Raw genomic sequence first — 115,343 nt, forward strand, 5'->3', positions numbered from 1 at the left:
AAAATAACTGTTCACTTTGCCCAGAATAAACTGTTCACTTTGCTCCGGAATGACTGTTCACTTTGCCCGGAATGGACTGTTCACTTTACTCCGGAATGAACTGTTCAGTTTGCTCCGGAATACCCAATTGATCGCGTTCGCCAAAAGATTCCAGCTTTTCAGCAAATAAAAACTGAGTCAATACAATTCCCAGAAGATCTTCTTTATCAAAAATTCCAATAAAATGGCAGATCATATTTACGGGAGAAGAATTTTCGAGTATTTCGAGATATTCCCGTGTCAAAAAGATGTTATTATCAGCCAGCGAATTCCATTCTAAAGGCAGTAATGATGTGCTGTTGTAAATTTGAAAAGAATAAGTTGTATTCAAAAGAGAGTGCTAATTTGTTCAAAATTAGATAATTTTTATAAAAACTCAATTCGTTTAAGTTATTATTAAGAAAAACCCGTTTGAATTTAATTTTCCAAACGGGTCAGTTGTATATTAATTATGCAAATCCGCAGATAATACCGCCCATTAAAGCAAGTGTAACCATCCAATAACCTGCATGAATAAAAATATATTTCCAAGACTTTCTTTCAAATAAGCCATTAATTCCAACAATTGGAAGCGCAAAAAATAAGCCAGCCATAAACCCGTGAAGCGCACCATGCTTAAAGGTGCGATATGCTGTACCGTAATCATCCATAAAAGCTTTAAATGATGGTTTCGCAGTCTCAATTAAAGGCGGGCCGCCAACCATTCCTACAGCTCCAGATTGATGAATGGTTAATCCCATTAATATTACTGTAATCATTAAAGAGAAAATATAAGTAAACCCAAATATCTTGAGCATATTTCCAGTTTTAAGATCATCTTCGGTAAAATTATTTTCTTTCATCCAAATTGTACCAAATACTTTAGGATGGTACCAAATAAAACCAACTACCAATGTAACAATTGCGGCTAGTAAAAGCGCAGAGAAGTGAATTTCCATATTATGAGGTTTTTTATAATTAGTTGATTCAAAATTAGTTAAAAAATGATTACGTTGTTAAATGTTAAATAAGTAGTAAAAGTAATACGTATTCTTTATTTATCAACACTTTATCGACAATATATGCTTTATGTCTAGTAATTTCTTAATTTTGAAAATAGAAAAACCTAATTCCCCAAATTAGTTATGAAAAGCTTAACCACACTTTTTTTAATGCTTGTTTTTTCTCTAAATAGTTTTGCAGATACTGTTTCAGATAAAGAGAAAGAAGCGTTACTAAAATTTTATCATGCTACAAATGGCTCGCATTGGAAAATAAAGTGGGATTTATCGCTTTCCGTCTCGACTTGGTATGGTGTTGAAATAGAAGATGGAAAAGTAGCGGCACTCAATTTACCAGACAATAATCTGCAAGGAGAATTACCACTTGAATTTTTTGATTTAGTCAATTTAGAAAGGATCGATCTGCATAAAAATAAATTAGAAGGAACATTACCAAATGAAGTAAATAGTTTTAAAGAACTTGAAGTTCTTGATATTTCATCGAATAAAATATCTGGTGAATTGCCTTTAAGTTTTGGGAGTTTAAAAAAGCTTGAAGTACTTTCGTTATTTGACAATGAAATTGAAGGACAACTGCCTGGTTCAATATATACGATTACAACCTTAAAAGTATTGCTTTTAAACAGTAATAAATTCTCTGGAAATTTGAGTAAAGAGATATTGAATTTAAATGCTTTGCAAAACCTAAGTTTATTTGATAACAGTTTTGAAGGTGAAATTCCTGAAGAACTGGAGAAATTAAAGAATTTGTCAGAGATGAATCTTTCGTACAATAAATTTAAAGGAGCTGTTTCAAAAAAATTAACCTTGTTGGATTCGTTGAATATGACAATGTTTGATGAAGATGGAAATCCATTTTTATTAGATTTAATCGAAGAAAAAATACCTGAAAATATTATCGCAAATTAATCGTGCTTATGAATGAATTTTACTCGTTGAAAAAAGTTGATTAAATATATTTAGTTAATTGCCGAAAAACCGTAATTCTTTACGGTTTTTTTTATTTAATTTTTTGAGTTTATGAATTGTTAAAAGGCATTGCAGTTATTTTTATTGTTTTAATTTTGTCAAATAAATTTGATGTTAATTTTTAAAACAGTCATTTTTTTTCATAACTTTAAATAAGAGTAAAGAGAAAACATATAACCTTTTTAATTATAAAATTATGGTATTACAATATCAAGGTGAACAACACGGAAAAGCGACTACTTTTACAATAAGAATTATTGGTAATAACTTGTCAAAAAGCAGTTCTAATTATCAAATTGATTTATTAGTAGGAGATAATAAACTGCCTACTTTTACCACTTCAATTCATCAAAGTCTCTCGAATTGCTTGAAAGAAATTTACTTGTTTAGAAAACATAATGGAATCAAGTTTAATGAAGCATCAGAGAAGATAACGTCACTTTATGTACCTTATGATAAGGTTTTGTACAATTATAATAAACATGCACTATTTATGGCTTAAAAGTCATTTAGCTGTTGTATAAAAAAAGACTACTCAAACCGAGTAGTCTTTTTGTTTTATAATTCTTTATTATGAAATAATGAATTAGCTTGATATTCTGGATGTTTGTCGATGTAAGCTTTTATGTAAGGACAATACGGTTTTACTTTAAGATGATTTTCTTCTGCGTAATCCAAAACATATTTTGCGATGTAAGCCGCTAATCCTCGTCCAGATAATTCTGGTGGAACCTCAGTATGAATATAGGCAATACCGCCATCGAATAATTTGTATTGTTCAAACGCCATATGTCCATCTACGTGAATCTCAAAACGTTTGTCTTTTTCGTTGTTTATAACTGTATATTCCATAATTGCTTTTTTTTAGTATTGTAAAATTAGTAAGTATAAAACCTAGTAGACTTAATCTATGACAAGAAATTTAAAAAAAAACGCATTGATCGACCTATTTTTTTCTATTCTTTAAAAGGCAGTTCCCCAAAATAATACTTTAACTTTGAGTACTGCTTAAAACAGCAAATAGAATTTGCAGTATAAATCATCAATGAAAGATAAAGAAAATAATCAAAAAGGCTGTTCAGTTCACAAATGTACTACAGATGATATTAATTGTATAGGCAGTTCGCCGCTTTACACTATATTTCTATTTGAAGGCAGCGGGAAAGTAAGCGTAGATTTAGTCGAGTATTCTTTTAATGGCAAAATTGTGCTGTTTTCAACTCCATACCAAATGGTTTATTTTAATGTAGAATCTCCAATTAAAGTTAGAAAACTGCAGTTTCATGGCGATTTTTACTGCATTGAATACCATAAAAAAGAAGTCGCCTGCAATGGACTTTTGTTTAATAATATTTATCAACAGACTTTTATTAATCTTAAAGAAGAAGACTTTGCCGAAATTGATTTCATCTTGAGAAAAATGATAATCGAGCTTCAAGATTCGAATACGTATGCTGCAGCAGTTGTAAAAGCTTATTTACAATTGATTTTGGCATTATGCAGTAAAATTAAATCTAAAGATAACAGCATCGAAGCAGAAAAGAATGCACATCATCCGTTGATGAATTTTAAGGAACTGTTGGAAAATAATTTTCATAAAGAAAGGCAGCCCTCTTTTTATGCTGCAAAAATGGGAATTTCGCCCAATAATTTTTCGAAGATCTGCAAGCAGTATTTCTTAAAAACACCTTCGACATTAATTCATGAAAGAGTAATACTTGAATCTAAAAAGTTAATTCATCTGACTTATAAGAGTATGAAAGAAATTGCAACTGAATTGAATTTTGATGATGAGAATTATTTTAGTCGTTATTTTAAAAAACATACTGGAATTACGCCAACAGCTTTTCGAGAAAATGTTGGAATATCTATCGCAGCAGATTTGTCCAGACAATAGCCATATTTGTCCATTGTGGTCTAAACTGACTCTTTTTAATTTTGTGTCTAAATACTTAGACTATGAAAATCTTAATCATTTTATCAAAATTACAAGGGCAGTTTATCAATTTTATGCGAATCGCTATTCTTATCGTTATGGTGTGGATTGGCGGACTTAAAGCTTTTCAATATGAGGCTGATGGAATCGTTCCTTTTGTAGCCAACAGTCCTTTGATGAGTTTCTTTTATAATAATCCGCAAGAATATAAAGAACATAAAAATAAAGAAGGAGAGATGGTTCAAAAGAATATTGAATGGAATCATCAAAACGGAACGTATAGTTTTTCGTATGCTTTAGGAACCGTTATTGTCATTATTGGTACGTTGACTTTTTTGGGTATTTTTAATAATCGTTTGGGACTTATTGGCGGATTACTTACTGCTGGTATGGCGCTGGTAACTCTTACTTTTTTGATTACTACTCCAGAAACTTGGGTTCCTAATTTGGGAGGCGATCTGCCAACTCCGCAATTTGGTTTTCCTTATTTATCAGGGGCTGGTCGATTAGTTGTAAAAGATATTATTATGATGGCCGCCGGTTTGATTGTCGCTTCTGATTCTGCTAAAAAGCTTTTGAACGAGTAAAAAAAAAGGAACAGGAACAAGGGAGTTAAATAGTGTTACTTTCTGTTTTTTAACCATCTTTCGATTGGTTCGATAGCAGTATTTATAATAATAACGGTAAGAGTACAAATTAAAGCTTCGGCAAAATAACCAGAAGCAGCAATACAGCCAATAGCAGCGCTGCACCATATCGTTGCGGCGGAGTTTAAACCATGTACATTGTCACCTTCTCTAAAAATGACTCCTGCACCTAGAAAGCCAACGCCCATAACAACCTGTGCTGTAATACGCGTAACGTCAATATTTGATGCTGTTCCTGAAACGTTTATAGATAATAATACAAAAGTTGCGGCTCCTATAGCTACCAGCGTATTTGTTTTTAACCCCGTTTCTTTATGATGCCATTGTCTTTCAAAACCTATAATTAATCCCGCTAAAGTCGCGGCGGCAAGTCTTGTTAAAAATTCTGTAGTGCTCAAAATTATTACTTTTTAGATCATTAAAAAAGAGTCATTTTCTTGTGAAAGCTGTAATCTTAACATAAAGATATTTAAAAAATAAATATGGTCAACGAGTTTAAAAAGAATCTATTTTAATGCCTCAAACAATATTTCTACCGGATGCTGCGCTTTGCGGCCTGTACCATCAGCAATTTGATGTCTGCAGCTTGTTCCTGACGCAGAGATTAATGTAGCCTGTTCTTCTGAACGGATTGTTGGAAACAAAACCAGTTCTCCTATTTTCATAGAGATATCGTAATGCTCTTTTTCATAACCAAAAGAACCCGCCATACCGCAGCATCCGCTTGGAATGTTTAAAACGGTATAGTTTTTTGGCAGCATTAAAATTTTCTTTAGCGGAACTAATGATGACAAAGCTTTTTGAAAACAATGCCCATGCATACGCACACGTTCTGTTTTTTCAGTAAAACTAGCGGATGAAATACGACCCTCATCTAATTCTTTGGCTAAAAATTCTTCAATTAAAAAGGTTTTTGAAGCAGTTAATTTTGCCTTTTCTTTTAAATCGCCGCGGCATAAATCGGGATATTCATCTCGAAAAGTTAAAATGCCCGAAGGCTCTATTCCAATTAAAACACCGTCTTGAGGGATAGCTTTTTCAAAATCAAGAGTATTTTTTTCGGCTATTTCGCGAGCTTCTTTCAGTATTCCTTTAGAAAGATAAGTTCTCCCACTGATACCGATTTTCGGAATTTCAACCTGGTAGCCTAAACGATTTAAAAGTTTCACTGCTGTTTGACCAATTTCAACATCATAATAATTCAAAAATTCATCATTGTACAAATACACTTTACCATTTGCAAAATCTCCTTTTTGAGTGTAATTTTTCATCCATTTTTCGAATGTGATTTTATGCATTAACGGCAATTTTCTCTCGACTGCAAAACCTGATGTTTTTTTTATAATATTTCCTAAAACACCTTTCGTAGATAAATTATAAACCCAAGGTATTGCTGCAAATAGTTGATTTATTTTGGGCGTATTTCCAATCAATTTCGAACGGAATTTAATGCCGTTTTTGTCGTGATAGTGTTGTAAAGTTTCGGCTTTTAATTTTGCCATATCAACATTCGATGGGCATTCAGATTTACAGCCTTTGCAACTTAAACATAAATCAAGAACATCAAGAAGACCTTTATCATCAAACTTGTTTTCTTTTTTCGAATTGGTTATAGTTTCTCTTAAAATGTTCGCCCTTGCGCGTGTAGTGTGTTTTTCATCACGGGTTGCCATATAACTTGGGCACATTGTACCGCCGCTTTTTTCGGTTTTTCTGCAGTCTCCAGAACCATTGCACATTTCGGCAGCACGCAAAATTCCGTTATGCTCAGAGAAATCAAAATAAGTTTCGGGCATTGGTGTGTCTTGACCTGCGGTATATCTTAAACTGGTATCCATAGGTGGTGTATTTACAATTTTACCAGGATTAAAAACACCCCAAGGATCCCAAACTTCTTTTATTTGAACAAACATTTGATATATTTCTTCGCCCAGCATAAGCGGAATAAATTCTCCTCGAAGTCTTCCGTCGCCGTGTTCGCCGCTTAAAGAACCTTTATATTTTTTAACTAAATGTGCAATGTCTGTTGCGATAGTTCTAAAAATTGCTGTGCCTTCTTTTGTTTTTAAATCGATAATAGGGCGCAGGTGCAATTCGCCAGTTGCGGCGTGAGCATAATGCACACAGTTTAAATTTCTTTCTTTTAAAATAGCATTGAAATCTTCAATAAAATCGGGTAAATCGTTTACATCGACGGCTGTATCCTCAATTACAGCAACAGCTTTGGCATCGCCCGGAATATTTGATAATAAACCTAATCCAGCTTTTCTTAATGCCCAGACTTTATTAGTGTCTTCTCCGTAAACTATTGGAAAATGATAGCCAAGATTTTTAGAACGCATCAAAGTCTCCATTTCTATAGCAATCGCGTCAATCTCTTCTTGGGTATCACGTAAAAATTCGACTGCTAAAATTGCTTGTGGATCACCTTTTACAAAAAAGCGGTTTTTGCTTTGCTCAATGTTTTCTTTTGTACATTCTAGAATATAATGATCGATTAATTCAACACTGTCTGGATTGAATTTTAAAGCTTCAATATTGGCTTTTAATGATTCATTAATGCTTTCAAAATGTATGCAGACTAAAGCAGCGTGGGGTTTTAGCGCCTCAACTAGATTTAATTTTATGGCTGTAGAAAAGAACAAAGTCCCTTCAGATCCTGCAATTAATTTACAAAAATTGAACTTTTGGTTTGAGTTTCCAAAAGGCATTGAATCTGCCAACAAATCTAAAGCATAACCGGTATTTCTTCTCGGAATTGTTTTTTTAGGAAAATTATTTTCGAATAAAGTTCTGTTAGCTTCAGATGATAAAATATCTTTGGCTTGAAGATAAATGGCTTGTTCTAGAGGACTTACGACATTAATTCCGTTGCATTTGTCTTCAAATTCGGCATTAGTCAAAGCACCAAAAGTAACCTCGCAGCCATCTGCCAAAAAACCTTTAATTTCAAGTAAATGTTCACGAGTAGAACCATAAACAACAGATCGTGCACCACAGGCATTATTGCCAACCATACCGCCAATCATGCAGCGATTACTGGTAGAAGTTTCTGGTCCAAAAAAAAGTTTGTACGATTTTAAATGAAGATTTAATTCATCACGAATAACTCCAGGTTCTACCCAAGCCGATTTCTCGGCTGCATCTACTGAAATGATTTTGGTAAATTCCTGCGAAATATCAACAATAATTCCATTTCCAACCACTTGACCAGCAAGTGAGGTTCCGGCAGCACGTGGTATTATACTTCTTTTATTTTCTCTTGCAAAGGCAATGATTTTTTGAATATCTTCTTTTGTTTTTGGAACTGCAACAGCCAAAGGCATTTCTTTATAAGCACTTGCATCAGTAGCATAAAGCAGTCGCATGGTATGATCGTAAAACAATTTACCTTCTAGTTGCTTTTCTAAACTTTCAAGATTGATAGAATTCTTGGAAAGGGTATTATTGTTATTCATTTTAATACAGTAATTATATAGAAGATTACCTTATCCAAAATTATTCAGATAAGAAGTCAGGAATAGTCTTTGTTTATTGTTGTTTGCTATTGTTTTAACACATAATCAATCTATAAACTCAATTTAAGGTTTTGTCATTTCGATCGAAGGGAGAAATCACAAAAGAAACTCCACAATCAAAATTGTCAATCTTTGTCGAATCCTGTGTGTGATTTCTCCCTGCGGTCGAAATGACAATATTGTGTTTAAGCGTGGGAATTATGTGTTAAATGTTTTTTACAATTCGCTTAATGCAATGTCAAGTAATCGCACCATTTCATCGGCATTTTGTTTGCTGAATGTCATAGGCGGTTTTATTTTTAAAACATTATGCAAAGGACCGTCTGTACTGAGTAAAAAGCCATTTGCTTTCATTTTTTCGACTACGATATCTATTTCAGGAACGGCAGGTTCCATTGTTGTTCTGTCTTTTACCATTTCGGCGCCAATGAATAATCCGTGTCCTCGAACATCGCTTATTATTGGGTATTTTGCCATCAAAGTTTTAAGACCGTTCATCAAATGATTTCCTACTTCGAGTGCATGTTGCTGCATTTCTTCTTCCTGAATAACATCTAAAACGGCTAATCCGGTTGTCATAGAAACTGGATTTCCTCCAAAGGTGTTAAAATACTCTAAGCCGTTATTAAATGAATCCGCAATTTCCTCTGTTACAATTACTGCTGCGAGCGGATGTCCGTTGCCAATCGGTTTTCCTAAAACAACAATATCCGGAACTACATTTTGTAATTCAAATCCCCAGAAATGATCTCCGATTCTTCCAAATCCTACTTGAACTTCATCGGCGATACAAACACCTCCAGCGGCTCTGACATACTCGTAAGCTGTTTTTAAATAGTTTTCGGGTAACGGAATTTGTCCGCCGACTCCCAATAAAGTTTCACAAATAAATACGGCAGGTGCTTTATCTTCTTTTTTTAAATCTTCGATAATTCGCTGTACATCAGCAGCATATTTTTCGCCTGCTTTTGCATCGCCATATTTAAATGGACCTCGATATAAATCAGGATTAATTGCTTTGTGAATCCATGGCATTTGGCCAGAACCGCCTTTGCTGTCAAATTTATACGGACTCATTTCCATTGCCACAGTTGAAGTTCCGTGATAAGCATGATCCAGTACAATAATATCTTTTTGCTTGGTATAATGACGGCTCATTCTAATCGCTAAATCATTTGCTTCACTCCCAGAATTTACAAAATAACAAACGCTTAGTTTTTCGGGTAATGTTGCTGTTAATTTTTCAGCATATTCTGTTATGGCGTCATTTAAGTACCTTGTATTTGTATTTAAAGTGGCAATTTGTTTTTGCATTTTTCTAACCACAACTGGATGACAATGCCCAACATGCGACGGATTGTTTACACAATCTACAAAGGTTCTTCCTTTGTCATCATACAAATATTGCAACGCGCCTTTAACAATTTTTAATTTGTCTTTATAGCCAATGCTTAGATTTCGACCAATTTTCTTTTTACGAACTTCAAGTAAATCGCTGTAATCATTATCATTGATTAATCTTTCAAAACCACAAGCTTTTCTAAATGCATCTTGCGCTTTTATTGGATTAATTTGAATTAACTTATACAATAAATCCCAAGCTGGTTTTTCAGTAATAAAATGATGTTCATTATTGCTGTCTAAAGAAGCATTGTAAGCAGATTGTGTAACGCTGATACAAAGTCTTCCCGCGATTAAATAATATAATAAATCTAATTCTTGTTCCTTAAGTGCGTAGGCTTTGTGATATCCTTGAACAATTGATGCTGCAACTGCCAGCGGATCTTCTTCATCGAGCATAGCATAAGTACACGCTATAGCTAAATTATTGATAAGAGCGGTGTAAACCATGTCGCCAAAATCAATTAAACCACTTATACGATTACCTTGTACTAATACATTATAGTCGTTGGCATCGTTGTGAATATAAGCATGTCTAAGGCGGTGTATTTGAGGCAGAACTTCTGTATCAAACTGCAGTAGAAAATAACCTGCAATACGTCTTTTTTCGTGATTTAGAATGTGTTTTAAGTTGTCTCCGGCTTCACTCGCATGACTAATGTCCCAAGTATAATTACGATGCATTGCAGGATGCGAAAAATCCTTTAAAGCATTGTCCATATTACCTAAAAAAGAACCTAAATTAGAATGTAATTCAGTTGTTTTAGCCTTTTCATCAACCCAAAAAGTACCTTCCAAAAAGTTTAGAATTCGGATGTAATAAGTTTGATTATCAAGTACTATTTGGGTTAATTCATTACCTTGTTTGTTAATGCAAAAATGCTGAAAACAATCCGAAATGCTGCTTTTTGTTAAGTGTTTTATGATTTCAACCTGAGCTTCTAAAAAAGGAAATGAATGACTTTCATTTGATACTTTTAGAATGTACTTTTCATTTTTGTCATTTGATAAAAGAAAGTTTAATTCATCATATCCATTTAATGCCTTTGCGATTACGGTTAATTCGTAATGTTCTTTTACTAAGTCTTGAATAGCTGCTTCTGAAAAAGTCATTGGTATTATATTAAATTATTTTTGTCTGTTTTATTGTTTTTTCGCCACAAATTGCACAAATTTTCACTAATTATTATGCGTATGCTATTTAAAAAAATTCGTGAAAATTTGTGTAATTGCTTCGCCTGTTCGCTATCGCTCGGGTCGTGGCAAACCTAATTTCAAATTTTACTTCCAAATCACAGCTTGTGCAGGCTGTAATGGGTTTTGTCCAACCAGTATTTTACTTCCTTGAGGAATAGGCAGATTAATAGGTTCATTGGTATAATTTACGCCTACATAAAAACCATCTCTCCATTCTATAAAAACACCTTTTGGTAAATTTTCAATCGCAACTTTGGCACGAGAATACGTGTCACGTACAATTTGTCTCTCTAAATTTCCATCATTGCTTTCTGCTCCAATATAAGTAATAGTTCCTTTGCCTAATTTTCGAGTTACAGCTGCTGCTTTGCCTTTGTAAAATTGATCGTCATAAGTGGCTAAAACTTCTGTTCCTTGTTTAGGTGATAAAACATCAGCCCAAGTATTCCATTTATAGCTGTTATTTCCAGCTTTAATTGTTCCGTTTACATCAGAAACTAACATGTCAAAAAAGTCAACATCAGCACCAATTAAAGGAACAATAGGAGCATTCCAATTTGCTTCAAAAAAATGACCATTTCTGTCTTTCTGTCCTGTACGGCAAGTTAGAATTAAATTTCCTCCGTTCTCTACATATTTTTGCCATTTTGCTACGAGTTTTTGATCAACAAGCTGATAAGCCGGCGCAACAATAAATGGATAATCATCAAAATTAGCCTCTTCTGTAATAAAATCCATAGGTGCACCTGTTGATTTAATGGCCGAAGTATAAGTGTTTCTATGTTTCCAAGTATTCCAGAATTTGGTTTGTTTCTGGTTTTCTAAATCCCAAAGATTGTCATGACTCCATAAAAAACCAGTTTTTCGTTTCGCAATTTCTTGCGGTATTATGGCTTTCGGGTTGTATTCTTTACGAAGCAGTTTCATGTCTTCGATAGATTGTACAAATTCTTTTCCGCCTTGAGTAAGGGTTACACCATCTGTACCAACAATTCCGTCGTGATACATTTCGCTGCTTCCAAGCGGATGTCTGTATCTATACGTACAAGTAAAAGAACAGCCGCCGCCAAAAGCCTGCGAAATCCACATGTGTACTGTTCCAGGAAGTAACTGCGGATTAATACTTGCCCAGTTTACCTGTCCAGGCTGTAATTCCATAACACCAGTAACGCCTGTTATTGATCTGTAATAATCATTTGCTTCTGAAATTTTGCTTGGTGAACCCATTCTAAAACTATCGCCGCCTAACGGATTTTGACCGCTCACAGGATACATTGTATAGGTTATAAAGTCCATTTTGTCAGCACTTCTTGGATCAGCGTCATAAATTACGTTGGTAAAGTTTGTTGTAATCCATTGTTTTGGATCAACATATTTTCTAAGTATTTCAGCTTGTCTGTTCAAGTATTGAGCTTGAGCATCAGATGTAAATCTTTTGAAATCTAAAACGGCATGCGGACTCAATTTATCTTCAAAATACATTTCAGCATTTGGTAAAACAATTTGTTCGAAATTATTGTAGCGTGTACTCCAGAAATTTCCAACCCATTCTGTGTTTAACTTTTCGATTGTTCCGTATTTGGCTTTAAGCCAAATTTGAAATGCTTTGCGTGCCGATGGACTGAAATCTGCTGTACCAAGAGGTTCATTGTCTATCTGCCAGCCCATGATGTTTTTATTCTTGCCGTATCTTTTTCCTAATTCAGCAACAATTTGATCTGTAAATTCTCTGTATTTTTCATTAGTTATAGACACATTTGCTCGGTTTCCGTGTTCTCTACGGTGGCCGTTTGCATCTACTAAATATATCTCAGGATATTTTTCTCCCATCCATGCCGGCGGAGTTGGGGTTGGAGTACAAAGAATTACTTTTAAGCCTTCTTTTTCGGCTATTGCCAAAGCATCGTCCAGCCATTTAAAATCATAAACACCTTCTTGCGGTTCCATGTAAGTCCAGGCAAATTCAGCAAAATGCGTAAATTCAAAACCTAACTTTTTAATGTTTTTTAAGTCGCGTTCCCATTGTTCTCTAGGCCATTGCTCAGGATAATAATAAACGCCAATCTGCATTAAATCTGGTTTTGAGAAAAAACGCTGCGGATCTTTTTTTTCTAAAGAAACTGCTTTTTTATTTTGCGCAAAAATAGGTGTCGAATGACTGCCTGCAATAAATGTTACTGCAGCAATAAATTTTGCAAGAGATATATTTTGGTTCATGATATGTTTAATCTTTAATCAATAATAAATTCTGAGTTTTAGTTTTTCAAAAGAAGCATTAAATAGTGCGCCGCCGACCAGCTGAAATTAAAAGCTTCAAGTCCTTTTCCAGTTAAAGGCTGATAATTTTCTCTAATAGAAGTTCCTTTATCCAGAACACCATCAGCATTATGAATAAGTTTATGCGCCAATTGATCTGCTTCGTTTGTGTATCCGTATTTTTCTAATCCATTGATGCCAAAATAACTTTGATCAAGCCAGATTGGTCCTCTCCAATAACCGCCTTCGGGTTTAAATTTCGGATGATTGGCTGCCAATGTTGGCAGAGGAACAAATGTGTTGAAAATAGCTGGATTAAGCATATTTTCTTTCATTAATTTAGTCTGTTCAGGAGTTGCAACTTCTGCCCAAATAGGCAAATATCCTTCGCATCCCATAATCTTTATTAACGATTTTCCGTCGATTGTTGTATCGTAGTACCAGCCAGTAGACGCATCCCAAAATTGTGTTTGAATTTTAGTTTTTAATGCTGTGCTTTCGTCTTGCCAGTCTTTTGATTCTTTGGTTAATTTTAAAACTTGTGCCATTTTACTTAAATAGTTTTTTTCGGCATACAAGAATGAATTTAAATCGACACTTTCCTGATCTAAAGAAAAAGCTTTTTCTGCATTTTTCAAGATTTTACTATCATCAAAACGAACCGCATTGTCCATTCCGCTTTCCCATTTGGCAGCAATTAAAGTTCCGTCTGTTGAACCAAATTCGCATAAACCATCTTGATCGTGATCGCGTTCTTTGTACCACCAGTTATGGTATAGTTTTAATTTTGGATAAAACTCTTTTAAGAAATCAGCATCTTTTGTTTTTTCATAAATCTGCCATATTGCCCATGCTGCAAGCGGTGATTTTGTGTTACGATAATTGTTTTCTTCAATAAGATTATTTCTGTAAACACAGTCAGGAATAAAGCCGTTTGGTTCTTGATAATCGAATAAAGCACGCATTTGATTTTTGGCTAATTCAGTATCATAATTTGCTACTGCTGCAGCGTGTTTCCAGCTGTCCCATGCCCAAAAACCATGAAACCATTCATAATTATAACTCGGAAAAAGGCCTCCATGTTTTAAACCTTCTGCTGCAATTCTGGTATTATTTTGTAATGTCAATTCTAATTTTGCAATTAAATCAGAATAGATATTGTCTTTATAAATTGCTTTTTTCTTGGCAATTAATTGTGCCAATAGATTTTCTTTTTCTTTTTGCGTGTTGTTTAATAGTGTGTTAAATGTTGTTTTAGCTATCGATTCTTTTTCTTTTTGCCATGAATACTGTGGAAAAATAAAGGTTTGAGAAACAACAATGTCTTTGGTTTCATTAGGCTTTAAAGTCAGTTTTTCAGTTTGAGCTTTATAACCTTCTTTTGTAATTTCGATTGCTGGATTTGAGTTTAAAAACTGAATGTATCCAATCGCTGTACTTTTTGAAGAAACTATTTTTAAAATTTTATTTTCATCAGATAACTTTAAATCATTTAAAAAAAGAGAGGCGTTATAAGACGGATAAAGTGTTATTGCTTTTCCTGTTTTATTGGTAATACTTGTTTTTTGAAGTACCGAATGGCCTGATAAATAAACTAGTTGTTGTTTTACGCTTACTTTTTCGTTTTGAAATTGTTGTTCAAGGTGACTGTTGTAACTGTTTTGATTTACTAAAGCGTTTTTCCAGTTAATGACTTCATTTTTATTTTCGTCAGTAAGCTGTAAAGAAACAAATGATGGACTCAGCCAAACTCCGTTTTGTTCTGTCATTAAAAATGGACCTGAAAATCCTGCCTGCGTATTGGATGTGTCCAAGAATCCGAATGCAAACCATGCGCCTTTATCTGAGAAAGCCAATGAGTTACGATCTTCAGCTTTCGCTGGATTTCCCTTATAATTTAAGCTGTTTTTTGCGGATTCTAAAATTGGAAATCCTTTTTGCGCCGAGCCGGATTGTAAGATAAAAAAGAAGGATAGAATAAAAAGTATATGCCTTTTGCCCATGTTATTTCGTCTTTATTGAATGTTTTTATTTTGTGTAGTATTTATATAAATCTATGGTTTTAGATAAATATAATACAGTAGAGAATAGTTTGTAAATTTTATTTAACACATAGATACATAGTTTAATGCAATTTATTTTGAGTGAAACATCTTTTTAGATCTTGTAAACTATGCTTCTATGTGGTAAAATAGTATCTCCAGCAATTTGCTATTAGATAAAAAGAATAGCCCAAGAAATATAGGGCTATTCTTTTAAAAATCGTAATTATTTAATGGATTAATTTGCTTGTAATTCTGTTATTGGAATAGGGTAGAAGTTGTTTTTTGCAGCATCAAACCCAGTACGTCCTGCAGCATCAAGAGCAGCTTTTGTTTTCCCCCAACGACGTAAGTCGTAAAAACGATAGTTTTCAAGAGGAAATTCAAGGATTCTTTCGTGTTCGATTTGCGCTTTTACTTCGTTTGCGGTTGTTCCTGTCATTGCTGGCATATCTGCTCTATTACGAACTTTGTTGATGTACGGAATTGCTTCTGGTGTACGACCTAATTCGTTTAATACTTCGGCCTGCATCAATAATACGTTAGAATATCTCATTAATGGAACGTTGATTGCTGTAAATTCCTGATTCATTTTTTCCTGTGTACTTGGAATAAATTTACGGAATACTGGTTTGTCTGTATCACCAAATTTATCATCATAAGTAGTTCCTAATACTAACGGATTGTTTGGATCATTAAAATAAGGATCTTTAAAGAAAATAGTACTGTAAAAACGAGTGTCGTAGTTACCTGTAGTTGCTGTTTTTCCTTCTTTCTTAAATTCGTTAATAAGTACAGTACTTGGCAAAATTTCATCCCATCCGCCTAGTTCTGCTGCAGCCATCCAATAATGTAGTGCATTACGATAAAAGGCACCGTTTGCTGTTGTTTCTGTAAACTGCAATTCGAATATTGATTCTCTGGTATTTTTAGAGGTACCATCAAACATAGAAACGTAATCTTTAACTAAGTCATATCCTTGTACTTTATTAAGTGCAGTAAGAGATTCGTTTAAGAAAGCTTGTTTTTGAGCAGTTTCTTCATAAGCTCTGGTTAAATAAGCAAATCCAAGATAGCTGTTTGCAGCTCCGCTCGTTGCGCGTCCCGTTTTATCTGTAGATTGTTTTGCAGGAAGTACTGCAGCCGCAGCTTTAAGTTCGCTTGTAATAAAATCCCATGCTTCAGCACGTGTTGATAACGGAATGCTTAGATCGCTTTCTTTAGTAATGTATTTTTTTCTAACATAAATCTGTTCCCAATTTAGGAGCAGTTTCATATGGTAATAAGCACGTAAAAAACGAGCTTCGGCTTCAATTTGTGCTCTGTCAGCATCGTTTAGGTTAGCTGCAGGAACCTGCGGCAATTTATCGATAACTTGATTAGCATTACTGATTCCTCTGTAGTTAAGTCTCCAATACGTTGCAAACTGCGGGTTTCCATTTGTATAAGTAAATGTCGAAAGTTCAACCCAGCTTTGGTAGTTTAAGGCATCGCTTCCTAAGTCGCAAATGTCTTCACGATACGCTTCAACCGGCCATTTTACTTCGGCAAAAGCCCATTCGTCTACGGCTGCTTCAAGTTGTGAATACGTTGCTGCCAAAGCAGATTCGGCATCGGCTTTATTTCTCCAGAAATTACCCGAGGTAAGCTGGTCAGGAGATTGCTGGTCTAGATAATCACTACAACTTGTAATAGTGAATAAGCTTATGATGGATAATAAATAAAATATCTTGTTCATGATTTTGTCTTTTTTAAATAGAATTAAAATATATATTGAACACCTGATACAAATGATCTTGTAAATGGATAAACAAAACGATCAACACCTGTATTAAGAACAGATGCACGAGAAAATTCTGGATCAATACCTGAGTAATCAGTGATTGTAAATAGGTTCTCAACACTTACATAAAATCTAAGTTTGTCTATTTTAGCTTTACCTAACATTTTACTTGGGATTGTATATCCTAATTGTATTTGACGCATTCTCACGAAGTTTCCGCTTTCAAGAAAACGATCAGACTCACGGCTGTTTCCGTTAGGATCTTGTAATACGGCACGCGGCATATTACTGCGGTTTTCTGGTGTCCAAGAATTTAGAGTCGAAGCCAGCATATTGGTTCCTGCACTCATAGATTCGTAAAAATATCTATTTCCGTTATACAGTTTGTTACCCCATCCGCTTCCAATTAATGCAGAGAAGTCGAAACCTTTGTAACTTGCTCCTAAACTAAGATTAGCTTCTAGTTTTGGTAATCCCGTTCCAGCGTAAGCTTTGTCATTTTCATCTATAGAACCATCGCCATTTAAATCTTTAAAACGAATATCTCCAGGTTGTGCATTTGGCTGTAATAAAACACCATTTTTGTTGTGTGCATTTACTTCCTCAACAGATTGGAAAATACCATCGGTTTTGTATAGGTAAAAACCACTGATTGGACTTCCTACACGTGCTTGTGTTGGGAAATGTTCTTCGCCAAATTTCAATCCTTCACCATAAATAGTTTGTCCTTCGTTTGCAAGAGATTCTACTTTGTTTTTAAGTGTAGTAAGGTTGAAACCTACATTGTATTTAAATTCCTCCACTTGATCACGATAGTTTACTTCAAGTTCAAAACCGCTGTTACTGATTTTACCTACGTTAAGTATCGGATTATCAATACCTGCAGATGGCGCTAATCTTTTTGTAATCAATAAATTATCAGTAACGTTGTGGTAGTAGTTCATCGAACCGCTGATTTTTCCGCTTTTTAGCGTGAAATCGATACCAACGTTTTTAGAATCAGTTGTTTCCCATTGCAAGTTTCTATTTTCTAATGCAGTTGCAATACTTCCCGGCCATGGGTTGCTTCCAACACCTTGTACATAACCGTTGCCTAAACTATTTCCAGTTTTGATCAAAGTATTGGCAGAGTAATATCCTAAAGCAGCCTCGTTACCCAATTGTCCCCAGCTTGCACGTAATTTTAAAGTTGAGATGAAAAAATCTTTTGGGAAAAAGTTTTCTTGATCTATTTTCCATCCTAACGCAATCGATGGGAAAGTTCCCCAACGGCTGTCTTCTCCAAATTTAGAAGAACCATCTTTTCTAACCGTCATTTGAAGTAAGTAACGATCGTTGAAAGAGTAGTTTAAACGGCTGAAAAATGAAACACGATTGTATTGAAATTTAGAACCGTCAGCAGAGTAAGTTCCTCCTTTACCCGCACCAATAGTTTCAAAATTTGGATCTAAAAATCCAGACGGACGATCGATTGATACCAGCTCTCCGTTTTCTACAGAATAGTCTGTTGTTTTTCCTTCAACACTTACTTGATTCCAGTTTGATGATTGACCATTAATGGTGTTACCAAGCATTAAACCAAAAGTATGTTTTCCAAAAGTTTTATCAATTGTGATGATATTATCTAATATCTGCTCATCCCAATGTGATCTCAATTCTGTTTGCATCGGATAAAGATGCACTTCTTTTGGATTAGCAATAAACGGCGGAAAATGAGCCATTTGCTGATTGTTTTTCATGTGGTAAGAATAGGCAATTTTATATTTCAGCCATGAAGTAATGTTTGCTGTAATAGCAATATTTGCTGTTAAATCCTGTCCGTTATCATTACTTTTTCTAAAATGTTCTTCAGCCACTGGATTTGTTCCCGCTGGAAGTCCATTTTTACCCGTTAATCCATAGCCGTATTGTTCATTTGAATCGTAAACAGGAACTAAAGGAGCCATTGTGTATACCTCTTTTAATTGAAAATTAGGCAGTGCATTTTGTGTTGCTATATAAGCCATTTTTCCATCTACATCAAAAATAGATTTTTTAAAGCTTACTCTTGCGCTTGCTGTTTGCTGGCCAAAATCATTATCGATTACAACTCCTTTTTGTTTTACATAGTTACCGTACAAAGCAAATTTAATATCGCCCTGTCTTCCTTGAACTCCTAAACCATAATTTTGCGTAAGTCCAGAACGGAAAACTTCGTCCTGCCAGTCTGTATTAACATCAGATGGAGCAGTAATATAAGCAGGAAGAGGTTTTGGCGATGTAGCATATTTGTTATACTCATCATACATTCTTTTATGTACAGTACGATAACCGTCAGCATCTAATAAATCTAAAGTATTAGCAACATTCGTTAAACTTAAAAAAGAACTAAAATCTACTTTTATACCTTCTTTTTGACCATTTTTGGTGGTAACGATAATTACTCCATTTGCCGCAACAGATCCGTAAATAGCAGCAGCAGCTCCATCTTTAAGAACCTCCATCGATTCGATGTTTGTTGGGTTTATGGTTTTAATGTCTCCTTGAAAGCCGTCAATAATATAAAGCGGTTCAGTTGCTCCAAAGGTGTTTACGCCACGTATTTTTACTCTGACATCTGCTCCTGCAAGACCACCGCTCTTTTGCACATTTACACCAGCTACTAAACCTTGCAATGCTTCAGCAGGATTTGTCGCAGCCCTTGCTTCAATGCTTTCTTTTTTAACAGATGAAATTGCTCCAGTAACGTTGCCTTTTTTCTGAGAGCCATAACCAATTACGATAACTTCATTAAGTTTATTGGTTTCTTCTGTCATTGTTACATTAATCGTAGTCCGGTTGTCTGCAGTTTCCGTTTTTTGAGTAAAACCCAAGAACGAATAAATGATCGTAGGATTTGTTAAATTTGACGGGAATGACAATGTGTAATTTCCATCAAAATCCGTTGAAGCATTGTAGTTTGAATCTTTTATAGAAATGCTTACGCCTGGTAACGTATTGTTTTTATCATCAGTTACTTTTCCGGTTATGCTTTTTTGCGCTTGACCATAATGGAGAGTTGGCAGCCATAAACATAATAGTAAAGGAATAAAATTCAGCTTCCTAATTAATAGTTTTTTCATTTGGTGATAGTTTTTGGTTAATTAAAATCCGATAGTTTTCTTTTTTTTAGTTTTTTTTTAATTGTTATAAAAGCAGTTTATTTTTTGGCTTCGGTTTAAAACCTGATTTATAAAATGCGATGAATTTTTAATCTGTTTTTTTTTTAGTTTTTTTAGTTTTTGCTTACAGATCAAATTTTATTCCTTGTGCCAATGGTAAACTAGTAGTATAATTGATTGTATTGGTTTGTCTTCGCATGTATACTTTCCACGCATCAGACCCAGATTCTCTTCCTCCTCCGGTTTCTTTTTCTCCTCCAAAAGCACCGCCAATTTCAGCGCCGGAAGTTCCTATATTTACATTTGCAATACCACAATCAGAACCTGTAACGGATAAGAATAGTTCAGCTTCTCTTAAATTATTGGTCATTATTGCCGATGATAATCCTTGTGCAACACCATTTTGAACAGCAATCGCATTCTCAACAGTTCCTGAGTATTTAAGTAAGTATAATACAGGAGCAAAAGTTTCGTGCTGTACGATTTCGAATGCATTATCTGCCTCAGCAATTGCAGGTTTTACATAGCAGCCGCTTTCGTATCCTTCACCAGAAAGTACACCGCCATCTACTAGAATTTTACCTCCTTCGGCAACTACTTTTTCAAGAGCATAATTATACATTTCGACTGCTTGTTTGTCGATTAACGGGCCAACATGATTGTTTTCATCCAAAGGATTTCCAATACGCAATTGTTTGTAAGCCGACACTATTGCATCTTTTACTTTGTCATAAATACTTTCGTGAATAATTAATCGACGCGTAGATGTACATCTTTGACCTGCAGTTCCTACAGCTCCAAAAACAGCTCCAATAACGGTCATTTTAATATCAGCATCCGGCGTTACAATAATGGCATTGTTTCCGCCCAATTCTAATAACGATTTTCCTAAACGTCCTGCAACAGTCTGTGCTACTATTTTACCCATGCGAGTAGAACCTGTCGCAGAAATTAACGGAATACGGCTATCATTTGTCAGTATTTCGCCAATTTTGTAATCGCCGTTGATCAAACATGAAATTCCTTCCGGTAGATTGTTTTCTTTGATAACCTCAGCAATAATATTTTGACAGGCAATTCCGCAAAGAGGTGTTTTTTCAGATGGTTTCCAAACGCAAACATCACCGCAAATCCAAGCCAGCGCTGTGTTCCAAGCCCAAACAGCTACTGGGAAATTAAATGCTGAAATAATTCCAACAACACCCAAAGAGTGGTATTGCTCGTACATTCTATGCCCTGGACGCTCTGAATGCATAGTTAAGCCATGAAGCTGACGTGAAAGCCCTACCGCAAAATCGCAGATATCGATCATTTCCTGTACTTCTCCATAACCTTCCTGCAATGATTTTCCCATTTCATAAGAAACCAGTTTACCTAAAGCTTCTTTGTTTTTACGTAGTTTTTCTCCAAACTGACGTACAATTTCACCGCGCTGAGGTGCAGGCATTACTCGAAACGTTTTGAAAGCAGTTGTTGCCGCCTCCATTACTTTTTCATAATCTGCAGCAGTCGAAGTTTTAACTTTAGCAATTAACTGTCCGTCAACAGGAGAAAAGCTTTCTAGCAGTTCTCCGTTCGAAAAATAGTTTAATCCTGTTGAGGTTCCTTCGTTAATTTCCTTTATGCCTAATTGGTCTAAAGCTTCTTTTATTCCAAATTGTAATTCTGTTGTTGTCATTTTGACCTTTTTTGATTGTGTTATTCAACTCTTATCGGGCATTATAAGAAGTTGATTTATTTGATAATGTCGATTGCTGTAAATCAATCTGAATATTATGATTTTTGCAGTTTAACATCTGTACTCTCAAATATTTTATCGGCAGATGAAGCAACAAATCCTTGATACAATTCTCCGTTTGACATTGGATAACGAAGTGCAAATTCGTAATAACAAGATGGAATTTCCAGAGCTCCTTCTTCAAAATCAATTGTATATAGATCTGCCAATGTGCTCGATTGCTCTAATAATTGTTCAGGAGTTCCTTTAATTTTCCCGCCAGATTCATTCAACTTCCAGCCGTTGTTTTCTAAGAAAGTGTTCAGCTCTTCTAATGTTTCAAAATCTTTTAAAGCATTTGTATTTATAGTAAAGTGATTGGCTCTAAATCCGTAAACATACATCCAGGCTGCATATTCAGATTCACTTAATAATGATTTATAGATTTTCTGAGAATCTGCTTTCCAAACAGAACCGCTTAATACTAATTCAGGATTCTTGAATGTATCATCATCACAGCTGTTCAAAATATCTTTTACAGTTTCTTGTAATTCAGCAGAACATTTTTCTAATTCCAATTCAGAGATAAAAATTCTCGGCGCATCTTTGTCTGTAGCATGTTCATAATGTTTGGCAAATAATTTTTTAGTTTCAAAATTGTATTCTCCTTTTGCTTCGTAACCAACATTTAGAAATGGTTTTTCTAATACCTCTATATTAATACGTTTATCATTAAAAGTTCGAATTGCGATATGGTCATTTTTTATTACTTCACCTTTTTCTTCTAATAATTCATGAATTTTTTTTGCTGATGGAGTGATAGCAGCATACTGCTCCCATAGTTTTGTAAGTAATTGATCTTTATTCATTTTGGTTGTGTTAAAAATGTGTGATTATGACACAAATCTATATAAAATGATGTTATTATAACACTGTGTGTACGTGATTATTGATAATTAGACATATTGTAATTGTTTTTTTGTAATTTTGACACTTTAAATGCTGGAATCAGCTTTAGAATTGTCAAAATAGTATAATCAATCCAAAAAAATGAACCATGGCAAGTACAAAAAACAATGAAAATACTGACTATTTAGATAAAGAAATCATCAAAAAACTTAGTGAAAACGGAAGAGTGCCATTTTCTGATTTAGCTAAAGAATTAAACATATCAAACTCGCTCGTACATTTAAGGGTTAGGAAATTGCAGGAGTCTGGAATTATTACTGGATTTTCTGTAAAACTGAATGCCAAAGAACTTGGTTATGAAACGGTTACCTATACAGGAATTGTTACTAAAGAAGCACGTTTTTCTTACTCAATTGCTGAAAAATTGAAAGAAATTCCTGAGGTAATTGAATGCCATTGGGTTTCTGGAAAATATGCTTTATTTATTAAAATTGTGTCCTATAATAATGAAGAACTTCGTAAAATTTTATACGAGCAAATTCATCAAATTGAAGGTGTAGGAAGCACCGATTCTTTTTTCTCATTTGGTTCAGCATTTGAAAAAAATGTGCCTGTATAAAAATGAAAAAAATAAGGCTGAAGAAACTTTTCTTCAGCCTTATTTTTTAATTTAAGTTTGGTTGTTCTGTTAACCATCTTGTCAGTGTATTCATTATTTTGTCTTGATCTTGCTCTGAAAAGTTTTTTATTCTAGTGGCATGACTTCCACCAGCTAAAACCATTTTTAAAGCATCAAGATTTGAATTAGGAGTTGGAGAACAAGACTCCCAAGTATCATAACCTCCATAAATGTATAGTATTTTGGAGCCTTTGTTTTCTACATAATCCCTCACTTTTTTAATGTATTTGGGATTATATGTTATTTGAACATCTTTTGGTGCAAATCGATTATTTGAAGTGCTTTTTACAGTTGTCAATAAATCTTTAACAGGTGTAAAATCAAATCCATAATAACCTAGCTCACTCATGTGCTGGTAGTAAGATGGCAATAAATCATAATAGTTTTTGTCGTTGTAATAACCAATTCCAACAATTTTGTTCATATAATCAAACAGCGTTTTTGATGATGCTGTGTTGTCAGGAATGTCTTCACATTTTCCTCCCCACTGCCAGAACGAAAAAGGAAATTCAAGAACGCCATATTCTAAAGCTTCATCAAAAGAAACCTCAGTAAAAGTCATTTTTTCTTGGTCAGCATATGCTTTAATTTCTTTAAGAAGTGCTGCTCTGTTTTGTAATAAAGTGCGCTGAAAATCAACTATTTTTTTACGGCATTCAGCAGTTCCTACAGTTGCCAGATGCTTTTCGATTCTAGGATCTTCCTGAGTGTTTATTAAAGGAGCCACATAGGGAACTGCAATATCAATATCGTTAGGATACTTCGATTTGTAAATTAAGGTCGTTTCGCCGCCTTTACTAATTCCTGTCGAAATCCATTTCCCAGTATATAATTGTTTCAATTTTGTTACAATCGAATGATAATCTTCGATCGCCTGATCATTTGTTAAATATTTCCATTGAATTGGGTTAGGTCTCGAGTTTCCATAAAAACGATATTCAACAATTACCTGATTCGTATGCAATAAAGAACTTAATTCTGTTTTTTTATAACGTGCGGCATAACCTTCAGTTTCGATTACCATTGGACTTTTAAAATCTAAATGCGATAAATACACATAATGCTTAAAAGTACCTTTTTTCGGATTGTTATGATCTAAAGGTTCGTTAAGAACTAATTGATACGACTCGCTAAAACCGTCAAGATCTTTGGTTTTTGTAATAGCAGCATCAGGAAATAATTCTTTTAGTTTATTTTCTAAACCTGTCTGAGATGCGGTTTCAGTTTGAGCAAAACTAGTCCAGAATGTCAAGGAAACAGTCAGTACTACTAAAATGTGTTTTAACTTTTTCATTATTGTTTAAAATTGTTTTTTATAAAAATAAGGTCATAAAGTCTAATCAATTTGTACTATATTAACCTTAAGTTAGCATATGTTATCTGGTTTCGGGGTGAAATAGTATTATCATAAAATAATCTTCTATTTTTAGTAAAATTTCAACAAAATACATGGAACCAATACAACTTATTTCAGATCATTTCATTGAAGAAAAATGCAATTTTAAAGAACTTATAGAAAGACTTCGCGCTGGGTTTTCGACTTCGGCTATCAAAGTACCTATGCGTCATCATCATGATTATCCTAATCCTGCAGAAGAGAAAGATTCAACACTGCTGCTAATGCCGGCGTTTCAAGCGGGTAGAGATTTAGGAGTGAAAATTGTTACGGTAAGTCCGAATAATGGTAAATATGATTTGCCTTCGATACAAGGAACTTACATTTATCTCGACGGGCATAAAGGAAATATAAAAGCAATTCTTGATGCAAAATCATTAACAGGAAAACGTACCGCAGCGACATCTGCATTGGCAAGCAGTTATCTTTCTCGAAAGGAGTCTTCATCTATGCTGATGATTGGAACAGGCGCATTAGCCATAAATTTGATTCAAGCGCATGCAAGCGTAAGACCCATTAAAGAGGTTTATGTTTGGGGAAGAACTATAGAAAAAGCACAATTGGTTTGTGATGCACTCAAAAGTTTCTCTTTTACTTGTAAACCAGTTTTAACTGTAGAAGAAGTTATTTCTCAAGTTGATATTATTTCGGCTGCGACTTTATCGCCTGTTCCGCTTGTTTTTGGAAAATGGCTGAAAGCAGGGCAGCATTTAGATTTGGTTGGCGCATATAAAAAAGACATGCGTGAAGCAGATGATGAAGCCGTTTTAAAATCGAGTCTATTTCTGGATACTTATCAAGGCGGACTTAAGGAAAGCGGTGATATTTTGATTCCGCTGACAAGTGGAATTATCACAAAAGAAACGATTAAAGCAGATTTGTTTGAGCTGTGCAGTAATACAAAAACAGGCAGAACATCTGATGCTGAAATCACCTATTTTAAATCAGTTGGACATGCTTTAGAGGATCTTGTTGCAGCTGGATATTTTTATGAAGAGTATAATTTAAAAACACAAAAAAATGTCTAATACCTACCATAATATTTGTAATAATATTGATTATAAAGCAGAGACAGATGTACTGCAAATAAAGACAATTGATATGCATACAGGCGGTGAACCTTTGCGTGTAATTGTTTCTGGTTTTCCAAAACTGAAAGGAAATACAGTTTTAGAATACCGAAGAGATATAAAAGAAAACTACGATTATTTAAGAACGGCATTGATGTTTGAACCTCGCGGTCATGCTGATATGTACGGTTGTATTTTGCTTCCGCCAAATGATGATGATGCCGATTTTGGTATTCTTTTCATGCATAATGAAGGTTACAGCAGTATGTGCGGTCATGCGGTTATTGCAATAAGCACTTTGGCAGCAAAAATGAATTGGATAACAATAAAAGAAGGGGAGAATGAATTGAAAATTGATGCTCCGTGCGGGCGAATTTTATCGTTTGTTACCATTTTAAATGGAGAAGTAACTGGAGTGAGGTTTCATTGCGTGCCTAGTTTTGCTGTAGGTTTAGATCGTATTGTAAACGTTCATGGCGTTGGCGATGTTGTTTATGATTTAGCTTATGGCGGTGCTTTTTATGCTTATGTTGATTTGAGAAAAAACCCGCATTTGAATTTCGGTTTAACCGAAGAAAATTACCGTACTATTATTCAAAATGGCGTTGATATAAAACATGCGGTAATGGATCAGGATAAAGAAATTCAGCATCCGTTTGAGGAGGATTTGAGTTTTTTATACGGCACTATTTTTATTGATGAACCGCTTGATACTTCTAATCACAGCCGAAACGTTTGTGTTTTTGCTGATGGAGAAGTCGATCGTTCTCCAACTGGTTCTGGTGTTTCTGGAAGAATTGCAATTGAAAAAGCTAGAAATACTATAAATTTGAATGAATTTATTACGATAGAAAGTATAACAGGAAGTACTTTTACAGGATCTCTTGTTAGAGAAGAAAAATTTGGACCTTTTAAAGCTGTAATTCCGCAAGTAGAAGGAACTGCTTTTGTAACCGGAGTAAATACGTTTTTAATAGATCCAAAAGATCCTATGAAAAACGGCTTTATACTTAGATAATTAAAAAGTGTAGTGTAATTGCTAAAAATTATTTAACACATAGAAACATAGGTTTGTTTTATTGGATAAAAGATTAAAATATATGACACATCATTTACACATAGATTGCTCTATGTGCATTCATGCAAAGTGAAACGCCTTTTCACGCGACAAAAAGCTATGTTTCTATGTGTTGAAAGTAATCGCGCCCAGCGGGTTTTAGATAATTTAATTAATCAATTTTAAAAAATATATAAAATGACAATTGGTATAGGAGGCTCAACTGCCGCTGCGGAGTTAGAGAAAATCGAAAATATGACATTGGATGTAAAACCAATTCAACCAGAAGAATATTTGGCGCGTTTAAAAAAAGCAGTCGCGATCATGAAAGACAGCAATGTAAAAGTGCTGTACATTAATGCAGGAACAAACCTTTATTATTTTACGGGAACGAAATGGAATCCGTCAGAAAGAATGGTGGGCGCTTTATTGTATGACGATGGAACGCTGGATTATATTGTTCCAAAATTTGAAGAAGGTACATTTAAAAAGTACATGCAATTAAACGGAAAAATTAATTGTTGGGAAGAGCACGAATCTCCTTATGTTTTGATGGGAGAATTATTGAAAAGTAAAAATATTGAGAGCGGAAATGTTGCTATAGATGAATCGGCTCCTTATTTTTTAGTAGGCGGAGTTGTTAAAATAAATCAGTCATATACTATCATCAATGCACTTGCTATAACATCAGCCTGTCGTATGCAAAAATCGGCTGCTGAAATTGCAATTATTCAAAGAGCAAAAGATATTACAATGGTTGTACAGCGTGCAGCGGCAAAAATATTACGACCTGGAATTACGGCTGCGGAGGTTACTAAATTTATAAATGAAGCACACATAAAAGCAGGTGCTGTTGCTGGTTCTTATTTTTGTATTGTTTTATTTGCTGATGATACACAATATCCGCATGGTGTTTCTGTACCTCAGGATTTAAAAGAAAATGGAGCAGTTATTATTGATACAGGCTGTAAGCTGGAAGGATATATTTCAGATATCACAAGATCATATTCATACGGAACTCCATCTGAAGAATACAAAACAATTTGGAATTTAGAAAAAGCAACGCAGCATGCGGCTTTTGAAGCAGCTCAAATAGGAGCATCATGCGGATCTGTTGATGATGCAGCTAGAAAAGTATTGGCAGAAGCGGGCTTAGGTCCAGATTATAATTTACCGGGATTACCGCATAGAGTAGGGCACGGAACAGGTTTAGATATTCATGAATATCCATATTTAGTAAGAGGTAGTAAAATTGAACTTCTTGAAGGAATGGTGGTTAGTAATGAACCAATGATTTGTATTCCTGGAAAATTCGGAATTCGTCACGAAGACCATTTTTATATGACAGAAAATGGACCAAAATGGTTTACAAATCCAATGGAAAGTGTTGAAAATCCGTTTGGGTATTAATTAAATAAGAAACACAAATCCCGTCTATTTATTCGAATCAATTCGTATAAATAGACGGGATTTTTATTTTAACGGCTTGGTATAGATTTTAATAGGGTAATTGATCAGCCGGAATTCCTGTGAAATCTGGATCAGGTGTGATTTCAAATTGTACAGCTTTAATATGAGTCTGATTTTGTTGTAAAGCTTTCATTATACGATGCATGCCGTCCATTAAACGTCCATCAGCACATAAAATGATAGGATATTGCAAATCTACAGCCTCTATAAGTTTAATATGCTCTAGAATAGCTGCACAAGTAGCCTGTTGATCTGAATCTTGAAACCAATAAGGTTCGTTAATCTCGTTTATTGCGCTGAGTAAAATATTCTTTATTGGAAAGTTTTTAGATAATTCTACTAATCGATGTACATCCCAAGCTTTTAAGCCGTCTTTGCTTGGACGTAGATTATATTGTTTTCTCATAGTTCTCGTTTGTTAGAAATACAAAGTTAGATAAAATGAAAAACCGCTGAAAGAGATTCTCTCAGCGGTTTTGTTTTTTAGAATTGTATTCTAAATTATGTTTATGAGTTATGATTACTTAACGATTAGTTTTTTTCGTTGCGTGAAATTACCATCAGTAAGTACTACGTGGTAAATACCAGTTGGTACATTCTTTAAGGTATAACTCGATGTATTGCGAACGGTATCAATTACAGCACCAACATTATTGTAAATCGTAATTACAGCAGTTGGGATATTTACATTTTCAAAATTGAAATTTACAACATCAGTTGCTGGATTCGGGAACATTGAGAATGATTTTTTACCCATTAAAAGATCATTTCCTTCAGCTCCAGAAAGAGGCAGGTTGATGTCAAGGTAATTACTCCAAGCGCTCGTTCCTGATGCATTTGCAGCTCTTACTCTAAATCTGTAAGCTGTTTCAGTTCCTTGTTTCGGAATCCATAAATAGTATGTAGTTGATGTTCCTGTGGTTGTCCATCCAGTTGCAGCTTTGTATAACTGTACTTCATAGCTGGTTGCAGTCGCAACTTCTGTCCAAGAAGCATAGAATCCTGATGAATAAACTCCTGAGTTTCCAATATTTGTCGGAGTATTTAAAGTAACCGGATTAGGGTTTGAAGCTCCAAAAGTTACCGTGTAATCTTCAACTTCTCCATCGCCAATATTATCGCATGGCGTTGCAGGATTTCCGTTGTATTTCATTACAATACGCATTCTCGTTGTTCCAGTTCCATCTGCAACTGTAAAATTACCAGTAACTGTGCCCGTTGATGAAAGTCCGTTGATTATTTTTTCTGAAGGTTCAAAAGTGTTGTTTTTGTTGTAATCAATCCAAATTCCCCAAGACTCTGAATAATTAGAACCTGAAAAACCTGGTGTTAAGCTTACGGCAGCACTTGTATTAGGTGTTAATGTTATGTTTTTAGAAGTATAATTTCCGTAACCTGAAGCATCTGCGCCAGATGTAGTAGTAAAACTTCCAATTGTAACATCTTTAATATACTCGTATGAATTGCTTCCTTGTGCCGTACAATAAGCAGATGCCGCTTCAATAACAGCAGTTGCTACATTCGAATAATCTGAAGAAACGGCATTGGCATTCGCCTTAACTCTGTATGTATAAGTGTTTCCAGCAGTTAATCCTGTATTGGTGTATGTAACCACATTTGCTCCTAAGGTTGCAATACTGCTGTAAACGCCGTCTGCTGAAGCTCTTTCAACAGTATATCCAGTTTCATTAGTAGCATTATCTACCCACGTTAAAACAGCTTGAAGACTGGTTGAATTTGCCGTCGCAACTAAATTTGTTGGAGCTGCAACCGTTATTCCGCCAGTTGCTCCTGCAATAATGGCTTGATTAGGCTGTGTATTATAAGCAAATTCTGAAATCGTATAACCATCTCCGTTTGCAGTTACTTTTACTTTAAACCATCCGTAGCAAGTTCTGCCTCTTCTGCTGTATTCAAAACCTACATAAGCCGTTTGATTGTCCCAAGCAGTATAAGATGCAGTACGTAAATCTAATTGATTAGGATATGCGCCTGGAGCAGTAAAGTTACTTGTTGCGCCTATAGATGCACCTGCGGCAATCTTAGTAATGTTTCGTGTTCCAGTTTCAGTAACCAGTCGTTTACCATATGTTTCTATTTTCAGAGCGTTAGCCGCATATTGCCATGCGCCATACTCTGTATTGTCTCCAATACCTAAATCAAAATATTGCCATACTGCTGCTGGTGAAGCAATATAATCTGGATTGTTAACATAATAGATTCCGTAAGGAGATTCGAATTTTAAATTTATTGTTTTTGCAGCATTGTCTAGTGTTGCAATTCCGCCAGTAATTGCGGCATCTTTAAACGTTACGATTACCGCAGCATCATTAGCTGGTAAATGTGAACTTGCTTTTCCTGTAAAAGTAAGAGCCGCTTTTGAGTTGCTCTGCAAGGTTAAAACTGCTGTTAAACCTGCTGGAACGCCAGTAATAGTGTAGTCTGTATTTGCAGTAAAAGTTCCAGTGCTTTTTGTAAAAGTTCCATTGTTGGTTGATAACGAAATTACAGTGTTTGATGTAATGCCGCCATCATTAGCATCTGCTTCATACAAAGTATCAGTAGAAAGAACAACAGCTGTTTTTGGAGTCATTCCAGTATAAATCGTGGCTCCTGGCTGTGTATTGTAAGCATATTCAGTAATGCTGAAACCGTCACCGTTTGTGTCAACTGTAACTTTAAACCAGCCGTAACAAGTTAAACCATCAATAAGATAATCGAAACCAACATATCCTGTTTTTCCGTCCCAATTGGTATACGATGCTGTGCGTAAATCTAATTGATTAGGATATGCACCCGGAGCTGTAAAATTACTTGAAGCGCTTATAGGAGAATTAGCAGGAAGCAATGTAATGTTTCTTGTTCCGGCTTCGCACACTAATTTTTTGGCATAAGTTTCAATTTTTAAAGCATTGGCAGTATATCTCCATGAACCAAACGCGGGATCATCGCCTTTGTCTATTTTAAAAGCTTTCCAAGTTTGAGCGGCAGATGCTGTTGCGTCTGGCATATCGACAAAGAAAATACCATATGGATCTACAAACTTAAAGTCGTAATTTAAACTGGTACACGTTAAATCTACAGTTCCGCCTGTGAAAGCGGCAGGTAAAAATGTAATCGCCCCTTTTGCATTGTTGACAGTTTGATGGCTTGTCGCGTTTCCAGTTAAAGTTATTGTTAATTGTGAGTTTGAATTAACAGTGATTACAGGTGTAATTCCTGCTGGAAAAGTGTGAGAAAAATGAGTTCCAGAAGTCATTGTTCCTGATGAAAGAGCAAATGTTTTTCCTGAAAGCGTTACAATTGATGCGGTGTCAAAAGAACCATTATTAGAAACAGCTTCTTTAAACGAACTTGTATTTACAGTTAATAAACCTCCAGTTGAGTTTACTCCAGTGGCAATAAGATTGGCTGCCTGCCAAAGTGATTTTCTTGACGGATGTTCCAGAGCTGCAACCATTCGATCAATTTGCCCTTGAGTGTACATTTTGTAACAGCCTTGAGCACCATTGTACCCCATGTAGTTCTCATTGTTAACTCTATCTCCGTTGCAGTTTGTACCTTGAGTACAGGCCAAAGTATGTTTTCCATCTTCTAGAGGAGTGTCGTCTACCTCATCAGTACCTGTGCAGCCTCCTTCAAAAGTGTGAATTAGATTCAAGAAATGTCCAAATTCATGGGTAAGTGTAGCTGAAAATTCTGTGCTGTAGGAGTTGTCATAAAGATAAGCTCCATTAAAAACAACTCTCGCTGTATTGCTGGCAGTCATTCCAGAATCAGGATACCACGCAACGCCCGAATTATTTAAAGCGCCATCTGCGTATAAATCGTTCTGAATGTAAACGTTCATGTATTTTGTATTGTCCCAAGCATCGGCTGCGATTTGATCGTCGTAACCGCCGCCGTTACCGAAACCGTTTTTAGCAGGATGAAATACAACTCCCGAAGTGCAGCCGCCGTTTGGATCGATTTTAGCAAGTTTAAACTCGATTTTTAAAGTACCTCTTCTGGCTTGAAAAAAAGGATCAACCGTTTGATAGTCGGCATTACGTCCGTTAAAATCATCATTAAGATGTTGTAAATGGTTTACGATTTTTTGATAGGTAACGGTTTTTCCGCTTTGAACATCGCCATAAATGTGAAAAACTACAGGAATGACATAAGAGGTTTCGGCCATTTTGCCTGTTTTTGATTTTCTGGCAGCACTAAAATTTTTGCTAAAAGTATCAAAGTCTTGTTTTTCTTTTAGTGCATGAGGATTTGATTTGTAGATTTTTTCGTTCTCCTCGCTCGTCCGACAGGGAAGACCTTGAGCGCTCATTTTAAGCATCATAAGTAATGACGCGAATAAAAATAATTTTGTTTTCATAAATGTAGGTATTTGTTTAGTTGAACCAAAGATATTTTTATATGAAAAGACATACTTATACTATTTTATTCGGTTATGATATGAAATTATCTTAAAATTAACTTTAAAATTATGTTATGTGTTTTTATTCAGTTAATTACGTGTGCTATTGTTTTCTTTTAATGTTTGTGTAGGAAACCGAATATTTCAGTTTGTTCCAAAGAAAAAGCAGGCGTTTTTAAGGCGCCTGCTTCAATTCAATGAGATATTAAATTGCTTACTAATTCAAATTAAAACTTATCCCAGAATAATTTTGTTGTCATTTTATCACCGCCAATTGCTGTTGCGGCTGCATTGTAGTTTGCAGTGTTTAAAGTAGAGTCAAATAAAGAATAAATGTTTCTTACTGGTACTTTTCCTTCTGCTTCAGTAACTGCTGTTATTGGTGCAACTAAAATAGGGAAGTCTAATCTTCTATATTCTGTCCAAGCTTCAAACCCGCGGTTGTAGTATGCAATCCAAAGCTGATACGCTATTTTTTGTTTATCAGTTCCAAAAGCTGTAGCATAAGCAACATCAGGTCTAGCTAAGTAAGTGTCAGTATCAGTAGCTGAAACTCCCCAGTAATTCATGCTGGAACGAATTCCTTTCTCGTAATATTCAGCAGCTGTCGCGCCTACACTAAAACCTCTGCTGGCTGCATCTGCAAGTAAAAAACAAGTTTCGGTATAATCAAAGATTACCCCTGGATTTGATCTTTCTTTTATTCTTACGCCTACATTCGAGTAGTTTTTATAACTTACTTGTTGTGCATAAGGCGCGCCTTTGTAGGCTCCGGCAATTTTTGAAGCAGGATTAAAAAAGATGTCTCTTCTAGGGTCTGATTTTCCGTTTAATTCATTTACAAAAAATTCTGTCGGCATGATTTGGCTTTCGTTTACCAAACTGTTGTATAACGGATTTTGGTCAACGATAGTTTTGTAATATTGAAATAAAGCATTTTCAGCATCATTCCCAATTACGCCCGAGCTGTATGCCGATTCTACCATTGTTTTAGCTTTGGCAGCATCAACATCGGCTAAGTGCATTCCTAGTTTTAATTTAACACTATTGGCTAATTTTTTCCATTGTGATACTTTTCCTTTGTAAATAAGATCAGCTGATCCGAAACTGTCATAACTGCTATCCATATCTGCAATCGCAGCATCTAAACGAGCAGCTAAATCTAAATAAACCGTTTTTGCATCGTCGTATTTCGGATTTGGATATTTTTCTATATCTAAAGCTTCTGAATATACAATGTTTCCAAAAAGATCAACAAGTGTTTGGTAAGCCATTACAATTTGAACTTCCAAAATAGCAATTCTATTTTTTTTAACTGCTGCTTCAATAGGACCTAAAGCCTGCTCTTCGGTTATTTTCTTTTTTGCAATTACGAAATCCTGCAGGACATCTCTATAAAGTACTATCGAGTGTGAGTTTCCTAAGTTTCTTTTGGCTTGATTGTAATTTACTTCGTCTGTATAAGTCGATGTAGTCCAATGCTGTGCATATGCTCTAAAATTATTATCATTAACAGAAGCATTAGTCAGGAAATAAGAATAATTTACTTGAGAACTTGTCATTAAACTTCCCGGTAAGGCTGAGGTATATGCTTTTGTATTCTCGTTTAATCTATCGATGTCTTCACAAGAAACGGCAGAACTTAGCAATATTCCCGCAAGGAGTATGGTTGTTATTTTTTTCATTTTGTTTGTTTTTAGAATTGAACTTTGATATTAAAGTTGTACTCTTTTGTTGTAGGTAATACTCCAGTTTGGAAACCTTGCATATTTCCAGATGATGTTCCAGCTTCTGGATCAGCATATGGAAGATTTTTGTGGATAATCCATAAATTGCTTCCATTTACTGCAAAAACAAGGCTGTTGATGAAAGTATGTGTCAGGTATTTTGAAGGAAATTTATAACTCAAACCTACTTCGCGCAATTTTACATATGAAGCGTCATAAACATAAGCTTCCTGCGGCATAGAGTTGTAAGTGTTGTAATCAGCAGGAACAACGGTTGTGTTAGGCGTGCCATCTGCTTTTACACCTGGAAGAATAATTCCGCCGCCGTCAGCAATTGCATTTCTTATAGGGTTTCCTAAGTGATTGTTTCCAACTGTGCTTTGGTAAATACCTGTAGTGTGACCATATTGTTGATCCAGCGACCATACGCTTCCACCTTTTTTCATGTCTATTAAAAAGTTGAACGCAAAATCTTTGTAACGGAAAACGTTGTTGATACCGCCTGTCCAGTCAGGATTAACGTCACCAATTGTTGCTCCGGCTACCACTTCATATAGACCGTTTGCTTTTACAACTCTTTCACCATCTAAATATTTAAATCCTCGTCCAATAAATTGACCAATTGGTTTTCCAACCTCAGCAATGTATCCTACACCTTGAAACGAACTTATCGAAAGTCTCTCAGCGCCATTTAGATCAATAACTTTGTTTCTGTTAGATGCCCAGTTGATTCTGGCTTCCCATGAAAAGTCTTTGGTTTGAAACGGAATCACATTCAACGAAAGTTCATAACCTTTGTTTTCAACATTCCCGCCATTAATCCACTGTCTGCTGTAACCCGTTTGTACTGGTACTTCGATAGATAAAATTTGGTTTGTAGTATTGGTCTTGTAGTATGAAAAATCTAAACCAATTCTGTTTTTTAAGAATTTAAGCTCAACACCAGCTTCAACACCTTTTGTAAGCTCACTTTTTAAGTTAGAATTACTTTTGTTGTTTTCATTTGAAAAACGAATTCCATCAGGACCGAAATTGCTGTTTTTTGCAAACGTTGATTGAATAACAGCAAATTCAGCGTCGTTACCAGTTTCTGCATAGTTTAAACGAAGTTTTCCAAAAGATAACCAGTCTGCATTAAGATGTTTACTGAAAATGTAAGTTCCTGTAATAGATGGATAGGTATAAGTATTGTTTTTCTTAGGAAGTGTAGAAGATTGATCTACTCTGTATGAACCCTCAACAAAAAAAGTTTCATTAAAATTGAAAGTGGCATTTGCATAAACGCTGTTTGTACCTATCGTTTCGTAAAACTCGTCAGGATAGTTAATAGGAGCGATCGTGTTGCTTAACATGTATTTACCAGGAACAATTAAACCTCCATTAGTTCTGGCATATGTATTACTATTTACTGAGCGTCTTGTATTACCTCCTAATAATCCATAAAACTTAATTGTTTCTGTAATATCAGTTTTAAAGTTTAAGATTAAATCTAAATTGATCTCACGGAATGTTTTGTCGTATCTAGAATACTGCCCTAACATATTGGCTGTTCTTTTAGAGCCTACGGCAATGCGCTCTTCTTGCAATTGAGTATAGTAATCAACAGATCCTTTACCTACAATGTTTAACCAGCTTGCTACATCTGTACTTAATGCAAAATTACCAAAGAAGCGATCTCTGTTTAAAGAGTTGTAATTGTTGTAACGTTGAAAGTATGGGTTGTCATGAAACTGAACACTTAAGTCTGTTGGTCCGCCAACACTCCATGTCGTGTTTCTTTTGGTTAAATTGTAAGCATCTTCTAAATCCTGAAAATCAGCACTCATATTGTACCATTGTCTTACACTGCTCAGGTAGTTATTTCCACCGTCTCCGTAACCCGTTTCGTTCATTCCCTTAGCGTATGCTTTCAAGTAATTTGCCGAAGCAGAAATTTTTGTTCTTGAACTAAGTTTGTAGCTTGATGAAAAATTAAAATTGTCTTTTTTGTTACTGCTGTTTGGAAGAATTCCTTGTGTTTGGTTATAGTTTGTATATCCAAATCTAAAATCTCCATTTTCATTTGATGCCGAAACAGCGATGTTGTTTGTGTAGGTAAGACTCTTTTGGTAGAAGCTGTTTGGATTCTTTTTTACAGGTGTCCAAGGCTTTGCAATACCGTACGTAGGTAATTCTGGATAAAAAGAGTTCCAGTTGTAAACCAATAAATTTGGGTCGTATTTTGGTCCCCAAGATGCATCATCTGTCGCTGCATACGGATGTGTACCGCTGCCTAAATCTACAGTTCCGTAAAAATCACCATAACCGCTGCCGTATTGATTTTGGTATTCTGGTAATGTTTTTTTATCTACAGATCCCACATTTACTCCACTTGTAAAAGTAATTCCTAGTCCGTCTTTAGATTTGCTTCCTTTTTTTAATGTAACAAGGATAACACCATTTGCAGCTCTAGAACCGTACAAAGCAGAAGCCGCAGCACCTTTTAAAACGTTCATAGATTCAATGTCGTCAGGGTTTATATCTGATGCAGCATTTCCATAATCGTATCCACCAGTGTTTCCACCAATTTTTTGTTCGAGTGAGTTTGTGTTGTCATTATTTAAAGGAATTCCGTCTACAACCCATAAAGCTTGGTTGTTTCCTGTAAGAGAAGACGATCCACGAATAATAACATTTGTTGATCCGCCAATGTTGTTGTTTCTTCTAATGTCAACACCAGCTATTTTTCCAGAGATAGAGTTGGCAACGTTTCCGCTGTTAACTCTTGTCAAATCTTCGCCTTTGACTTCTTGTGTAGCGTAACCAAGAGACTTTTTCTCTCTTTTAACACCTAAGGCGGTAACTACAATTTCTTGAAGCGCAGTTGAGCCTCCAGACATTTTAAGATTTATCTTATTTGTAGATGCTGGTACTTCTTGAGATTTTAGTCCTATATAGCTAAATGTCAAAACTTGGTTTGGAGATGCGCTGATGGAAAAAGCACCATCAAAGTCTGTTTGTGTTCCTGTTTTGGTTCCTTTGATGGATACACTTACGCCTGGTAAAGGCAGTCCTGCATCATCGGTAATAACTCCTGTCACTATTCTTTCCTGGGCAAAGATTAGCTGCGTTGCAAATACAAAAAAGAGTATCGCAATCTTTCTAAAATAAAGGTTAATTCTCATATTATGATTTTATGATTAGTAAGTGCAAATATTTTGCATTTATGGTTTTTTTTATGCCAATATATTATCATAAAATCAGATTATATTATCGTGTTTTGAGTATTGTTTATTTTGTTGTTTTGCGCTTGTAAGTATTTATTTGCTTAAAGATGTTGTTGTTTTGTATGTTTTAAAACTTGAAGACATTTGGTTAAGATAATCTAGACATTAAAAAAGCATAAAAACTTCATTTTCAGAATAAAAAAAAAACAGTTACAAAATTGCTCTTGTAACTGTTTTTTTATGATGATAAATTTAAAGCCCCAGCGGGGCAATGTGATTAAGTTAGGCTTTTAGAAAATATAATTAATCTCGCAAAGGATTAAATTTTAGGCACAATATTGTCATTTCGACGAGGGAGAAATCTTCGTAAGAAACTCTACAAAGATTGGCTGTTCGTTGCGGAGTTACTCGCGGAGATTTGCTTCGCCTGTTCGCTATTGCTCGAGTCTCCTTCGTCGAAATGACAAAGTTTTGCGATTTTGTTCCTTAACTTAATGATATTGACCTCTGGGGCTTAAAAAGAAGCTATTTGTGCTGCATCAATTTTTCTATATCTGCTATTTCTATTGGCAATGCTTCCGAAAGATTTATGTTTCCATCTTCTGTAAGCAGGTAATCGTTTTCTAATCGACAGCCGATTCCTTCTTCTCTAATATAAATTCCAGGTTCGCAGGTAAATACCATTCCTTTTTCTAAAACGCGGGAATACAATCCAACATCATGAACATCAAGACCTAAATGATGAGCCGTTCCGTGCATGAAATATTTTTTGTAAGCCGGATAATCAGGATCTTGATTGGCAATATCTTCAGGAGTAATTAGTTTTAATTTAATTAATTCCTGTTCTATTAAAGCTGCCATTTGTTTTTCGTAATCGCTATGACGAATACCGGGTTTTAGCAGTTTTGAACCTTCTTTTAAACAATGCAAAACAGATGAATATACTTCGCGCTGGCGAGGTGAAAAAACACCATTTACGGGAACACATCTCGTAGTATCTGAATTGTAGTTGGCATAACAAACACCAAAATCTACCAAAATCATATCATTTTCTTTGCAAACGGCATCATTAGTATTGTAATGCAAAGCGCAGGCATTTTTTCCAGAAGCAATAATAGGTCTAAAAGCATGACGGGAAGCACCATTTTTAATCACTTCGTAAATCAGTTCAGCCTCTAATTCAAACTCCTTAATGTTTGGTTTAACTGCTTTTAAAAGACGTTCAAAACCTTTCACGCTGATTGCCGAAGCTTTTTCTATAAGAGCAACTTCTTCATTTGATTTTATAGGGCGCAATTCACGTGTAATTTTGGCTGCTCTGTAGTATTGATGTAGTGGATATTTTTCTTTACACCATTGAATCATTCGATCCTGACGAGTAGTTATTTCGGCGGTTACTCTTTTGATGTGTTCATTATGACCTAAATAAAAAGCATCGGCCTCAAAAGCAAAAAGCTGTAAAGTCTTTTCAAATTCATGAACCCATTTTATGGTTTTTATACCCGAAATTGCTGAAGCTTCTTCTTTGGTCAAAAAATCGCCATCCCAAAGTTTGGTATGCTCGTTTACTTCTTTTATAAATAAAATAGTTCGATTTTCTTCTTTGTAGGCATCTGGAGAAAGAACCAAAATAGTTTCGTCCTGATCAATTCCCGACAGGTAAAATAAATCATTGTTTTGAGCAAATCCCATTACGTCATCTGCATTGTTGGGCATTACATCATTAGAAACCAAAACCGTAATGGTGTTTGGGTTCATTTTTGCCGAAAAACGTTTTCTGTTTTCGATGAATAAAGAAGGTGATATCGATTCGTATCTCATAAATTTATAATTGAAACATTTCTGTATTGACCGATGTAGTTTTTTCCGAAATAATCTCTGAAACCAGCTTTCCTGTTGCCGGTCCTAGACTTAATCCCATCATCGCATGTCCTGTTGCCAAAGTTAAGTTTTTTATTTTTTTGTCTCGAGTAATTATTGGCATTCCTGATGGCGTGCAAGGTCTAAAACCAAACCAAGTTTCTTTTTCTTCTGGCATTTCGATTTTTAAATCAGGATAAAAGTCGTTAATGCTGTTCACAATTCCCTGTACTCTGTTTTTGTTTATTTGAGTGTCATTTGTATGCGTTATTTCCATAGTACCGCCAAAACGAATATCGTTGTTCATAGGCGTAACAGCGACTTTTCCTTCGCATAAAATGGCAGGAATTGATGGTTTTTGTTTGGTATCGTGTAAAGTAAAACTATATCCTTTTCCGGGTAAAATAGAAATAGAACGATGCAGTTTTTTTGCAATTCCCGGACTCCATGATCCTGTTGCTAAAACGACTTCATCTGTTTTAAATGGTCCTATATCAGTAATTATTTCTGTAACAGAATTGTTTTTTATAACGAAATCTTCGACTAAAGTTCTATTGTAAATTTTTACATTCAATTTGTCTAATTCACCTTTTAAAAACCGCATGAATTTTTGCGGATAAAGATGTGCGTCACTTTTATAATGTACCCCGCCAATTACGTCTGTTCGAGTTCCTTTCTCAAGTTTTGTTACTTCATCTTTTGACAGGAAATCGACTTCTAATCCAAAAGAAGCGGCTAGTTCTCCTTCATGGATTATTTCTTCAGCTGTTCTTTCTGTTTTATAAAGCATTAAAAGACCTTTTTTCTCGTAAAAAAAGGAATCATTTTCTTTAGTAAAATCCTCATACAATTCTTTACTGAATAATGACAAATTGCAAAGTGCCGGCATCGCTTTTTCGACATGCTGTTTATTGGCATGTTTATAAAATTGAAGTCCCCATTTTGCTAAATCACTGCTCAATCTTGGTTTTACATAAAACGGACTTTGGCTGTCAAACATCCATTTTATTCCCTGTGCGATCATTCCAGGCTGCGCCAATGGAATAATGTGCGAAGGAACAATCATTCCGGCATTGCCATACGAACAGCCGTCAGTCATGTCTGATTTGTCAAAAACAACTACTTCATAACCTTCTTTAGCGAGATAGTATGCAGAGCACAGTCCTATTATTCCGCCGCCAATAATACTTACTTTTTTCATTAAAATTATGCATTTTAAAAAGCATTGGTAAGCGTAATTATGTGCTAAAACCAATGATTTGTCTTGATATTAAATTAAATTGATCTGCTGGCTGTAATTTTCTTCAACGCATAGAAACATAGGCTTTTTTTGTATAATAAAAGAATACAAAAGAGAAATGCATTTCTCTCACAAAGCTTACTTTGTGTATTTAAAATAAGTGAAACGCCTTTTTTTTCAAGATTAAGCATCTATGTTTCTATGTGTTAAATAATTGTATTAATAGGCAGAAAAAATTAGATTACTTGAAATCCAAATGCGTAAGGATCATCATCTTCATCAATAATTATATTGTTGTAACCATATACTTTTGCCCATCCTTGAATGCTTGGTACAATGGCTTTAATATCTCCAATAGAAGTTTCTTCTTCAACTCTTCCTATAAATTTGCTGCCAATAAAACTTTCGTGAATAAAATCTTCGTCTTTTTTCAGTTTACCTTTCGCATGAAGCTGTGCCAGTCTGGCTGAGGTTCCTGTTCCGCAAGGCGATCGATCGATTGCTTTGTCACCATAAAAAACAGCATTTCGTCCAGATGATGAAGAATCTAACGGATCTCCTGTCCAAAGCATATGACTCACATCTCTAATAGTGCTGTTTTCTGGATGAATAAATCGATCAGGATATTTTTCATTAATGCGTTTGCGAACTTCCTGACTGTACTGCACAATTTTTGCTGCCGTAAAATCTTGTATTCCCGAAAAATTAGTCTGCGGATCTACAATGGCGTAATAATTTCCTCCATAAGCAACATCAAAAGTTATTTCGCCAAGTTCAGGGCAATCAATAGTAAGTCCTTCAGCCGCGAGATATGATTTTACATTGGTTAAACGTACCCAATCCACTTTTTTTCCTGTTTGCTGATATTCAATTTGAACTAAACCAGCGGGCGCTTCCATTTTTATTTTTCCTGGAATTTTTGGAGTAACCAATCCTTCTTCAACAGCAATTGTAATTGTTCCAATAGTTCCGTGACCGCACATAGGCAAACAGCCGGAAGTTTCGATAAACAAAATACCAAAATCATTATCAGGATTACTTGGCGGATAAAGTATACTGCCGCTCATCATATCATGACCTCGGGGTTCAAACATTAGTCCTTTGCGAATCCAGTCGTATTCTTTTAAAAAGTGCTGACGTTTTTCGCTCATATTGTTGCCAATTAAATTTGGACCGCCGCCGGCAACCACTCTCACTGGATTACCGCAGGTGTGTGCATCGACACAAAAAAAAGTTTTTCTTGGCATAAATTAAATAGGTTTGTTTGTTATTACATCATTAACAGTTCTATTGATATTTAATGGGTTTGAATTTTGAAGCGCTGCTGGAAGTAATTCATCCGGCCAATTTTGATAACTAAAAGGACGTACCCATCGTTTTACGGCATGAATTCCCACAGCGGTAAACCTAGAATCTGACGATGCAGGGTAAGGACCTCCGTGCAGCATTGAAGCACATACTTCAACACCAGTTGGAACTCCGTTAAAAATTAATCTTCCCACTCTGTTTTGTAAAGCACTTGTAACAGTATCATAATTTGAGATTTCGGCAGACTCGGCAATTATAGTTCCAGTCAGCTGTCCGTCTAATTTATTAATAATTGTGGTAAGTTCCTCTAGATTTTCGCACTGAACAATAATCGAAAACGGACCAAAAACTTCATGGCTTAATACTGTGTTTTCTAAGAATGTTTTGCCATCTACACTCAGTACAGTTTGCTGTGCATAATTAGGCGCAGTTTCTTCTTTATATTCAGCAACAGTTGTAACTCCGTTTTGAGATCTTATTTTTTCTCTGCCATTATTAAAGTCAGCTTTAATCGACGGATGCAGCATGCACGAAGGTGCTATTTTCTCGATTTCTTCTGCTAATTCTTTTGAAAACTGATCTAAATTTTTGTCTTTTATTCCTAAAAGCAACCCCGGATTGGTACAAAATTGTCCCGTTCCCAGTGTGATAGAACCAGCGTAAATAGCGGCCCATTTTTTACTGTTTTTTTCTAATGCTTCAGGTAAAATTACAACAGGATTAATGCTTCCCATTTCGGCAAATACAGGAATAGGTTCCGGACGTTGTGAAGCCAGATCAAATAAAGCGCGTCCTCCGTTTATACTTCCAGTAAACCCTACTGCTTTTACAAGCGGGTGTTTTACTAAACTTGTTCCAAGTGTTGTACCGCTGCCTATCAAATTAGAAAATACACCTTCGGGCATTTGGTGTTTTTTAGCCGCTTTTATAACAGCAGAGGTAACCATTTCGCCGGTTGCAATATGCATCGAATGGCTTTTTACAATAACAGGACATCCTGCAGCTAAAGCTGATGCTGTATCACCTCCTGCGGTAGAAAAGGCAAAAGGGAAATTACTAGATCCAAAAACGACAACAGGACCTAACGGAACCAGCATTTTGCGTAAATCTTCTTTCGGGAGCGGTGCTCGATCTGGAATTGCGGTATCGATAGTAGCTTCAAGCCAGCTTCCTTCTAAAAGCATGTTGGCAAAAGAACGCAATTGAAAAATAGTACGTCCTCTTTCTGATTCTGCTCTGCCTTTTAAAAAACCAGATTCGGTACAGTATATTTCTAATAAAGCGTCGCCCAATTCTAGAATTTCGTCTGCAATTGCGTTTAAAAAAGCAGCTTTTTTTGCCGCTGGATAATTTTTATAAATTTTAAAAGCATCATCAGCCAAAGCAACTGCTTGTTCGATTTCTTCAGGAGAAGCTTCTGTAAATGTCCAGGGGTTTTCAATATTCCACTGCGGGTTTATGGTTTTATATGTTTTGGTTCCGCCAGCCAAAAGCTGACTTCCCACATAATTTTTTCCTGTAATCATTTTTTTATATGTTAAGATTAAAGTTAAATCCAGATTTGTTAAAAATTATAGTGTTTTGTGTGCTGGTTATTGCTATAATAACCAGCCCAAAAACAAACAAACTAAATCAACCAAATTAAACTTTTTGAGAAAAAAGATTAATTTTCTGTTTAATACAAGCTTATAATATTATAGACTTGTAATCTGGAAGTGTAGGTCTAGTGCGAAGGCTTTCGTTAATAATAGCCAGTACTCTTTCTCTTTCAGCTCCGTGAAGCGGTAATCTTGGTGCACGAACATGTTCTGTTCCTAAACCTGTTGCAACTTCAGCCAGTTTTATATTTTGTACTAAAAGCGGATTAATATCTAATTCTAAAAGAGGTAAAAACCATCTGTAAATAGCCAAAGCTTCTTCGGCTCTTCCTGCTTTTGCCAGTTTGAAAATCGCAACAGTTTCTGCAGGGAAAGCATCGACTAAACCTGAAACCCATCCATCAGATCCCATGAAAATACTTTCTAATGCCAGGGTATCAACTCCTGATAAGATTTTTAATCTTCCGTTAAAACGGTTTATAATTCTAGTTACATTCGAGATGTCTCTTGTAGATTCTTTTACGGCTTGAATGTTGTCGAATTTTAAAATTTCTTCAAACATATCTAATGTTACTTCTATTTTATAATCTATAGGATTGTTATAAATCATGATAGGAAGTGAGGTGCTTTTTGCAATTTCAGAGAAATAAGTTACGGTTTCGTGACTCGCAGCATTATAACGCATAGGAGGAAGTAACATTAAACCTTTTGCTCCATTTTTTTCTGCTTCGTTAGCAGCAAGAATCGCGGCACGAGTAGTCTGCTCGGCTATATTCATAATTACCGGAACTTGTCCGTTAACGATATTGATTGTTTCCTGAATTAATTCTTTTTTTTCCTCTTGTAATAAAGTGCTTGCCTCGCCAAGTGTACCTCCTAAAATTATTCCAGAAACACCTGCTTCGAGTTGAGCTTTAACATTTACTCCAAACATATTGAAGTCTAATTTGTCATCGGCAGTAAATTTTGTGGTTACTGCTGGCATAACGCCTTTCCATTGAATACTCATAATTACGATTTTAATTTTTTCAAAAATATTTATAAGTGGTAAATATGTGCTTAGGGAAGTTATCACAAAAAGATACTATATTATCCGCTTTCGTATTAATTTTTAAAATTATTACTTAATATGCGTGCATTTTTTTATATTTATCACATGTAATTAAATTGATTATGAAAGTATTTCCATTTAAAATTCCAAAAACTAAAGAAGATTCGCTGATTTATCAAGAGGATATTGAGTTTGTTTTCTATGATAAATTGCATCAGCACGAAGAAATACAAATCAGCTATATTGAAAATGGCGAAGGAACCATTTTTGTAGGTGATACTATTTCACCCTATCAAAAAGGTGACGTGGTAGTTATAGGCAGTAATTTGCCTCACGTATTTAGAAGTGATGCCAACACAGAAGAATTATCTGTGATGTTAACATTGTTTTTTACCGCCAATTCTTTTGGAAAGGAGTTCTTTTCATTGCCTGCTTTAAAAGAAATTCAACCGTTTTGGGAAAGCTGTAAAAACGGATTTGTGGTTAATAATCCGTCTAATAAAGTTATTAAATCTTTTAAAAAGATCAAATCGGTTAATGAATTTGATCGGTTTATGCTTTTTTTAGAAATAACAAAAAAGCTTTCACAGGATAAAAAAACGCCGCTTTCGAGTTATATATATGATAAAAAAATCACTGACAATGAAGGCAAGAGAATGCAGACGGTTTTTGAATATGTGATGACTAATTTTCAAAAGAATATTACGCTCGACGAAATTGCTGCTTTATCGAATATGACGAAAAATGCATTTTGTAAATATTTTAAAGTGCGGACAAATAAAACCTTTTTTCAGTTTTTGATTGAGATAAGAATTGAGAGGGCAGGGAAGCTCTTGTCTAAATCGCAAGAACTTTCAGTTTTGGAAGTTTCTGAATTGTGCGGCTTTAATAATATTTCTAATTTCAATAGAAAGTTTAAAGAAATCAAAGGAGTCTCTCCTTTAGTTTATCGGAAATCTCAAAGATTGAAGTGGAAACAAAAGGTATAAACGTTGGCTGTAATTTTCAAAAAAAATGTTTAAAACACATAGGAACATAGGTTTTATAGCTGGAAAAGAATACATAAAGAAATACATTTCTTTCGCATAGACCATGCTTTGTGTATTTAAAATAAGTGAAACGCCTTTAATGACAAAGAAATCTATGTTTCTATGTGTTAAAAACACACCAATGCGGGAATAAAACAATTGATCATGTAAATGAAAAAAGCTCCTTAAACAGTATTGTTTAGGGAGCTTTTGAGTTTTGCGCGTTTTTATTATTGAGGCTGCTGCTGCGTTACACAGTGAATCATTCCTCCGTTTTTGTATAAATTTCTAACATCAATACCTACAACAGTTCTTCCTGGAAATAAGCCGGCAATAATGGTATTGGCAACAGCATCGTTAGGATCATTATAATTTGGAACCAATACTTTTCCGTTGGCAACATAAAAGTTTATGTAACAGCCTTTGTATCCTAGATTGGTACCATTTGTAGTAACAACATCATTTTTTGACAATGGCAGAAACACTTTAGTATAAGCTTCATTATTTTTGTTAGAAGCGCTATATAACACGTTTATATCGGTTTGCGTTAATCCCCAGTTCAATAAATCATCGTTATTCATGGTTACCATTTTATTGCCAGAAACAAATTTAGCAATACCGTCAATATGCATATCTGTTACATCTTCTTTGCTAAATCCGCCTTCTAACCAGATAAATTTTGTGGCACCGTAGTATTTAGTAAAATTGGCTTCGGCTTGTGCCTGCGTCATACCTGCATTTCGAGTTGATCTGTTCTTTTGGCTCAGTACAGAACTTTTTGTAGCCATCATTACACCGTGACCGTCTAATTCTACAGAACCGCCTTCGTTTACCATTGGTACGTTTACTGCTTTTATACCAATTTCATCAGCGATAAATGATGGGATAGCATCGCATTTTTTGTAACCAAATTTTTCTCCCCAGCCATTAAATCCCCAATCTTGAAGTACTAATTGACCAGATTGGTCTTTTGCAAAAATAGGCCCGTTATCTCTCACCCAAACATCGTTTGTTTCGTGTATTTTAAAATTTACGTTAGTTAATGGCACACCGGCATTTGTCAGCAGAGTTTCAATTCTTGATTGTTCTGCCGCGTCATAAGCTATAATATGCACTTTTTCTGTTGATTGAAGGGCTTTTGTCATTGCTACCCATGTTGCGTCTAAACTGTTGCGGTATGTAACACCATATTCATATTGATGCGGCCATTGCAGCCAAGTGCCTTCGTGCGGTGCAGATTCTTCGGGCATTGTATAAAGAACATTAGTAACTGGTAAAGTTGGATCAGGATTTGGTGTCGATCCTTCGACTTCGCTGCTGTCGCAAGCTGAAATTAAAATGGCAAAAGTCATTGATAAAATTGCTTTGTTGTACATTTTGATGTTTTAAATTATTGAATAAATGCGTTCAGGGTTCTAAAAATTACTCGACAAAGAGAATAATTTTTAAAACCCTGATACTTTTTTTTCTCCCAAATGAACTAGTTTGGGTACAGAAAGTTAGTTTAACGCTTAATTTACCCAATTTTCTTACCTAATTTGGCAAGAAGTTCTTGTTTATTTAATTTGCTGATGGGTATTTTATGAGTTCCAATAATGGCTAAATTTCCATCAATCAGTTCCACTTTACTTAGGTTGACAATAAAAGAGCGATGACAGCGGTAAAAAAGCTGTTTCGAAAGCTCTTCTTCCATCGCTGTAAGAGCAATTAAAGTAGTATATGTTTTTTTCTCGGTTACTATTTTTACATATTTATGAAGACCTTCAATAAACAATATGTCGCTCAAAAGAATTTTAATGTGCTGATGACTGGATTTTATAACTATCGATTGATCAATAACTGAGGCTTCAGCGGCATCTTTGCTTTCGTTTTCTAATTTTAGTAATTCCAGTGCTTTGGTTACAGCTTTGTAGAAACGTTCAAAAGTTATGGGTTTTAGTAAATAGTCTATAATATTGAGTTCATAACCATCTAAAGCAAATTCAGAGTAAGCTGTTGTAAAAATTACTTTTGGCGGATTTTGAAGCGACCTCAAGAAATCGATTCCAGACAAATGCTGCATTTGAATGTCTAGAAACAGTAAATCGACTTTATTTGTTTTTAAATAATTGTCGGCCTCAAGTGCCGACGAGCATTCATACACAATTTCGAGCTCAGGAATTTGCATTAAATGAGTGCGTATTAAAGTACGGGCTAAAGTTTCATCATCGACGATAGCGCATTTATATATTGTCTTTGTTTCCATAAAAATGTAAACTTACTTTATAGATTGAATCGATGTCTTCGGTACTTAATTGGTAATCGTCTCCAAATAGATTTTTGAGCTGTGATTCTATATTTTTCAATCCAATACCTTGATTTTTTGATTTAGGCTGAAAAGAATTAACAACACTAAACTCAATTTTATTGTTGACAGCGGTAAGAATTATGTCGACAAAACCATTTTTATTTTCAATAATATCTCCATGCTTAAAAGCATTTTCTAGTAGTGTTAGGAATAATAAGGGAGGAACCTCCGGAACAGAGTTGTCGTTAGAAATGGTAAAATTCATATTTTTCATTCCTGCAATTTCTCGGTATTCCTGAATTTGAAGGTATTTGTGAATTATTTCTATTTCTGACAGCAGAGATACACTTTTCTTGTCGCCTTCATAGAGAAAATAACGAAGTATATCAGCCAAACAAGCAAGCATTTTCGGAGCATTGTCACTTTTTATTAATGTTAATGCATAAATATTATTAAGTGCATTAAAAAGAAAATGCGGGCTGATTTGTGATTTTAACAGCATCATTTCGGTTTGCAGTTTTTCATTTTCTGCCTGCAGGCGAAGTTGTTTTTCGGTAAAATATTTATTGAAAAACCAAACAATATAAGAGATGAAAAGATAAAGCGAATGATTTAGAAGGAATGAAATAAATGATTTTAGCAAATCATCGTCATACAAAACAACATTCAAACCAGTGCTGTAATAGATTAAAAAACTAATACTTAACAACAGAATTAAAGCTGAAACATAAGCTGTTTTTCCTTTTTTGTTCAAAACAAAAGGCAGCAGAACGAATAGGTTAATGTAAAATTCAGAGCAAAAAGCAACCACTTCAAATGAAGTATAAAGAATACTCTCTTTTAGATTGTAAAATGAAGCTATGTAATCAAATACATACAATGAGATAAACAACCAAAAAAGCAGATGGTAGTAAATTTTATTCATTTGGCTCTTAATTTTATGCAAAGTAATTAAATTAGAAGCAACATTGAATAAAATAGAATAATTTTAAACCTGTTTTTAGGGATAGTCATTATTAAGTGATTTTTGTAATAAAGTCAGAGACTTTTAGAACTTTACATTTTTTAAGAAGAAAGATGAGGTAGCGAAAAGTCAATCCCGAAAGTTTTCGCGCTTGCAATGAACACTTTGCAGAGCAGGAGCAGTGCTTGTCATGAACACTTTGCAGAGCAGCGTAGTTTTAAATGAGATGTACTATTTTGTAAAATAAGCAAATAAGAACGTGCCACTAACAATATTGTCAAGAAAATGAGAAAGAAAGTTTTATTTAGTCTATGTATTATAGCGTTAATGTGTATTAGTTGTAATGAATTTAACACAGCAACACCTCAAGCATCTTCAACAATTTCAAATTCAAAAGAAAATGGGTTTTATCTCTCTACAGCAAATAAATTGCAAAATGGAGATTTAGATATTATTGATTCTGTATGGATTGAAAAAGTTTGGCATTATAAAGTTATAAATGGAGATAAAAAAAAGGTTGCATTATCTCCAAATAATCAAATTGTCTTGAAACTAAAAAAAATAAACAAAGAGTTTAAGAAAAGTGAATATTTTTTAGAATGGAAAATAGAGGAAAAACATTTTGGTAATTTAGGTTCTGGCAATGGAGTGTTCATGATAGCATTCCCAAAAACTACTAGAATAGATACTCTTCATTTTTTGTTACATAAAGTAAATGATAATTCAACTATTGATATCGGAACATTTGTTAATGTATCAAAGTTAGTGATAGAATAGGTAATGTATTAGATGTCTTGGTGCTTAATTATTGCATCTAACATTTACAGGTAATAAGAAATTTATAGTACTATCACAGAAAAATTAAAATAATCTTCTGTTTGTACTTTTGCGGAGCAGTGAGAAAAGTAAACGAAAATCTTTTTATAATGCAAAAAATATTTTATTTCATTGTTGAGGCAACATTTTGGATTCTATTAGTCCTATCCAAATTCTTATTATTTTTGTTGCTTATGTTTATTTTAAACTCGCTGATTGAATTGGATGTTTATGTCTATATATTTTTCGCACTTGCAGGACTAATTTATGGGATTTATTTTGCTGAAAAAATAAGAGAAAAGCATGGATGTTCAAATTATTGGAGTAAAATTTACAATACATCAGATATTGATGGGAATAAAAAAAGTGATGAAGAAAAGAATTTGTAATTCTCCCTGCCTTGTGAAGAATTATAATTAAAAAGCTGTGCAATATCGAAAGCTTTCGGGATTGCGCATCGCTTGCGATGAACACTTTGCAGAGCAGGTTAAGTTCAGTAGCCGAAACTATAAAAAAGTAATTAATGATTTATAAATTAAGTTTATCAGTAATTTTAATAAAGCTTTTACTAATTGGGATAGTATTCAATTGTTTGTTTTATTTTGTTGTTAAAAATTTTGATTCTGTAATTTATGTTGTCTCTTTTATAATAATTGTTGGATTAGAAGTTTTGATTTTCTTCTCAAAACCCTTTTTATACAAAATCGTAATACTTGAAAATTCAATATGTTTCTGTTATAAAAAAAAAATGATAAATAGTTATTCTGAAAAAGTGAAGAAAGAACAACTTAGTTTCTCATACAAACCTGAAATAGGAGCAAGAGGAAGTGAGGCTGACGAATTGAGATTTTTCATTAACGGAAAGAAAATAACTGGAATAGGAAGAGGTTTTGATGGATGGAAGCGGGAGATTATACATGATATTATCGAAGAATTTGAAAACTTAAACATAAATAAAAGATCTAATTAAAAAGTAACAAAATGGGGGTAATAGATGATACTGGTATTGGCATTTTGATGATCATTTTTGGAGTAGGAATTATTGTTTTTATGTTAAAAAGATCACCTTCATATCCACTAGTAAGTGTGAATTTTAGGGGTTATGCGGGAGGTATTGCCTTTATACTGTTAGGTATAATATACATACTAAATAAACTGCATTTATGGTAGATAATGGTCATGGATTGCTCGTAATAATTTATTCCCCGCTCTGCAAAGAGTTTTAACTAAAAAAATTACGCAAGTATTCATTTTTTATTCAAAACTAAAAACACACATATTAAAGCATTTCTTCACTTTCCAACCAAAATCAATAAAAAAAGCTCCAGATTTCTCTGAAGCTTTAATTAGTTTAAAATGCAAAATCGAATAACAATTGTGCAATGTATGTGATAAATAGTGATCTTTAAAAATTAGTATTTACTTTTTTAGAGCGATCGGCAATGTAAGAGATCAACCAAGTTACTTGTCCTTCTTTTACAAAATATATTTTCTTTGTTTCTAAGTTTGGAATACTTTCTAAACACGTTACCAATATGTTATTTGCCGAAATAAGGTATTTCTGGTCATAAGTGCTTAAAACTCTTGCCATTTCTTTGTTGGTTTTGGCAAGGTTTGTAAATTTTCCAAAGTTATTTTTCAGAATAGCATCATAATCAATAACATCTTGAAGCGTTAAAGGAATGTAATGGTCTTTAACGTTTTCATCATAGTAAAGGGTTGAAAACGCCCAAACAGCACCGCCAGACAAATATAATTTGTCTTTTTTCATTAAAAGCGGATTCGCGTCAAACAGCTCTTTAGTTTTCTTGCGTAATTTTGGATTAAAATCAAAAGACTTTTCTTGATAGGTTGACATATCATTTAGCTGACTTTTATTGGTTACTGTTTTTTCTACAGCATCAGTAAGTGTCATGGTGCCAAAATCAAGTTCTAAAGGAATAAATTCTAATTTATTGTCTTTAAGTTCGTCAATATAACCGCCCTTAGTAGTTTGAGCGCCAATATCCAAAAGAAAAGCATTTGCATAATCAACAGGCGGTATTGCGCCTTTAACTAACGTTTTGGCTTCTTCAGTACCATCAAGTATTTCAAGTTCTTTATTGGTAAGAGAAGTGATTTTGCTTTTTAAAACATCAAAGTTGCTGGCAGATGTAAAGACAGGAGCCGCAACGATAAAGATATTTTCGTCCAGCATTTTATAGTCGGCTTTGATTTTTTTTAATTGATCGACTATAGTTAGACTGGTTTTGTTAATGTCTTCTGGTGTAAGTTTTCCAGAAGCGCTGATATGATCGGCAAACGGAATTCTTTCTGTCCAGAAAGAAAGTATTTTATAATCAGCTTTTTTGATATTATTTACATCAACAACAGACACTTTAATGGCTCTGCGTCCAATTTCAATTCCAGCATAAATGCTTTTTTGAGCAAATGAATTAAGGGTGAAAAATAAATTTAAAAGAATAAAAAATAGAACTTGGGGTTTGTTTTTTTTAAGCATTGGATTTTAATTACGATTATAATATAATTTATTTTTTATCGAACAAAGACTGTAGGTAGTCTATTGTTTATAATAGTTTAAGTCGTAGTTTAAAAAAAAAGCCTCAGATTTCTCTGAAGCTTTGTCTTAGTAGCGGGAACAGGACTCGAACCTGTGACCTTCGGGTTATGAGCCCGACGAGCTGCCTACTGCTCTATCCCGCGATGTTTCGGGTGCAAAGATAAGCACTAAATACGGTTATCCAAAGAAATAACTGAAAAATTTTGAATTATTACTTTTTAGTTTCTAATTAATTGTATTTTAATATGTTGTATTTGGTGTTTGTTCTTGGTTAGATTTTGTAATCGAGTAATTCTGCGTAAGGATCGTTTTTTAAACCCAATAATTTGCCAAAAGCAGGTTCTGTTTTGTATCCATTTTGCTTGAGTGCTATGATTTTTAATCTAAAATTCTCGTCTTTTGATTGTAGAATTTGATGCTCAATAAGCATATGTTTATAGGCGTTTTGATTTTTAGTCGGAATATTTTGCCCGAAGATCTCTATTTCAAAACCATCAATTTTAAAATTTGCAATAACAGATTCATTGTTATTGATTAAACTGTTTCTAATTTTAAACTCAGGTTTCGTAGTAAAAGCTGTGGAAATTTTGGATATAAAATCGGTTTTGTTTGTCCAGTAACAAATAATATCGAGATCGCTGTTTTCAATATCAATATTTATAGGAATGGTGCCGGTTAAAATAGGATCAAATTCAGACAGTATTTCTAAAATCTTATTTTGAGTTAAGATTTCATAAACTTGAACTTGCTTTGAATTTCCTGTTTTTAAATAGGTAATAGAAGTAAAATCAATCATTTTTTAGTCGGCATAATTTTTTTCTTCTTTAATTTCCTGCTCCAGTCTTTTGTTGATGTTGATTTTGGCATTGGTAAAAACAAAAAGAGTTGTTTTGTATTCTCTTGCATATTGGTTTGTTATTTCACCAGCGATAAAAGCAGTTTCAAAATACGGACTTGTTTCTGCAAGTTCATCGCTGTTTTCTTCAAATTCTTTAATTCTAATTAGGTTTTGGTATTTGATATTCAAATTAAACCAATTCACATAATCGGCATTAAAAGAAACAGCTTTTATTCCTTTTTGAGTATAAAAATTTATTGCTCCCGCTTGTCCGTAATTATCGCAAAGCACTAATGTGTTTTCTGATTTTGGAAATAATGCATAAACAGAATCTGTTTTTCGGGCGAGTTCTTTCCAACCCAGCATATCGGCAAAATCTTGCGGCAGTTTGTGATCTTTTCCGTCTTCCCAGCGAAGCATTCCTAGTTTTTTATACTTCTCAGGATGTTTTACAATGTATTCTGGTGTTTTGTTTGGAAACGCAATATTGTACATCGGAATAAACAATAATATCGGAATGGCAGCAAATACATATCGCAAATAATATTTCCATCCTTTTTGTAAAACTTCAGAAAGGTATACAGCTCCAAAAGCAATATAAATAGGATATAAGCCAATGGCATAATAAGCTTTGGCTTTGAAATAAATAAAGACAATGAGCGTAAAAATTATCGACCCAAAAAAGAACCTGTATTTTGCAAAAGGTTTGTAAAATAATAAACTGTATAAAGCGGCCAAAAGAACCAAGATAGATCCTATAAAAAACAAGAGTTGTTCTTTTAGAAAATCAAGACGATCTACATTTACCAATTGTGTTTCTGCCAATTCTTTCATGTGATGTACAATTGGAAAATGATTGTTATACTGCCATAATAAGTTTGGAAAGATTAAAAGAAGTCCTAAAAGCAAGGCAGAATACAGCTTTTTTTCGGTCAGTATTTCTCTTTGGCTTGACAGTAAAAGTGCAGGTAAAAGACCAATCAGCAGAAAAAGAATGTTGTATTTGTTTAAAAACCCAAAAGCAAATACAATTGCGCCTATATAAAACCATTTTGATTTTTGAGTCGTGATATATTGAATTATGATATAATAAAATAGTGTCCAGCACAAAACGTCGAGCGAGTTGGGCTGATATAGCATATTGAGTCTTAAAAGAGACGAAAACAAAATGCATATGGCGCCAAGAACTAATGCATAAAAACTTCCTTTTAAAACTTCAATTGTTTTCCAAACAAATAAAAGAGTGAGTGCGCCAAAAAGGGCAGGGAAGAACTTAACCCAAAAAACGGAATTTCCAAGTAGAAATATTAGGTAAGAAAACCATGAAGTAACGGGAGGAACTGATAAATAGCCCCAAGCCAAATGATGCGCCTGATCGAGGTGCAGATATTCGTCGCGCTGCAAATCATATTCAGGACTTAAAAGCGCGTACTGTAAAACAAATTTTAAAATGATAAATCCAATTAAAACAAGTGTTTTTTTTGTCATGGAATTTTGGGTTTAAAATGCAAGTGCTTTTAGATCAGTTTTGTAATAACGAATATATGATTTATTTTAATTTTATAATTAATAGAAGTTGTGTAGGTGGATAAAAAAAAGCTCCAGATTTCTCTGAAGCTAAATTTTAATTTTTGAAGTTCAAGAAAATTTATTCCTCTAATGCAGTTTCAAATTCCATATGATCTATTGTTTCTTCGTCTGGTTTTACAGTTTTAGAAGCTTTTAGAGCATTGAATCTTTCCAGCATTTCGGTTTCTCCTTCTTCACCGCTAAAGTACGGGAAAACATCCATAATTGGCGATTCAGAAATGGCAGGAATCGAATATTCTCCCATAGTGTTTTTCATAACATGAATCGTATTGTCATAAGCTTCTCTCACATCATTTGCCTGAATCAGCATATACATATTCGATTTTCTTTCTTTACCGCTTTCTTCATCGTAAGCGATCAATGAAACTTTTGATCTAAACCAGCGATCTGTATTTTCAAAAGGATGAATCTCGGCATAATTTGCCACTTTTATGTTCGTGATTTTGAATTCTTCACTTATATAAGCAGCCATTTCTTCATTGATTCTTTTTTCAGCTTCTGTATAAGATACTGCATCTACCAAATAAGGTTCTGTTAGTACTTTTTGGCCTCCAGTTTCATCTGTTTTTCTATATTTTACTTTGCATTCGTACCAAATTGCGCTCATCTCTTTAATTTTTTTAAGGATGCCAAAGATAGATTTTACAGGAAAAAAAACTCATAAAATACTCAAATAGATATTCACAATTTGAGTATGATTTAGATAAAGTGTTGAGTGTTTTGTTTTTAAGTCAGCTATAGAAGTGTAATTATTTTTCAGCCGCAGATTAGAAAGATTTTTTAGGAGTTAAAAAAAAAGTCTCAGAGATTCTGAGACTTTCCTTTATTCAAAAATAAGATTGCTGTATTATGGTAAATTTAAATCTTTAAATCCTGAAACTTCTGTTGAAACTTCTCCAAGCCATCCGCCTTCAGCACGGTTAGAATTGTACACTTTAATAAAATCAACTCCTTTAAGTTTTACCGATTCGCCTTTTGCGTTTACAGCCCAGCTTATGTCGATTTGACCTCTCACATCAGCATTAGCCCAGTTGTCAGTATAACCCCATTCGTAAGCAGGATTTGCCCAGTTGTTTCCTTTTCCGCCAGATTTATCGTAAATATTGGATTTTAAGAAAGTTCCTTTAAAAGTTACGCTATTTCCTTTCCATAAAGGGAAAAACGTTTGTTTGTGGAATTGATTTTTTGCTATATAACCAGTTTGTCCTTGATTGTCAGTCCAACGAATGTAATTTGGTTCGTTCGGATTAGTTGGTTCGGCTTCTGGCTTATAATACGTCATTTCGTAATTTTTGATAGTCGTGGTTTTATTGTGTTCAGAACCTGCAATTTCAAACCATTCATCATCCGCTTTTCCGTTACCATTGGCATCGTAAGAAACCATTACAATTCCCGGTTCAGACCAATCTGTAAAAGCATTTCCAAGAACAACAAAATCGTTTCCTTCTTTATTGATAATCGTATGGTCAAAACCAAATTGCACATATCCTCCAAATCCTCCAAGGCTAATCATGTTTCCTGCTGTTAAAGCTGTTTCGGCTTTTATACGCATTGTTTCGTCAGTATCTGTGGCAGTTGCAGCAGGCAGAGCATTTACAAATTGTCCTGGAGCAGGAAAGAAGTCAAAAACACGTGTAATTTTGTTTAAATATGCTTTTTCAGCAACAGTAACAGTAAAAGATTTAGAACTTTCGCCAACTCCATTTTTAGCTTTAAACTCGATATTGTAAGTTCCTGCAGCACTAAAAATATAGAACAAGTCAGTTGTTGCAGCAACTTCTTGGCTGTTTACAATCCATTTATAAGTTGCGTTTGCAGCGTTTGTTAATTGAGGCTGAACTTTAAACCATTGCATTTTATCAACAGCAAAACCTCCAGCTGGATTTGGCAGTGTAATTTCTGGAGCGCTTGCAACGATGCTGATTGTACGGCCATCGGCAAAAGTAAAAGTCATAATTCCGTTTGCCAATGCAACCGATGTAATTTCTGCAGCGTCCTTTCCTTTTTGACCAGAAGCAGAAACGCCAGTGTCTACATTATCAACAAACCAGTTTCCATTAGTTCCAATAGTGATTTTTGCAGCTTCGCCTTTGGCTCCGCTTTCACCTTTTGCAGATTTTCCAGTATCTACACCATCGATCCACCAGTTTCCGTTTTCGCCAATTTTTATAAAAGATGAGGTATTGCGGACATTTAATTTAGATCCGTCGCTCATTGTAATTACATAACTTCCGTCTTTAGTTTCGTAGTTTACCACATACAATCTTTTGTTTAATACATCAAGCAGGTTCTCGTATTGTGCCATTCGGTTTTTCAAATCATTGACATCATTTTTTAGATCGTTAATGTCATCCTTGTAACAGCCCGAAAGAAGCAGGACAACCGACAATGCAAGTAGAATTTTCTTCATTTTTAAAATTTATGGATTAATTATTGTTTTTTTTGTTTTAAAGGCAAAATGTGCTGGAATATCTCCAGTTGTAACCGTGAATTTTGTATTTCCGTTTTTATCAATACAGTATAATTTTCCAGGCGAAACATAATCTCCAGCATCTGTAATAAAAACATTTAGAGAAACAGGATCAACTGCAAGCCCGTATGGAGTTTTAATTTCGTCGCTGACCGCTTTAGGTAAAAAGCTTTCTGTAAGTAAAGTTTCGGTTTTAACATTAATCAAGGAGTAGTTAATGATATAATCGAAGGTGCTGTAGCTAAATTCAGATCCAATTATATAAGCTTTGTCGCCAACGATAGTAAGGTTGGAGCAGGCAATATCAAAAGTTTTTTTAATGAGGTCAGTTTTAGTATCGATAACAAATAATTTTGAAGGAATATCATAATAATCGCCGCGAGAGCTTACATACAAATCTCCGTCTTCGTCAGCTTCAAGTCTGTGCAGATTTATGGCAACATCAATATCTTTTATTTTGGTAAAAGTTTTTAGATCGATTACAGAAACGGTTCTTTCGTAATTTGGCGGACTATATCCTCCTGAATTGGCAACATAAAGTTTGTTGCCCACAACAGCCATTTCTTCGGGCTGACGGCCTACTTTTACCGTTTTTGTGATCGAAAGCGAAGTGGTGTCGATTTCGGCAACAAAGCCATTTGGAGAATTTTCTCCCAATTGTACTTCGCCGTCATAGGCGCTTGCGTAAGCTTTTCCGTTGGCAAAAGTTACATATCGGCAATTTTTGATGTCAATTACTTTAAGGCGTTTTGCGGTAACCACATCCATAACTTCAATTTTGTTTGAGTTGTTGATAACGGAGTATAATTTTGAACCGTAAATACCAATATCGTTTCCTACATCGCCTAGACCTAAAGTGGCATCAGGATTTGCTTGACCGTAAACATTACGCTTGTAACTTCCGGTTTCGTAATCGTAATAATCCAATGAAGCTTTATTCATGTTCATATTCCCCTCGTTAAGAAGATAAAAACCTTGTACGGTTGTAACAGTTTCGGGCGGTAAAACTTCTACTTCTTCAGGAATAATAGGGTCGTCTTCCTGACATCCTTGAAGAGCCGCTGCCGCAAAAGCGAGTAAAAGCCAAAATTTGAAATTTGTTTTCATTGCTGAGAATTTATTTAGTGTTGCTGTTTTATTTTAAAAGTTTAGAGAAAGGCTTAATCGATAATTTCTTCCTGGCATAGGAAAATTGAGTACCACATCATAATATTGATTGAATAAATTATTGACTTCACCGCTTATTTTTACAGGGATTTTTGAGAACTTTCCATTCCAAATAAGAGCCATATCACTGGTGTACCAAGGCTTAACATAATTAACAGGAATGTTTGCTTTTTGACTGTAACGCTCGCCGGTATATATAAAACTGTAGTTAAGATTCCATTTTTTCCAGTTGACAGATGAGGTTATTGTACCGCTGTTTTCTGGTGTATAAGGAATTTGATCGCCGTAAGTTGTGCCTTTTGCAGTAATATCGATTGCTTTTTGATAGGTATAGCTTAAACCTAAATCCAGAAATATTTGCTGCGGGAATTTAAAAACGAAATTGGTGTTTAGTTCTAAGCCGCGAATATCGACTTCGCCCAAATTCATCATTGTCCATCTAAAAAGGTTAGATGACGGCATTGCGATAATTTTATCTTTTACTCGATTGTAATATACATCGGCTTGAAATGATACCGATTGCAGCATTTTTTTAGGCTCAATACTGTAAGTAGTTCCCACATCGTATTGCGTTGTAAATTCTGGACGCAATGAACTGTTGCCTATAAAAGTGTAGTACAAATCATTGAAAGTGGGCATTCTAAAAGACTCTTTGTAAAACGCTCGAACTCTGAAATTCTTTATCGCAAAAGGTTGATAAGAAGCCGATACAACCGGGCAGAAAACATGCTGACTATCGCCTTGCTGATAATATTTAACCTGTTCATCGATATAAGCTCCAAGTAAATTAGCTTGAATATCAAGTCGGTTCCAATGCATTTCGCTGGAAATAACGCTTAAATAAGAATATCGGGTAGGATAGGGAAAACGGTATAAATTAGCATCAAGCGTATTAATGGAGAAATCTGCTGCAAGCGACATTTTCCACCAATCTTTTATAGCGTAGAGATTGACAATCGAAGCGTAAAATTCGTTTTGATAATATTTATTGTCCAATGCACCTTCAAGAGTTTTATAATCAGGATCGATATAACGGCTGTAGTCTCTGCTGAATTTTACATTAGTAAGCATTTTGTGTTTTTCGAAAAAGGAATTTTCTACAGAACCATGAATAAAAAAATTGCGATCCCATTGCCTTTGCACATGTTCGTATCTATTGGCTAGAATTGCGCCCGGAAGTCCTCGTTCAGAATCGTAATAATAGGCCTTGAAGTTGGCAAGAGCATTTGAACCAAATTTGGTGTGCAGGTTCAATTCAGCCCGAAGTGCGGTTATATCTCCGTTTTGGCGAACTGCAGTTGTATCATAGCCGTCTTTTTTCTGATAGCGGTATTTGTATTTTCCATCGGCTTTAAGCCATTCAATATTTGAGGAAAGCGCTGTTCTGGAAGTTAATTTTTGCTGATAAAGAACAGAAGGATTTACTAATCCAAAAGATCCAGTTTTAAAAGAAGTTCTAATATTTGTAGTTTTACCCGATTCGAAAACAGGAATTTTTGTTTTTAGTAAAAGCGTACTTGAAGCGAAAAAACCTCGTGCAGGCTGAAAAATAGTCGATTTTTGACCATTATAAAGTTCGATAGCTTCAATATTGTCCAAAGAATATTTTCCTAAATCGACTTGACCGTTTTGCGCATTTCCAACCGTCATTCCGTCATAAAAAACTGCCGTATGAGCGCTTCCTAAACTTCGAACGTTTATGGTTTTTAAACCGCCGATTCCGCCATAATCTTTCAATTGGACTCCCGAAAAATAACGAACAGCATCCGCAACCGAAAGACTGTTTAGTGCTTCAAGCTGTTTGCCTGATAAGATCTGAACAGGCATGGGCGATTCGATCCTAAACTCGCGTTTGCTTGCGGTTAGAATAACTTCTTTTAACGGAAGTGGTTTTAAAGAGTCCAGCTCTTTGGTTTTAGGATTATCCTGTGCCATAATCGGATTTATAAACAAAATCCATAATAAGGCACATAATCCACAATGCAGCAGGCCTGAATGCCTGTTTTTACATACGTGCATAACAAAATGGTCTATTTGTAACAAATAGTTTTAAACGGAAAAAATGAAATCAAATGTTTAGTTTGATAAATGTGTTTGTTTTTAAAACTCTGGTCCACGAGAGTTTAAAATGATATGCAGTGGCAGGTCTCCTGACTTATTCCCATTTTGAGCCGCCTTCCCGCATTAGAAAAATGCAGTGGCAAAAGATTTGATTTCGAAAACTAAAAAAAGCTTTCCTAATCTGTCAAAATGTTGCATGGAATTTACAGTAACGGGCTTGTTCAGGATTTGCACCTGATTCCCTCTTCGTTAACTGCACTTGAAAAGTTGCAGCTAAACCATTGCGGGTGCAAAAGTAAATAAACTCTTTATGGTTATGGTTATGTTTTTGAAAAAAATGCTGAAAAGTGTTTTTGAAAAGAAAAGTAATTGATTTTACTTTTGTTTGATTTTTTATTTTGAGAAATCGAGATTTTGTATATTTATAGTGTTATTTATTTGATTATTAATTGTTTGTATTTAATGAAGTGGAGATGAAAAAGACTAAAAATACGCTGCCAAACGAATCTGAAGATTTGTTTTTGACTGATGGCGGACTCGAAACAACATTGGTTTTTCTAGAAGGTTTTGATCTGCCTTATTTTGCTGCCTTTGATATATTAAAAGATCAAAAAGGATACGACAGTATGAAAAATTATTATTCGCGTTATTTAAAAATTGCCGAAAAGTATAAAACAAATTTTATTTTAGAAAGTCCAACTTGGCGGGCAAATCCAGAGTGGATTGAAAAAATTGGTTATCCAAAAGATTCCTTATTTGAGTTGAATAAAAAAGCAGTTTCGCTTTTAACAGATTTAAAAATAGAATTTTCGAATTCCATAAAATCAATTCTTATAAGCGGCTGTATAGGTCCTCGGGGCGACGGTTATGTGCCGGATAATTGTATGAATGTTGAAGAAGCGAAACAATATCATTTGGCACAAATAAAAGCTTTTAGTCAAATGCCGGTTGATTTTGTATCGGCGCTTACCATGAATTATATCGAAGAAGTGATAGGTATTGTTAAAGCTGCCGAAACTGTAAGTTTGCCTGTAGTTATTTCGTTTACTGTTGAAACTGACGGGAAACTGCCAACCGGAATGAGCTTAAAAGACGCAATCGAAAAAATAGACAAAAGCGTGAATGTACCTCCGTTGTATTATATGATAAATTGTGCGCATCCTACGCATTTTGTAAACGAACTGAAAACGAATGTAAATGAAAATTGGATAAAAAGAATAAAAGGTTTTCGAGCAAATGCATCTTGTAAAAGCCACGCCGAATTAGACGAAGCCACAGAATTAGACCGAGGAATTCCTAAGGATTTGGGTAAAGAATACAAAAAATTAAAAGATACTTTTAGTCATTTAAATGTATTTGGCGGCTGCTGCGGCACTGATGAAGAACATATCCACGAAATTGTAAAGCAATTGAAAGTAGTTTAAAACAGCTTTATAAATCTAAAACTTAAATAATTTGCTCTTTGATTGCGGTATGTTTTAACACATAGAAGCATAGATTTGTTACTTTAAAAAAGGCGTTTTACTTGCCTAAAACACACATAAACAGCTATGTGAAAGAAATGAGTTTCTTTTTGTCTCCTTAAATTAAGCCTATAAAATCTATGTTTCTATGTGTTTAATTTTTTTTGATGTTACCATATAAGATAACCACATTTTGAAAAAAAACATCAAAATTTGAATTATGATAAAAAGTAATACAGAAAAAATAATGGCAGTAAAAGAAACTAAAAGTTTAGAAGAGATAAAACAGTATTTCAGTGTTTTAAAAAAATCAAGCGACAATAACGAAGAATGTAAAACAGAAATCAAGTTTTCAACTTATTATGAGCTTGGATGTATGATTAATAATATGCTAAAATTGTGTGTTTTGGGGCTTGACAATGATAAAGATTCCTCAATTAATGTTGGATTAATTTTAGAACACATTATCGAATTATTTCCTTTAGACGAATTTGAACTGTTAGATAAAATCAATCAACAGTTTGCTGGAGAATCTTCACTGGTTTAAAAGTTTTTGTAAAAAAAAAGCGTTGCAGCTATTTGTTTAATTTCGGACTTCAAATCAAACTAAAAACAAAAAGCTCCAGATTTCTCTGAAGCTCTGTTTTTATTGCTGTAATTAGTTTATTCTATTTCTTTCGTCTTCATTTCCAAAATCACGCTGTTTTGATTTAATGTTTTGATTGCCAAATTTATAACTTAATGAAATTCTAAAACCTCTAGTGTCTCCATAACTTTTTATATTTGTTTTTATTCCGTTTGAAGTGTAGGTAATTAATGGTTTTTGTGCATTTAATACATCTTCGGCTAGAAATGTAATTGACAAGTTTTTTTTGAAAGTGAGCATTTTAACCGAGATGTCTAAAATGTTCAGAGTCGAAATATTAAAAATTTGATAACGTCCAGGAAGCTGTAAACCGTAATTTAATCCAATAAATACTGTTTTGCTATTGTTTATAGTAAAGTCATTATTGCTGTAAATATATCCGTTGTATCCATCTATAGAACTAATGAAATTTGTTCTTGATTTTACATTTTGATAGTTTAAATTAAAACCAGTAAAACTGTTCCACCAAGAATATTTATTGAAGTTGTACGAAGTCGAAAAACCTATTTGATACGTATTGGCATAGTTTAACGGCATTCTCTTGGTGCTGTTTGTTTCAGGATCGATGATAGATAATTCCTGCCCGAAATCTGAAACCTGAGAAAAATACACAGAGTTAACCCATTTTTGATTTCGGATAAACGAAAATTCAAAATTATCAATTAACGAAGGTTTTAAATATGGATTTCCCTGCGAATAAGAATAAGGACTTGTTTGAATTACAAAAGGATTTAAATACTCAAACTCAGGTCTGCGGATTCTTCGACTGTAGTTTAAAGAAAAAGAATTGTTTTCATTTGGCGCATAAGTCAAATAAGCCGTTGGGAATAATTTTACATAATGATTTGCAGTAGTTTGATTTAGATTTTCAGAGTAACCTTTGGTTTGTGTAGCTTCAATTCGCAAACCAATTTGTGTTTCCCATTTAGAATTTATCTTTTTGCTTCCCGAAAAATACACAGCCTGATTGTACTCTTTGTAATTAAAAATATTCGACTGGTTTGTATTGAAAACTGCAGTTCCTGTTTCATTGTTGTATACGGCTAAATTGTTGTCAGTATTGGTATGAAAAGCTTTTGCTCCAAAACTAATGTTTGCCCATTGATACGGTAACGAAACGTCGACATTTGCAGAGTAATTTTTGATTGTATTGACATTGCTGGTGGTCGACGAAAAAAAAGTGTTAGGAATAACATTTTTATTGCGATCTAATTCATTTCCAGAAAAGAAACGATAATCATTTTTACTGTAATTGAAGTAATCCAAATTAATCGAAATGTTTTTTCCTAAGCTGTCTAATACAAAAGAATTTTGAAAATTAACGGTATTCATTTTCGGATTGTTGGCTGCATTAACATCCGAAGCGATATAAGAATCTGCCGTTCCGCTATTATTATATATAGTTGTAAACGGATTATTAGTTGAGGTTTTGTCTGTAAAACTGCCAAGATATTGAATTCCTGCTGTCCATTTATTAGTTAGTTTGTAATCAAGACCAAAACTTAAACTCAATACATCAATCACCGATTTATTTTTAATATCTTCCTTCCATAACTCGTTTGTGTAAAATATAGCACTTTCAGAAGTAGAGCGTAATTTTTGTTTTCCTTTGTTAACAGAAGCCTGAACCGAAATTTTATCATGATTATAAGTAAATAATCCGTTTAGGTTTTCGCTTCCATACGTTTTTTGTGTGTATGAAGTGCCAATATTAGCATTCCATGAATTCGCTTTGGCATTTTTTAATTTGATATTAATAAGTCCGCTGTTTCCTTCTGCATCATATTTTGCCGGCGGAGTAGTTATGACTTCAATGCTTTTAATGTTATCAGACGGAATTGATTTTAGAAACGCAGCCAAGTCCTCTTGAGGCATTTTTTGCAAGCGATCATCGATCATGACAAAAATTTCACCTTTTCCAACAATCGAAATAATTTCATTTTGAACTCTTACCGTCGGCGTTGCTTTTAAGGCATCCAAAGCTGTTCCGCCAGTGGCAGTTACAGAATTTTCGACATTAAAAACAAGTCGATCAACCTTTTGCTCAACCAGTTTTTTTCTAGATTTTATCGTTACTCCTTCAAGTTTTATTGATTCTTTAATTTCAATTACCGCTAAATCAATGTTTTTGTCAAGAGTAATTTCTTTGTTAAGGTATTCTGTTCCAAATTGTTCCAGCAGCAATCTATAGCTTCCTTTTTCAGTTTTCATTTCAAAATTCCCCAAACTGTCAGTCGAAGCTGATGTAACTATTTTGTTGTCCTTAAATAAACTGGCAATTACAAACTCGACTTGCTCTTTGTTTTGATTGGTTACTTTTCCTTTAATAGAAAATTGCTGGCTGAATACATTAGTTTGGCTAAGAAGAATAAACAATAGGATGATAACTTTTTTCATAGGTTTTGATTTAATTACCATGCAAAACTGTGCTGAAAAAATGCTTAAAACCACTTTTATCGACAAACCCCCGCGAATAATCTACAAACCCGTTTTTAGACTTTTTTATGAATGTATATCTTTGAAAAAAAATACTAACAATATGCGTAAAGAAACATTATCACTAAAGGCAGAGATTATCATTCATGTTATATATTGGCTTTTGATGGCGTATTCTACATTTGCAAAAAATCCAATACAAACAAATGTTTTTGTTCCAGATTTGTTTTTTACGACCTACATTATTGTTTTTGTCTTTACCTTTTACTTTCATTATTTAATTGTAATGAAAAGAGTTTTTAAAGCCTTTCAATGGAAAATGTTTTTCGCAGGCGTATTAGTTTCCTATTTGTTTTTCACTTTATTAAGATGGCTGATAGAACAAGTTATAACGGCAGTTTTATTTGATAGAATAAACTATACAAATCCTGAATTTTTAAGTTATATGCTGGATAATTTGAATTATTGCAGTATGGCAGTTATTTTAAGTTCACTGCTTTGGTTTGTGATTTATTTTATTCGTCTTTTAGAGTACAATCAGATTATTTTGGAAGAAAATAAAAATACTGAAATCAAATTTCTAAGAGCGCAGATTAACCCGCATTTTGTTTTTAATACACTAAATAATATTTACTCGATGGTCTATTTTCAATCGGATAAATCTTTGGAGGCGATTGAAAAATTAAGTCAAATTATGCGTTTTACGACTTATGAATCTCAAAAAGAAAAAATTAGATTGCAAGATGAAATCGATTATATAAAAGCCTACATCGAGCTTGAACAATTAAGGCATCAGGAAAATGCTTATATCGATTTTCGAATTGAAACCGCAGAGGTTTCAGAAGAAATTCCGCCCTATGTTTTATCTCCATTAATTGAGAATGCTTTAAAACATGGATTAACTTCGAACGAAAATCCGATTGTAATTAATTTGAACCTGAAAGACAAAAAGCTCAATTTTAAGGTCGTAAATAGTATCGCAATACAAAAGAAAGATAAGCTTGGCGGAATTGGGTTGGATAATTTAAAGAAGCGATTAGAATTTCATTATCCTCAAAAACATCAATTAAAATTAGTGAATCAAAATAATCAGTTTACAGTTGAACTTGAAATAGATTTAAAATGAAAAAAATAAATTGTATTATATTAGACGATGAGCCATTTGCGGTAAAACTTATGGCTGATTATGCATCAAAAGTTCCTAGATTGAATGTTTTGTATGCTGATTCGGATGTTTTTAAAGCAATAGAAATATTGAATAATGAAACGGTCGATTTGGTTTTTATTGATATTCAAATGCCGCAGCTTACCGGTATCGAACTAATGCAGATGTTTAATCAAAAGCATAACTTTATTGTTACAACTGCTTATACAGATTATGCTTTAGATGTTTTTCAGTTTCATGTAATTGATTATTTACTGAAACCTATAGTGTTCAATAGGTTTTATCAAAGTGTTGAGAAATTCATTCGTTGGCAGGAAACTTTTCAGAACCAAGATACTGAGGATTTTTTGCTTGTTAAAGCCGAAAGGAAGCATTATAAAATTGCGACAGATAATATTCTTTACATTGAAGGATTAAAAGATTATATCCGAATACACACAAAAGGCGAAAAAATTATGGTTCTCGAAAATATGAAAGATATTCTCGAAAAACTGCCTGTAAACCAATTTGTACGCATTCATCGTTCGTATATTATTCCAAAGAACAAGATAAAAATTATTGATGGAAACCAAATCCAGTTGATTAGCGGAGAACAGCTTCCAATTGGTGAAACTTATCGAAAATTAGTTTCCGATTGGTTAAATTAAAAGTAGTGTAAGTACCTAAAAGCAAAAAAGCTTCAGATTTCTCTGAAGCTTTTTTTGTAGTCCGTGGGGGAATCGAACCCCCCTTACCAGGATGAAAACCTGGCGTCCTAACCGATAGACGAACGGACCTGTTTTGCTATTGCGGGTGCAAAAATGCAACTATTTTTGTAATACACAAAAAGATTCTGAAAAAAACTTTTTAAAATTAGGCTTGAAATAACGCGTTTTTAGATGAAAATTGATAAACGTAGAAAGTTAGTTGAAGTGTATTTATTTGGTTAATAGAAGGTTATTTTATCCTGAAAAATAAGGGAAAGAAGATTTTTATTTGAATAAAAAATTTCAATAAAATTTAAAAATGTTTTGTTTTAAAGAATATTCTTGCGGATTTTTTATCTCGTTTTTGAAAAAATCGACTAAAAATTAGGTGTTAATATCTCCTTTTGAGAAAAAGACTTGTAATTATAGTAGTCCTGAATAATCTGTATTGATTATTCAGGACTACATAAGTGTTGAAATTATTACGCTTTAGAAAAAGAAATAACCAACAGATACTTGAAATACTCCGTTTTTATTTTTGATAGAAGAATTATCTACATTATTAATGTCAGTTAATCCTAGATTATATCTTACGCCAAAATTAAGTCCGTTTTCAAGTTTATAACCTAAGCCAAAATTAACGCCAAAATCAAAAGTATTAAACGAATCTTTTACGTTTATCTTTTCATTTTTAGCAGCAAGCAAAAAGCCTATTTGCGGTCCGGCTTCAACACTAAATCCTTTAGTTACATAATATTTTCCCATTAAAGGAAGGTTTAAATAGCTTAAGGCAATTGTATTTTCATTGAAACTGTATCCTTGACCAGAATACATTAATTCAGGCTGAAAAGAAAATTTTTCTGAAATAGGAATTTCTGATAAAACACCTAAATTAAATGCTGTTACATAATCAATGCCTTTGGTGTTATCTCCGCTGACAGTTGCGAAGTTTAAACCTCCTTTTGCGCCAAATTTAATTTCTTGGGCATTAACATTTGCAAAACCTAAAACTGTAAGAACAGCTAGTAATAATAGTTTTTTCATAAAAAGTGATTTGAATTATTTGACTCCAAAATTCATTTTTTTTAAAGTAGAAAAGGTTTCAAAAACTTAAAACTGTACAAATCGGTACTTATTTAATTGTGTTTTTGTATTCATTAGGTGTTTGGCCGGTTACTTTTTTAAACGCCTTATAAAAAGTGGTTTTTGAAGTAAACCCAGATTCTAATCCCATTGCCAGTAAATTGTAGTTTTCATAGTCAGAATTTGAAATCATTTCCTTGACAGCTTCAACCCGATAGTTGTTTATATAATTGGCAAAATTGTCTCCAGTAATCGTATTTATAATTAGTGAAACATAACCTGCGCTTATGCCAAGTTGTTCAGCAACTTTTTCTCTGTTTAATGTGCTGTCAGTATAAATGTGCTGCTCTTTGCAAAGAAGTTCTAGTTTTTGAAAATAAAGATTATCTGCTGTGATAGATTCTCGGTATTCTTCCGAGGCATTGTTTTCTTCTGTCAGGCTGCTTTCTATAATTTGTAAGCCGGCAGACGAAACAGCTAGATCGTTGTTTAGAAAATGATAGATAGCATCTTTGTTCTTGGCAAGTTTGTATTTGTAAATACCTGCATAAGCTGTCCAGTGAATTATAAATGTAGCGCATATAGCCAGCCAACTCATGGCAGCGGAAATATCTAATTGAAAATAATAACCAGCCAAATAGGTAGTCAGCCATGTAACCAGCAGCAAATGCATGAAGGTTAATATGGTAATGACCCATTTTTTCTCGTGAGGCTCTTTTAAATGCCTTATCATAAAATAAGAATAAAGGGGCAGAAACAGTACAATGATAACGGCCATTAAAAGTTGAATAATCCTGAGTATATTGATTACAGGTATGTATGCCTCGGGAATTTTATAAATTCCTGCTATAATGTCAAGACAAACTGCAACATTAAGAATACTGTTAAAGACAAATGGAATGTAATACAAATACGTTTTTTGTTTGTTTTTTACTGGATCATCAATGCGGTTTATAATAAACTGAAAAGTGAAAACTGGTAATAGAAATATCCAATCGACAGCGTCTGTAAAGCGTATTAAGGGATAGGATTTAAACACATTTTCAAGTTCAAAAACATAGTTTAGTAAAACGATGGAAAGTGTAAATAGCAAGTAGGCTAAATATTTGTTTGAATTACTATTGAATAAGGAAGATTTTAGAATAATGATGCCCAAGATTACTCCTTGAAAAATCGCAATATTTAAAATTGTGGTATAAATCAATTTTCTAAAGTAAAAGTTATTTTTAAGATTTGTTTTGGGGAATAATGGTATTTAGTTGTTTTTTAAAACATAGCTTATTTCATACTAAATTACAGAACGAATTTAGGTTAATGCAAATGATTTTCTGAAGGGATTAAGAAATGATTAACTAAAATCTAAATTAGAAATCTGATCTAAAAGAAACTTTTTTTAAAATAATTAAGTAAAATATACAAATATAATTGATATATCAATTATATTTGTATCAATAAAATAGAATTACTAGAGAGCAAACAGAATAAAATAATCTCAAGCTGAAAAAAAATAATATGAAAAAAAAATATCTAATCAATAAATTACTGCCAAGTTTGATATTCATTCTTTTGTCAACACTAGTTTTTGGACAAAAAAAGGAAGCGGTTAATCTGGCAAAATATATGCAGGCACAGGTTGACGTAAATAATTTTAGCGGCACAGTCATAGTCACAAAAAACGGTTCTGTTTTATTAAAAAAAGCATATGGTTTGGCAGACTACGAATGGAATATTAAAAACACAATTGATACTAAATTTCAGTTGGCATCTGTTACAAAGCAATTTACGGCAGCTGCTATTCTCTTATTAGTCCAAGAAGGGAAATTGTCACTTACTGATAAGTTAAGTAAATTTTTTCCAGATTACCCAAAAGCAGATAGTGTTACTATTCATATGTTATTATGTCACTCTTCAGGACTAGCGTTAGGTTTTAAAGAATTGGCATTAACTACTGTTTCTAGTGATGTTGCGTACGAAGAAATAAAAAAAATACCCTATGAGTTTTCGCCTGGAACCCAAAGTGCTTATAGTAATATTGGCTATTATTTATTGGGAAAGATTATTGAAAAAACATCAGGTGAAAAATACGCGGCTTTTTTGAAGAAAAATATATTTGACAAAGCAGGAATGAAAAATACTGGAGTAAGTAATAATGATTCGATAATTTCAAAAAAAGCAAGAGTTTATTATAGAACCGAAACGGGATTTGTTCAGAATCCTTATATTAATTGGGGATTTAATGTTGGACATGACGGTATTTATTCTACTATTGAAGATTTGGCATTATGGGACAATATACTTTATGAAACAACGATATTAACTGCTGAAATGAAAAAGCTTATGTTTACTTCCTATAGTGATGAAGGTTTTGGATATGGATTTATGATTAATCCATTTTATAATCATGGACATCAGTTAATTGAGCATGATGGAGGCTTTTTTGGCACAATGACTTCTTTTAATCGATTTACAGAGGATAAAATTTTTGTAACAGTACTTTCAAACAACGAATCATCTTCACAGATCATAGCTTATGGTCTTTCAGCAATTGCATTACAGATGGAGGTTGAACTTCCTTATAAACATCATCAAACGAAAGCAGATAGTAGTCAGTATGATAAATACGCAGGCAAGTATGGAGAAATCGAAATAATCAAAATTGGAGAAAAACTATTTTATAACAGTTCCGAAATGGAGCTTTTGCCTGAGTCAAAAACGAAATTTTTTAGAGCAGATAATAACGATAGGACGATAGAATTTATACTTGATAAATCAGGTGCTTACAATTCAATATTTCTAACAAAAGGAGGAGTGAAAGAAACTGTAAAAAGAAATGGCGCACTTGCCAATTAATACTAATCTTTTGCTGATGCGAGTGTCTCGTTGATGAATATAAAGTTATTTAAAAGTGTAAGCGAACTAAAGTAAAAAAGCTTCAGAGAAATCTGAAGCTTTTTTAGTAGTAGAAACAGTTAATTAGCCGGTCAAATTATTGAAGATCGTTATAGTATTGCAGAATGAGCATCTTAATTTTAAACATTGTGATGATTTGGTTGAAGAATAGAGTGAAACCCTTTTTTTGTTTCCATGTCCAGATTCATTTTATGCATTAAAAACAGCAGTAAAATAAAAGTCCATATGATAATTTATAATTGAAAAATTATATATTTGAGCATTAATATTGTGAGATATTTATATCACAATATTAACCCAAATTTGGATGGCTAAGTATGATTTTCTAAAAGTATAATAAGTTGTGCCATTTTATAAAACAAACACAGAAACAAATTAATCAGAGAATATTTTAACCAAAAATTATGCAAGAAGAAGTACAAAAACACACTCAAAGAATTTACAAAGCTGCAAAAAGTAAAGAGCACACATTGGGAGATAAAGTGAAAGAAATTCTTATAGAAATATTTATAATTGTTTTTGCTGTAACACTTTCAATATCGCTGCACAGTTGGAGCGAACACAAACATCAACAAGAAGAAGTAAAGGTATTTCTTGAAAATTTAAAGAATGATTTGCAAAATGATGTAAAAAGCATCGACATTGAAAAGGAAGCATACAAAAAATCAAACATGGATTATGAAAAAATTTTAGCATTAACGCCTCACCAACTTGACAGTATTTATAAGTCTAAAAATAAAGTTGAGTTCCCAATTTATTCACATGGACCAAAAATGAATATTGGTAATTTTGAAGGCTTTAAGTCTAGTGGTAAAATTGGGTATATTGAAGACGAAAAATTAAAACAGAAAATCTTAAATTATTACCAAATATATGTACCGGCAATCAACGAAGTCGATAAATATTATAATGATTTTCTGTTTAAGTGTTTTGATAAAATGATAGAAAATGCAGATAAATCAGAACAAGAGATGTATGCAGACCCAAAATTTAAAAAGACACTTGAGTTTCTTGTCAAACTAGGTAATAATAACATAAGAGTTTATGACAAAAATACAAAACCACTAACAATTGAACTTATTAGAGAAATTGAAAAAGAGCTGAATAAATAAAATACACAAACAACCGCCTCTCATAGAAAAGTTCTTTATGAAAAGCAGTGAAGATGTCTCTGACTTCATATCCGTAATCTGAGTCAGGCAATATATAAACAAAAAAGCTTCAGATTTATCTGAAGCTTTTTTGTTGTTTTTTAAAGTATAAAAAACAAATTATTTCATTTCTATAAGTTTAAGCGTAAATTCCATTTGCGTATCCTTATGTTGAAAAAAATCATCTAGAGAAGGCCATACTTCATGATCAGGCATAATGCCATGACCTTCTGGTTGATCAGCCTTTTTTGGGGCATCCTGAACCAGATTTACAATTGAAAATTGTGTTTTTATCTTTGAATTGGGAAGCTCATAGACCAGTGGCGAATGCCCGTTGTGACGATAGTAGCCGCCTACGGTTTCCACACCAACTATGGTAACATTTTCAACATATGCTTTTACCAGAGAAGCAAAATGTGAAGCTGCTGATGCAACATTTTCATTAATCAAAAGATAAATTTTACCTTTAAATCTTGGTGATTTTGGATAATAAACGGGATTGTATTTTTGGTTTTGCACACTTACATTGTTTTTGAAAACCGGATACACATCTTTTAAGTATTCTTTTCCCATTTTTTTGGTAATACTATCCATGCGTTCTGATGTTGAAACGCCCCAGAAATATTTCTCGAAAGGCAAAAAGTTGGGATCAAAGATTATGGTCGCTTTTACATTTTCTTTGAATGGTTTATCCGTAAGATACATTACAGGTTGTTCAAAGTTAGGATCACTTCCGCCTGGATTATTTCTAACATCAATAATCAGATTAGCAACTTTGTTTTTGTCCAGTTTTGTAAAAACGCTGTCCAAAAATTGAACATACGTTTGAAACTTAGGATCGTCAGATCCGTATGCCATGCCAAACCATCTTAGGTTTAATAAACCTGCAGCGGGATTAAGCATGCTAAAGCTGTAAGGAGCCCGCTTTTTGTAATCTATCAAATCAGTAACAGGAGCACTAAATCTATTTTTAACGTTTGTTTCTCTTTGCTTCAGTGTTACTGCAGAAAGCACCTTTTTTTCAAGAGATTCAGATTTTGGCGCATTGTATTCTATAATGAATTCATTACAAAGACCATATTCCAGCAGATAGTTTATTCCAAACGATTTGTTTACGCTTGCCGATAACTTTTCTGTAATATTATGACCATCCGCCGTATAATATTTAGAAAAAGAGCGCATCAATTGTGCGTCATTTACTCCATTTATGCTTCTTATCCTCGAACCAGAAGGTATGTCTGTTGATTGACCATCGAAAATAATTTGTCCGTTAATATAAATAAGTGGATAAGGGAAAAATGATTTCTGCCGATTTAAAAAATTTATTAAATCAAGATCAGGGATAGTATAATTATGTACACTTCCTTCATAATCTGCTAGATGGAGCATTATTTTGTAAAACTCGGTAACGCTCATGGGTTTTTTAATGCTTTTAATAGCTGCATTGTAAATGCTGTCTATTTGTTTTTTTGAACGGTATTGGTATAAGCCCGAATTTGCTTTTTCATTTATGGCAAGAAGTAGTTTAAGATCCTCATGCATCTGTTTTTCTGAAAGCATTTTATTGTAGATCATTAAACTATCCTTCGTATTCTTATCAAATCCTTGTGCCTGAATTTTAGAGAAAAAGAAAAATAATAGTGTAAAAAAGGGGATCAGATTTTTGTTATTCATGTAATACATTAGCTATAGGTTATGGTTTAGGGGTTTAATTTTTAGAGTTTACTATTCGCTGTTGGCAATCATTTTTTACTTTATTTTTTTAGTGGCATTCTTGTGATAAAAGTAAGATAAAATTGCATTACAATAAAAGAAAAATGATGCAAAGAGATTTAATGAAAAGCAATGAAATTAAACAGGGTTGGGTTGTAGTATTTTGATTAATAGGTGTTTAGTTTTTATTTGTAAAAAGTTCTCATGTAAGAGTCAGCGAAATTTGTCTTTACTTTGGATTTGATAAAAAACTTTAGAATTAAAAACTGAATTCGTATATTGTTCTACTAAAATTAACTATGCCAGGCATATCCATTTTAGAATAGTTTTTTTAACGTTTTTGTGTTTATTTTAATAGAAACCATCAAGCTTATGAAAAAATCCTTAGTGCTCTTTATTGCATTCTTAGCTTTTACAGCGTGTTCAAAACATCAGGAGAAAAAAAATGTTGCCATCACAGGAATAGATTCTACATTGACACCTGGTAATGACTTTTTTAAATATGTAAATGGCAAATGGTACGATTCTGTATCAATACCACCATCTCAAGCCGGAGTAGGCGCCTATATGTTTATGAATTTCCCACAGCGAATGCGCCTGCAGCGAATATTAGACAGTATTTCTAAAAGTGAGAATTCAGCAGGAAGTATAGCGCAAAAAGTAGGCGATTTTTATGCATCAGGTATGGATACTGTAACCATTGACAAACGTGGTTATACACCAATCAAACCTTTGCTTGCTAAAATTGAAGCTATTAGCGATTTGCCGTCGTTAATGAAATTTGTAGCTAATGAAGAAAAAGCAGGCAATTCTTCTATTATAGCTTTTGGAGTGTCACCCGATGATAAAAACAGCAGCATGAACATTGCCCAACTTTATCAAACTGGGATTGGCTTGCCTGACAGGGATTATTATTTCAAATCAGATTCATCGACTGCTGCTATACAAGAATCATATAAAAAATACCTTACTGCATTATTTCAACAAACAGGCAGCAGTGCCGAAGAGGCTAAAAAGAATGCTGATTTAGTTTACGATATTGACAAACAAATTGCTGTTTCGCATAAAACAAAAGTTGAACTTCGAGATGTGCAAGCCAATTATAATAAAACGGCTGTGGCAGATCTTGTAAAAAGACATCCGAACATAGACTGGACTGCTTTTTTAAATAATTTAGGCGCTAAAACCGATTTTATTAATGTAAGCCAGCCAGCTTATTATGACGCTCTAAATAAGCTCTTGAAAACCATTCCTATTAATAATTGGAAAATTTACTTGAAAGCAAATGCTATAGAAAGATATGCAGATGATTTAAGTAAACCTTTTGTAGATGCCTCATTTGAGTACACTAAAGTGCTTTCTGGTCAAGCGGTTCAAAAATCACGCGGAGAAAAAATGGCTAATGTTGTTGATAATTACTTAGGCGATGCGCTGGGTGAATTGTATGTAAAGAAATATTTTCCAGAAGATGCTAAAAAACGCATGTTAATTCTCGTGAATAATTTACAAAAAGCGTATGGCAAAAGAATTGACAAATTAGAATGGATGAGTCCTATTACGAAACAAAAAGCCAAAGAAAAATTATTTGCCATTACCAAGAAAATTGGATATCCAGATAAATGGAGAGACTATAGCAATGTACACATAGCTAGAAACACATACTTTGAAAATATGGTTTCGGCTGCTACAGCGGCATATCAATTTCAATTGGCAAAATTGGGCAAACCAGTCGATAAATCAGAATGGTATACTACAACTCCAACAGTTACGGCATATAATAATCCTACTGCAAATGAAATTGTTTTTCCTGCAGGGATTTTACAAGCCCCATATTTTGATAATAATGCAGATGATGCACTTAATTATGGCGGTATCGGAATGGTTATAGGTCACGAAATTACGCATACTTTTGATGATCAAGGTGCTCAATATGACAAGGATGGAAATCTGAAAAACTGGTGGACAAAAGAGGATTATGCGCAGTTTAAGTCAAGAATACAACAGGTTATCAATTTGTACAGTACCTATACTGTTTTAGGTGATTTACATATTAATGGCGCAATGACAGTTGGCGAAAATACGGCAGATATTGCTGGAATAGCAGTTGCTTATGATGCTTTTAAAATGACCGAACAAGGTAAAGGAAACACAAAAATTGACGGCTTTACTCCAGACCAACGCTTCTTTATTTCGATAGCCAAAATATGGAGAGTAAAAATGAAAGACGAGTTCCTGCGTTTATGGATCAACAATAATCCGCATTCGCCGCCAAATTGGCGTGTTAATGGTCCGCTAATGAATACGACGCCTTTTTACAATGCATTTAATGTAAAACCTGGGGACAAAATGTTTTTACCAGAGAAAGATAGAATAACGATTTGGTAGCGTTTTGTTCACGCTGACATGGCTTGATTTAAAAACAAGAAAGGCTTCAGAGAAATCTGAAGCCTTTTTATTAGTAGTAGGAAGTATTTATATCTAACCCAATTATCTTTGATTATTACACTGTTTTAGAATGTGCATCTTAATTTTTTTTCTCTTTTTTTGTTTTCATAACCAGTCATATAAGTGTCGATAAATAGCAATCAAACTTAAAGTCCTTTAGATAGTTTGTATTGAAAAAATTATATATTTGAAAGTAAATAATATGTAAATTTTAGCATATATATCAACCCAAATTTAGATGACTATGAATGGTTTTGTCATACATATAAACTAAGTTAACGGTCAGTCCTTGCAGACGAAAACTGATGATCAGAAACATACAAAAAAATCATGAAGAAAGAATTTCCAACTATAAAAACCGAAAGACTTTTACTGCGACAATTTGCAGATAGTGATCTTGAAAATGTTTTCAAAGGACTTTCACATCCAGAAGTTATTAAGTATTATGGAGTGAGTTTTCAAATATTGGAAGCGACTAAAGAGCAAATGGCTTTTTTTGCTGACCTTGAAAAAAATGAAACCGGAATTTGGTTTGCTATTTGCTCGGCTGATAACAAAATATTCTACGGAGCGGGTGGATTAAATAATTTAAGTAAAGAACATAAAAAAGCAGAAATCGGTTTTTGGTTAATTCCAAATTTTTGGGGACATGGAATTATGAAAGAAGCAATGCCCTTAATTTGTAATTATGGGTTTGAGAATTTAGAACTTAACAGAATTGAAGGATTTGTTGAGTCAGAAAATAAGAATTGTAAAACTGCAATGGCTAAACTTGACTTTCAATACGAAGGAACTATGAAAGACTGTGAAATTAAAAATGACAAATTTATAAGTCTTGATATTTATGCTAAAGTAAGAGATAATTTAATAAAACCTGAGTAAGAAATCAAGTAGAAAAAGCATCTCATTGAAGCATTTTTTATTAGATATTAAGTTCAAATTAGAGCTGAATTATCTTTCCAGATTTTTACGCTTTTGTATAAACTTATTTTAGAACAAGATGAGCAAATCTGTTATTTTCGGGGCGTAAACTTTTTTCTGGATCTTACAAAATAAAGTAATGATATTTTTTGCTTTTAGCAATGATTTATACTATTGTCAGCTTAATCTTTTCTATTAAAATAGATACAGCAAAATATTTTTTTATGAATTATAATCGGTATAGATTCAGTTAACAGATTTTGTAAAAGGAGCAATGATGTTTTTTTAAATATGTAGTAATGGTATTGTTAATAATTATTGTAGTTATTACACATAAAATTGGGTGTTGAAGGTGGTTAAGTAAAAATATGTACTAAAACTGTAAGATTTTATTGGGATATGTTTAAAATTTTTATAAATTTATATAAAATATAAAACATTTCGTATGAAAAAATTTAACATTTTATCGGTTGTATTTTTTATGGTTGTTTTTGGCAAAGCCCATGCTCAAGACACTAGAACAGATTTTCACACAGTAGGAATTACAATTCCCACAGTCGCTATTGTGGATATTGAACCAGCGTTGTCAAAAAATATTACCATGGCTTTTACCGCTCCCGTAGAGGCAGGTCTACCTATTGTAGCTCCTGCTAATAATGCTAGTTTGTGGCTCAATTATTCTTATATTCCAACAACAAGTGCAAAAACGGCTAAAGTATCTGTCAAAATGGATGCAGTTGTACCCGGATTAGATGTAAGAGTTCAGGCAGCTACAGCTACTGGATCTAATGGAGGAGGAACACTGGGAACTATTGCCGGCAGTGCAATTACTCTTACTGCTGCTGACCAGCAAATTGTATCAGCAATTGGAGCTTCATATACTGGAGATGGTGCTTCAAATGGACACAATCTGACTTATTCATTACAAGCTAATAATTACACAGGTTTGTTTGCTTCTACGCCTTCGGTAACAGTTACTTATACTATTGCTGAAAACTAAAAGCAGTATTTTTTACAAGATCTTTGAACAAAAATAGTGTCGCTTACGTAAAATCAGGAGGCACTTTTTTTGTTTCCCCCAAACTACCAGAATATCTTAAATACCTACTATAATGACTTTAAAAAAAACACTCTTTTTTATTGCAGTTTTCTTTGTGTACACTAATTTATTCGCAAGTATTGTTATTACCAATGGTTTGACGCATAATTACAGATTAAAAGAAGGAACACTGCAAAAAGGAATTATCACAATTGAAAACACTTCCGATGCTCCTCAAAATGTAAGGCTTTATCAACAAGATTACAGCTATAATGCGACAGGCACTTCATTTTATGAAGATTATGGAAAAAATAAGAGGAGCAATCTAAAATGGATTAAATTAAATACTGATTTATTAAAAATAGAAGGCAAAGGCAAGGCAAGTGTATCTTATGAAATCATTATTCCAGAAAACACTCCTGGCGGCAGCTTTTGGAGCGTTGTAATGGTTGAGCCTGTTGATGATATTGTACCCAATAATATCAAAAATGGTATTCAGCTGCGAACACTAATTCGTTATAGCATTCAGATCATTACAACAAATGAAAAACCAGCAAGTGCTTTAATGACTTTTGATGTTATTGATTTAAAGAAAATTACTGGAAAGAATATTTTGGAACTTTCAATTTCAAATAATGGAGAAGTATTTCATCTTGTTGAAGCTTCCATCGAGATATTTGACAGTAAAGACGGTAGTAATAAAGGAAAATTCAAGAGCGATATAATGAGTTTGCTGCCTAACAATTCTAAGCTGTTTACTATAGATTTAAGTTCAGTTCCTGCTGGAAAATATAATGCTTCAATACTCGCAAGTAGTAGTGATGATCATGTTTTTGGAATAAATATTGAACTAAATATACCAAATGAATAAAATAATAATTATATTATTATTCATTATTCCTTATTTTTTTCAGGCGCAAAACCTCGCGGTTAATTTAGTAAACCAAAACGAGTTTCTTACTCCAGGAAAAGTACAAACATTGGTTTTTAAAATTACTAATCCATTTTCAAAAGATATTTTGGTTACTCCAAAAGTCACACTTCCAAAAGGCTGGATTTTAGCCGCAGCTCCTTATGAACTTGATTTAGCAGCAAATGAAACTAAAATATATTTAGCGGCCATTCAAGTACCAATTAATACATCAAAAGGTAAAGACAGCATACATTTAATTATTAATGATAAAACAAATGCTATTTTGTATTCTCAAGATTTTGCGTTAATGGTAAGTCAAGTACAGCGGATAACATTAGATGTTATTTCTACGCCAAGCTATGTAAAAGCCGGAGATACTATTCATAGCTTTTTTATTCTAAAAAATGAGGGAAACGTTGAAGAAAATATCTTTATCGAGACCTCTGCAGCAACTTTTGTAAAAGGAGATAATCCTATTTTGTTATCACCCGGAATGGCAGCAACAATAAATGCATATCAATCTACTGATCTTAAACAGCCCAAACCTTCGCAAAACTTAATTAAACTTACAGCTTCTGTAAAAAGTGACACTACACAATCCGTTTTTGCCTCGCAGATTACAAATGTTATTCCCGCTTTTCCGGTAAATGAAGACGTCTGGCTTCGTTTTCCTATTAGAGTAGCAGCAACGTATATTGGGACGCAGCAGCGAAACGATTATAAATCGGGTTTTCAGGGAGAAATTTATGGGAGAGGAGCTTTAAATGAAGAGAATACAAAATTTCTTGAATTTAGGGCAATCGGTCCGGATCGTTTCGGATTAACTGTCTTTTCTCAATATGAAGAATATTTTATTAATTATAAATCCAATAATTTTTATGCTCATTTAGGAGATAAGATCTTTTCTTCGTCATTTTTGACCGAGTTTTCAAGATATGGGAGAGGTGTAGAACTAAGACAAAAATACAAGAAATTAGAGGTAGGCGGTTTTTACAATAAACCACGTTTTTTTAAAGATATAAAAGAAGAGATTAATGTTTATGCTAAAGTGAACTTTAATGCCAAAAATAATATACGCTACGGATATTTACTGAAACGAAAAGATATTGATCAGGAGGATCATTTGCATTATGTTTCTGGTGAGACAAATGTTTTTGATAAAATTGGTATACAAGGAGAATATGCTGTAAGTAATAATGAAAAAACACAAGGAACTGCATGGCAGCTGCAAGCCCAAACTTATTTTAATGATCTAAATGTTAGTGCAAGTTATATATATGCATCTCCTCATTTTTCAGGTTATTATAGAGATACGCAATTTTTTACTTCCAACGTTAATTACCGGGTTTTACCCAAACTGAACCTTTCTGCTAATTATCAAAAGGATGCGAGAAATTTTGAAAGAGATACCCTCTATGGTGCGGCTCCATTTAGAGAAGCTTTTCAAATAGGAATAAGGTATAACTATTTAAAAAGTGGTGCGGTTTCTTTGTTTAGCGGAACTCAGGAATATGAAGACAGAATGGAGCATAAACAGTTTTTTTATAAAGAAAGATTTAATCGTATCGAATTAACTCAAGATATTTATAAGTTTTCGGTCAATTTTCAAATGTTTTTCGCAGAAACAACCAATTTTTTGATTAATTCAACGGGTAAAACAGCAATACAAACTGCAAACGTCAGCTATAATTACAAACGAAATTCTATAAGCCTTTATGGCAGTTATTCCACTGTGAGTCGATATGCAGTAAAGGATGAGAAACTGTTTTTATATGGAGGACGAATAAATGCTACTATTGATGATCGATGGTATCTGAGTTTATTCTATCAAAATACATATTATCTTGAAGAATACTATAGAGATAGAAATCTTCTGGAACTGGCATTAAATTACAGAATATCACCAAGACAGCAAATAAACATGCTTTCGCGATATGCTTTAGCACAAAAGCAACTAGAGAATGAAGATTTTTCATTTTCTGTACGGTATGCGTTGGATATTCATGCGCCTATAAAAAAAGTCAAAGAGTATGGTTTTTTTGAAGGAAATATCACTACTTTAGAGAGTGCACAAATACAAGGTGTAAAACTTCATTTGGGGCCTTACTCAGCTATTACTGATGAACGAGGTCATTTTTTGTTTAAAAATGTAAAACCCGATACTTATTTTCTTGAGATAGAACAAGGAACACTGGGGGTAAAAGATATTACAGATATTGATATTCCTGCTAAAGTCACGATAGTAGAAGGAGGGAATTATCTCGATTTTGGTATTACAAAAGCCTCAAATATTAAAGGAACTATAATACTCGATGACAAAGATATTGCCGAGAAAGAACAAAGTGTAATTGTTGAAATAATATCAAATAATCAGGTTTTTAGAAAAATATGTAAAATAACCAAACCTTTTGATTTTACATACCTAAGACCAGGAGATTGGAAGTTAAAGGTATATCGCAGCGCATTAGACAGCAAATATAAAATTCTTACTGATGAAATAAATTTAACACTTAACCCTAATGAAGAAAAACAAGTTCAGATTAAGATAAGTAAAACAGAAAAAGAAATAAAATATTTGCAAAAACCAATGAAAGTAGGTTTTAACACTTCAAAAGATAAAAAATGATTTTTAATTCAATTCAATTTGTTTTTGGGGTATTGCTGTTTTTTTGTGGTACTTTTTTTCTTTCAGCGCAAACATCTGGAAGTCGTAATATTAATATAAATCTTTCAGAAGTTGCATTACTCGATGTTGAACCAAGTATGACTGCTATTTCTTTTAACTTTTTGGCTCCAACAGAAGCAGGTCGTCCGCTGACGATTCCTGCTGTTAATACCACAAAATGGTTAAACTATACTTCTGCTAAAAAAACAACAACGCCGCCAAGATTTGTTACTGCCCAAATTGATCAGTCCTTTGCGGGACTATTTGTAAAGCTTCAAGCGGCGGCTGCTACTGGTAGCGGAGGAGGTACTCTTGGAACTTCGGCTGGTAAAGTTACACTAACAACTTCGCCTACTACAATTATAACAGGTATTGGTGGTGCTTATACAGGAAATGGCATTAATAACGGACACTTGCTGAATATTTCTTTAGAAGTTGATGATTATAAGAAATTGGTACAAACAACTAGTAAGATAATTACGATAACCTATACTATTAGTAACTAAAAGATGGCGAAACATTCCTGTATAAAAAATCGAATAAATGCATCTATAAGGTTATTGCTTTTAGCGGGCGCTTTATTGGTGTGTATAGCCGCTAAATCTCAAACGATTACAGTAGTAGGTACAGATTGGAGTCCTGTTGTTCCAACCATTACAGAGGCAGGATCTGATTATGCAGGAACCTATGAAAGTACCTCTACTCAAATGAGTTTAAATTTGACAGTGCCGCTTCTTTTAGGTACGGGTAAGATTTCGGTACGATATGAACCCAATCCTACCTGGAATAATGCGCTAAAAATTGATGTGAGAAAACTAAATAATGGATCAGGATTATGTGTGCTTTGCAGTATGACCCCAAATCAAGCAACACCCTATCAAGAGGTTCTTACGACTGATGTGGAGTTGTTTAAAGTAACTGCTGTTTTGTCATTAGCTGAAGTAACTAATATTGGTTTAAACCTTCGAGTACGCGGCGTGTCTGTTACAACTCCGGTGGATAACTATACTGCTCGTATTGTATTTACTATTGGTCCGCAATAAAAAAACGTCAGATCTAAACAAAGTTTCAGATTTCTCTGAAGCTTTATCTTAGTAACGGGAAGTAGTCAATTATCTAACTATCGAGAAACTAAACTTGAATTTAGCACTTAGCTGTTATGTGCTGTTTATTTTTTATTTATGTTGTCATACAATTTAGCAACTACTTTTTCTAAAATTTCTCCCGTTTCATTAAAGCTGGTATTTGTTAATATGGATATCCCTATATTTTGTTTTGGATAAATCACAAACCAATTCTGCATTCCGTATATACCTCCGTGATGTCTATAAATTAATGAGTCATCATTTTCTATGATGTACCAATGATAGCCTTCCCAAAAATCAGAACCTTCTTTGTATAATTTTTTATGAGATTCGTTTACAATAGGATTAGACTTGTCTAATTGCAATTTCATATATTTTACTAAATCCGTAGTTGTAGAATGCAATCCCGAAATTCCACCCCATAAAGTCCTATTGAAGTTAGGCATTAACTCGTTTTTATCGTTATAACCTTTTACCAATCTTGTTTTGTCGCTTTCATTAAGTGTAAACTTGGTTTCGTTCATTTTATTTGGCTTCAAAACAAAATCCATTACCAATTCTTCATATGGTTTTTGATACACTTTTTCAAGTATATATGCTGTCAATTCCGGAGCCGTGTTTGAATAGAAGTATATTTCTCCAGGTTTCGTTTCAATTTTGATTAGTTTTAATCCTTCAAAAAAAGCTGTTTTATTTTCGCTTTTTATAGGGAAATTAGGAAATCCACTTGTATGCGTGATGAGGTGTCTGATTCTTATAGGTTCACCTTTAAATTCAAGATTAGGATAAGGTTCATCAAGGTAGATTCTAATATCATCATCTAAATTTATTTTTTTATCAAGTACGGCTTTAGCAGCTATATAACCTGTAAAAGTTTTAGTTACAGAAGCCAATTCGTAAAGTGTAGAATCGTTTGGTTTATTTCCTTTTCCGATAGTTAATTCACCAAAATGTTTTATTGTAGCTTTTCCATCTTTAAACACTGCAACGGAAACAGAATGAAATCGTTTGTCTTCTAATAACTGAACAGCATTATTTGTAATCGCATTTTCAACAGTTTGTTTATTGGTTTGATGCACACTTTTACAGGCAAGTAATGTAAAAAATAAAATTGTGGTTAAATATTTCATTATCGTAATTTATAGTTTGATTCCCTGATTAAAGGGTTAAATAGCTGAGAGAAGAAGGAAGATGAAAATACTTTGTATTATAACTTTCGATGCTTTTATCATTTTTTAAGATTATTAATAATAAGTGCAAATATCCGGAATGCAGATTGTTTCTTGGTTTTAATTTATAAGATAGGAGTTCAATTCTATAATATTGAACTCATTTTAGGGAGGATTTTTGATATTCTGCAGGAGTTAGCCCTGTAGTTTTTTTAAATGCAGTAAAGAAGGAGAATTTTGAACTGAAACCCTGATCGCTCCGATATGTAGATAGCGATAACGCAGATTTGCAATCTGTATTCTCAAAATAATCAGAAAGGCATAAATAAAAAAAGCTCCAGATTTCTCTGAAGCTTGTCTTAGTAGCGGGAAGCATTAAAATATCTAACCAATTTATAGAAGATTTTAATGAAATTTTATGTGCTTAATTGTATGTTTACTTATTGTCATATTTTTTTTCAAAAATGCATAATTAATTGCAGAAAGAATATTTCTTATATTCGTTAGAAGAAAGTCATTTTATATCTCAAAGTCTCCCTAAAGAGATGTAATCAAACCATTTTATGGCTGGAATATGAATAAGTTGACTATAATTGCAGAATTGAGACCTAAAATTCAATATTCATGAATGAACTAAAGCACTATATTCTAGAAATCATAATAGTAGTTATCTCGATATCTACCTTTTATATTTTAAAAAATTATTGGCCTAAGTATTTTGAGTCTAAGGGTGCAAATCAAGCTACAAAAGAAGATATTGGAGAAATTACTAAAATTGTTGAAAATATTAAATCCGATTTATCTCAGCAAAACGAGCTATTAAAAGCTCAATTGTCAATGACTAATCAGCATAAGCTAGACATTAAATCTGCCGAAAGAGAAGCAATATTTGACTTCAATAAGCAAAAATCTGTTTGGATATATTCGTTGCTAAGATTTTCTTTTTACAAGTATAACTTGGAAAACTTTAAAGAAATTGGGCAGACAGTTTTAGATTACCAAAAACGGCAGTATGAATATGATTTAGCGGCCGCACATTTAGCACTTTTTATGTATGACAATGAGTTTATGGAATTGAAAAGTAAATTAATTATTGAAGTTATTGAATTAGATAAAATAGTATCTGGTACTACATATGATCTTTATCATTCATTTATGAAAGCAGAAATAAATTTAAACATTGAAAAAGATAACATTACCGAACAATCCAGAATAAGATTTAATCTCAATGAAGAACTTTTGACAATTGTTGAAAAACACAAAGAAAAAGCAATAAACCAATTTGAGAGTGTCAATAATTTAGACATTCAAATGAGAGAGTTACTCTTTAGTCGATTAAAAATTCTTGAAACAACAACAATTGCATCTAACAACTGCTAAGACTAGATTGCTGATTCAGAGTATCAGTAACTTTTTCTTAAAGAAGAAATTCTATCTCAACATAGAGAACTCCGCCCGCTTTCATCAGTAACCACGACTTAAGATCAAAAACGTTATATAACATCTATGAACACAACACAAACAGTATTAGCGATTTTATCAAGTTCAGTTTTGTCAGCAATACTGACTTCCTATTTTAATTGGAGAATTCATAATTCTAATTACAAAAAAGATTACTATAAAAAAATACTTGATAAAAGATTAGATGCATATGAATCAATGAATGTTTTGATTAATAGATTGTCGGACATTGTTTACACAGATAAAGGTGTTATTCATGGGATGGTTAGTAATGAAAAAAGTTTTAACTTTTTATTTTCTATACTTCACTCAACAATGGAGAAAAGTTATTGGTTGTCTGATAAAACAGGACATAAGTTAACGGAATTTGGAATCTTTTTGTTTAATAATATTACTTCATACATTGGTGAGGATTTATCTGAAAAACAATTAGATGAAGAATATATGAGTTTAGCATTAGTCAATTTTGAACAAATTAAAGAGTTTAATCAAAGTCTAAAACATATGGTAAATTCTGATCTTCAAAATCTTTACAACGTAGATGAGTTTTTCGCTAAAAATGGTAAAGATTTGACTACGTACCCTTTATACGAAAAAGATACCAAGAAAAATGATAGGTAAATGTTGCTTAACAGGATTTGGGCAAGTGGCTTAATGCAATTACAATTTAATTTATAGGGAATTATTTGCGAGCGCCCGTAGGTAATTCACTAACTTTGTGAATAAATTAAATAAGATATTAAAGAGTAATGAACTCTTTGGTTAAAAAAAAAACTAATAAATTTTTGCGAAAAGTACTAAGGTTCGAATGCCACCAAGGTCACTTAAAATTTAAAAGTCTAAGAATCTAAATTCTCATTCTCTTTTTATGATTCGAAAATTTTCAACATTTTATTTTTTTGTTTTTCTCAACTTCTAGTGACCTTAGCGGTACAGAATTCGAACCTTTTATTGGAAGACATAAATCTAATGAACAACTTAGAGTAATGGTATGATGATAGAACCAAACGTAAAGAAAATTATGTAGACTTAATTTTCTATACTTCTATTTTTATCAGACAATATTTAAAATTATCTTTCTCAAATTTTGAAAAATCTTTCCAAGTTATCTGATAATCCTTTAATAAATCTAATTTATAAAAATAATCTGAATTGCAAGTCCAATGTATTTTTGAATTATTATCATATAAAATATTATTCTCTTTTAATATAAATTTAGTTTTGTCTAATTTATTATAATTCCAACTCAAATCAGAACGATTAAGAAGCATGCCGTCATGAAAAGAAAAATGTTTATCTAGATTATCTTTTTCAAAAACATTTTTTTCAAAATAAGATTTATCATTTGTTACAATTAAAACGTATCCACATTTAAAATTTAAGTTCTTGGATTTAAAATTTTCAATTCTAAAGATATCTTTCCTAAAGCTAAACCTCCCTGTATCCGTAGCTCCTTGTTCAGCCAAAATGTATTTCTCTTCATTATAGGAAATAGAGGCCTTTTTTGTTTTGTATTTTAATTCAATCGGATAAATTCCTCCATTTTCATCAATAACTATTATATCGATTGGTGCTCTTACAATTTTAGTACCGCCAGTTCTGATAATCATTTCTAATTCTATAGGTCTTTCGAGGCGAATTTCAAAGTCGGGATTTTGCTCTTTAATTTTTAAAGCGAGAGATAGTTTTAAATCATCTTCAGAATGAAATATTGGTCTTTGCTTTTGGAGTTCAAGAACTGCTTTTTCAAAAAAATCCATGTCAGTTATTATGTTTCTTTCAATTACTGAAGTAAGCGATTTTTAAATTAATATCAATGGTATTATTTAGATTTATTTGATTTCAATATGTCATTAACTTTTTGCAGCTCTTCCTATATTTCAGTTTTTTTCTTTAAGATTTCCAATAGTTAAAGAAAAAACTTAAAATATTGTTTTTCTTTTAATTAAATACTAATAGTGGATTATTTCATCTTTTTCCATTTCAACATAATGAATTCCATGGATATTGTTCCGATTGAAATCTGCATACTATTTTCAGCAAACATCTATTGATATTTAAATTTATTTTGTCAATAATTATTACTTAATGGCTATTTATAACAAAAACTTTGAAAAGGAATTTGAAACCTTTACGAAAGATGATTTATAAAGATTCTAGCAACTCCTTCAATATAGTTTTCTTTTAAACCTAAAGCTACTTGAGTTTTTAAAATTTTGCTTTTTTTGTAAGCTTTTAAATAGTATTCAGTTCTGTTATGTAATATCCAATAAATACTGAACTTTGAATAATTAAATTCGTCAATGTTCATAAGCCAATCATAATAATCTTTATCAAGGGCTTTTGAGGAAAGAGAGCGAATTTCATCAGTAAATTCCAAATTGAATTTAAACATTAAGTTAATAACCTTGTTTAAATGAAAGTTTTTTCGTTCTTTCTTTCCGACCAATAGTTCGTTAAGAGTTTCAATACTTGTATAGTCAGGGGTAAAATCAATATATTTTTTTAGAAATAATTTATTAAAATCAATTATATCATAAATCGTAAAATAATAGAAAATACTATTGTCAAAGTCTTCTTTTAATTTTAACTCAACAGCATGTTTTATAATATTTTGTGTTGAATTTGTGAGTTTAGGAATAATAAAAATTAAATTAGAAAATTTGTTATAATTATAAAAATCCGTTGCGTCGAAATGGTCTATTGCAAGCACTTTTTTTAGTTCGTTCTCTAATATTTCGGGGTCTTTAAATTTATTAGCATAAATTTTTACAGCAAGAGAAAAAGCGTCTTGACGGTAATTGTCATTAGATGCTAATAATTGAATAATTTTTTCAAGATTCTCTAAATTTACATCATTTGTATAATCTAGAAAAGTAAAGAGATATTCAAGAGATGTAAAATAATATTGATTTAAACTTTCAATTAGTAATAAATATTTATTAAGTAAAAAGTTTCTTTTTTCTTCATCTATTCTTATCATAGCTATGATTAAGAGATAATTTTGAATAATTCTTGCAATTTTTTCGTTGTGGGTGTAATTACTCTCTTTAAATTTATTTTTTATTAAATCTGCTGAATTTATTAAGTTAATAATATACTCAGATATCCTATTAAACACAGTATCTTTAAATTCAAGTTTTAACGATTTTAAACGGTACTTTACAAGTAAATGTTTAATGTGATTTGGCTCTGCGTGAAATAGCCACATATCAATTATAGTGTGTCCAAAATGTTCATATCTTGATGATGATGGATTATTTAATGAATACAAAGCAAAAATACCTTCAAGTGCCTTATTAATTAGTACTTCAAATTCTCTAGATTCATTATAAATCAATAAATTGTATTCAATAAAATCATAAGCACGTAAAAATTCTATAATTATAGACCTTGCGTGGTTATTTGTTGCACTCCCTCCAAGTTGATCGCTATGCCATATTTTCTGAATATCGCTTAAAGTATTGTCTATGCTTAAGATGCTTTCTGGTATAAGTTTGTTTTCTTTGATGAGTTTGAATATGTCAAGATAATATTCAGGCATCAAGATTTCATCTAAAACAAAGTTTTCATTTTCTAATGCTTTTAATATTTCATTTCGGGAATTAATAAAACTATAATTATCAATCATTTTTTTAAGTTGCAAAAGATTGTATTTGGCTATTATATAAATTCCAGGGTTTTTATTAATGCTAATTTCCCTTAAGATTTTTGTATACTCCAAATATGATTCTTCCAGATCAGCAATTAAAAAAAATGAATAAGCTCTACGCAATCTATCTTCTGGTTTAAGATTATCATTTTCAATGCTTAATATATTAACTGTCTTATTTAAATTAAGTTTTTTATAAGTACATCTTTCGCATTTGCAATCACTGGAAATGTAAAGATCATGGACACAAATACGTCTTTGATCTTTTTTAGTGGAGCCTTTCCATTCAACATGTGTAATTAGATTTACCTGAAGAAAATCTAAAATACGACGAAGTTTTTTTTGCAGATTAGTTACAACTGCATAATCTACATTAATGCTTTTTAAATAAAACTTATTTTTATGAACTTCAAGATTTTGTAGAAAATCGAAAAATATTTCGTTATCTGTTGATAGTGTTTCTCCATACAGAAATGTACCTTCTCCTTTTTTGAGAGGGTATAATTTACTAATTATATACGAAGGGAATACATTAATTCCTTGGTACATGTCAAGCATTTTAATTATAGCATCAACAATGTTTAATTTGTCTATGTTTTTTTTAATAAGATCATAATTTGCGTTAGCATTAATTTTAGTCTTATGCTTGTGAATTTGAGCTTTCCTTGACTCTTCAAGTTCTAGTAAAAATCGATCAAAATTTTCTTCCTTTAAAATATTTAGAGATGGGATACTTACTTGTAAAGACTCTTTATTTGTGTTTACTTGTTCAATAATTTTTGCTTCTAGTTTATCGTCAATTTGTACTGAATACCAATAAACATCCTTTGTTTGAATATCACAAACCATAAACATCAGCGGTTCAGATAATTCATAATAAAAGTAATTGGCATGTCTTAGAGACATTTTGAATGAGAAAGTCCTATCTCTTTTTATTTGAATATTTTTATTTGTTCCCTTGCATTGTATAAGAAAAAGTAGTTCCCGTTTGGTGTCTCTATTAATGACTTCGATGTAGAAATCTGTTCCCCAATCTTGGCTGGTATTGGTCGGATTTTCTCCTAATTCTAAATTTTTCGACAAGAACAAATCTCTAAGTTGTCCCGTAATTGCATCATTCGCTGTTTTCTCAATATATTTATTACTGGGTTTACTAATTTTATTTGACATCACAATTTTTTGTGTTAAATTAAGTATTCTCAAAAGGAATGGTAGGAAGACTTTATTCTCTTTACGAGTATAAGGCGCATATCTATACTCGCAGATATAAAATATAGGATCTAAATAATAATTAAAGTATCTGGCATTAAATCCAATCTTTTATCTAATATTTTTTTAATTTCTGGTGTTGATTCTAAGCTATAAATTCTATCTATTTTCTTGGAACTTCCATCTTGATGTATATCCATACCTACATAAAAAATTTTATTGAAATGATAAATAGTTATCTTCTGTACAAGCATTTTATTTCGCGTAAATAACTTTGCGTAAAAGTTTCCTTCATGTACATTAGTTATATGTATGCCTCCTTTTATACTGTGAGGAGTCATTGTAGCTACAACGTCACGAAATAGAAGAGAAATAATATAATCTGATTGCCTAATACTGTAATCCTTTCCCGCAACTTTAATTATTTTAGGCTTTAACTTATCGAAATTATATACTTCAACTTTTGTATCATATATTGGCAATTCAAAGTTATTAGCTAATTGAAAAGACATTTGATTTATACCACTTGCTCTAGATACCGCAACTATATCTAACTGGGGATATGCATCACCTCCCGAAATATAGCTTTCAATAAATTTGATTTTTTCCTTCAAAGTACTATCAAGTTCATGAATTTTTTTCTCTTGTTTCTCAATAATTTCTTTTTTATCATCTTCAGCACCTTGTGCTTGCTTTATTGAAAGGACAATTGCAGCAACTCCTCCAAGGAAAATAAAGAAATATGCTACATTTGTAATTGTAATTAAATCCATATATTTTTTAATCATATTAATTATTTGCATTTTTCTAACAGGCACTTTTTTAAAATTCAATTGTTTCAACTTTACAAACATACACGTTTAATCTTATAAAAATAAGTTTTACTGGAGGTTAGACGTGATACTTTATGAAGTTTTGAAAATTGTGGTTTTAGCAATGCCCTAAAGAAAATTTGAGATAAAGTTGATAGGCATTTTTGCTGCCTTAACTATTTTTAAATCCTTTATAAAATCTTCTTTTCTTCTTCTGTTTAAATTGTTTAGAAACATAATCATTTATTTTTTCCGCGCGAAGCAGAATATCTGCAAGATTTTCTATTACATATTCTCTGGATTCAGAATCCTGAAAGTTTTCAGAATATGTTGAAGCGGAATTTTGATGCTTTTTTTCAAATGCAAGAATGTTTATGGCACAGCTTTCCTGAATTCCTTTTGCACTGAATTCTTTTCCCAGACTGCTTCCGTTGAAGACTGATCTAGTTTTATGGTCAACGTAGGTTATTCCATAAAGCTGTCCTTCTCCACTTTTTCTTAGTATCATGTGAATGCCTTCTCCTTCCAGTACTTTGGATAATTTTTCGGGAGAAAATATGTTTTCGCGAAGGAAAGACAGTTTTAGGGCATTTTTTACATATTTTTTGCAAGACTCTTTTTCTGTTTCATTAGTTTTAAATTTTCCTTCCAGAAATTTCATTGTAGGTCTGCTGTAGAATTCGCTGGCTTTTATCGGCACGCCTATCGGTTTTGAATTCTGGTCAAGTATTTTGTAAAGCAGTCCGTTATTTTTAAAAACTCTTGATTCCTCGCTTCCTCTGTCAGCATGAACATTGTACAGGTTTAAAATGGCATTGAGTTCAGGCAGGCTTGAATATTTATAATCAAATAAAACCTTGTTTAAAACTGCATTGATCGCCTTTCTGGACTCTGCTTTTCCGTATTGGACTCTGCCGACATCTATCGGATTTAACGAAAACTGTTCTTTCTGTTTTCTTCCTTCGGCTTTTACAAGCCCGAACATTTCTTCAATTTCTTTTCGGGCAGGTTCTGATTTTCTGATTCCCAGTAAATGCAGATCGATTCTTTTTCCGTCTCTCTGAATGTTGTTTGTCACTATATGGCAGTGCGGATGACCCGCATCATGATGCTGATACACCAGATAAGGCTGTCTGCCGAATCCCAGTTTTTCCATATAGGTGTCTGCAATTTCAGCTAGTTTTTCTTTTGAATGATTCTCCGAGGGATCAAAGTTGAGCGAGATATGCACTGTGTTTCGTTTCGCATTGGTATTGAGTTCTGCCAGTTTTAGAAAGCGGTTTAATTTTGAAGTGAAATTCAGTTTTTCCAGATCCAGCGGATAATTTACAGCACTGATGCATTCCGCTTTTCCGATGTCAACTTTATTTTCGTTGTAATTCAGAACGCCTCTTATGGAAGAGCTTGTTTTTATCACTGCAACCATTTTTCTGCGATTTTCTGGGTGTGTCCTGAAACCTCCTCCATTTTATTAAAAAGCCTTTCTCTTTGGATTTCGAACAGATAAAGATGTCCTTTAAATTCGGGAATTGTTTTGAGCGTGTTTATCTTTCTGGCAATCTGATTGATATTATTGCCTATTGCCCTTAATTCGGAAGTAAGTACAGCTGTCTCTTCCATCAGTTCATCTAAAGACTGGTTTCTGTAAGTAGCTACAATTGGTTTGTTGAATAAGTGGCTTCTGATATGATCACTTAATTTTCGGCAGGTGCTTGCTCTGAATCTTTTTTCCAGTTCGGCATACTCCAATGGAGTGAATCGCAGTCCCACGATTCGTGTTCTGTTTGAATTTTCTCTTTTCATCATCTTTCATTTTCATTATTATCAAACTCTTATCTTTTAAGTTTCTCCACCGCCGAGTTCCGAGGCAATGGGTGGCAAGATAGGCGGTTGTTAAACAACCGTTCATCTTGCTGATCACAGGAACGAGGTGATCTCTGGAGATTTTTTAAAAGCAGGCTTCTAATTTAGTGAAAATATTTATATGTATCATGCGCAAAATATGGTCATGATAGCTGTACATTGTTACAATGAATAAATGCTTAAAAAAAGAAAAAGGAAAAAAAGAAAGCAGTCTGAAATTGGACAATCAGACAGGTGAAGTGCTATAAGTCCCAAAGGGCATTTTTTGAGGAACGAAGAAAAATGTTATGCGCACTTCTCTGGCTGTGTCCAATACCTTGCTTTGCTTTTTTTATTTAAAAATAATTTAAGACATTAAAAAGTGACTTGTGCCTCTTATGGTTTTCCTGTCTATAGTATAACAAATTATATCTTAATTTCGATGTTTTGGAGAAAAAGTTGAATTTAAGGAAAACCGTTAAGGCTGTTTATCTTTTTTATGTATGATGTGAGATTTTTGCTTTTATTGATCTATAAAAAGATAAATATGGGCTAAAAACAAGAATATTTTTAAGATAACTGAATTGGGGAATCTACTTGCTTTAATATATAAATCACCTTATTGAAGGTTAAAAAAATAATTCTGATTATTACGGTAATTCGTAACGGCTGTTTGTTTTTTTTATGTAGTATTGTAAATATAAGCTATATTAAAATATATCCTTTTATTTGTTAATATTATTAGTCGTAGAGAAGGTTATAATATACTCTGTAAAAGAATCTCATAAATGAAAAAGAAAATTTTTCATTTATAAATTAAATTATATTTCATAAAACACAAGATACTTAAATGAATTTAGAACAATATATTGAAAGTGTAAATGCCAAATATAATCTTGGTAACTCAACTGAACATACTTTTAGAGGTTTGCTTGAGCAACTTATAGAAAGTATAGTTCCTGAAGTAAAAGCAACAAACGAGCCGAAAAGGATAAAATGTGGCGCCCCAGATTATATTATTACTAGAAAAGAAATTGAAGTTGGTTATATTGAAGCCAAAGATATTGGTGATAAAGATCTGTCTGGTACAAAAAAAACAGGAAATAAAGAACAATTTGACCGTTACAAATTGGCTTTACCTAATATAATATTTACTGATTATTTAGATTTTCATTTATATATTGAAGGAGTTTTTATCACGAATGTTAAAATTGCAGAAATTCAGAATGGAAAAGTAATTGCTTTACCTCAGAATTTTGCAACATTTATTAATGTATTAAAAGACTTCTGTTCATTTATTGGACAAACTATTAAGAGTTCGAAAAAGCTAGCCGAAATGATGGCTGGTAAAGCCCGTCTTCTTTCCGATGTTATTGAATTAGCACTAACTAATGACGAAAATAATAGCGAAGACAGTACTTTGAAGGATCAAATGGAAGCTTTTAAAGATATTTTGATTCACGATATTACACCAAAAGGTTTTGCAGACGTATACGCTCAAACTATTGCATACGGAATGTTTGCTGCGCGATTACACGACCCTACGTTGCCCACTTTTTCAAGACATGAAGCATCTGAATTAATTCCGAAATCAAATCCATTTTTGCGAAAATTATTTGGTTACATTGCTGGGCCAGATATTGACGACAGAATTAAGTGGATCGTAGACAGTTTAGTGGAAATTTTCTTGGCTTGTAACGTTGCAGAAATTTTGAAAAATTATGGAAAATCAACAAAAATGGAAGATCCAATTATCCATTTTTATGAAACTTTTTTGAGTGAATACGACTCCAAACTACGAAAAGCTCGTGGTGTTTGGTACACTCCAAAACCAGTTGTAAATTTTATAATTCGTGCAGTTGACGAAATTCTGAAAACAGAATTTGATTTGCAACAAGGCTTAGCGGACAATAGTAAGACAAGAATTAAAGTAAATGTTCAGGCAACGGATAAAAGATACAAAGATAATATTAGAACAGCTGAAGAAGAAGTACACAAAGTTCAAATTCTTGACCCAGCAACCGGAACGGGAACTTTTCTTGCTGAAGTAGTAAAGCATATTCACGCAAAGTTTAAAGGACAACAAGGTGTTTGGAGTAATTATGTAGAAACGCATCTATTGCCTCGTTTAAATGGTTTTGAGTTGCTTATGGCGAGTTATGCAATGGCACATTTACAAATGGATTTATTGTTAACAGAAACTGGTTTTAAACCAAATAAAGATCAACGTTTCAAAATATATTTAACCAACAGTTTAGAGGAAAGTCATCCTGATACAGGAACTTTATTTGCTAATTGGTTAAGTAGCGAAGCTAACGAAGCAAATTTCATAAAACGTGATACGCCAGTCATGTGTATTGTTGGAAATCCACCTTATAGCGGCGAAAGCAAAAATAAAGGTAAATGGATTACACAATTAATGGAGGATTACAAAAAAGAGCCAGGTGGGAAAGAAAAATTAAAAGAACAGAACTCAAAATTTATAAATGACGATTATGTAAAATTCCTCCGTTATGGGCAACATTTTATTGAACGAAATGGTGAAGGAGTCATGGCTTTCATCAATCCACACGGTTTTTTAGACAATCCAACATTTAGAGGAATGCGTTGGAATTTATTAAAAACTTATGACAAGATTTATACAATAGATTTACATGGAAATAACAAGAAAAAAGAAACTTCCCCTGATGGTTCTGTAGATGTAAATGTTTTTGATATTGAGCAAGGTGTCTCAATTAATATATTTATAAAAACTGGAAAGAAAAAAGCAAACGAATTGGGTAGAGTTTTTCATTATGATTTATTTGGAAAAAGAGATTTTAAATACGACTTCCTTTCTGAAAATTCTTTGAAATCTATTGATTTCAAAAACTTTGTTCCGTTTAAAAATGATTTTCTTTTTAAAAATATTGATGAAAAACGGTTTACTGAATATAATAAAGGAATACATCCGACAAAATTGTTTAAAATAAACGTTATGGGTTTTCAGACGCACAGGGATGACTTTTGTATAAGTTTGGATAAAAATGAGATATTTAAAAGAGCTGAAGTATTAAGAAATAAAAATATTTCAAACGAAGAAATCTACTTGAAATATGGTATTAAGGATAACAGAGATTGGAAACTTACTAAAGCTAGAACAGACATTCAAAGTGATTTAAATTGGGATAAAAAAATTATTGATTGCGGTTACAGACCATTTGACGAGCGACCTTGTTATTTTAGCAATGTAATGATGGACTATCCAAGGAAAGAATTAATTACAAATGTTTTATCTAAAGAAAATATACTGTTAGGAATTGGTAGACAGGGATTAGCAATTGGAGATATTGAATGGTGTCTAACAACAGTTTCTAAAAATCCTGTTGATGCTAATATGTTTCGCCGAGGTGGTGTAAATCTTTTTCCCTTATATCTTTATCCAGAAAATAACGGTCAGCTTTCAACAGAATTAAATACAGAACGAATTCCAAATTTAAATGCTGACATTGTAAACGAAATTGCAATGATTTTAGGCCTAAAATTTACAAATGAAAAAGAACAAAATACAATTAGTTTTTCACCAATTGACATTTTAGATTATATATATGCAGTTTTACATTCGCCAAAATACAGAGCTAAATACAAAGATTTTTTAAAAACAGATTTTCCTAAAATTCCATATCCAAAAAATATCAAATTTTTCTGGGAATTGGTGGCGTTGGGTTCGCAAATTAGGCAAATTCATTTATTAGAAAGTCCGAAAGTTGAAGATTTTATAACGGAGTTTAATATTTCTGGCGATTGTGTTGTAAGTAAACCTCACTATAAGGACGGAAAGATATTTATAAATGAAATACAATATTTTGAGAATGTTCCAGAAATTGCATGGAACTTTTATATAGGGGGGTATCAGCCAGCACAAAAATGGCTAAAAGACAGAAAGGACAGAAAGCTTGAATTTGATGAAATTACACATTATCAAAAAGTAATTACTGCATTATCGGAAACTAATAAAATAATGGGAGAAATTAACAAAATCGAAATAGATTAGAGAGAATGATTTTGCAGTACAACGATAATTTCATTTGAATTTAAGAGTTATGAGGATCATATTACTTACATTTTAAAAACTAACTTTATATGAGCCGATTGTGCAATTGAATTTAAAAATGATTCAAAAAAAAGAGACTTTTAGTCTCTTTTTTTTGAATTAATATATCTTTTATAAATAGCTTATTTATTTAATTAATTGTTCGAGCCTTCTCATCATTTCATCTTTTTCTTTTAACATTCGCTCATATAAAGCGATTTTCTCATCATACAGTTGAACAATCTTATCAACTGGATTAAATGAAGGTTGATAACTAAATCCAGATGCAACTGCATTATCCTTAAAGTCTTGGAATGAGTAGGTGTTTGCAATGACATTCACAGCTTGCTCCTCATCAAAATTTTGAAAAGCTTCAACAGGAATCTTTAATGAGTTTGAAATCTGTTTAAGCAGACTATCATCAATAACATCTTTCTGCTCCAACATAGAAATCTTCTTCTGATTCCAGTCTTCCCCCAGATCATAAGCCAATGCCTCTTGTTTAATGCCAAGCATTTCTCTAAAACGTTTTACGTTTCTTCCCTGATGAATTTTCTGTTCCATAATGAGTGTTAGTTTTCTAAAGGCTCAAAGATAAAGCCATTTGGATTAAAAAGTCTGAAAACCAAAGATAGAAAAATATCCTGTAAAATATCCCTTTTGTCAGATATTATATCCGATTTCTGAATAGTTTATCCTTTTGAAAGGCAGGAACTTCGCTTTTGAATTCTAAATATTTCCGCTATGAAAAAGAATAAAATATCCTTTGGAACAAATTTTTGGTCGGCGTACGAGGCAGGAAATCCATATGATGCTCTCCACGCTTTTTTTGATTTCTCCCATCTTGACGAGTACAAACATACCTTGAATGAAGTGGCGATGCACAGCTACAAAAGGGAGATTTATAAGCAGGACAACCCATGCCATATCTTTGTTGTTTATACTGCTTTAAGTTCGTTTGTAAAAGTATGCAACTGTCTGAAAAGAAAAAGCAGAAAATGGCAGGCGAAGGGTTCAGCCGAGTACACTTCAATAGTCCACCTTGCTTCTTTAAGTAAAGAAGAGTATAAAAATCCTTTTAAAGTATTTCAAAAGGCATTCGAAGAAAAATCACTGGAAGAGTTTGAATTCTTTCTCTGTGAAATCGTGCACCTTTCTTTATCTCCCCACTCGGAGGAATCGGATTATGACATTATTACTCCCTATATACACTTAGTGAAAATGCTAGATGCAGGACAGCTTATCATGGAAAGGGGCATTGAAAAGATTAAAAAAGAGAAACAGCGGGAGGATATTTTATCCCCTTTCGATTAGATAGCCACAATATCAACTTTAAAAACAAGCACTATGAAAACTATAGAAAAACTTACTTTTCCACAAATCGAAAATGAGTATCTGGAAAACATATTAAAAGAGCTGGCGGGTAAATGTAATATTGTTCAGATGTTTTTTACAAGAGAGCAATCTTCAGGATTTTCAAAACTTATAATCAATATTGAGAACAGTATAGATGCGAAAAAATATCAGCAGAGCAAATGGGTGAAAAAGGTTAGAGAACACCTTCAGATTGACGTATTATTTATTTTTTCTTCAAAAATCCGACATCACTATTCTCTGGGAGATCCATTCAAAGCATTTTACTGCCGTGATTCTGCTGTTATTTATCAGAACAATAATTTTGAAAATTCTGCTTTTAAAACAGTGGAATGGCAGAAGTTCAAAAAGAGATTTAATGAATTTGAAAATAATTTCCACCACGATCATGAGCTTCATAAATGGCAGATTAAAAATCTGATTTCTGAAGGTTCGTCTAACAGTGTTTTTACATCTTACTGCAGACTCATTGAATATGATCTTCATTGGCTGGAAGAATTATATACAGGAAATAAATCAGACTCAGCTGATCTGAACGAAAGGATAAATAATCTTATCCAATACCTTCCAGTAATCCAAAAATACTTTGTTAAAACTGTTAAGGGCGGGTATTATCTTATTGATCTTTTTGAGCAGGCAAAAGAAGCTTCCAGCGAGGAGGAAGCTATGTACAGAAATGAAATGTTTCAGGCTGTGGAAAATGCTGAAGAAAGCCTTTACAGTCTTATCGGGGACAGGTTTAATGAGTTTAAAAAACTGATAAAAAAAGGATATACTCAAACACAGGAAGTTTTATGTGATGCAGAACCTAAAGATCAAGTGCTTGAAACCGCTGTTCGGACTATTTTAGATTCAGTTAATGCAGAACAGATTTATCTCTATAATCAAGCTGTCAATCATTCAAAAACTACTTATTATCTTCTGATAATAAGTGAGGGTCTGGGGAATGAAAAATTAAAATCAATTATTAACACCATAAAAAGCAGGACAGATAATAACTATTCTTTTGTTCTGATCAGCCACAGCCGTTGTTGGATACAGAATAATCTCTACGAATACCAGAACTTCTTTGAAAAGATAATAAAGGAAGATTTTCTAATCTACTCATCAAACGTACATCACCCAGATTTCCACTGGGAATCTCCCCACAGACCTTATCATGGCGACATAGACTTTTTTTACAAATGGACAGAACAGAGTTTCCGCCAGTTTTCTATGATCGCCAATAATGCTGACGCTAATTACTGCGGGCTGACCACCATCTTTTCATTATTTTTCATGTCATTCTGCAGAACCTTCATTTTTGCAAAAATGTATTATATGCCGAATTATCTGCCAAGCCAGATCTTGTGGGAGCTTTGCACTTATGCGGATCCTGATATGATAAAGCATAATTATTTAATGGAACAGTTCTGGACTGGTTTTTTCCCTTTCTTGGATAAAAATAGAGCTGTGTTTAACTGGTCATCACGACTGAGTCTTGAAGAGATTGATCAAATGAGTGAAATTGCAGAGAAACTTATGAATGAACTTCGTGTTACTGTTGTCGAAGGGGGACTTGTGAAAAATAATAAAATTGATTTAGTAAGATAATTTAAGGATAAGGATTATGAATGCAGATGAAATTATAAAACTTGAAAAAATTGGAATTTTAAACGGAAGATTTCTTAATACTCTCAAACCCGCCGAGGATAAAAGAGGAATGTATATAGCAGAGATCAGGGTATATGATTATTATGAACTGGCTTCAATTATAAAAAACCTGATGAAATTATGCATTACAGCAGTGCATTATGACAGCGTGGAAGTTCCGCCTACGATTGCAAACCAGCATATTGACGTGGGGCTTATACTTGGGATTGCACTTCAGCTGTTCCCAACAGACGAATTTGAACTTATAAATGAAATAAGTGATTTATATGACACTAAGAAGGATGAAAGTTTAGCCGATTCTAAATGAAAAAAACGTATCATGGACATATTATGACCATGACATTCATACATGAGAGCTTTATCTTTGTTTAAATTTAAGAGAACGTTCTAGGGCTTTCACAGGTATATTTTGCTTATCAAAGCCAGAAAATTAACTATTATCTTTACAAGTATCCCCACCATATTTTGATGGGGATAAATTAAAAAAACTGTTTTAAATTTATAGCGAATAATGATTGTGGAACAAAAAAGACCAGTGATGGTCTTTTTTTAATGAAGAGGAATTTTATAATGAAAAACGGATCAACGGATGAAAAGAGAAAAATCACCCGAGGGAAAACTTTTGTAAATTTACAAATTGAAAAACAAGGGGTTAGGTTTAGTGGAAGGGAAAGGATTGTTTGTGATGCAGAAAAAAAGCCCGAGACGAATGAAGGAAAATTAACAATTGAAGAATTAAGAAGATGCAGAGGTTTTGAAGAAATTTCAGAATCAGATGGAAATGAAATAATTGAAAGCCTATTTCAATTAGCGATGATAGTATATAATTTTAAAATGTGAGATTATGGGGATTGAAAGTTTTAAAAAATTTCAAAAAGAGAAATTAGCCCAAAGGGCTGAGGTAAAAGAAATCTGGGGCTACACGAGAGTAAGCTCTAAATTACAATTAGTAAACAACAGTCTTGAAGAACAGCGGATCGAAATAATACAGTTTGCTTCCAAAAATGGATATACACTCAAAAATATGCTTGGGGGGACGTATGAAAGTGCTTCAGGTGATTTTACCAGAAAAGAGTTTACAAGATTATTAGATGAGGTTAAAAGTGCAAAGCAGAAACCTTTTGCAATCGCCATAAAATTTATCAGCAGGTTTTCCAGAACAGGAGGCAACGCCATTACTATTGTCCATGAACTGGTGGACAAACTCGGCGTGCATTTAATAGAAACTTCTTCAGGTCTCTGCACTAATGATGAGTACAGTAAACTTGATATTTACAGTAAGTTGTTAGATGCCAGAAGGGAAAATATGGACAGGCTTGAAAAAACAATTCCTGGCATGAAAGCACTCCTCAGAGCAGGAAACTGGTTGGGTAAAGCACCTAGAGGTTATACAATGAGAGGCAGGAAAGTAGGGGATTATGCTTTAATGCAGGACAAACAGTCTATTACAATAAATCTGGAAGGAGAGATTTTAAAAAAGGCTTGGAAATGGAAGCTTGCAGGAGAAAGGGATTTTGTGATAAGGGAAAAACTTGCAAAGCTGAATTTGCATATTACAAAACAGTCGCTGGGCTCTATGTGGCGAAATCCTTTTTACTGCGGAATATCGGTAAATGCACTGCTTGAAGAACCAGTAAAAGGAAACTGGACAGGCTTGGTAAGTGAGGAAGATTTTCTAAAGGTCGACAGAATGCTTTCTGAAAGTAAAGTGCCGACAAAAGAATACTCAAAAAGCAAGATCAATGAGTTCAGACCTCTGACAGGATTTTTAAGATGCGAATGCGGAAGCCTTCTGACCAGTTATGTGGTAAGAAAAAAGAATACCCATTACTACAAATGCCAGAAATGCAGAAACGCCAGTTTTAATGCATTAACCACTCCATTTTCAAAAACGGAAGGATTGAATGATTCTTTTGAGAAACTGTTATCACGATATACATTAAGCGTTCAGTTTGTTGAACCTTTCAAATTTCAACTGAATAAGCTTTTTGATATTATTGAAAATGAAGGCAGGGAAGAAATGAAAATTCTGCTTGTTAGGAAAAGAGATTTAGAGATAAAGATTGAAAATCTGGATAAACGCTATTTTGAGAATCCTAATTTCGGGGATGAAAAATACAATAGATACTCACTTCAGTTTGATATGGAATTAAAGGAAGTTGATCTACAGATTACGGCAAACAATAAAAAAATATCTAACCATATCAGACACATTGATAAGGTGGTGGAAAAGGTCACAAACATCAATAAATATTGGAGAGAAGGAGATATTGACAGTAAAATAAGAATCCAGAATTTAGTATTTCCAGAAGGATTGTCAATTAGGGCTGAAAACAGGGAATATCTAACTGGAAGAGTGAACTCGATTTTTGGGCTAGTCCAAACATTTACAGGGATTGACAGAGGCAATAAAAAACAAAAAACCCATCAAAAAATTGATGGGTCATTCTCTGTAGCGGGAACAGGACTCGAACCTGTGACCTTCGGGTTATGAGCCCGACGAGCTGCCTACTGCTCTATCCCGCGATGTTTCGGGTGCAAAGATACGCCGATTTTTTAGAAATCCAACGAAAACTTAAAAAAATGTTTTATTTTCTGTATTGAGTTGATATGACTACCTTTGCACCTTAAAATATTATGCAAATGTCACATAAAGCAGGTTTTGTAAACATCATCGGGAATCCAAACGTTGGAAAATCAACACTAATGAATGCCTTTGTTGGTGAAAGATTATCTATCATTACATCAAAAGCACAAACAACACGTCATAGAATTCTAGGAATTGTAAATGGAGAAGATTTTCAATTGGTACTTTCTGATACTCCCGGAATTATAAAACCGGCGTATGAAATGCAGGAGTCGATGATGAACTTCGTAAAATCGGCTTTTGAAGATGCTGATATTTTAATCTATATGGTCGAAATAGGAGAGCAGGACTTAAAAGACGAAGCTTTCTTTAATAAAATTATTTATGCTAAAATTCCAGTTTTGTTATTGTTGAATAAAATCGACAATTCAAATCAGGAACAATTAGAAGAGCAGGTTGCTTTTTGGAAAGAAAAAGTGCCAAATGCAGAAATTTTTCCAATCTCGGCTTTACAAAACTTTAATGTGCCGGAAGTTTTTGGCAGAATTATCGAATTATTGCCAGAATCACCAGCTTATTACCCTAAAGATCAATTAACAGATAAGCCTGAACGTTTTTTTGTAAACGAAACTATTCGTGAAAAAATCTTATTGAATTACAGTAAAGAAATTCCATATGCAGTAGAAATTGTAACAGAAGAATTTTTTGAAGATGAAAAGATTATCAGAATTCGTTCTGTAATTATGGTGGAACGTGATACTCAAAAAGGAATTATCATTGGGCATAAAGGTGCTGCTCTTAAAAAAGTAGGAATGGATGCTCGTGTTGATTTAGAGAAATTCTTCGGAAAACAAATTCACATTGAGCTTTATGTAAAGGTGAATAAAAACTGGAGAAGTAACGCTAATATGTTGAAACGATTTGGTTATAATCAATAGAGTTTAAAATGTTTCAAGTTTCAGGTTTCAAGTTGAACATTAAAACTTAACCTGAAACCTGAAACCTGAAACTTGAAACTTGAAACAAAAAACAATAAAATCTTAGGTACTTAGAAACGTAGCATCTCAGCAACTTTTTTTAACTACCTTTGCAAAAAATTTAAATAAGGCATTTATGGTTTTAGAGATTAGGTTATTAGGAAGCTAAAAATCTGAAATCTAAAGTCTAAAGTCTAAAATTCAAAAAAAATGAATAACATTGTTGCGATAGTAGGAAGACCTAATGTAGGGAAATCGACCCTTTTTAATAGGCTGATACAAAGAAGAGAAGCTATTGTAGATTCAGTATCTGGGGTTACCCGTGATAGAAACTATGGTAAAAGCGAGTGGAACGGAAAAGAGTTTTCTGTAATTGATACGGGCGGATATGTTCGCGGATCTGATGACGTATTTGAAGGTGAAATCCGTAAACAAGTTGAGCTTGCTATCGACGAGGCTGATGTTATTATTTTTGTTGTTGATGTAGAAGAAGGAATTACACCAATGGATGAAACGGTTGCAAAATTGTTGCGCAAAGTAACAAAACCAGTTTTGTTGGCTGTAAATAAAGTTGATAACGCAATGCGTGAGAAAGATGCAATAGAGTTTTATAATCTTGGTTTAGGAGATTATTTTACATTTGCAAGTATCTCAGGAAGCGGAACAGGAGATTTATTAGATGCTTTAATTGATGCATTTCCAGAAAAAGAACCAGTTGAGGTTACTGAAGAATTACCTCGTTTTGCAGTTGTAGGACGCCCAAATGCTGGAAAATCAAGTTTTATCAATGCCTTAATTGGTCAGGATCGTTATATCGTAACAGATATTGCTGGTACAACACGTGATGCAATTGATACAAAATTTGACCGTTTTGGTTTTGAATTTAATTTAGTGGATACTGCGGGAATCCGTCGTAAAGCAAAAGTTAAAGAAGATTTAGAGTTTTACTCTGTAATGCGTTCTGTAAGAGCAATTGAACATGCCGATGTTTGTATCTTAGTAATTGATGCAACTCGTGGTTTTGAAGGTCAGGATCAAAGTATTTTTTGGCTTGCCGAGAAAAACCGTAAGGGTGTTGTAATCTTAGTAAACAAATGGGATTTGGTTGAAAAAGACACCATGTCAAGCCGTGATTACGAAGAAAGAATTAAAAAAGAATTAATGCCTTTTACTGATGTGCCAATTTTGTTTGTTTCGGCTTTAACAAAACAGCGTTTACTAAAAGCGTTAGAAGCTACAGTTCAAGTTTTTGAAAATAGAAAACAAAGAATTTCAACTTCAAAATTCAACGAATATATGTTGAAAGTAATTGAAGCATACCCGCCGCCGGCTACAAAAGGTAAATATGTAAAAATTAAATATTGTATGCAATTGCCAACTCAAACTCCTCAGTTTGTGTTTTTTGCCAACATGCCGCAATATGTAAAAGAACCTTATAAAAGATACTTAGAGAATAAAATTCGTGACAACTGGGACTTTGCAGGAGTTCCGATTGATATTTATATTAGAGAAAAATAAAAAAAATAAGTCCCCTTGAATAGGGGATTTTTTTATGTTTTGTGTCTATACTATAACAGTATCAATTTTTTATCGGAATTACATTTAAATAAATGTAAAATAAACAATTAAACCTTTTGCAATTATTTAAGTCTTACTGATCTAACTAACCCAATTTTATGACCAAAATTTATTCATTTCTATTGTTTTTAGCTTTTGTTTATTCGGCAAATGCACAAAATAATATTGTTGTTAAAGGAACTGTGGTAGATATTAATTCACAGCTTCCTCTTGAGCTCGCTACGGTTTATTTTACAGCTGTAAAAGATTCTACAATTATAGAATATGCTACGACCGATAAAAACGGAAATTTTATTATCAATACTAAAAAGTATGATAAACCAGTTTTCTTAAAGGTAAATTATACGGGATATCAAACCTATTACGAAGAACAAAAAGGACTTTCAGAAAGTAAAGACTTCGGAAAGCTGTATATGCTTGAAAATGCAAATGTTTTAAATGAAGTAATAGTTAAAAGTGAAGCACCGCCAATTACTATAAAAAAAGATACATTAGAATTTAATGCAGGATCTTATAAAGTGCGTCCAGATGCAAACGTGGAAACTTTATTGAAACAACTGCCAGGATTTGATGTTGATAATACAGGAAAAATTACGGTAAATGGGCGAGAAGTCAATCAGGTTTTAGTCAACGGAAAAGCATTTTTTGATAAAGATGGCGCTATTGCCATTAAAAATCTCCCGGCTGATATTATTAAAAAAGTTCAAGTTTCTGATTTTAAAACCAAAAAAGAAGAACTGGCTAAACAAGAATCGACTTCAGATTATTCGAGTATAAATATTACAATCGACGAGAAAAAAAATAAAGGTTATTTTGGAAAAGTTCTTGGCGGATACGGTTCAGACGAACGTTACGAGAGCAGTTTAATGATGAACTTTTTTAAGAATAAACAAAAAATAAGTGTACTGGCTTCGTCCAACAATATCAACTCAACTGGATTTTCTATGGATGAGGTGTTTGATAATATGGGAGGCGGGCGAAATGCAAGAGGCGGCAGTCAAGGCGCTGGCAGCGGAGGAAAGGGAATTACGCAGTCTACTTTGGCTGGGATTAATTATTCTGACGACTGGACAAAAGATTTGGAGTTTATGAGCAGTTATAATTTTACAAATGCTGTGACCAAAAACGAAAGTAAATCGAACCAGCTTAGTTTCTTGCCAACAGGAAATATTTTGACCGAAGCAGATTCTAAAACCAGAAATGAAAACACAGGAAATAAAGCCAATTTTGAATTAGAATACAAAATCAATCCTTCTATGCAGATTGTTTTTGCTCCAAAATTGAATTTGTCTCAATCAAACAATAATGCTGAATCTTCGACTTTCTCTGAGAATGAAAACGGAGATGCTTTAAACGAAAGTACAGCTGCGTCACATACAGAAAGTTCTAATACGAGTTTTGCCAATAGTATTAACTTCAACAAAACTTTTGAAAAACAATCTCGAAATTTAAGTGTGGTTTTTAATAACAATAACACTAAAAATGATTCGAACGGAATCAATATTTCTGAGACTATTTTTTATCAGGATAATAAGCCAAATGATGAAAGAAATCAGAATGCAAAAAATGAATCAAAAAGTGATACGTATTCGCTTGACGTAGAATATACAGAACCAGTTACAGATTCACTTAGATTAAGATTTGGAACCAATTTTGACTGGCAGAGTTCTATGAACGATCAAAAAACATTTAATTTTGACGATGCATCACAAGAATATTCAGATTTAAACTTATCGCTGACCAATTATACTACATCAAAGCAAAATTCGATTACTCCAAAAGTTGGTATCACTTGGCAGAAAAGTAAATTTACGCTTAATGTAAATTCCAGAACATCAATTGTGGAGTTTGATAATCATTCTTTTTACTTAAATCAAACCACAGATCTGAATAAAAGATATATGCTGCCGTATGGAACAGCACAGCTTCGATATAAATTTAATCGTTCTAAAAACTTAACTTTTAAATACGATTATTCTAATACGCTTCCGTCTGCAACACAATTAATGCCAGTTGCAGATTTAAATAATCCGCTGAATAGCGTTGTAGGAAATCCAAATCTAAATCCGATTGAAAAAAATACCGCAGGTATCGATTTTAAGAATTTTGATTTTAGAACGCGTTCAGGTTATAGTTTATTTCTTAAAGGAGATTATTATAATAATGATGTAGTTTCTACCTCGATTTATGATGATAGTGGAAAAAGAAACACAACTTATGTAAACATTTCAGGAACTTATTCAGCTTCGATTGGAGGAAACTGGAATCAGCAGATTAAAAAAGATGCCCATACAATCAGATATGGTTTGCGTTTAAGCGGTAATTATAATTTTGATAAAGGATTTACAAATGCGGTTTTGTACTATGCAAAATCGGTTGTAGTTACTCCAAGTGTATACGCTTCTTATGATTATGGAGAAGTGTTTTCGATTGCGCCATCTTATAGTTTATCTTATAATGAAACACGTTATGAAAATTATTCGAGAGACGCCACTTCAAATGTAATTCACAGAATTAATATGCAGACAACATCGTATTGGCCTGCTAATTTAATCTTTGGAAATGATTTTGGATATACGTATAATTCAAATATTTCAGACGATTTCAAAAAAGATTTTTTCCTTTGGAATACGAGTTTATCTTACGGGTTTTTAGATAAAAAATTATATGCAAAAGTAAAAGTATATGATGTTTTAAATCAGAACCAAAGTGCAACAAGAACTATTTCGCCAACTTCGATTCGAGATGAAGAAAATACAGTTTTAAAAAGGTATGTAATGTTTTCTCTAGCTTATAAAATTGGAAACTTTGCCGAAAGTAAAAAAGGAAGAAAACAAAGAGGATTTTGATTTCTTGAGATTCTAAACTGCTAGGGTACAAAGGGGCAAAGGAACAAAGAATAAAAAAGCGGTAAATCAAATTTCTGATTTGCTGTTTTTTTTATTAGAAAATCTAAAATTCCCGATTAATCCTATGATAAATCGTAAATCGGATAATATCTCGGTCATAAAAATCGACTCCGCTGGCGCGTCTTTGAAAGCTTTTTAAGTAACCTAATTCTAAACCAATGTTTGGGTTAATATGATAGCGAAGCGCTGCATAAATCCTGTTTTGATCGAATGTATTTCGTTTATTGTCTTTTCCGAAATTAAACATGATTTCATCAGATATTGTTGCTTTTAAACTTCGTTTTTCTTTTTCCCATAACGTAAATGTTGACTGCAGTCTATAACGGAATCGGTAAGCAAACCAGTAGTTATCAAGTAACTCTGTTTTGGTCGCTTTCTGAAAAAAGCGTTCTTCAAGCTGAAAACGATTATGAAAAGTGATTTTGGCGATATCGTTTATAAAAGTAATATCCTGCTGTGCTCGATATTCTGGAATCGAAAAATCAGGATCAACATTTGGGTCTTGAGTATTTACATTAAAATAAGCAAAACCTCCGCCTAAATCGATAGTTTTAGCAGCACGATATCGTCCTTGAACTCGTATTGCAAATAAGTTTTGATGAATAGGATTAAGAAAGCTTCGATTATCAAATTCAGAATGCAGCGCCCATTTCTCGCTCAAAGGCAAGATATTGTAATACCTAATCCAAGTCAGTGTCTGTTGATCAGTTTTCTTTTGATTTTGCGCCGATAAAGAGGGACTTATTAAGCTTAAAATAAGTACTAATTTGAAAAACTTCATTCAACCAATAAATTCAGGCTGCGAATATATACAAATGAGAATAAATGAATTGAAATAGGAGTCGTTTTTTATTACGCTTTTGGTTTGATTTTGTGATTGTTTTGAAAATTAAATATTAATTAATTCAGAATCGAAAACGATAAAACCTTCTTTTTTTAAGTTTAAAAAGGACTCCAATTGAGGGATAATTTCCATTTCTAAAAAACGAATTTCGGGATTGTTTTGGTTTTCGTTTTTTATATTATTTGTTAAATAAATATTTTTAGCTGAAGCTTTGTTTTGAACTTTAAGAATGTAATTGAAATTTCGTGAATCTGATTTTGTAACAATGCTTAAAATATCGCTTAATGCAATAACTTTCTTTTTTGAAAGCGGTGTAATTTTATAAAAAGCATTATTGGTTTTGTCAAAAAGAAATGTCGTTTTATTTTTAATTTTCCATATGTAAATACCACGGATAAATATCGCTGTACTAAGAATAAACATAGCCGCAATAATAAGAATTGAAAAAACTAATCCGCTTTTAAGAGTATCTAAGTAAGATGTAATAATTGCTAGAATTAAAATAATAAGCCCTAAAAATGAGTGTAAAAGCATGCTCGAGTTATCGTACCAATAAGGATCATATGAAATCTGATTTTCTGAAACTGTAAAATTGTAGTAGTACTGCATTTTAGTATTTGATTAATTCTCATTTAATATTGCTATTACTGAGATTAGAAAAAGCTCATTTGCATAAAAACATTATTAAAGATCCTTTTTTTAAATGAAATTAAACGCCACTAAAAGTTTTTAAAACAGCAGATTATGTCTTTTTTATTCTTTTGATAAAAAAAACGAGATACGTTTTAAACGTATCTCGTCAATTTAGTTTCTAACTTTAATTTAAATATTTAAACTTATAAGTTGTATTTCAATGTAACTCCGTAAGTTCTTTGATCACCAAGTACACCCGCATATTGTCCGGCATTTCCTCCTGCAGGCAGTAATTGCTCATAATAATCTTTGTTTAAAAGGTTGCGTCCCCAAAAGTGAACTGATAATCCTTGTGATGCACGAAACCCTAAACGAGCATTAAAAATTGCATAACCTGGTACAACTAAATATTTTGATGCCGAAGGGCTTGAAGAAAACTCAGAACGAGCGTATGAATCGACAGCTACAAAAACTTTTCCTGCATTTCCAAAAAATCTCGCATTATCAGAAAGTTCACCTCCTAAAGATCCTGCCCATCTTGAAGCCCCCGGTAAATCGGTTCCAGAAACATCTTTGAACGATACTGGAGCCCCAGTTTCTTCTAATGGAAGCGGTGCATTTGTAAATTTAACATACTTACCATCAGTATAAGTTGCAGCCGCATTTATAGTTAAGTGCGTATTTACAACAAAACTAGCATCAAGTTCAGCACCTTTTACGCGTACTTTATCGGCATTAGCAAGGTAACCTCTATTTACACCCAATTCTGCAGCTTGAACGTTTGTTTGAAAATCTTTAATATCAGTATCAAAGAAGGCTAAATTGAAGATAGAATTTTTAAACGGAGAAGTTTTAATTCCAATCTCATAGTGATTCACCTTTTCAGGTTTAATAACTGCAAGATCTAACAATGGTTGTCCTTTCGAATCTGTTGGCAGACCGGCAACATTTACACCAACAGGTTTGTAACTTTTGGCATAAGTTCCGTAAGCATTAATTTTATCACTGAATTTATAAGTAACAGTAATGTTTCCTGAAAAATCGGTGTTGTCAGTACTAGAATCAAAAGCTTGATCAGAGTAAACTTGTTTTTTCAAAGCCAGCAATGCAGGATCAGTTGTTTGTAATCCGCCATATGTTGTACGAGCATAATGAGCATCTTTTTTGTCGAAATTATATCTCAAACCTGGTAAAACATGCAAACGTTCCGTTAATGCCCAGTCCAATTGTCCAAATACTGCAGCACTTGATGCTCTAATGCGAGCGTCAGTTTTGATACCGTAACCTTCAAAAAGGCCTGGGGTTTTCCATAATGGACTTGTTGAACTTTGAGCAAATCTCCATTGTGCATTTCCAGATTCTTCAGTGCCATTTGTTTGCGATGTTTGGTCAATGAAGAATACTCCAGCAACACCGCTTAATTTTGATGTAAGTTGTCCTGCATAACGTACTTCTTGTGTTAACTGCGTTTGTCTTGTTGGGTTTTGCGATTTAGCCAATACTTGTAATCCTGTAAAATCTCTATCGTTTGATGGATCCCAGTTCCAGAAACGCCAAGCTGTTGTAGACGTTAAAGTTCCTCCTCCAATTTTGGTATCAATATTCAACGAAACACCTCCCATATCTTGTCCAGAACGCCATGGTGTATCTTGATCAATTTTACGGTCAAACGCATTTTGACTTGGAAGTTTATAATTTAAATCCTTGATAATAGCATCAAACTGGCGATAAGCTGCTCTTTGTGTTGGCGCAACACCTGCAATAACCTGAGCGTATCCATCTGGACGTTGTGTTGTAATATCAGCAGCCAGAATAATGTTTGTATTTACAGAAGGAGTAAAAAGTAATTGCCCTCTAATTCCTTGATTGTTTAATGTATTTGTAGGTCTTCCAGTTACAATATTATCAACTAAACCATCACGTTGAGTTCCAGAGAAAGACAATCTACCAGCAACCTTTTTACCTAAAGCGCCAGTTACCGAAGCTTTAGCTTGCAAGAAAGCAAAATTTCCGTAGCTTACTTCAAAATCTGCACCAGTTGTAAAACTTGGCTTGCGAGTTGTTATATTAAAGGCTCCCGAAGTTGTGTTTTTTCCAAACAATGATCCTTGCGGACCGCGCAATACCTCAATTTGTTCGATGTCGATAAAATCTAGAGTTGTAGCTGCCGGACGTGCATAGTAAACACCATCAACGTAGAAACCAACACCTGGATCAATACCATCATTTGTTAATCCGAAAGGAGAACCTAAACTTCTAATATTGATACCTGTATTTCTTGGATTTGAAGAATAAAGTTGTACAGATGGAACTAATTCTTTAATTCTATTAACATTAAAAGCTCCTGTTTGCTCTGCTTGTTTTCCAGTAATTACTGAGATCGCAATTGGCACATCCTGAACTTTTTCGATACGACGCCTTGAAGATACCACAACTTCAATAAGTTCATTTTCTTCTTTTAGCAGCACTTGAATTGGATTTACTGGTATTGCAGTTACTTCGATTTCAGCTGTTGTATATCCAACATACTGAATTAAAAGTGTCAAAGGTAATCTTCCTTTTGAATCAATTGTGAATTTTCCGCTGTTATCAGTAACAGCGCTGTTAGTAGTTCCTTTAACTACCACGTTTACGGCTTCTAAAGGAATGTTTTCACTTGTTGTAACAACACCTTCAATGTTTTGTGCAAATGAGAAAGAGAAGGTTAAAAAGAATACTATTGTAAAGATATTTTGTGTAAATGTTTTCATTCTTATATTAAGTATATGTGATTAGTAGAGTTTAAAATAAAATTTTTTTAAATCAACACATACACATTATAGAGGAATTGCTTTTCACAACTGCGAAAAGTCTTGTAGAATTGTTTTGCCAAAGTTTTGTTACACCTGATGAACTAAAATGTGCTTTCATGAGTTAAAATTTTGTAAATGGTTTGTTAATTATTTTTGGCAAATATATATAATTAATTCTATGGATTTACTAGGAATTAGAAAATATTTTTTTATTTGTTTACTAATGAAGCGATTGTGATGCCTTCCATTGCCTTCAAAGTTTTGTCTCTAATAAGCATTAAACCGTGACGCAGACTGCATTCAGACTCGGTTTTACAATCAGAGCAAGGCTCATAAAAATTTAAGGAAGCGCACGGCAAAAGTGCAATTGCACCGTCAAATAATCGGTGAATTTCTGCCAAAGTGATGTCGTTTTTTGATTTTATCAGATAATATCCACCAAATTTTCCCTGCTTGCTGCTCACAAAACGTCCTCGTTTTAGATCTAATAAAATTTGTTCTAAAAACTTTTTAGGAATGTTAGCGCCATCAGCAATTTCTATAGTTCTAGAAATGTGATTTTCGTCTTGTTCTGCTAAATAAAGTAAGGCCTTAAGGGCGTATTTTGCTTTATGTGATAACATCTATATTGAATTGTAATTTGTAAAAGTAAGATTTTTTAAACTTGAAACCTAAAACAAAGAAAATTTGATATTAAGCTTTAGCTGAATTGGCTTAGCAAACAAACATTAGTTTACCAGCTTCCTCCAGAACCACCGCCAGAGAATCCGCCTCCGCCAAATCCACCGCCGAAGCCACCGCCTCCGCCAAAACCACCTCCAGATGATCCGCCGCCAAAACCTCCAAATCCGCCGCCGCTTCTTCCAAGATTACTTAGAATAATTACATCGAGCAGGCTGGGACCGCCGCCGCCATTGTTGCCAGAATTTCCTCCTCCGCCTCTTTTATTTCGAGAGAGTAAAATTAAAACAATTACAACAATTACAATGAACGGGAGTATTGGGAAATCTTTTCCTTTAGATTGTTTGCGTTCGCCTTTATATTTGCCAGTAAAAACGTCAAAAAGGGCATCGGCACCTTTATCAAGTCCACGGTAATAACTTCCAGCTTTAAATTCTGGAATAATAATGTTACGAGTAATGGTTCCGCCAATACCTGCAGTCAAACGATCTTCCAGTCCATAACCAGGTGAAATCCATATTTTTCTTTCGGCTTTAGCCAATAAAATCAATACACCATTATCTTCTTTAGCCTGTCCAATTCCCCATTCCTGTGCCCATTTGGGAGTAAGAATTCCAATATCTTCTCCTTTTAAACTTTCAATTGTAATGACTACAATTTGAGTTGAAGTAGAGTCAGAGTATCGAATTAGCTTTTCTTCTAACTGCGTTTTTTCAGAAGCACTTAAAACATTTGCATAATCATAAACAGAGGTTTGAAAATCAGGTTTTTTTGGAATCTCAAATTGTGCAAAAATACTATTTGAAGTAAAAAGCACTATAAGTAAAAAGGCAAATTGAAAAATTCTATTGGAATTTAAGATTTTATTTTTGGAATTTTTCATTATTTATCCTTTTGAGATTTCGTTAGATAATTCGTTTGTATCGTCTGCCAATGAAGGAAAATATTTTTTTAGCTGTTCGCCTGCATTCAAAATACCATCAACAATACCTTGTTTAAAGTTTCCGGATTTAAAATGATTGGTCATAATGTCTTTGGTACAATGCCAGAAATCGTCTGCAACTAAATCATTAATTCCTTTATCGCCGCAAATGACAAAATTTTTATCATCAACAGCAAAATAAAGCAATACACCATTTTTTAATCTGGTTTCATGCATTTTTAATTCATGAAAAACTTCTAAAGCTCGGTCATAATGAGCTTTAGAAGATGTTTTTTCTATATGAACTCTAATTTCGCCAGAAGTGTTTTTTTCGGCCATACGAATAGCTTCAACAATTTCTTGCTCTTCTTCTTTGCTTAAAAAATCTTCTACTTTTGACATTGAAATTATTTTTGAGTTTTGATTGTAGATTTTAGCTTATAGTCTAAAACTTCTTAGAATTTTACTTCAACTGGTTTGTCTGCACCTGCAACAGCTTCAAAGTATGGTTTTTCTTTGTATTCACTCAAGAACCATTTGTTAGGGATCGATAAAATGTAACCATTATAAACTTGTACGCTTTCGTTAAAACGAGTTCTAGCTGTTAAAATTTGGTTTTCAGTACTAGCTAATTCATCTTGTAATTTCAAGAAGTTTTCATTAGCTTTTAAAGTTGGGTACTGTTCAACAGAAACCAATAATCTTGATAATGATGAAGTTACGCCGCTTTGTGCTTGGTTGAATTGTGCTAATTGTTCTGGAGTTACATTACTTGGGTCAATAGTTACAGAAGTAGCTTTTGCACGAGCTTCAATAACCGCTGTTAAAGTTGATTTTTCAAAATCAGCAGCACCTTTTACCGTGTTTACTAAGTTTCCAATAAGGTCATTTCTTCTTTGGTAAGCAGTTTGTACATTTCCCCAATCTTTGTTAACCGCTTGACTGTGCTGCAAAGCAGTATTTTTAATTCCAATTGACCAAAATGCAACAATAGCAATTAGTACAACAATAATTCCTACGGGGATTAACCATTTTTTCATATTAGTTTTGATTTAAGTTTATTTCTATTTTTAATTACAATTCGTTTTTTATTTCGTTTAATTGTGTTTTTATCGTCTCTAATTTACGTATTATTTCGAATTTATCTAATGTTTTCTTTTGGCCCTCTTTTAAGTGTGTTTTTGCGCCTTCTAGTGTAAAACCTCTTTCTTTAACAAGATGATAAATCAATTGTAAATTGGTAATATCATCAGGCGTAAACATTCTGTTGCCTTTGGCATTCTTTTTTGGTTTCAGAATATCAAATTCGCTGTCCCAAAACCGAATTAATGAAGCATTGACATTAAAAGCTTTGGCAACTTCGCCAATACTGAAATATCTTTTATCTTTTGAAAGCTCAATATGCATGTTTTTTTCTTTCTAATTTATTTCAAAAATAGTACTTTT

At 33.3% G+C, this 115,343-nt stretch carries 87 protein-coding genes, 3 tRNA genes and 1 riboswitch; of the genes, 36 read left to right on the forward strand and 54 right to left on the reverse strand.

The annotated features are described in order from the left end of the window. Positions 1 to 85 precede the first annotated feature (85 nt). Together ACHRVL_RS19310 and ACHRVL_RS19315 are read right to left on the reverse strand one after the other, a co-directional pair. Positions 86 to 370, reverse strand: coding sequence for a hypothetical protein (locus ACHRVL_RS19310; protein ID WP_395414983.1), 285 nt, complete (start codon positions 368 to 370; stop codon positions 86 to 88). 118 nt (positions 371 to 488) lie between these two features. Further along, entirely contained in the window at positions 489 to 977 is a 489-nt protein-coding gene (locus tag ACHRVL_RS19315) for a DUF1761 domain-containing protein (RefSeq protein ID WP_395414984.1), read from the reverse strand. Between the two features lie 186 nt (positions 978 to 1,163). Here ACHRVL_RS19315 and ACHRVL_RS19320 point away from each other — a divergent pair, with 186 nt between their 5' ends. Beyond that, positions 1,164 to 1,949 (forward strand): Two component regulator three Y domain protein, encoded by a 786-nt coding sequence (locus ACHRVL_RS19320; RefSeq protein ID WP_395414985.1) that lies wholly within the window; start codon positions 1,164 to 1,166, stop codon positions 1,947 to 1,949. 256 nt (positions 1,950 to 2,205) lie between these two features. Continuing rightward, positions 2,206 to 2,511, forward strand: a complete 306-nt coding sequence (locus tag ACHRVL_RS19325) for a hypothetical protein (protein WP_129024518.1) — start codon at positions 2,206 to 2,208, stop codon at positions 2,509 to 2,511. 56 nt (positions 2,512 to 2,567) lie between these two features. Here ACHRVL_RS19325 and ACHRVL_RS19330 read toward each other — a convergent pair whose 3' ends face one another. Next, complete coding sequence (locus ACHRVL_RS19330) at positions 2,568 to 2,861, reverse strand: GNAT family N-acetyltransferase (protein ID WP_089058280.1); 294 nt, start codon at positions 2,859 to 2,861, stop codon at positions 2,568 to 2,570. Between the two features lie 193 nt (positions 2,862 to 3,054). Between ACHRVL_RS19330 and ACHRVL_RS19335 the strand changes: the two genes are divergently transcribed. Next, positions 3,055 to 3,906, forward strand: coding sequence for a helix-turn-helix domain-containing protein (locus ACHRVL_RS19335; protein WP_395414986.1), 852 nt, complete (start codon positions 3,055 to 3,057; stop codon positions 3,904 to 3,906). A 62-nt stretch (positions 3,907 to 3,968) separates the two neighbouring features. Further along, positions 3,969 to 4,532: a reactive chlorine resistance membrane protein RclC gene (gene rclC / locus ACHRVL_RS19340; protein WP_395414987.1), complete on the forward strand. Its 564-nt coding sequence runs from the start codon at positions 3,969 to 3,971 to the stop codon at positions 4,530 to 4,532. Positions 4,533 to 4,567: 35 nt separating this feature from the next. On the opposite strand, the gene ACHRVL_RS19345 is transcribed toward rclC, so the two are convergent. The 9 genes from ACHRVL_RS19345 to ACHRVL_RS19385 form a co-directional block, all read right to left on the reverse strand. Next, positions 4,568 to 4,990 carry an MgtC/SapB family protein gene (locus ACHRVL_RS19345; protein ID WP_395414988.1) on the reverse strand — a complete coding sequence of 141 codons (423 nt, stop codon included), beginning with the start codon at positions 4,988 to 4,990 and terminating at the stop codon, positions 4,568 to 4,570. A 108-nt stretch (positions 4,991 to 5,098) separates the two neighbouring features. Beyond that, positions 5,099 to 8,050 carry an FAD-binding and (Fe-S)-binding domain-containing protein gene (locus tag ACHRVL_RS19350; RefSeq protein WP_395414989.1) on the reverse strand — a complete coding sequence of 984 codons (2,952 nt, stop codon included), beginning with the start codon at positions 8,048 to 8,050 and terminating at the stop codon, positions 5,099 to 5,101. A gap of 276 nt (positions 8,051 to 8,326) precedes the next feature. Continuing rightward, complete coding sequence (locus ACHRVL_RS19355) at positions 8,327 to 10,624, reverse strand: aminotransferase class III-fold pyridoxal phosphate-dependent enzyme (RefSeq protein WP_395414990.1); 2,298 nt, start codon at positions 10,622 to 10,624, stop codon at positions 8,327 to 8,329. Positions 10,625 to 10,792: 168 nt separating this feature from the next. Further along, on the reverse strand, positions 10,793 to 12,925 hold the full coding sequence (locus ACHRVL_RS19360; RefSeq protein ID WP_395414991.1) for a beta-galactosidase: 2,133 nt from the start codon (positions 12,923 to 12,925) through the stop codon (positions 10,793 to 10,795). Between the two features lie 38 nt (positions 12,926 to 12,963). Beyond that, entirely contained in the window at positions 12,964 to 14,967 is a 2,004-nt protein-coding gene (locus tag ACHRVL_RS19365) for an MGH1-like glycoside hydrolase domain-containing protein (RefSeq protein ID WP_395414992.1), read from the reverse strand. A gap of 277 nt (positions 14,968 to 15,244) precedes the next feature. Beyond that, positions 15,245 to 16,744 (reverse strand): RagB/SusD family nutrient uptake outer membrane protein, encoded by a 1,500-nt coding sequence (locus ACHRVL_RS19370; protein ID WP_395414993.1) that lies wholly within the window; start codon positions 16,742 to 16,744, stop codon positions 15,245 to 15,247. Positions 16,745 to 16,767: 23 nt separating this feature from the next. Then, positions 16,768 to 19,890 carry a SusC/RagA family TonB-linked outer membrane protein gene (locus ACHRVL_RS19375; protein ID WP_395414994.1) on the reverse strand — a complete coding sequence of 1,041 codons (3,123 nt, stop codon included), beginning with the start codon at positions 19,888 to 19,890 and terminating at the stop codon, positions 16,768 to 16,770. 163 nt (positions 19,891 to 20,053) lie between these two features. After that, entirely contained in the window at positions 20,054 to 21,607 is a 1,554-nt protein-coding gene (locus ACHRVL_RS19380) for an aldehyde dehydrogenase family protein (RefSeq protein ID WP_395414995.1), read from the reverse strand. Between the two features lie 95 nt (positions 21,608 to 21,702). Then, a complete protein-coding gene (locus tag ACHRVL_RS19385) occupies positions 21,703 to 22,515 on the reverse strand; it encodes a DUF1338 domain-containing protein (RefSeq protein ID WP_395414996.1) in 813 nt (270 codons plus the stop codon). Between the two features lie 188 nt (positions 22,516 to 22,703). Between ACHRVL_RS19385 and ACHRVL_RS19390 the strand changes: the two genes are divergently transcribed. Then, entirely contained in the window at positions 22,704 to 23,174 is a 471-nt protein-coding gene (locus ACHRVL_RS19390; protein WP_129024530.1) for an Lrp/AsnC family transcriptional regulator, read from the forward strand. Positions 23,175 to 23,220: 46 nt separating this feature from the next. On the opposite strand, the gene ACHRVL_RS19395 is transcribed toward ACHRVL_RS19390, so the two are convergent. Then, positions 23,221 to 24,528 carry a S28 family serine protease gene (locus ACHRVL_RS19395; protein ID WP_395414997.1) on the reverse strand — a complete coding sequence of 436 codons (1,308 nt, stop codon included), beginning with the start codon at positions 24,526 to 24,528 and terminating at the stop codon, positions 23,221 to 23,223. A 155-nt stretch (positions 24,529 to 24,683) separates the two neighbouring features. Here ACHRVL_RS19395 and ACHRVL_RS19400 point away from each other — a divergent pair, with 155 nt between their 5' ends. The 3 genes from ACHRVL_RS19400 to ACHRVL_RS19410 all read left to right on the forward strand — a co-directional run bounded on the left by ACHRVL_RS19400 (position 24,684) and on the right by ACHRVL_RS19410 (position 28,167). Beyond that, a complete protein-coding gene (locus ACHRVL_RS19400; protein WP_395414998.1) occupies positions 24,684 to 25,658 on the forward strand; it encodes an ornithine cyclodeaminase family protein in 975 nt (324 codons plus the stop codon). Continuing rightward, entirely contained in the window at positions 25,651 to 26,718 is a 1,068-nt protein-coding gene (locus ACHRVL_RS19405) for a proline racemase family protein (protein ID WP_395414999.1), read from the forward strand. The genes ACHRVL_RS19400 and ACHRVL_RS19405 overlap by 8 nt, the downstream gene beginning before the upstream one ends. Positions 26,719 to 26,955: 237 nt before the next feature. Then, positions 26,956 to 28,167, forward strand: coding sequence for a M24 family metallopeptidase (locus ACHRVL_RS19410; RefSeq protein WP_395415000.1), 1,212 nt, complete (start codon positions 26,956 to 26,958; stop codon positions 28,165 to 28,167). Positions 28,168 to 28,255: 88 nt separating this feature from the next. Here the strand turns inward: ACHRVL_RS19410 and ACHRVL_RS19415 are convergent, their stop codons facing one another. The 9 genes from ACHRVL_RS19415 to ACHRVL_RS19455 all read right to left on the reverse strand — a co-directional run bounded on the left by ACHRVL_RS19415 (position 28,256) and on the right by ACHRVL_RS19455 (position 44,586). Further along, a complete protein-coding gene (locus ACHRVL_RS19415) occupies positions 28,256 to 28,633 on the reverse strand; it encodes a hypothetical protein (protein ID WP_395415001.1) in 378 nt (125 codons plus the stop codon). A 114-nt stretch (positions 28,634 to 28,747) separates the two neighbouring features. Next, positions 28,748 to 32,596, reverse strand: coding sequence for a M43 family zinc metalloprotease (locus tag ACHRVL_RS19420; protein ID WP_395415002.1), 3,849 nt, complete (start codon positions 32,594 to 32,596; stop codon positions 28,748 to 28,750). 269 nt (positions 32,597 to 32,865) lie between these two features. Further along, positions 32,866 to 34,323: a SusD/RagB family nutrient-binding outer membrane lipoprotein gene (locus ACHRVL_RS19425; protein WP_395415003.1), complete on the reverse strand. Its 1,458-nt coding sequence runs from the start codon at positions 34,321 to 34,323 to the stop codon at positions 32,866 to 32,868. A gap of 11 nt (positions 34,324 to 34,334) precedes the next feature. Next, positions 34,335 to 37,529 (reverse strand): SusC/RagA family TonB-linked outer membrane protein, encoded by a 3,195-nt coding sequence (locus ACHRVL_RS19430; RefSeq protein WP_395415004.1) that lies wholly within the window; start codon positions 37,527 to 37,529, stop codon positions 34,335 to 34,337. A gap of 567 nt (positions 37,530 to 38,096) precedes the next feature. Further along, entirely contained in the window at positions 38,097 to 39,392 is a 1,296-nt protein-coding gene (locus tag ACHRVL_RS19435) for an aminopeptidase P N-terminal domain-containing protein (RefSeq protein ID WP_395415005.1), read from the reverse strand. Positions 39,393 to 39,396: 4 nt separating this feature from the next. Next, positions 39,397 to 40,632, reverse strand: a complete 1,236-nt coding sequence (locus tag ACHRVL_RS19440) for an NAD(P)/FAD-dependent oxidoreductase (protein ID WP_395415006.1) — start codon at positions 40,630 to 40,632, stop codon at positions 39,397 to 39,399. 275 nt (positions 40,633 to 40,907) lie between these two features. Further along, entirely contained in the window at positions 40,908 to 41,918 is a 1,011-nt protein-coding gene (locus ACHRVL_RS19445; protein ID WP_395415007.1) for a 4-hydroxyproline epimerase, read from the reverse strand. A 3-nt stretch (positions 41,919 to 41,921) separates the two neighbouring features. Further along, the gene (locus tag ACHRVL_RS19450) at positions 41,922 to 43,505 is read right to left on the reverse strand and encodes an aldehyde dehydrogenase (NADP(+)) (protein WP_395415008.1); all 1,584 of its coding nucleotides are present in this window, start codon (positions 43,503 to 43,505) and stop codon (positions 41,922 to 41,924) included. Positions 43,506 to 43,665: 160 nt separating this feature from the next. Next, positions 43,666 to 44,586, reverse strand: coding sequence for a dihydrodipicolinate synthase family protein (locus ACHRVL_RS19455; RefSeq protein WP_395415009.1), 921 nt, complete (start codon positions 44,584 to 44,586; stop codon positions 43,666 to 43,668). A 164-nt stretch (positions 44,587 to 44,750) separates the two neighbouring features. Between ACHRVL_RS19455 and ACHRVL_RS19460 the strand changes: the two genes are divergently transcribed. Next, a complete protein-coding gene (locus tag ACHRVL_RS19460) occupies positions 44,751 to 45,617 on the forward strand; it encodes an AraC family transcriptional regulator (RefSeq protein WP_395415010.1) in 867 nt (288 codons plus the stop codon). A 269-nt stretch (positions 45,618 to 45,886) separates the two neighbouring features. Here the strand turns inward: ACHRVL_RS19460 and ACHRVL_RS19465 are convergent, their stop codons facing one another. The 3 genes from ACHRVL_RS19465 to ACHRVL_RS19475 form a co-directional block, all read right to left on the reverse strand. Beyond that, positions 45,887 to 47,032 (reverse strand): agmatine/peptidylarginine deiminase, encoded by a 1,146-nt coding sequence (locus ACHRVL_RS19465; RefSeq protein WP_395415011.1) that lies wholly within the window; start codon positions 47,030 to 47,032, stop codon positions 45,887 to 45,889. A 140-nt stretch (positions 47,033 to 47,172) separates the two neighbouring features. Next, positions 47,173 to 47,901, reverse strand: coding sequence for a LytR/AlgR family response regulator transcription factor (locus tag ACHRVL_RS19470; RefSeq protein ID WP_395415012.1), 729 nt, complete (start codon positions 47,899 to 47,901; stop codon positions 47,173 to 47,175). Continuing rightward, positions 47,879 to 48,868, reverse strand: a complete 990-nt coding sequence (locus ACHRVL_RS19475) for a sensor histidine kinase (RefSeq protein WP_395415013.1) — start codon at positions 48,866 to 48,868, stop codon at positions 47,879 to 47,881. Before ACHRVL_RS19475 ends, ACHRVL_RS19470 begins: the two co-directional genes overlap by 23 nt. Before the next feature lie 324 nt (positions 48,869 to 49,192). Here ACHRVL_RS19475 and ACHRVL_RS19480 point away from each other — a divergent pair, with 324 nt between their 5' ends. The 3 genes from ACHRVL_RS19480 (at position 49,193) to ACHRVL_RS19490 (ending at position 50,693) form a co-directional block, all read left to right on the forward strand. Continuing rightward, on the forward strand, positions 49,193 to 49,684 hold the full coding sequence (locus ACHRVL_RS19480) for a hypothetical protein (protein WP_395415014.1): 492 nt from the start codon (positions 49,193 to 49,195) through the stop codon (positions 49,682 to 49,684). A gap of 149 nt (positions 49,685 to 49,833) precedes the next feature. Further along, a complete protein-coding gene (locus ACHRVL_RS19485) occupies positions 49,834 to 50,112 on the forward strand; it encodes a hypothetical protein (RefSeq protein ID WP_395415015.1) in 279 nt (92 codons plus the stop codon). 359 nt (positions 50,113 to 50,471) lie between these two features. Further along, the gene (locus ACHRVL_RS19490) at positions 50,472 to 50,693 is read left to right on the forward strand and encodes a hypothetical protein (RefSeq protein WP_123872349.1); all 222 of its coding nucleotides are present in this window, start codon (positions 50,472 to 50,474) and stop codon (positions 50,691 to 50,693) included. 435 nt (positions 50,694 to 51,128) lie between these two features. Here ACHRVL_RS19490 and ACHRVL_RS19495 read toward each other — a convergent pair whose 3' ends face one another. The 8 genes from ACHRVL_RS19495 to ACHRVL_RS19530 form a co-directional block, all read right to left on the reverse strand. Then, entirely contained in the window at positions 51,129 to 52,223 is a 1,095-nt protein-coding gene (locus tag ACHRVL_RS19495) for an exopolyphosphatase (RefSeq protein WP_129023269.1), read from the reverse strand. A 130-nt stretch (positions 52,224 to 52,353) separates the two neighbouring features. Continuing rightward, positions 52,354 to 52,426 (reverse strand) — tRNA-Met (locus tag ACHRVL_RS19500). A gap of 128 nt (positions 52,427 to 52,554) precedes the next feature. Next, a complete protein-coding gene (locus tag ACHRVL_RS19505) occupies positions 52,555 to 53,079 on the reverse strand; it encodes a DUF4269 domain-containing protein (RefSeq protein WP_395415016.1) in 525 nt (174 codons plus the stop codon). Positions 53,080 to 53,082: 3 nt separating this feature from the next. Continuing rightward, complete coding sequence (locus tag ACHRVL_RS19510) at positions 53,083 to 54,609, reverse strand: ArnT family glycosyltransferase (protein WP_395415017.1); 1,527 nt, start codon at positions 54,607 to 54,609, stop codon at positions 53,083 to 53,085. Between the two features lie 160 nt (positions 54,610 to 54,769). Next, positions 54,770 to 55,318 (reverse strand): DUF4494 domain-containing protein, encoded by a 549-nt coding sequence (locus ACHRVL_RS19515; RefSeq protein WP_129056180.1) that lies wholly within the window; start codon positions 55,316 to 55,318, stop codon positions 54,770 to 54,772. 240 nt (positions 55,319 to 55,558) lie between these two features. Continuing rightward, on the reverse strand, positions 55,559 to 57,121 hold the full coding sequence (locus ACHRVL_RS19520; protein WP_395415018.1) for a PKD-like domain-containing protein: 1,563 nt from the start codon (positions 57,119 to 57,121) through the stop codon (positions 55,559 to 55,561). Between the two features lie 9 nt (positions 57,122 to 57,130). Continuing rightward, the gene (locus tag ACHRVL_RS19525; protein ID WP_395415019.1) at positions 57,131 to 58,288 is read right to left on the reverse strand and encodes a YncE family protein; all 1,158 of its coding nucleotides are present in this window, start codon (positions 58,286 to 58,288) and stop codon (positions 57,131 to 57,133) included. Between the two features lie 33 nt (positions 58,289 to 58,321). Next, entirely contained in the window at positions 58,322 to 60,367 is a 2,046-nt protein-coding gene (locus ACHRVL_RS19530; RefSeq protein ID WP_395415020.1) for a TonB-dependent receptor, read from the reverse strand. Positions 60,368 to 60,470: 103 nt separating this feature from the next. Continuing rightward, positions 60,471 to 60,707: riboswitch (cobalamin riboswitch) on the reverse strand. Between the two features lie 175 nt (positions 60,708 to 60,882). Here ACHRVL_RS19530 and ACHRVL_RS19535 point away from each other — a divergent pair. Both ACHRVL_RS19535 and ACHRVL_RS19540 read left to right on the forward strand, forming a co-directional pair. Further along, a complete protein-coding gene (locus ACHRVL_RS19535) occupies positions 60,883 to 61,833 on the forward strand; it encodes a homocysteine S-methyltransferase family protein (protein ID WP_395415021.1) in 951 nt (316 codons plus the stop codon). 259 nt (positions 61,834 to 62,092) lie between these two features. Next, positions 62,093 to 62,419 carry a hypothetical protein gene (locus ACHRVL_RS19540; RefSeq protein ID WP_395415022.1) on the forward strand — a complete coding sequence of 109 codons (327 nt, stop codon included), beginning with the start codon at positions 62,093 to 62,095 and terminating at the stop codon, positions 62,417 to 62,419. A 111-nt stretch (positions 62,420 to 62,530) separates the two neighbouring features. On the opposite strand, the gene ACHRVL_RS19545 is transcribed toward ACHRVL_RS19540, so the two are convergent. Continuing rightward, positions 62,531 to 64,915 carry a TonB-dependent receptor domain-containing protein gene (locus ACHRVL_RS19545; protein ID WP_395415023.1) on the reverse strand — a complete coding sequence of 795 codons (2,385 nt, stop codon included), beginning with the start codon at positions 64,913 to 64,915 and terminating at the stop codon, positions 62,531 to 62,533. Positions 64,916 to 65,057: 142 nt separating this feature from the next. Between ACHRVL_RS19545 and ACHRVL_RS19550 the strand changes: the two genes are divergently transcribed. Together ACHRVL_RS19550 and ACHRVL_RS19555 are read left to right on the forward strand one after the other, a co-directional pair. After that, positions 65,058 to 66,080, forward strand: coding sequence for a sensor histidine kinase (locus ACHRVL_RS19550; protein ID WP_395415024.1), 1,023 nt, complete (start codon positions 65,058 to 65,060; stop codon positions 66,078 to 66,080). Further along, the gene (locus tag ACHRVL_RS19555) at positions 66,077 to 66,766 is read left to right on the forward strand and encodes a LytR/AlgR family response regulator transcription factor (protein WP_395415025.1); all 690 of its coding nucleotides are present in this window, start codon (positions 66,077 to 66,079) and stop codon (positions 66,764 to 66,766) included. The genes ACHRVL_RS19550 and ACHRVL_RS19555 overlap by 4 nt, the downstream gene beginning before the upstream one ends. Positions 66,767 to 66,823: 57 nt before the next feature. Here the strand turns inward: ACHRVL_RS19555 and ACHRVL_RS19560 are convergent. The 3 genes from ACHRVL_RS19560 to ACHRVL_RS19570 all read right to left on the reverse strand — a co-directional run bounded on the left by ACHRVL_RS19560 (position 66,824) and on the right by ACHRVL_RS19570 (position 69,092). Continuing rightward, a tRNA-Glu gene (locus ACHRVL_RS19560) sits at positions 66,824 to 66,895 on the reverse strand. Between the two features lie 399 nt (positions 66,896 to 67,294). Next, entirely contained in the window at positions 67,295 to 67,849 is a 555-nt protein-coding gene (locus tag ACHRVL_RS19565; protein ID WP_395415026.1) for a porin family protein, read from the reverse strand. Positions 67,850 to 67,937: 88 nt separating this feature from the next. Beyond that, the gene (locus ACHRVL_RS19570) at positions 67,938 to 69,092 is read right to left on the reverse strand and encodes a helix-turn-helix domain-containing protein (protein WP_395415027.1); all 1,155 of its coding nucleotides are present in this window, start codon (positions 69,090 to 69,092) and stop codon (positions 67,938 to 67,940) included. Between the two features lie 308 nt (positions 69,093 to 69,400). On the opposite strand from ACHRVL_RS19570, the gene ACHRVL_RS19575 reads away from it, so the two are divergent. Next, a complete protein-coding gene (locus ACHRVL_RS19575; RefSeq protein ID WP_395415028.1) occupies positions 69,401 to 70,738 on the forward strand; it encodes a serine hydrolase in 1,338 nt (445 codons plus the stop codon). Between the two features lie 464 nt (positions 70,739 to 71,202). After that, a complete protein-coding gene (locus ACHRVL_RS19580) occupies positions 71,203 to 71,910 on the forward strand; it encodes a DUF6090 family protein (protein ID WP_395415029.1) in 708 nt (235 codons plus the stop codon). 159 nt (positions 71,911 to 72,069) lie between these two features. On the opposite strand, the gene ACHRVL_RS19585 is transcribed toward ACHRVL_RS19580, so the two are convergent. After that, the gene (locus ACHRVL_RS19585; RefSeq protein ID WP_395415030.1) at positions 72,070 to 73,623 is read right to left on the reverse strand and encodes a S41 family peptidase; all 1,554 of its coding nucleotides are present in this window, start codon (positions 73,621 to 73,623) and stop codon (positions 72,070 to 72,072) included. 411 nt (positions 73,624 to 74,034) lie between these two features. Between ACHRVL_RS19585 and ACHRVL_RS19590 the strand changes: the two genes are divergently transcribed. The 7 genes from ACHRVL_RS19590 to ACHRVL_RS19620 all read left to right on the forward strand — a co-directional run bounded on the left by ACHRVL_RS19590 (position 74,035) and on the right by ACHRVL_RS19620 (position 82,688). Continuing rightward, on the forward strand, positions 74,035 to 76,047 hold the full coding sequence (locus ACHRVL_RS19590) for a M13 family metallopeptidase (protein WP_395415031.1): 2,013 nt from the start codon (positions 74,035 to 74,037) through the stop codon (positions 76,045 to 76,047). Positions 76,048 to 76,437: 390 nt separating this feature from the next. Further along, a complete protein-coding gene (locus tag ACHRVL_RS19595; RefSeq protein WP_395415032.1) occupies positions 76,438 to 76,989 on the forward strand; it encodes a GNAT family N-acetyltransferase in 552 nt (183 codons plus the stop codon). Positions 76,990 to 77,473: 484 nt separating this feature from the next. Beyond that, positions 77,474 to 78,028, forward strand: a complete 555-nt coding sequence (locus tag ACHRVL_RS19600; protein WP_395415033.1) for a hypothetical protein — start codon at positions 77,474 to 77,476, stop codon at positions 78,026 to 78,028. A gap of 112 nt (positions 78,029 to 78,140) precedes the next feature. Continuing rightward, positions 78,141 to 78,938 carry a hypothetical protein gene (locus ACHRVL_RS19605; RefSeq protein ID WP_395415034.1) on the forward strand — a complete coding sequence of 266 codons (798 nt, stop codon included), beginning with the start codon at positions 78,141 to 78,143 and terminating at the stop codon, positions 78,936 to 78,938. Beyond that, positions 78,931 to 81,606 (forward strand): hypothetical protein, encoded by a 2,676-nt coding sequence (locus ACHRVL_RS19610; protein ID WP_395415035.1) that lies wholly within the window; start codon positions 78,931 to 78,933, stop codon positions 81,604 to 81,606. The genes ACHRVL_RS19605 and ACHRVL_RS19610 overlap by 8 nt, the downstream gene beginning before the upstream one ends. After that, entirely contained in the window at positions 81,603 to 82,151 is a 549-nt protein-coding gene (locus ACHRVL_RS19615; RefSeq protein ID WP_395415036.1) for a hypothetical protein, read from the forward strand. Before ACHRVL_RS19610 ends, ACHRVL_RS19615 begins: the two co-directional genes overlap by 4 nt. Positions 82,152 to 82,154: 3 nt before the next feature. Continuing rightward, entirely contained in the window at positions 82,155 to 82,688 is a 534-nt protein-coding gene (locus ACHRVL_RS19620) for a hypothetical protein (protein ID WP_395415037.1), read from the forward strand. 125 nt (positions 82,689 to 82,813) lie between these two features. Here ACHRVL_RS19620 and ACHRVL_RS19625 read toward each other — a convergent pair whose 3' ends face one another. Then, on the reverse strand, positions 82,814 to 83,860 hold the full coding sequence (locus tag ACHRVL_RS19625; protein WP_395415038.1) for a serine hydrolase domain-containing protein: 1,047 nt from the start codon (positions 83,858 to 83,860) through the stop codon (positions 82,814 to 82,816). Positions 83,861 to 84,523: 663 nt separating this feature from the next. Here ACHRVL_RS19625 and ACHRVL_RS19630 point away from each other — a divergent pair. Beyond that, positions 84,524 to 85,279 carry a hypothetical protein gene (locus ACHRVL_RS19630; protein WP_395415039.1) on the forward strand — a complete coding sequence of 252 codons (756 nt, stop codon included), beginning with the start codon at positions 84,524 to 84,526 and terminating at the stop codon, positions 85,277 to 85,279. A gap of 126 nt (positions 85,280 to 85,405) precedes the next feature. Then, positions 85,406 to 85,981: a hypothetical protein gene (locus ACHRVL_RS19635; RefSeq protein WP_395415040.1), complete on the forward strand. Its 576-nt coding sequence runs from the start codon at positions 85,406 to 85,408 to the stop codon at positions 85,979 to 85,981. A gap of 416 nt (positions 85,982 to 86,397) precedes the next feature. On the opposite strand, the gene ACHRVL_RS19640 is transcribed toward ACHRVL_RS19635, so the two are convergent. From ACHRVL_RS19640 to ACHRVL_RS19660, 5 genes are all read right to left on the reverse strand, one after another. Then, positions 86,398 to 87,120 (reverse strand): hypothetical protein, encoded by a 723-nt coding sequence (locus ACHRVL_RS19640; protein WP_395415041.1) that lies wholly within the window; start codon positions 87,118 to 87,120, stop codon positions 86,398 to 86,400. Positions 87,121 to 87,491: 371 nt separating this feature from the next. After that, on the reverse strand, positions 87,492 to 90,182 hold the full coding sequence (locus ACHRVL_RS19645; RefSeq protein ID WP_395415042.1) for a DUF4365 domain-containing protein: 2,691 nt from the start codon (positions 90,180 to 90,182) through the stop codon (positions 87,492 to 87,494). Positions 90,183 to 90,292: 110 nt separating this feature from the next. Then, complete coding sequence (locus tag ACHRVL_RS19650; RefSeq protein WP_395415043.1) at positions 90,293 to 90,994, reverse strand: hypothetical protein; 702 nt, start codon at positions 90,992 to 90,994, stop codon at positions 90,293 to 90,295. Positions 90,995 to 91,205: 211 nt separating this feature from the next. Beyond that, entirely contained in the window at positions 91,206 to 92,459 is a 1,254-nt protein-coding gene (locus tag ACHRVL_RS19655; RefSeq protein ID WP_395415044.1) for a relaxase/mobilization nuclease domain-containing protein, read from the reverse strand. Continuing rightward, positions 92,447 to 92,839, reverse strand: coding sequence for a plasmid mobilization protein (locus ACHRVL_RS19660; protein WP_395415045.1), 393 nt, complete (start codon positions 92,837 to 92,839; stop codon positions 92,447 to 92,449). The genes ACHRVL_RS19655 and ACHRVL_RS19660 overlap by 13 nt, the downstream gene beginning before the upstream one ends. 886 nt (positions 92,840 to 93,725) lie before the next feature. On the opposite strand from ACHRVL_RS19660, the gene ACHRVL_RS19665 reads away from it, so the two are divergent. Continuing rightward, positions 93,726 to 96,908 carry a type ISP restriction/modification enzyme gene (locus ACHRVL_RS19665; RefSeq protein ID WP_395415046.1) on the forward strand — a complete coding sequence of 1,061 codons (3,183 nt, stop codon included), beginning with the start codon at positions 93,726 to 93,728 and terminating at the stop codon, positions 96,906 to 96,908. A 186-nt stretch (positions 96,909 to 97,094) separates the two neighbouring features. On the opposite strand, the gene ACHRVL_RS19670 is transcribed toward ACHRVL_RS19665, so the two are convergent. Then, the gene (locus ACHRVL_RS19670; protein WP_395415047.1) at positions 97,095 to 97,511 is read right to left on the reverse strand and encodes a helix-turn-helix domain-containing protein; all 417 of its coding nucleotides are present in this window, start codon (positions 97,509 to 97,511) and stop codon (positions 97,095 to 97,097) included. Between the two features lie 180 nt (positions 97,512 to 97,691). Here ACHRVL_RS19670 and ACHRVL_RS19675 point away from each other — a divergent pair, with 180 nt between their 5' ends. From ACHRVL_RS19675 to ACHRVL_RS19695, 5 genes are all read left to right on the forward strand, one after another. Next, positions 97,692 to 98,261 carry a hypothetical protein gene (locus tag ACHRVL_RS19675; RefSeq protein ID WP_395415048.1) on the forward strand — a complete coding sequence of 190 codons (570 nt, stop codon included), beginning with the start codon at positions 97,692 to 97,694 and terminating at the stop codon, positions 98,259 to 98,261. A 33-nt stretch (positions 98,262 to 98,294) separates the two neighbouring features. Then, positions 98,295 to 99,914 (forward strand): hypothetical protein, encoded by a 1,620-nt coding sequence (locus ACHRVL_RS19680; RefSeq protein WP_395415049.1) that lies wholly within the window; start codon positions 98,295 to 98,297, stop codon positions 99,912 to 99,914. A gap of 16 nt (positions 99,915 to 99,930) precedes the next feature. Beyond that, positions 99,931 to 100,281, forward strand: coding sequence for a hypothetical protein (locus ACHRVL_RS19685; RefSeq protein ID WP_395415050.1), 351 nt, complete (start codon positions 99,931 to 99,933; stop codon positions 100,279 to 100,281). Between the two features lie 263 nt (positions 100,282 to 100,544). Continuing rightward, positions 100,545 to 100,814 carry a hypothetical protein gene (locus tag ACHRVL_RS19690; protein WP_395415051.1) on the forward strand — a complete coding sequence of 90 codons (270 nt, stop codon included), beginning with the start codon at positions 100,545 to 100,547 and terminating at the stop codon, positions 100,812 to 100,814. A gap of 4 nt (positions 100,815 to 100,818) precedes the next feature. Continuing rightward, positions 100,819 to 102,468, forward strand: coding sequence for a recombinase family protein (locus ACHRVL_RS19695; protein ID WP_395415128.1), 1,650 nt, complete (start codon positions 100,819 to 100,821; stop codon positions 102,466 to 102,468). Here the strand turns inward: ACHRVL_RS19695 and ACHRVL_RS19700 are convergent. Continuing rightward, a tRNA-Met gene (locus tag ACHRVL_RS19700) sits at positions 102,428 to 102,500 on the reverse strand. The genes ACHRVL_RS19695 and ACHRVL_RS19700 overlap by 41 nt on opposite strands. 117 nt (positions 102,501 to 102,617) lie before the next feature. On the opposite strand from ACHRVL_RS19700, the gene era reads away from it, so the two are divergent. The 3 genes from era (at position 102,618) to ACHRVL_RS19715 (ending at position 107,965) form a co-directional block, all read left to right on the forward strand. After that, a complete protein-coding gene (gene era, locus ACHRVL_RS19705; protein WP_395415052.1) occupies positions 102,618 to 103,499 on the forward strand; it encodes a GTPase Era in 882 nt (293 codons plus the stop codon). Positions 103,500 to 103,748: 249 nt separating this feature from the next. Then, positions 103,749 to 105,056, forward strand: a complete 1,308-nt coding sequence (gene der, locus ACHRVL_RS19710) for a ribosome biogenesis GTPase Der (RefSeq protein ID WP_089053902.1) — start codon at positions 103,749 to 103,751, stop codon at positions 105,054 to 105,056. A 158-nt stretch (positions 105,057 to 105,214) separates the two neighbouring features. Continuing rightward, positions 105,215 to 107,965 carry an outer membrane beta-barrel protein gene (locus ACHRVL_RS19715; protein WP_395415053.1) on the forward strand — a complete coding sequence of 917 codons (2,751 nt, stop codon included), beginning with the start codon at positions 105,215 to 105,217 and terminating at the stop codon, positions 107,963 to 107,965. A gap of 103 nt (positions 107,966 to 108,068) precedes the next feature. Here ACHRVL_RS19715 and ACHRVL_RS19720 read toward each other — a convergent pair whose 3' ends face one another. The 8 genes from ACHRVL_RS19720 to ACHRVL_RS19755 all read right to left on the reverse strand — a co-directional run bounded on the left by ACHRVL_RS19720 (position 108,069) and on the right by ACHRVL_RS19755 (position 115,304). Further along, entirely contained in the window at positions 108,069 to 108,806 is a 738-nt protein-coding gene (locus ACHRVL_RS19720; protein ID WP_395415054.1) for a DUF2490 domain-containing protein, read from the reverse strand. A gap of 108 nt (positions 108,807 to 108,914) precedes the next feature. Next, positions 108,915 to 109,478: a hypothetical protein gene (locus ACHRVL_RS19725; protein ID WP_395415055.1), complete on the reverse strand. Its 564-nt coding sequence runs from the start codon at positions 109,476 to 109,478 to the stop codon at positions 108,915 to 108,917. 227 nt (positions 109,479 to 109,705) lie between these two features. Continuing rightward, entirely contained in the window at positions 109,706 to 112,252 is a 2,547-nt protein-coding gene (locus tag ACHRVL_RS19730; protein ID WP_395415056.1) for a TonB-dependent receptor, read from the reverse strand. A gap of 251 nt (positions 112,253 to 112,503) precedes the next feature. Then, the gene (locus ACHRVL_RS19735) at positions 112,504 to 112,917 is read right to left on the reverse strand and encodes an Rrf2 family transcriptional regulator (protein ID WP_053470541.1); all 414 of its coding nucleotides are present in this window, start codon (positions 112,915 to 112,917) and stop codon (positions 112,504 to 112,506) included. A 110-nt stretch (positions 112,918 to 113,027) separates the two neighbouring features. After that, positions 113,028 to 113,858 (reverse strand): TPM domain-containing protein, encoded by an 831-nt coding sequence (locus ACHRVL_RS19740; RefSeq protein WP_395415057.1) that lies wholly within the window; start codon positions 113,856 to 113,858, stop codon positions 113,028 to 113,030. A gap of 3 nt (positions 113,859 to 113,861) precedes the next feature. Further along, positions 113,862 to 114,299 carry a TPM domain-containing protein gene (locus ACHRVL_RS19745; RefSeq protein WP_395415058.1) on the reverse strand — a complete coding sequence of 146 codons (438 nt, stop codon included), beginning with the start codon at positions 114,297 to 114,299 and terminating at the stop codon, positions 113,862 to 113,864. Positions 114,300 to 114,352: 53 nt separating this feature from the next. After that, positions 114,353 to 114,937: a LemA family protein gene (locus tag ACHRVL_RS19750; RefSeq protein WP_089053895.1), complete on the reverse strand. Its 585-nt coding sequence runs from the start codon at positions 114,935 to 114,937 to the stop codon at positions 114,353 to 114,355. Positions 114,938 to 114,971: 34 nt separating this feature from the next. Continuing rightward, on the reverse strand, positions 114,972 to 115,304 hold the full coding sequence (locus ACHRVL_RS19755) for a MerR family transcriptional regulator (RefSeq protein WP_089053894.1): 333 nt from the start codon (positions 115,302 to 115,304) through the stop codon (positions 114,972 to 114,974). Between the last annotated feature and the right edge of the window lie 39 nt (positions 115,305 to 115,343).

It is taken from the genome of Flavobacterium sp. FlaQc-28, from assembly GCF_044007415.1.
In the GTDB taxonomy this organism is placed as follows: domain Bacteria; phylum Bacteroidota; class Bacteroidia; order Flavobacteriales; family Flavobacteriaceae; genus Flavobacterium.

Bases quoted from the DNA above. Each gene is read 5' to 3' on its own strand.
- ACHRVL_RS19315 (WP_395414984.1), bottom strand. From the start codon at position 977: ATGGAAATTCACTTCTCTGCGCTTTTACTAGCCGCAATTGTTACATTG.
- ACHRVL_RS19320 (WP_395414985.1), top strand. From the start codon at position 1,164: ATGAAAAGCTTAACCACACTTTTTTTAATGCTTGTTTTTTCTCTAAAT.
- ACHRVL_RS19325 (WP_129024518.1), top strand. From the start codon at position 2,206: ATGGTATTACAATATCAAGGTGAACAACACGGAAAAGCGACTACTTTT.
- ACHRVL_RS19330 (WP_089058280.1), bottom strand. From the start codon at position 2,861: ATGGAATATACAGTTATAAACAACGAAAAAGACAAACGTTTTGAGATT.
- ACHRVL_RS19335 (WP_395414986.1), top strand. From the start codon at position 3,055: ATGAAAGATAAAGAAAATAATCAAAAAGGCTGTTCAGTTCACAAATGT.
- rclC (WP_395414987.1), top strand. From the start codon at position 3,969: ATGAAAATCTTAATCATTTTATCAAAATTACAAGGGCAGTTTATCAAT.
- ACHRVL_RS19350 (WP_395414989.1), bottom strand. From the start codon at position 8,050: ATGAATAACAATAATACCCTTTCCAAGAATTCTATCAATCTTGAAAGT.
- ACHRVL_RS19355 (WP_395414990.1), bottom strand. From the start codon at position 10,624: ATGACTTTTTCAGAAGCAGCTATTCAAGACTTAGTAAAAGAACATTAC.
- ACHRVL_RS19360 (WP_395414991.1), bottom strand. From the start codon at position 12,925: ATGAACCAAAATATATCTCTTGCAAAATTTATTGCTGCAGTAACATTT.
- ACHRVL_RS19365 (WP_395414992.1), bottom strand. From the start codon at position 14,967: ATGGGCAAAAGGCATATACTTTTTATTCTATCCTTCTTTTTTATCTTA.
- ACHRVL_RS19370 (WP_395414993.1), bottom strand. From the start codon at position 16,744: ATGAACAAGATATTTTATTTATTATCCATCATAAGCTTATTCACTATT.
- ACHRVL_RS19375 (WP_395414994.1), bottom strand. From the start codon at position 19,890: ATGAAAAAACTATTAATTAGGAAGCTGAATTTTATTCCTTTACTATTA.
- ACHRVL_RS19380 (WP_395414995.1), bottom strand. From the start codon at position 21,607: ATGACAACAACAGAATTACAATTTGGAATAAAAGAAGCTTTAGACCAA.
- ACHRVL_RS19385 (WP_395414996.1), bottom strand. From the start codon at position 22,515: ATGAATAAAGATCAATTACTTACAAAACTATGGGAGCAGTATGCTGCT.
- ACHRVL_RS19390 (WP_129024530.1), top strand. From the start codon at position 22,704: ATGGCAAGTACAAAAAACAATGAAAATACTGACTATTTAGATAAAGAA.
- ACHRVL_RS19395 (WP_395414997.1), bottom strand. From the start codon at position 24,528: ATGAAAAAGTTAAAACACATTTTAGTAGTACTGACTGTTTCCTTGACA.
- ACHRVL_RS19400 (WP_395414998.1), top strand. From the start codon at position 24,684: ATGGAACCAATACAACTTATTTCAGATCATTTCATTGAAGAAAAATGC.
- ACHRVL_RS19405 (WP_395414999.1), top strand. From the start codon at position 25,651: ATGTCTAATACCTACCATAATATTTGTAATAATATTGATTATAAAGCA.
- ACHRVL_RS19410 (WP_395415000.1), top strand. From the start codon at position 26,956: ATGACAATTGGTATAGGAGGCTCAACTGCCGCTGCGGAGTTAGAGAAA.
- ACHRVL_RS19415 (WP_395415001.1), bottom strand. From the start codon at position 28,633: ATGAGAAAACAATATAATCTACGTCCAAGCAAAGACGGCTTAAAAGCT.
- ACHRVL_RS19420 (WP_395415002.1), bottom strand. From the start codon at position 32,596: ATGAAAACAAAATTATTTTTATTCGCGTCATTACTTATGATGCTTAAA.
- ACHRVL_RS19425 (WP_395415003.1), bottom strand. From the start codon at position 34,323: ATGAAAAAAATAACAACCATACTCCTTGCGGGAATATTGCTAAGTTCT.
- ACHRVL_RS19430 (WP_395415004.1), bottom strand. From the start codon at position 37,529: ATGAGAATTAACCTTTATTTTAGAAAGATTGCGATACTCTTTTTTGTA.
- ACHRVL_RS19435 (WP_395415005.1), bottom strand. From the start codon at position 39,392: ATGAGATACGAATCGATATCACCTTCTTTATTCATCGAAAACAGAAAA.
- ACHRVL_RS19440 (WP_395415006.1), bottom strand. From the start codon at position 40,632: ATGAAAAAAGTAAGTATTATTGGCGGCGGAATAATAGGACTGTGCTCT.
- ACHRVL_RS19445 (WP_395415007.1), bottom strand. From the start codon at position 41,918: ATGCCAAGAAAAACTTTTTTTTGTGTCGATGCACACACCTGCGGTAAT.
- ACHRVL_RS19450 (WP_395415008.1), bottom strand. From the start codon at position 43,505: ATGATTACAGGAAAAAATTATGTGGGAAGTCAGCTTTTGGCTGGCGGA.
- ACHRVL_RS19455 (WP_395415009.1), bottom strand. From the start codon at position 44,586: ATGAGTATTCAATGGAAAGGCGTTATGCCAGCAGTAACCACAAAATTT.
- ACHRVL_RS19460 (WP_395415010.1), top strand. From the start codon at position 44,751: ATGAAAGTATTTCCATTTAAAATTCCAAAAACTAAAGAAGATTCGCTG.
- ACHRVL_RS19465 (WP_395415011.1), bottom strand. From the start codon at position 47,032: ATGTACAACAAAGCAATTTTATCAATGACTTTTGCCATTTTAATTTCA.
- ACHRVL_RS19470 (WP_395415012.1), bottom strand. From the start codon at position 47,901: ATGGAAACAAAGACAATATATAAATGCGCTATCGTCGATGATGAAACT.
- ACHRVL_RS19475 (WP_395415013.1), bottom strand. From the start codon at position 48,868: ATGAATAAAATTTACTACCATCTGCTTTTTTGGTTGTTTATCTCATTG.
- ACHRVL_RS19480 (WP_395415014.1), top strand. From the start codon at position 49,193: ATGAGAAAGAAAGTTTTATTTAGTCTATGTATTATAGCGTTAATGTGT.
- ACHRVL_RS19485 (WP_395415015.1), top strand. From the start codon at position 49,834: ATGCAAAAAATATTTTATTTCATTGTTGAGGCAACATTTTGGATTCTA.
- ACHRVL_RS19490 (WP_123872349.1), top strand. From the start codon at position 50,472: ATGATAAATAGTTATTCTGAAAAAGTGAAGAAAGAACAACTTAGTTTC.
- ACHRVL_RS19495 (WP_129023269.1), bottom strand. From the start codon at position 52,223: ATGCTTAAAAAAAACAAACCCCAAGTTCTATTTTTTATTCTTTTAAAT.
- ACHRVL_RS19505 (WP_395415016.1), bottom strand. From the start codon at position 53,079: ATGATTGATTTTACTTCTATTACCTATTTAAAAACAGGAAATTCAAAG.
- ACHRVL_RS19510 (WP_395415017.1), bottom strand. From the start codon at position 54,609: ATGACAAAAAAAACACTTGTTTTAATTGGATTTATCATTTTAAAATTT.
- ACHRVL_RS19515 (WP_129056180.1), bottom strand. From the start codon at position 55,318: ATGAGCGCAATTTGGTACGAATGCAAAGTAAAATATAGAAAAACAGAT.
- ACHRVL_RS19520 (WP_395415018.1), bottom strand. From the start codon at position 57,121: ATGAAGAAAATTCTACTTGCATTGTCGGTTGTCCTGCTTCTTTCGGGC.
- ACHRVL_RS19525 (WP_395415019.1), bottom strand. From the start codon at position 58,288: ATGAAAACAAATTTCAAATTTTGGCTTTTACTCGCTTTTGCGGCAGCG.
- ACHRVL_RS19530 (WP_395415020.1), bottom strand. From the start codon at position 60,367: ATGCACGTATGTAAAAACAGGCATTCAGGCCTGCTGCATTGTGGATTA.
- ACHRVL_RS19535 (WP_395415021.1), top strand. From the start codon at position 60,883: ATGAAAAAGACTAAAAATACGCTGCCAAACGAATCTGAAGATTTGTTT.
- ACHRVL_RS19540 (WP_395415022.1), top strand. From the start codon at position 62,093: ATGATAAAAAGTAATACAGAAAAAATAATGGCAGTAAAAGAAACTAAA.
- ACHRVL_RS19545 (WP_395415023.1), bottom strand. From the start codon at position 64,915: ATGAAAAAAGTTATCATCCTATTGTTTATTCTTCTTAGCCAAACTAAT.
- ACHRVL_RS19550 (WP_395415024.1), top strand. From the start codon at position 65,058: ATGCGTAAAGAAACATTATCACTAAAGGCAGAGATTATCATTCATGTT.
- ACHRVL_RS19555 (WP_395415025.1), top strand. From the start codon at position 66,077: ATGAAAAAAATAAATTGTATTATATTAGACGATGAGCCATTTGCGGTA.
- ACHRVL_RS19565 (WP_395415026.1), bottom strand. From the start codon at position 67,849: ATGAAAAAACTATTATTACTAGCTGTTCTTACAGTTTTAGGTTTTGCA.
- ACHRVL_RS19575 (WP_395415028.1), top strand. From the start codon at position 69,401: ATGAAAAAAAAATATCTAATCAATAAATTACTGCCAAGTTTGATATTC.
- ACHRVL_RS19580 (WP_395415029.1), top strand. From the start codon at position 71,203: ATGCAAGAAGAAGTACAAAAACACACTCAAAGAATTTACAAAGCTGCA.
- ACHRVL_RS19585 (WP_395415030.1), bottom strand. From the start codon at position 73,623: ATGAATAACAAAAATCTGATCCCCTTTTTTACACTATTATTTTTCTTT.
- ACHRVL_RS19590 (WP_395415031.1), top strand. From the start codon at position 74,035: ATGAAAAAATCCTTAGTGCTCTTTATTGCATTCTTAGCTTTTACAGCG.
- ACHRVL_RS19595 (WP_395415032.1), top strand. From the start codon at position 76,438: ATGAAGAAAGAATTTCCAACTATAAAAACCGAAAGACTTTTACTGCGA.
- ACHRVL_RS19600 (WP_395415033.1), top strand. From the start codon at position 77,474: ATGAAAAAATTTAACATTTTATCGGTTGTATTTTTTATGGTTGTTTTT.
- ACHRVL_RS19605 (WP_395415034.1), top strand. From the start codon at position 78,141: ATGACTTTAAAAAAAACACTCTTTTTTATTGCAGTTTTCTTTGTGTAC.
- ACHRVL_RS19610 (WP_395415035.1), top strand. From the start codon at position 78,931: ATGAATAAAATAATAATTATATTATTATTCATTATTCCTTATTTTTTT.
- ACHRVL_RS19615 (WP_395415036.1), top strand. From the start codon at position 81,603: ATGATTTTTAATTCAATTCAATTTGTTTTTGGGGTATTGCTGTTTTTT.
- ACHRVL_RS19620 (WP_395415037.1), top strand. From the start codon at position 82,155: ATGGCGAAACATTCCTGTATAAAAAATCGAATAAATGCATCTATAAGG.
- ACHRVL_RS19625 (WP_395415038.1), bottom strand. From the start codon at position 83,860: ATGAAATATTTAACCACAATTTTATTTTTTACATTACTTGCCTGTAAA.
- ACHRVL_RS19630 (WP_395415039.1), top strand. From the start codon at position 84,524: ATGAATGAACTAAAGCACTATATTCTAGAAATCATAATAGTAGTTATC.
- ACHRVL_RS19635 (WP_395415040.1), top strand. From the start codon at position 85,406: ATGAACACAACACAAACAGTATTAGCGATTTTATCAAGTTCAGTTTTG.
- ACHRVL_RS19640 (WP_395415041.1), bottom strand. From the start codon at position 87,120: ATGGATTTTTTTGAAAAAGCAGTTCTTGAACTCCAAAAGCAAAGACCA.
- ACHRVL_RS19645 (WP_395415042.1), bottom strand. From the start codon at position 90,182: ATGTCAAATAAAATTAGTAAACCCAGTAATAAATATATTGAGAAAACA.
- ACHRVL_RS19650 (WP_395415043.1), bottom strand. From the start codon at position 90,994: ATGGATTTAATTACAATTACAAATGTAGCATATTTCTTTATTTTCCTT.
- ACHRVL_RS19655 (WP_395415044.1), bottom strand. From the start codon at position 92,459: ATGGTTGCAGTGATAAAAACAAGCTCTTCCATAAGAGGCGTTCTGAAT.
- ACHRVL_RS19660 (WP_395415045.1), bottom strand. From the start codon at position 92,839: ATGATGAAAAGAGAAAATTCAAACAGAACACGAATCGTGGGACTGCGA.
- ACHRVL_RS19665 (WP_395415046.1), top strand. From the start codon at position 93,726: ATGAATTTAGAACAATATATTGAAAGTGTAAATGCCAAATATAATCTT.
- ACHRVL_RS19670 (WP_395415047.1), bottom strand. From the start codon at position 97,511: ATGGAACAGAAAATTCATCAGGGAAGAAACGTAAAACGTTTTAGAGAA.
- ACHRVL_RS19675 (WP_395415048.1), top strand. From the start codon at position 97,692: ATGAAAAAGAATAAAATATCCTTTGGAACAAATTTTTGGTCGGCGTAC.
- ACHRVL_RS19680 (WP_395415049.1), top strand. From the start codon at position 98,295: ATGAAAACTATAGAAAAACTTACTTTTCCACAAATCGAAAATGAGTAT.
- ACHRVL_RS19685 (WP_395415050.1), top strand. From the start codon at position 99,931: ATGAATGCAGATGAAATTATAAAACTTGAAAAAATTGGAATTTTAAAC.
- ACHRVL_RS19690 (WP_395415051.1), top strand. From the start codon at position 100,545: ATGAAAAACGGATCAACGGATGAAAAGAGAAAAATCACCCGAGGGAAA.
- ACHRVL_RS19695 (WP_395415128.1), top strand. From the start codon at position 100,819: ATGGGGATTGAAAGTTTTAAAAAATTTCAAAAAGAGAAATTAGCCCAA.
- era (WP_395415052.1), top strand. From the start codon at position 102,618: ATGTCACATAAAGCAGGTTTTGTAAACATCATCGGGAATCCAAACGTT.
- der (WP_089053902.1), top strand. From the start codon at position 103,749: ATGAATAACATTGTTGCGATAGTAGGAAGACCTAATGTAGGGAAATCG.
- ACHRVL_RS19715 (WP_395415053.1), top strand. From the start codon at position 105,215: ATGACCAAAATTTATTCATTTCTATTGTTTTTAGCTTTTGTTTATTCG.
- ACHRVL_RS19720 (WP_395415054.1), bottom strand. From the start codon at position 108,806: ATGAAGTTTTTCAAATTAGTACTTATTTTAAGCTTAATAAGTCCCTCT.
- ACHRVL_RS19725 (WP_395415055.1), bottom strand. From the start codon at position 109,478: ATGCAGTACTACTACAATTTTACAGTTTCAGAAAATCAGATTTCATAT.
- ACHRVL_RS19730 (WP_395415056.1), bottom strand. From the start codon at position 112,252: ATGAAAACATTTACACAAAATATCTTTACAATAGTATTCTTTTTAACC.
- ACHRVL_RS19735 (WP_053470541.1), bottom strand. From the start codon at position 112,917: ATGTTATCACATAAAGCAAAATACGCCCTTAAGGCCTTACTTTATTTA.
- ACHRVL_RS19740 (WP_395415057.1), bottom strand. From the start codon at position 113,858: ATGAAAAATTCCAAAAATAAAATCTTAAATTCCAATAGAATTTTTCAA.
- ACHRVL_RS19745 (WP_395415058.1), bottom strand. From the start codon at position 114,299: ATGTCAAAAGTAGAAGATTTTTTAAGCAAAGAAGAAGAGCAAGAAATT.
- ACHRVL_RS19750 (WP_089053895.1), bottom strand. From the start codon at position 114,937: ATGAAAAAATGGTTAATCCCCGTAGGAATTATTGTTGTACTAATTGCT.
- ACHRVL_RS19755 (WP_089053894.1), bottom strand. From the start codon at position 115,304: ATGCATATTGAGCTTTCAAAAGATAAAAGATATTTCAGTATTGGCGAA.